At 70.7% G+C, this 115343-nt stretch carries 89 protein-coding genes (2 of these 89 running past the window's edge); 52 read left to right on the top strand and 37 right to left on the bottom strand.

Going from position 1 to position 115343, the window contains the following annotated elements; all coding sequences use genetic code 11:
- The 4 genes from GTY96_RS10610 to GTY96_RS10595 all read left to right on the top strand — a co-directional run.
- On the top strand, positions 1 to 913 hold the 3' portion of the coding sequence (locus tag GTY96_RS10610; protein WP_186001877.1) for a PhnD/SsuA/transferrin family substrate-binding protein. 5 nt of this gene lie to the left of the window's left edge; only the last 913 of its 918 coding nucleotides appear in the window; its start codon lies beyond the left edge, outside the window; its stop codon occupies positions 911 to 913.
- A gap of 235 nt (positions 914 to 1148) precedes the next feature.
- Positions 1149 to 3770: a TonB-dependent receptor plug domain-containing protein gene (locus GTY96_RS10605; protein WP_161664640.1), complete on the top strand. Its 2622-nt coding sequence runs from the start codon at positions 1149 to 1151 to the stop codon at positions 3768 to 3770.
- A 26-nt stretch (positions 3771 to 3796) separates the two neighbouring features.
- Positions 3797 to 4624, top strand: coding sequence for a hypothetical protein (locus GTY96_RS10600; RefSeq protein ID WP_255442089.1), 828 nt, complete (start codon positions 3797 to 3799; stop codon positions 4622 to 4624).
- A 4-nt stretch (positions 4625 to 4628) separates the two neighbouring features.
- Positions 4629 to 7868, top strand: coding sequence for a serine/threonine-protein kinase (locus GTY96_RS10595; protein WP_143900992.1), 3240 nt, complete (start codon positions 4629 to 4631; stop codon positions 7866 to 7868).
- 66 nt (positions 7869 to 7934) lie between these two features.
- Here the strand turns inward: GTY96_RS10595 and GTY96_RS10590 are convergent, their stop codons facing one another.
- Together GTY96_RS10590 and GTY96_RS10585 are read right to left on the bottom strand one after the other, a co-directional pair.
- Complete coding sequence (locus tag GTY96_RS10590) at positions 7935 to 8327, bottom strand: hypothetical protein (RefSeq protein ID WP_161664639.1); 393 nt, start codon at positions 8325 to 8327, stop codon at positions 7935 to 7937.
- A 128-nt stretch (positions 8328 to 8455) separates the two neighbouring features.
- Entirely contained in the window at positions 8456 to 8761 is a 306-nt protein-coding gene (locus GTY96_RS10585; RefSeq protein WP_143900990.1) for a hypothetical protein, read from the bottom strand.
- Positions 8762 to 9004: 243 nt separating this feature from the next.
- Between GTY96_RS10585 and GTY96_RS10580 the strand changes: the two genes are divergently transcribed.
- From GTY96_RS10580 to GTY96_RS10565, 4 genes are all read left to right on the top strand, one after another.
- Positions 9005 to 9535, top strand: coding sequence for an SLOG cluster 4 domain-containing protein (locus GTY96_RS10580; protein WP_143900989.1), 531 nt, complete (start codon positions 9005 to 9007; stop codon positions 9533 to 9535).
- Between the two features lie 139 nt (positions 9536 to 9674).
- Positions 9675 to 10076 (top strand): hypothetical protein, encoded by a 402-nt coding sequence (locus tag GTY96_RS10575; protein WP_143900987.1) that lies wholly within the window; start codon positions 9675 to 9677, stop codon positions 10074 to 10076.
- 16 nt (positions 10077 to 10092) lie between these two features.
- Positions 10093 to 14385 (top strand): AAA family ATPase, encoded by a 4293-nt coding sequence (locus GTY96_RS10570; RefSeq protein WP_161664638.1) that lies wholly within the window; start codon positions 10093 to 10095, stop codon positions 14383 to 14385.
- Between the two features lie 71 nt (positions 14386 to 14456).
- Positions 14457 to 15287, top strand: coding sequence for an acyl-CoA desaturase (locus GTY96_RS10565; protein ID WP_143900983.1), 831 nt, complete (start codon positions 14457 to 14459; stop codon positions 15285 to 15287).
- On the opposite strand, the gene GTY96_RS10560 is transcribed toward GTY96_RS10565, so the two are convergent.
- Positions 15265 to 16680 (bottom strand): B12-binding domain-containing radical SAM protein, encoded by a 1416-nt coding sequence (locus tag GTY96_RS10560; protein WP_161664637.1) that lies wholly within the window; start codon positions 16678 to 16680, stop codon positions 15265 to 15267. The two genes, GTY96_RS10565 and GTY96_RS10560, sit on opposite strands and share 23 nt — an antisense overlap.
- A gap of 219 nt (positions 16681 to 16899) precedes the next feature.
- On the opposite strand from GTY96_RS10560, the gene GTY96_RS10555 reads away from it, so the two are divergent.
- On the top strand, positions 16900 to 18687 hold the full coding sequence (locus GTY96_RS10555) for a hypothetical protein (protein ID WP_143900979.1): 1788 nt from the start codon (positions 16900 to 16902) through the stop codon (positions 18685 to 18687).
- A gap of 68 nt (positions 18688 to 18755) precedes the next feature.
- Here the strand turns inward: GTY96_RS10555 and GTY96_RS10550 are convergent, their stop codons facing one another.
- The 3 genes from GTY96_RS10550 to GTY96_RS10540 all read right to left on the bottom strand — a co-directional run bounded on the left by GTY96_RS10550 (position 18756) and on the right by GTY96_RS10540 (position 21245).
- Positions 18756 to 19781, bottom strand: a complete 1026-nt coding sequence (locus GTY96_RS10550) for an inorganic phosphate transporter (RefSeq protein WP_143900977.1) — start codon at positions 19779 to 19781, stop codon at positions 18756 to 18758.
- 1 nt (position 19782) lies between these two features.
- Positions 19783 to 20409: a DUF47 domain-containing protein gene (locus GTY96_RS10545; protein ID WP_143900975.1), complete on the bottom strand. Its 627-nt coding sequence runs from the start codon at positions 20407 to 20409 to the stop codon at positions 19783 to 19785.
- A gap of 173 nt (positions 20410 to 20582) precedes the next feature.
- On the bottom strand, positions 20583 to 21245 hold the full coding sequence (locus tag GTY96_RS10540) for a TenA family transcriptional regulator (protein ID WP_143900973.1): 663 nt from the start codon (positions 21243 to 21245) through the stop codon (positions 20583 to 20585).
- A gap of 290 nt (positions 21246 to 21535) precedes the next feature.
- Here GTY96_RS10540 and GTY96_RS10535 point away from each other — a divergent pair, with 290 nt between their 5' ends.
- Complete coding sequence (locus GTY96_RS10535; protein ID WP_143900971.1) at positions 21536 to 22417, top strand: fatty acid desaturase family protein; 882 nt, start codon at positions 21536 to 21538, stop codon at positions 22415 to 22417.
- A 71-nt stretch (positions 22418 to 22488) separates the two neighbouring features.
- Here GTY96_RS10535 and GTY96_RS10530 read toward each other — a convergent pair whose 3' ends face one another.
- Complete coding sequence (locus GTY96_RS10530) at positions 22489 to 23880, bottom strand: M28 family metallopeptidase (protein ID WP_143900969.1); 1392 nt, start codon at positions 23878 to 23880, stop codon at positions 22489 to 22491.
- Between the two features lie 322 nt (positions 23881 to 24202).
- Between GTY96_RS10530 and GTY96_RS10525 the strand changes: the two genes are divergently transcribed.
- On the top strand, positions 24203 to 25018 hold the full coding sequence (locus GTY96_RS10525; RefSeq protein WP_201755968.1) for a hypothetical protein: 816 nt from the start codon (positions 24203 to 24205) through the stop codon (positions 25016 to 25018).
- Positions 25019 to 25168: 150 nt separating this feature from the next.
- Here GTY96_RS10525 and GTY96_RS10520 read toward each other — a convergent pair whose 3' ends face one another.
- Positions 25169 to 27619, bottom strand: coding sequence for a lytic transglycosylase domain-containing protein (locus GTY96_RS10520; protein ID WP_161664636.1), 2451 nt, complete (start codon positions 27617 to 27619; stop codon positions 25169 to 25171).
- A 207-nt stretch (positions 27620 to 27826) separates the two neighbouring features.
- Positions 27827 to 28522, bottom strand: coding sequence for a DNA-binding protein (locus tag GTY96_RS10515; protein WP_143900965.1), 696 nt, complete (start codon positions 28520 to 28522; stop codon positions 27827 to 27829).
- Between the two features lie 282 nt (positions 28523 to 28804).
- Between GTY96_RS10515 and menA the strand changes: the two genes are divergently transcribed.
- From menA to GTY96_RS10490, 5 genes are all read left to right on the top strand, one after another.
- Complete coding sequence (gene menA / locus GTY96_RS10510) at positions 28805 to 29692, top strand: 1,4-dihydroxy-2-naphthoate octaprenyltransferase (RefSeq protein WP_161664635.1); 888 nt, start codon at positions 28805 to 28807, stop codon at positions 29690 to 29692.
- Between the two features lie 221 nt (positions 29693 to 29913).
- A complete protein-coding gene (locus GTY96_RS10505) occupies positions 29914 to 31824 on the top strand; it encodes a hypothetical protein (RefSeq protein WP_143900961.1) in 1911 nt (636 codons plus the stop codon).
- A 15-nt stretch (positions 31825 to 31839) separates the two neighbouring features.
- Positions 31840 to 32940 (top strand): hypothetical protein, encoded by a 1101-nt coding sequence (locus GTY96_RS10500; RefSeq protein WP_143900959.1) that lies wholly within the window; start codon positions 31840 to 31842, stop codon positions 32938 to 32940.
- A gap of 102 nt (positions 32941 to 33042) precedes the next feature.
- Positions 33043 to 34296, top strand: coding sequence for a c-type cytochrome (locus GTY96_RS10495; RefSeq protein ID WP_161664634.1), 1254 nt, complete (start codon positions 33043 to 33045; stop codon positions 34294 to 34296).
- Between the two features lie 156 nt (positions 34297 to 34452).
- The gene (locus GTY96_RS10490) at positions 34453 to 35406 is read left to right on the top strand and encodes a DUF5995 family protein (protein ID WP_143900955.1); all 954 of its coding nucleotides are present in this window, start codon (positions 34453 to 34455) and stop codon (positions 35404 to 35406) included.
- A 6-nt stretch (positions 35407 to 35412) separates the two neighbouring features.
- On the opposite strand, the gene GTY96_RS10485 is transcribed toward GTY96_RS10490, so the two are convergent.
- Positions 35413 to 36804 (bottom strand): BamA/TamA family outer membrane protein, encoded by a 1392-nt coding sequence (locus GTY96_RS10485; RefSeq protein ID WP_255442086.1) that lies wholly within the window; start codon positions 36802 to 36804, stop codon positions 35413 to 35415.
- A gap of 205 nt (positions 36805 to 37009) precedes the next feature.
- Here GTY96_RS10485 and GTY96_RS10480 point away from each other — a divergent pair, with 205 nt between their 5' ends.
- Together GTY96_RS10480 and GTY96_RS10475 are read left to right on the top strand one after the other, a co-directional pair.
- Positions 37010 to 37486, top strand: coding sequence for a MaoC family dehydratase (locus GTY96_RS10480; protein WP_143900953.1), 477 nt, complete (start codon positions 37010 to 37012; stop codon positions 37484 to 37486).
- Positions 37487 to 37583: 97 nt separating this feature from the next.
- Positions 37584 to 38732 carry a fatty acid desaturase family protein gene (locus GTY96_RS10475; RefSeq protein ID WP_143900952.1) on the top strand — a complete coding sequence of 383 codons (1149 nt, stop codon included), beginning with the start codon at positions 37584 to 37586 and terminating at the stop codon, positions 38730 to 38732.
- Position 38733: 1 nt separating this feature from the next.
- Here the strand turns inward: GTY96_RS10475 and GTY96_RS10470 are convergent, their stop codons facing one another.
- On the bottom strand, positions 38734 to 39231 hold the full coding sequence (locus GTY96_RS10470; RefSeq protein WP_143900950.1) for a hypothetical protein: 498 nt from the start codon (positions 39229 to 39231) through the stop codon (positions 38734 to 38736).
- Positions 39232 to 39370: 139 nt separating this feature from the next.
- Between GTY96_RS10470 and def the strand changes: the two genes are divergently transcribed.
- The 4 genes from def to GTY96_RS10450 are packed head-to-tail and all read left to right on the top strand — an operon-like array spanning position 39371 to position 43170.
- Complete coding sequence (gene def / locus GTY96_RS10465) at positions 39371 to 39997, top strand: peptide deformylase (protein WP_143900948.1); 627 nt, start codon at positions 39371 to 39373, stop codon at positions 39995 to 39997.
- Positions 39994 to 41061: an NADH:flavin oxidoreductase/NADH oxidase gene (locus tag GTY96_RS10460; RefSeq protein ID WP_161664633.1), complete on the top strand. Its 1068-nt coding sequence runs from the start codon at positions 39994 to 39996 to the stop codon at positions 41059 to 41061. The genes def and GTY96_RS10460 overlap by 4 nt, the downstream gene beginning before the upstream one ends.
- Before the next feature lie 52 nt (positions 41062 to 41113).
- Complete coding sequence (locus tag GTY96_RS10455; RefSeq protein WP_143900944.1) at positions 41114 to 41962, top strand: MBL fold metallo-hydrolase; 849 nt, start codon at positions 41114 to 41116, stop codon at positions 41960 to 41962.
- 32 nt (positions 41963 to 41994) lie between these two features.
- Entirely contained in the window at positions 41995 to 43170 is a 1176-nt protein-coding gene (locus tag GTY96_RS10450; RefSeq protein WP_161664632.1) for an FAD-dependent monooxygenase, read from the top strand.
- A gap of 52 nt (positions 43171 to 43222) precedes the next feature.
- On the opposite strand, the gene GTY96_RS10445 is transcribed toward GTY96_RS10450, so the two are convergent.
- The 3 genes from GTY96_RS10445 to GTY96_RS10435 are packed head-to-tail and all read right to left on the bottom strand — an operon-like array spanning position 43223 to position 47835.
- Entirely contained in the window at positions 43223 to 43987 is a 765-nt protein-coding gene (locus GTY96_RS10445; protein ID WP_143900940.1) for an alpha/beta fold hydrolase, read from the bottom strand.
- Positions 43988 to 44002: 15 nt separating this feature from the next.
- Positions 44003 to 45562 (bottom strand): DUF4139 domain-containing protein, encoded by a 1560-nt coding sequence (locus GTY96_RS10440; protein ID WP_161664631.1) that lies wholly within the window; start codon positions 45560 to 45562, stop codon positions 44003 to 44005.
- A complete protein-coding gene (locus GTY96_RS10435; RefSeq protein WP_161664630.1) occupies positions 45562 to 47835 on the bottom strand; it encodes a DUF4139 domain-containing protein in 2274 nt (757 codons plus the stop codon). Before GTY96_RS10435 ends, GTY96_RS10440 begins: the two co-directional genes overlap by 1 nt.
- A gap of 303 nt (positions 47836 to 48138) precedes the next feature.
- Here GTY96_RS10435 and GTY96_RS10430 point away from each other — a divergent pair, with 303 nt between their 5' ends.
- From GTY96_RS10430 to GTY96_RS10405, 6 genes are all read left to right on the top strand, one after another.
- Complete coding sequence (locus GTY96_RS10430; RefSeq protein ID WP_143900934.1) at positions 48139 to 48768, top strand: hypothetical protein; 630 nt, start codon at positions 48139 to 48141, stop codon at positions 48766 to 48768.
- Positions 48769 to 48774: 6 nt separating this feature from the next.
- A complete protein-coding gene (locus GTY96_RS10425) occupies positions 48775 to 50118 on the top strand; it encodes a hypothetical protein (RefSeq protein ID WP_161664629.1) in 1344 nt (447 codons plus the stop codon).
- Positions 50119 to 50135: 17 nt separating this feature from the next.
- Positions 50136 to 51992: a hypothetical protein gene (locus GTY96_RS10420; protein WP_161664628.1), complete on the top strand. Its 1857-nt coding sequence runs from the start codon at positions 50136 to 50138 to the stop codon at positions 51990 to 51992.
- A gap of 15 nt (positions 51993 to 52007) precedes the next feature.
- Positions 52008 to 53093, top strand: a complete 1086-nt coding sequence (locus tag GTY96_RS10415) for an aminotransferase class I/II-fold pyridoxal phosphate-dependent enzyme (protein ID WP_161664627.1) — start codon at positions 52008 to 52010, stop codon at positions 53091 to 53093.
- A gap of 283 nt (positions 53094 to 53376) precedes the next feature.
- Positions 53377 to 54072, top strand: a complete 696-nt coding sequence (locus GTY96_RS10410; protein ID WP_143900926.1) for a GIY-YIG nuclease family protein — start codon at positions 53377 to 53379, stop codon at positions 54070 to 54072.
- 7 nt (positions 54073 to 54079) lie between these two features.
- Positions 54080 to 54916, top strand: coding sequence for an amidohydrolase family protein (locus tag GTY96_RS10405; RefSeq protein ID WP_161664626.1), 837 nt, complete (start codon positions 54080 to 54082; stop codon positions 54914 to 54916).
- A gap of 14 nt (positions 54917 to 54930) precedes the next feature.
- On the opposite strand, the gene GTY96_RS10400 is transcribed toward GTY96_RS10405, so the two are convergent.
- Complete coding sequence (locus tag GTY96_RS10400) at positions 54931 to 56283, bottom strand: sigma-54-dependent transcriptional regulator (RefSeq protein ID WP_143900922.1); 1353 nt, start codon at positions 56281 to 56283, stop codon at positions 54931 to 54933.
- A gap of 631 nt (positions 56284 to 56914) precedes the next feature.
- Here GTY96_RS10400 and GTY96_RS10395 point away from each other — a divergent pair.
- Positions 56915 to 57607: a discoidin domain-containing protein gene (locus tag GTY96_RS10395; RefSeq protein ID WP_143900920.1), complete on the top strand. Its 693-nt coding sequence runs from the start codon at positions 56915 to 56917 to the stop codon at positions 57605 to 57607.
- Between the two features lie 19 nt (positions 57608 to 57626).
- Here GTY96_RS10395 and GTY96_RS10390 read toward each other — a convergent pair whose 3' ends face one another.
- From GTY96_RS10390 to GTY96_RS10370, 5 genes are all read right to left on the bottom strand, one after another.
- On the bottom strand, positions 57627 to 58172 hold the full coding sequence (locus GTY96_RS10390) for a M15 family metallopeptidase (protein WP_161664625.1): 546 nt from the start codon (positions 58170 to 58172) through the stop codon (positions 57627 to 57629).
- A 121-nt stretch (positions 58173 to 58293) separates the two neighbouring features.
- On the bottom strand, positions 58294 to 58695 hold the full coding sequence (locus tag GTY96_RS10385; RefSeq protein WP_143900917.1) for an MGMT family protein: 402 nt from the start codon (positions 58693 to 58695) through the stop codon (positions 58294 to 58296).
- A gap of 374 nt (positions 58696 to 59069) precedes the next feature.
- Complete coding sequence (locus GTY96_RS10380) at positions 59070 to 61034, bottom strand: bifunctional metallophosphatase/5'-nucleotidase (RefSeq protein ID WP_161664624.1); 1965 nt, start codon at positions 61032 to 61034, stop codon at positions 59070 to 59072.
- 130 nt (positions 61035 to 61164) lie between these two features.
- Positions 61165 to 61344 (bottom strand): DUF3293 domain-containing protein, encoded by a 180-nt coding sequence (locus tag GTY96_RS10375; protein WP_143902117.1) that lies wholly within the window; start codon positions 61342 to 61344, stop codon positions 61165 to 61167.
- Positions 61345 to 61363: 19 nt separating this feature from the next.
- The gene (locus tag GTY96_RS10370; protein ID WP_235685515.1) at positions 61364 to 62974 is read right to left on the bottom strand and encodes a patatin-like phospholipase family protein; all 1611 of its coding nucleotides are present in this window, start codon (positions 62972 to 62974) and stop codon (positions 61364 to 61366) included.
- Between the two features lie 221 nt (positions 62975 to 63195).
- Here GTY96_RS10370 and GTY96_RS10365 point away from each other — a divergent pair, with 221 nt between their 5' ends.
- Positions 63196 to 63711: a DUF302 domain-containing protein gene (locus GTY96_RS10365; protein WP_143900911.1), complete on the top strand. Its 516-nt coding sequence runs from the start codon at positions 63196 to 63198 to the stop codon at positions 63709 to 63711.
- Between the two features lie 135 nt (positions 63712 to 63846).
- On the opposite strand, the gene GTY96_RS10360 is transcribed toward GTY96_RS10365, so the two are convergent.
- The 4 genes from GTY96_RS10360 to dgcN all read right to left on the bottom strand — a co-directional run bounded on the left by GTY96_RS10360 (position 63847) and on the right by dgcN (position 69150).
- On the bottom strand, positions 63847 to 65475 hold the full coding sequence (locus GTY96_RS10360) for a cell division protein FtsK (protein WP_143900909.1): 1629 nt from the start codon (positions 65473 to 65475) through the stop codon (positions 63847 to 63849).
- A gap of 117 nt (positions 65476 to 65592) precedes the next feature.
- Complete coding sequence (locus GTY96_RS10355; RefSeq protein WP_143900907.1) at positions 65593 to 67224, bottom strand: DUF2339 domain-containing protein; 1632 nt, start codon at positions 67222 to 67224, stop codon at positions 65593 to 65595.
- A gap of 129 nt (positions 67225 to 67353) precedes the next feature.
- On the bottom strand, positions 67354 to 68082 hold the full coding sequence (locus GTY96_RS10350) for a YebC/PmpR family DNA-binding transcriptional regulator (protein WP_143900905.1): 729 nt from the start codon (positions 68080 to 68082) through the stop codon (positions 67354 to 67356).
- A 54-nt stretch (positions 68083 to 68136) separates the two neighbouring features.
- Positions 68137 to 69150: an N-acetyltransferase DgcN gene (gene dgcN, locus GTY96_RS10345; protein ID WP_161664623.1), complete on the bottom strand. Its 1014-nt coding sequence runs from the start codon at positions 69148 to 69150 to the stop codon at positions 68137 to 68139.
- A 118-nt stretch (positions 69151 to 69268) separates the two neighbouring features.
- Here dgcN and GTY96_RS10340 point away from each other — a divergent pair, with 118 nt between their 5' ends.
- From GTY96_RS10340 to GTY96_RS10320, 5 genes are all read left to right on the top strand, one after another.
- Positions 69269 to 69889, top strand: a complete 621-nt coding sequence (locus tag GTY96_RS10340; protein WP_143900902.1) for a hypothetical protein — start codon at positions 69269 to 69271, stop codon at positions 69887 to 69889.
- A 164-nt stretch (positions 69890 to 70053) separates the two neighbouring features.
- A complete protein-coding gene (locus GTY96_RS10335) occupies positions 70054 to 70608 on the top strand; it encodes an RNA polymerase sigma factor (RefSeq protein ID WP_255442079.1) in 555 nt (184 codons plus the stop codon).
- The gene (locus GTY96_RS10330) at positions 70605 to 73661 is read left to right on the top strand and encodes a CHAT domain-containing protein (protein WP_161664622.1); all 3057 of its coding nucleotides are present in this window, start codon (positions 70605 to 70607) and stop codon (positions 73659 to 73661) included. The genes GTY96_RS10335 and GTY96_RS10330 overlap by 4 nt, the downstream gene beginning before the upstream one ends.
- 52 nt (positions 73662 to 73713) lie before the next feature.
- Positions 73714 to 74220 carry a hypothetical protein gene (locus GTY96_RS10325; protein ID WP_143900896.1) on the top strand — a complete coding sequence of 169 codons (507 nt, stop codon included), beginning with the start codon at positions 73714 to 73716 and terminating at the stop codon, positions 74218 to 74220.
- A gap of 346 nt (positions 74221 to 74566) precedes the next feature.
- Positions 74567 to 75499 carry a hypothetical protein gene (locus tag GTY96_RS10320; protein ID WP_235685514.1) on the top strand — a complete coding sequence of 311 codons (933 nt, stop codon included), beginning with the start codon at positions 74567 to 74569 and terminating at the stop codon, positions 75497 to 75499.
- Between the two features lie 18 nt (positions 75500 to 75517).
- Here the strand turns inward: GTY96_RS10320 and GTY96_RS10315 are convergent, their stop codons facing one another.
- Positions 75518 to 76048, bottom strand: a complete 531-nt coding sequence (locus tag GTY96_RS10315) for an FHA domain-containing protein (protein WP_143900892.1) — start codon at positions 76046 to 76048, stop codon at positions 75518 to 75520.
- Positions 76049 to 76232: 184 nt separating this feature from the next.
- On the opposite strand from GTY96_RS10315, the gene greA reads away from it, so the two are divergent.
- The 5 genes from greA to thrC all read left to right on the top strand — a co-directional run bounded on the left by greA (position 76233) and on the right by thrC (position 82761).
- Complete coding sequence (greA, locus tag GTY96_RS10310) at positions 76233 to 76748, top strand: transcription elongation factor GreA (RefSeq protein WP_143900890.1); 516 nt, start codon at positions 76233 to 76235, stop codon at positions 76746 to 76748.
- Positions 76749 to 76858: 110 nt separating this feature from the next.
- The gene (gene recG / locus GTY96_RS10305; RefSeq protein WP_161664620.1) at positions 76859 to 80041 is read left to right on the top strand and encodes an ATP-dependent DNA helicase RecG; all 3183 of its coding nucleotides are present in this window, start codon (positions 76859 to 76861) and stop codon (positions 80039 to 80041) included.
- 90 nt (positions 80042 to 80131) lie between these two features.
- Entirely contained in the window at positions 80132 to 80767 is a 636-nt protein-coding gene (locus GTY96_RS10300; protein WP_161664619.1) for a protein-L-isoaspartate(D-aspartate) O-methyltransferase, read from the top strand.
- Positions 80768 to 80866: 99 nt separating this feature from the next.
- Positions 80867 to 81433 (top strand): hypothetical protein, encoded by a 567-nt coding sequence (locus GTY96_RS10295; protein WP_143900884.1) that lies wholly within the window; start codon positions 80867 to 80869, stop codon positions 81431 to 81433.
- Complete coding sequence (thrC, locus tag GTY96_RS10290; RefSeq protein WP_161664618.1) at positions 81430 to 82761, top strand: threonine synthase; 1332 nt, start codon at positions 81430 to 81432, stop codon at positions 82759 to 82761. Before GTY96_RS10295 ends, thrC begins: the two co-directional genes overlap by 4 nt.
- Before the next feature lie 26 nt (positions 82762 to 82787).
- Here the strand turns inward: thrC and ribB are convergent, their stop codons facing one another.
- Positions 82788 to 83915, bottom strand: a complete 1128-nt coding sequence (gene ribB / locus GTY96_RS10285; protein WP_143900880.1) for a 3,4-dihydroxy-2-butanone-4-phosphate synthase — start codon at positions 83913 to 83915, stop codon at positions 82788 to 82790.
- A gap of 203 nt (positions 83916 to 84118) precedes the next feature.
- On the opposite strand from ribB, the gene GTY96_RS10280 reads away from it, so the two are divergent.
- From GTY96_RS10280 to GTY96_RS10270, 3 genes are all read left to right on the top strand, one after another.
- Positions 84119 to 84457, top strand: coding sequence for a hypothetical protein (locus GTY96_RS10280; protein WP_143900878.1), 339 nt, complete (start codon positions 84119 to 84121; stop codon positions 84455 to 84457).
- The gene (gene tmk, locus GTY96_RS10275) at positions 84454 to 85110 is read left to right on the top strand and encodes a dTMP kinase (RefSeq protein WP_161664617.1); all 657 of its coding nucleotides are present in this window, start codon (positions 84454 to 84456) and stop codon (positions 85108 to 85110) included. The genes GTY96_RS10280 and tmk overlap by 4 nt, the downstream gene beginning before the upstream one ends.
- Positions 85111 to 85295: 185 nt before the next feature.
- Complete coding sequence (locus GTY96_RS10270; protein WP_161664616.1) at positions 85296 to 86996, top strand: NHL repeat-containing protein; 1701 nt, start codon at positions 85296 to 85298, stop codon at positions 86994 to 86996.
- A gap of 8 nt (positions 86997 to 87004) precedes the next feature.
- Here the strand turns inward: GTY96_RS10270 and GTY96_RS10265 are convergent, their stop codons facing one another.
- On the bottom strand, positions 87005 to 87970 hold the full coding sequence (locus GTY96_RS10265) for an AMP-binding protein (RefSeq protein ID WP_161664615.1): 966 nt from the start codon (positions 87968 to 87970) through the stop codon (positions 87005 to 87007).
- A 130-nt stretch (positions 87971 to 88100) separates the two neighbouring features.
- Between GTY96_RS10265 and GTY96_RS10260 the strand changes: the two genes are divergently transcribed.
- Positions 88101 to 88838, top strand: a complete 738-nt coding sequence (locus GTY96_RS10260) for a competence/damage-inducible protein A (RefSeq protein ID WP_143900870.1) — start codon at positions 88101 to 88103, stop codon at positions 88836 to 88838.
- Between the two features lie 19 nt (positions 88839 to 88857).
- Here GTY96_RS10260 and GTY96_RS10255 read toward each other — a convergent pair whose 3' ends face one another.
- Positions 88858 to 93930, bottom strand: coding sequence for a tetratricopeptide repeat protein (locus GTY96_RS10255; protein WP_143900868.1), 5073 nt, complete (start codon positions 93928 to 93930; stop codon positions 88858 to 88860).
- A 182-nt stretch (positions 93931 to 94112) separates the two neighbouring features.
- On the opposite strand from GTY96_RS10255, the gene GTY96_RS10250 reads away from it, so the two are divergent.
- A complete protein-coding gene (locus tag GTY96_RS10250) occupies positions 94113 to 95207 on the top strand; it encodes a hypothetical protein (protein ID WP_161664614.1) in 1095 nt (364 codons plus the stop codon).
- A 78-nt stretch (positions 95208 to 95285) separates the two neighbouring features.
- Positions 95286 to 95621, top strand: a complete 336-nt coding sequence (locus GTY96_RS10245; protein WP_143900865.1) for a putative quinol monooxygenase — start codon at positions 95286 to 95288, stop codon at positions 95619 to 95621.
- Positions 95622 to 95683: 62 nt separating this feature from the next.
- Here the strand turns inward: GTY96_RS10245 and GTY96_RS10240 are convergent, their stop codons facing one another.
- From GTY96_RS10240 to GTY96_RS10225, 4 genes are all read right to left on the bottom strand, one after another.
- Positions 95684 to 97042, bottom strand: coding sequence for a carboxypeptidase-like regulatory domain-containing protein (locus GTY96_RS10240; protein WP_161664613.1), 1359 nt, complete (start codon positions 97040 to 97042; stop codon positions 95684 to 95686).
- Between the two features lie 432 nt (positions 97043 to 97474).
- Complete coding sequence (locus GTY96_RS10235; RefSeq protein ID WP_161664612.1) at positions 97475 to 99343, bottom strand: Ig-like domain repeat protein; 1869 nt, start codon at positions 99341 to 99343, stop codon at positions 97475 to 97477.
- 7 nt (positions 99344 to 99350) lie between these two features.
- A complete protein-coding gene (locus GTY96_RS10230) occupies positions 99351 to 100262 on the bottom strand; it encodes a right-handed parallel beta-helix repeat-containing protein (RefSeq protein WP_161664611.1) in 912 nt (303 codons plus the stop codon).
- 312 nt (positions 100263 to 100574) lie between these two features.
- Positions 100575 to 101495 (bottom strand): pyridoxal-phosphate dependent enzyme, encoded by a 921-nt coding sequence (locus GTY96_RS10225; RefSeq protein ID WP_161664610.1) that lies wholly within the window; start codon positions 101493 to 101495, stop codon positions 100575 to 100577.
- 127 nt (positions 101496 to 101622) lie between these two features.
- On the opposite strand from GTY96_RS10225, the gene GTY96_RS10220 reads away from it, so the two are divergent.
- The 3 genes from GTY96_RS10220 (at position 101623) to GTY96_RS10210 (ending at position 107929) form a co-directional block, all read left to right on the top strand.
- Positions 101623 to 102537 carry a LysR family transcriptional regulator gene (locus GTY96_RS10220; RefSeq protein WP_235685513.1) on the top strand — a complete coding sequence of 305 codons (915 nt, stop codon included), beginning with the start codon at positions 101623 to 101625 and terminating at the stop codon, positions 102535 to 102537.
- Between the two features lie 135 nt (positions 102538 to 102672).
- Entirely contained in the window at positions 102673 to 106839 is a 4167-nt protein-coding gene (locus GTY96_RS10215; protein WP_161664609.1) for an MG2 domain-containing protein, read from the top strand.
- Positions 106840 to 106981: 142 nt separating this feature from the next.
- Positions 106982 to 107929 (top strand): DUF808 domain-containing protein, encoded by a 948-nt coding sequence (locus tag GTY96_RS10210; RefSeq protein ID WP_143900854.1) that lies wholly within the window; start codon positions 106982 to 106984, stop codon positions 107927 to 107929.
- 47 nt (positions 107930 to 107976) lie between these two features.
- Here the strand turns inward: GTY96_RS10210 and GTY96_RS10205 are convergent, their stop codons facing one another.
- Positions 107977 to 108612, bottom strand: a complete 636-nt coding sequence (locus GTY96_RS10205) for an NADPH-dependent F420 reductase (protein ID WP_201755965.1) — start codon at positions 108610 to 108612, stop codon at positions 107977 to 107979.
- A gap of 42 nt (positions 108613 to 108654) precedes the next feature.
- The gene (locus GTY96_RS10200; protein WP_328700823.1) at positions 108655 to 109458 is read right to left on the bottom strand and encodes an inositol monophosphatase family protein; all 804 of its coding nucleotides are present in this window, start codon (positions 109456 to 109458) and stop codon (positions 108655 to 108657) included.
- A gap of 168 nt (positions 109459 to 109626) precedes the next feature.
- Here GTY96_RS10200 and GTY96_RS10195 point away from each other — a divergent pair, with 168 nt between their 5' ends.
- Positions 109627 to 110538 carry a LysR family transcriptional regulator gene (locus GTY96_RS10195; RefSeq protein WP_161664607.1) on the top strand — a complete coding sequence of 304 codons (912 nt, stop codon included), beginning with the start codon at positions 109627 to 109629 and terminating at the stop codon, positions 110536 to 110538.
- An 81-nt stretch (positions 110539 to 110619) separates the two neighbouring features.
- On the opposite strand, the gene GTY96_RS10190 is transcribed toward GTY96_RS10195, so the two are convergent.
- Entirely contained in the window at positions 110620 to 111495 is an 876-nt protein-coding gene (locus tag GTY96_RS10190; protein ID WP_143900850.1) for an OmpA/MotB family protein, read from the bottom strand.
- 291 nt (positions 111496 to 111786) lie between these two features.
- Between GTY96_RS10190 and GTY96_RS10185 the strand changes: the two genes are divergently transcribed.
- On the top strand, positions 111787 to 112302 hold the full coding sequence (locus tag GTY96_RS10185) for an OmpA family protein (protein ID WP_143900849.1): 516 nt from the start codon (positions 111787 to 111789) through the stop codon (positions 112300 to 112302).
- A gap of 61 nt (positions 112303 to 112363) precedes the next feature.
- On the opposite strand, the gene GTY96_RS10180 is transcribed toward GTY96_RS10185, so the two are convergent.
- Positions 112364 to 113749: a serine hydrolase domain-containing protein gene (locus GTY96_RS10180; RefSeq protein WP_161664606.1), complete on the bottom strand. Its 1386-nt coding sequence runs from the start codon at positions 113747 to 113749 to the stop codon at positions 112364 to 112366.
- A gap of 2 nt (positions 113750 to 113751) precedes the next feature.
- Positions 113752 to 114837, bottom strand: coding sequence for a serine hydrolase domain-containing protein (locus GTY96_RS10175; RefSeq protein WP_161664605.1), 1086 nt, complete (start codon positions 114835 to 114837; stop codon positions 113752 to 113754).
- A gap of 455 nt (positions 114838 to 115292) precedes the next feature.
- On the opposite strand from GTY96_RS10175, the gene GTY96_RS10170 reads away from it, so the two are divergent.
- Positions 115293 to 115343: the 5' end (the start) of a beta-ketoacyl synthase N-terminal-like domain-containing protein gene (locus GTY96_RS10170; protein WP_328700822.1), read on the top strand. 5259 nt of this gene lie beyond the right edge of the window; 51 of the gene's 5310 nt are visible here — the first part of the coding sequence; it begins with the start codon at positions 115293 to 115295; the stop codon falls past the right edge of the window.

The following is a 115343-nucleotide window of genomic DNA, read 5'->3' as shown; positions in this document are numbered from 1 at the left end:
GACGCCATCCCTTGTCGCGCGGTGGAGCCTCCTGCTCGCCGCCGTGCTGTTCGTCGCACTCCCCGCGTCCGCGGCGCCCAAGAAGGCGACGCTGGGCGTGTTCCTCGCCACCACGCTGTCGGACGGCCAGGAGCGCTTCCAGTACGCGGAGGCGCTGGCCCAGAAGCTGGAGGCCGCCCTGGGGCGCCCCGTCGCCGCCCGCAGCTTCGGCCGCTACGAGGACTTCTCCAAGGCGGTGGGCGAGGGGCAGATCGACTTCGCCGTGGTGGACGCCTGGGCCGCCGTGCAGCTGGGCGCCAAGGCGGACCCCGTGGCGTACGCGCCGCACGCCGGTGAGACGCAGCAGCGCTGGGCCATCATCTCCACCCAGAAGGGCACCGTGAAGGACCTCGCCGGCAAGCGCATGGCGCTCGTCAAGGGCGCGGGCCCCGCGGATCCCAAGTTCGTCTCCCACGTCGTCCTGGGCGGAGACCTGGACGCGCAGCGTCATTTCAAGCTGGTGCCGGTGCCCAACGTGGAGTCGGCGGTGAAGATGCTGGAGGCGAAGGGCGCGGAGGCCGCGCTCGTTCCCGTGGCGCACGTCCCCAAGGACCAGCGCGTGCTCTTCCGCAGCGCCCGGGTGCCGAGCGCGGTGCTGGTGGACTTGAAGGGCGGGGGGAGCGCGCTGGCCCAGTCCCTGCCCGAAGTGGGGGCGGTGGCCCCGTTCGACGCCTTCGCCCGCATCCAGGGCCGTGAATTCGACGACTTCCGCAAGCTCGTCACCCAGGGTCCTCCGCGCCGGCTGCCCGTCTTCGCGGACGCCCCCGACCTGCGGGTGGAGACGCCCGCGCTGGTGCAGTCGGATTCGCTGGGTCCCGCGCTGCCGCCGTTCGCGGACGACCTGGCCGTCTCCGCCGAACAGCCCGACGACTGACGGCGTGGCGCGGCTGATCCGCGCGCGGCCTTGCGATGCCGCGCGCGCGATTTGCTGGGATCGACAGCCATGACTTGGCCTTAGACCAGTTATTGCGGTAATTTGAGAAGTCGAGCGGAACGCCACCGTTCAGGGGTGGAAACACGCCCCTGTGGACGATTGCCAGTCGCACCGGCTCTGGATCCTGGCGCAAGGACCGCGGACATCCCTGCTTCCCCTCGTGGAATAGAGAACGATGGACTCGACTGAGTACGGTGGGCCGCGAAGCTTCGCGGTGAAGGGGCTTGCAGGACGGCCGGGCGCGTTCGCGCGTCTGACGTTGGTGCTGTGCGCCCTGTCGCTGTTCACGGTGGAACGTGCCCAGGCCCAGGAGGCCCAGGAGCCGGCTCCCAAGACGCGGACGAAGGCCACGCGCAAGCGTGCCGCGCCCGCCACGCCAGCGGCGAAGAGCGCCACGCCAGCGGCGAAGAGCGCCGCGCCGGGGACGAAACCCGCGCGCACGGCGAAGACGCGCAGGGGGGCGAAGACGCCTCCGCCGCCCGTGGAGCCGGACGCCGCGCCATCTCCCACGGAGGAGCCGTTCGTCGCCACGCCGCCCGTGGAGCAGCCGGCCCCGGTGGCCGCGCCCGGCCCGGGCCCGTCGGTGGCGGATCCGATGCCCGTCGCCTCGCCGGGGACGCCCGTCGCGTCGCCGTCTCCCTACGACGGCCCGCTGACGTCGGATGTGCCGGCCAACCCGCCGCCCGCGCAGCACCTGGGCGCTGGCGCGGTGCTGTCGGGCTCGCAGCCGCGGATGAACGAGAACGTCCCGGACCGCGCGCCCTTCACGGAGCCCGCGTCGGACCGCGCGATGCCGCCGCCCTCCAGCCTCTCCGGCCTGGATGGCCCGGATGCGCTGGGCAACGGCGACGACTTCGAGAAGACCGTCAACCAGGCGCTGAGCGAGGCCATGGTCACCACGGCCTCCAAGCGCAGCCAGCGCATCTCCGACGTGCCCCTCACGGTGTCCTGGATTCCGGCGGAGGAGCTGGAGGGCACCGGCCAGTTCTCGCTCTGCGAGGCCATCCAGTACTTCCCCGGCATGGAGTGCCGCCGGGGCTCCATGCGCAAGGCGGCGGTGAGCGCGCGCGGCCTGGGCTCCAACTACCTGTCCAACCGCCTCCTGCTGCTCAAGGATGGCCGTCCGCTGACGGATCCCTGGACGGGCCAGTTCTACGCGGATGAGACGACGCCGCTGACCAACCTCAAGCAGGTGGAGGTCATCCGCGGCCCGGGTTCGTCGCTCTACGGCTCCAACGCCTTCAGCGGCGTCATCAACATCATCGAGCGCCAGCCGGGCGATCTCATCGCCAAGGGCCAGAACGTGGGCGCCGACGCGCGCATCCTCGCCGGCCAGGACAAGACGTGGCGCCTGCAGACCAACGTCGCCGGCCGCGGTGGCCCCGTGGAGGCGCTGCTCGGCTACTACGGCTACGGCTCGGACGGCCCGCAGCTCTTCAACAACCCGCAGCTCAACCAGACGGACACCAACGAGGACTCGCTGGTGCACCAGGTGAACGGCAAGGTCCGCGTGGGTCCCCTCGCGCTGGACGCGGACTTCACCGACGGCAACATCGGCCGGCCCGGTGGGCAGAACATCTCCACCGTGGGCAACTGCGGTCGCTGCCACTACACCGCGCAGGACAACGAGCACGTCCAGAACCTGAACGCCGCCGTGCAGCTGGATCAGCAGGTGACGGACAACGTGCGCGTGTTCGCCCAGGGCTATGCGTTCTTCAAGCGCCGCAACGTGACGCTGGAGAATGAAATCACGGGCGCGCTGGAGGACACGCTGGGCAAGCGCAGCCGGCTGGGCGGCGAGGCGCGCGCGCTCTTCTCCCTGGACCGGCTGTCCGTCACCGTGGGCGGCGACGTGAAGGCCGACCAGGTGAACAACCAGAACGTGCTCCCGGGCCTGACCCTGGATGACACGAAGCAGACCATCCTGGGCGGCTTCGTGGACGCGGAGTTCCGCGCCACGGACCGGCTGGTGGTGGGCGCGGGCGCCCGCTACGACAACTACCAGATCCCCGAAAAGGTCTGGGAGGCGCGCACGGATCAGATCTCCCCGCGCGCCAGCGTCGTGTTCCACGCCATCCCGGAGCTGCTCACGCTGCGCACCAACTACGGCCGCGCCTTCCGCGCGCCCACGCTGGCGGAGCTCGCCATCAACCAGCAGATGTACGCCGCGACGCTGCTGGGCAACCCGTCGCTGCGCGCGGAGACGCTGGACACGGTGGAGGCGGCGGTGGACTTCTGGCCGTTCGACCGCCGGGTGCGCCTGACGGGCACGGGCTTCTACAACCGCGCCCGCAACTTCATCAATCAGGAGCTCGTCTTCGGCTCCACGTCCCAGTTCCGCAACCTGGGCGACGCGCGCGTGGCGGGCTTCGAGGCGGAGGCGGCGGCGCAGGTGCCGTCCCTCAACTCGTCCTTCGACGTGGCCTACCAGTTCCTGGATGCCCAGGCGCTGCCCGTGGGCGGCGGGGCCAGCTACCCGCTGGACTACGCGCCCAGCCACCGCGTCTACCTGCGCGGCCGCACCAACATCGGGAAGTTCGCCTTCGTGGAGCTCTACGGCCTGTTCGTGGGCCCGCGCTTCGACCCCGGCTTCGTGGTGGACGAGAACGCGGGCACCACCACCCGCGTGAAGCTGCCCAGCTACATCACCGCGACGGCGCGCGTGGGCTTCAACGTCCACGAACGGGTGGCGGTGTCCCTGCTGGGCACGAACCTGTTCAACGCGAAGTACGAGGAGTCCCACGGCTTCCCCGCTCCGCCGCTGGGCGTCTTCACAGAAGTTCGACTCCATTATTAGGGCGCTGTTTGGATACCGTCGCCGCCGTGAAGGATGCTCCCCTGAAGTTGACGCCGGATACGACCCTCACGCCGGAGGCGCTGGAAAAGGCCTCCGGGGTGCTCGCCCGGGATGGCCTGTTGCTGGGGCGGGGTGACGACGCGGCGCCGCGACTGGTGCTCTTCGACGGGCGGCTGACGGCCGCGCACGCGGCGATGTTGGAGCAGCGGCCCCCGGCCCTGCTCCTGGCCACTCGCGGCGAGGCGGGGCAGCCGTCCGGCTGGGAGGCGCGGCTCTTGAGCTCGCTGTTGCGCGGCGAGCCCCTGATTCCGCGGGAGGCCGCCACGTCCGTGGCCTGGCTGGGCAGCGTGGCGGAGGTGACGGCCGCGGGCGAGCGCGCCGCGGAGGAGGTCCTGCGGACGGGGGCCTCCAAGGGCGCGGCCAGCCGGGTGGCGGATGTCGTCCATGAGATTGGCGTGAACGCGCTCCTCGACGCCCCGGTGGACGCCGAGGGGCAGCCGAAGTACGCCCACCGGCGGGGACAGGTGCAGGCGGTGGCCGAGGAAGATCGCTGCCTGGTGTCCTGGGCGGTGGCGGAGGGCCGCGCGTGGCTGGAGGCGACGGACCGCTTCGGCCGGCTGACGGTGTCACCGCTGGTGCGGGTGGTGAAGGCGTGGGGTGAGAAGGCGCAGGTGGATGCTTCTGGCGGTGGCGCGGGCCTGGGTCTGCGGCGCATCCTGGAGCACAGCGACGCAGTGGCGGTGCGGGTGACCCCGGGAAAGCGGACGCAATTCGCTTGTGGGGTGGACCTGGGGGATACACGCCGCCGGGCCGCGCAGCCCAAGTCGCTGCTGTTCTGTCTGGAACGAGGGTAGGCGGGTGGAAAGCCAAACTTCCAATGCCAGCATCACCCCCCTGCGCGTGGGCAGTCTGACCCACGTGCGCGTGGCCGGAGTGATCGACGAGACCTTCCCCCTCTCCCCCGCCTCCAAGGGGATGTCGGGGCTGGTGGTGGTGGACCTGGGCCTGGTGGAGCGGATCAGCTCCTTCGGCGTCCGCCGGTGGATTGAGTTCGTGGGCCACCCGCCGCAGGGCGTGTCGGCCCTGTACGTCGTCAACGCGCCGCCGGTGGTGGTGGATCAGCTCAACATGGTGGAGGGCTTCGCGGGCGTCGCGCGCGTGCTCTCCCTGCTGGCGCCCTACACCTGCCGCTTCTGCAAGGAGGACCGGCTGCGGCTGGTCCGGCTGGTGGAGGAGGCGAAGATCCTGGAGCAGGGCGGCGCCCCGCCGCACCAGTGCCCCGTGTGCGCGCAGCCCCTGGAGTTCGCGGACGAGCCCACGGAGTTCTTCGACTTCGCCCGCCGCCAGCAGTTCTCCGCGGTGGACCCGGCCGTGCTGCGCTACCTGCGCGCCAGCAGTCCGTCGGAGCCGTCCGAGCTCTCCTCGCACCTGAAGATCATCCAGGACGACATCACCTTCATCACCCTGGCCAGCACGCTGAAGGGCGACCTCAACGTGCGCCGGCTCGCGTCCGGCCTGGAGGGGCGCGTCGCGTTCGACTGCTGTCACGTGAGCACGGTGGAGCCGGAGGCCCTGCCGCGCATCGAACAAGTGCTGGAGGTGGCGGCGCAGGGCGCGCAGGTGGTGCTCTGCCGCGTGCCCCCGCCGATGCTGGGCGTGCTGGCGAAGTCCTCCAAGCCGCTGCCGGCGAAGCTGGCCACGCTGTGGCTGCCGTGCGACTGCCGCAACTGCGGCCAGGTCACCCACCAGCGCATCCAGACCTCCGAATACCTGGAGGTGCTGCGCGCCAAGGGCACCATGGACCGCGTGTGCCCCGTCTGCGGCGGCACCGCGCGGGCCCCGGCGCTGGCGCAGTTCCAGGGCCTGCTGGCGCGCACGCCGCTCACCGAGAAGCCGCTCGACGACATCGAGGCGCTGGAGCAGCGCGCGCTCAGCCAGTACCTCTTCGGCTCCACCAACGCGGACCCCGGGGCCCGCGGCACGTCGCCCACGGACGTGCACGGCGGCAGCGCCCGGCTGCAGATCATCCGCCGGCTGGGGCAGGGCGGCATGGCGGAGGTGTTCCTCGCCAAGCAGCAGGGCGTGAAGGGCTTCGAGAAGTTCGTGGTGATGAAGAAGATCCTCGCGCAGTTCGCGGAGAACCCCGAGTTCGTCGACATGCTCTTCGCGGAGGCCCGCGCGAACGCGCGCCTCACGCACCCCAACATCGTCCAGACCTTCGACGTGGGCGTGACGGACGGCGTGGCGTACATCCTGATGGAGTACGTGCGCGGCCCGGACCTCAAGCGCCTGATCACGGAGCTGCGCCGCAAGGGCATGGCGCTGCCGCTGGAGCACGCGCTGCGCATCGTGGCGGAGGTCGCGGCGGGCCTGCACTACGCGCACAGCTACGTGGACCCGTCCGGCACCGCGCACCCGGTGGTCCACCGCGACGTCAGCCCCCACAACGTGCTCGTGTCGCTCGACGGCGCCATCAAGCTGTCGGACTTCGGCATCGCCAAGGTGCAGGGCGAGGAGCAGACGCAGGCGGGCGTCATCAAGGGGAAGATTTCGTACCTCTCCCCGGAGGCCGCCAGCGGCCGCCCGCTGGACTGGCGCAACGACGTGTTCGCGCTGGGCGTGGTGCTCTTCGAACTGCTCACCGGGCAGCTGCCGTTCCGCCGGGACCATGACGCGGCCACGCTCGCGGCCATCGTGCGCGAGCCCGCGCCGGTGCCCTCGCAGCTCAAGCCGCACATCCCGCAGGACGTGTCCGACCTCATCCTGCGCGCGCTGGTGAAGGACCCGGCGCGCCGCACGCCCTCCGCGGCGGCGATGCGCGAGGAGATCGAAGCGGTCATCGCGCACCACCGGCTGTCCTCGTCGCCCGCGTCGGTGGCGCAGTTCTTCAAGGAGGCGCTGGGGGACCGGCTCTCCGAGTACGCGCCGTCCTCCATCGCCGGCTCGGGGACGGGCTCCAACCCCCGGGCGCTGATGCCGGGCACGGGTTCGCACTCGCGCAACCTGGGCACGGGCTCCGGTTCTGGCAGCGACATGCGGGCTCCGTCGGACCTGTCCCGGCCTCCCGTGCGCGGGGGCTCCGGCAGCATGCCGCGGATGGAGCCGCCGCCCGTCGCCGCCGCGCCCGAGCCCGCCGAGCGGGGCACCGAGGTCGTCTCCGTCGCCTCCGAACCGCCGCGCCCTCCCGCCGCGCCGCCCGTGATGGCCGCTCCCGCGCCCCGTCCTTCGCGCCCTGCCGCGCCGCCGCCCGTGTCGCCGTTGCCGTCACCGACGGCGGTGCGCCCGGCCGCTTCCGCCAACGTGCCCACGCGCGTGGGGCCTCCTCCGCAGCCGCCCGCGCGGCCCTCGGTCTCCGTGCCCAGCGTGGCGCCGATGACCGCGGTCCCGCCGCCTCCTCCCGTCGCCGCCGCGCCGCAGGTCTCCGCGCCGCCGCCTCCTCCGCACACGGCCTCCTTGCCGCCCATTGGCTCCACTCCCGTGCCCACGCATGCGCGTGCCTCGGGAGAGCGCGTGGCCCCACCTCCGGCCCCGGTGCATGCCGTGCCGCCGCCCGCGCCCGTTGCTCCCAGCGCGGGCGGGCACCCCGCGCCAGGCAAGGGCCTGACGTCCGGTCAGCGCAAGGGGCTGTGGGTGGGCGGAGGCGGACTGGTGCTCGCGGGGCTCGCGCTGGCCTTCCTGTTGCCCAAGGGAGGCATGGAGGTCCGCAACGCCCAGGAGGGTGAGCGCGTCTACGTGTCCGGCGTGCTGCTGGAGGGCAAGCACGCCCTGCCCGAGGATCCGGGCGGCTGGCTCGTCTCCACCGCCGTGGACGGCAAGCTGCACCGCTTTGGCAAGGTGGCGAAGGCCGAGCACATCGACCTGCGCACGCTCGCGGATGCCGCGCCCCAGGCGGATGCCCGGGGCACGCTCAGCGTCACCGGCGCCCAGGGGTGCCGCGTCGCGCTGGGCTCCCAGGTGCTCCAGGGGCAGACGCCGCTCGCCAGTCCCATGCCCGCGGGGCGTGAGTTCGAGGTGCGCGTCACCTGCGGCGGCAAGCCTGACCTCGTCCGCTGGGTGATGGCCGTCCCGGGCCAGGGCGTCGCGTTGGACGTGCCCTGAGCTGGAGCGGATGATCCCGGGCTGGCGGTGGCCAGCTCGGGCGTCCCACCGGCCTGTCGGCGCGGCCTACAGCTTCTTCAGCAGGAAGTCCTTGTAGGCGCCGTACCCGGGCAGGTCGTCGCCCAGCGAGCCGTCCACCTTCGCGCGGATGGTGAAGGTGCCGCCCCCCAGCTCCAGCGTGTAGCCGGCGTCGTCCTTGTGGAGGATGTGCACCGTCTTGATGCCGTCCCGGACGGCCTCCTTGCCGATGTCGTCGTCGCAGACGGACTTCATGTCGTCGATGAGCCGGTCGAAGATGCCGTTGGAGATCATCTGGATGGCGGCCACCGTGGTGAAGCTGGCCTCGTCGAGCGTGGCCTGGATGTCCGCGCCGCCCGCGGCCTGCCTCAGCTCCTGCACCTTCGGCTCGAAGGAATCCCTCTTGAACGCCGCCATTTCCTTCCGTTCGGCGAGTCCCATGGTGTCTTGCTCCGCGATGCGTCCGGGCAGGAGTGCCCGACGGGCTGAAACCGTCGTGGACAGGCCCCCCATGTGTCAACGCCCCGCCTGGGGTTGATGCTTCACGTCACCCGGGCACTGACCGGATGTCAGTCGTGCGTCCCCACGTGCACGTCGCCGTGGCGCACGCAGACCCAGTGGAAGGCGCAGGAGCACGCCACCGCGCGCGCGTGCGTGCAGCAGCGTCCGCCGAAGTGCTCCGGCAGGGGTTCGCACGCGTGCTCGGGGGGCTCGGGCAGCTCCCGGGGCGCGCCCCGTCCGGACTCCGCGGGGGTGCTTCCGCAGCAGCCCCGTCCGAGGCAGAGGGGGCACAGGGACAATTCGCAGTGCGCGCACCAGTCGAACACCTCACCGGCGGTACCACGGCGCTCACAACCTCCACAGGCGTCGAACATGGGCAGTCTCCGGGCTCATTCGTGAACGAAGGTAGAGGAGGGGTCCGACATCCCAGGTTGGGTGAGGGCGTCTGGCGCTCCAGGCGGGGGGAAGCGACGGGTGTCGGACGCTCGCCCCGCGCACCTTCCACGGGTGGACGGGAGGGAGGCCGCACGGCGGTCCGTGAGCCCTTGCGGCGTTGGCAACGGATTCGCATGGAACAGGGGCTCACGCAGCTCGGGGCTCCTGGGGAGGATGCAGTCATGCGCAGACACCGCCGCATCATCGGAGTCTTCGGCTCGGGGGCGGAGGCCCACGCGGAGTGGGTCGTCCCCCTGGCGCGGTGGATCGCCGAGGCGGGCTTCGACCTGCTCACCGGGGCGGGGGGCGGTGTGATGAGCGCGGCCGCGGAGGCCTTCGTCCAGGTGGAGGGGCGGCGGGGGGCGGCCATCGGCATCATCCCCGGCACCGTGGGGACGGACGGCCGCTACCAGCCCCGGCCCGGCTATCCGAACACGGACATCGAAATCCCCATCTACACCCACCTGCCGCTCAGCGGGGAGCAGGGCACGGACCCCATGAGCCGCAACCACATCAACGTGCTGACCCCGCACGCCCTGGTGGCGCTGCCCGGGGGCGCGGGCACCGCGGCGGAGGCCGTGCTGGCGCTGCGCTATGGCAAGCCGCTCATCCTCCATGGGCCACCGGAGCTGTTCCGGCGCTTCCCGGCGGAGGCCGAGCGCACCACCTCCCTGGAGCGGGTGACGGAGTTCCTCCTGGCCGCCACCCGGTAGCCGGCCGGGGCAGGCGACCCACCGGCCTTGGTGGGTGGGGGGAAGGTACCCCACGGGGTGGGAAAAGATTCTAGGATGGACACGTGGGGCAGGGTGCGCCCGGCATCGCGGACGCCAGGCCCCTGCCACGTTCGCCACCATGATCAACCCCGACTATCCGCTGGCCAGCTGGTTCCTCGCGCTCTCCACGTCGCTGTTCCTGATCGTCTACGCACTGCCGTTGCTGTTCGTCCCACTGCGGTGGGCGCGCTGGTTCGGGTGGGAGCTGCCCACGGGCAACAACGACCTGACGGTCTACTTCGCGCGCTGCCTGGGGGGCCTGGCGCTGTCCGTCATCATCGCGGTGGTGCGGTTCATTCCGGACCCCAAGAGCCACCTGGTCATCTTCGAGCTCATCGGCCTGATTGGCGGGCTGATGACGGCGGTGCACATCTGGGGCGCGGTGATGAAGCAGCAGCCCTGGACGGAGACGGCGGAGATTCCCCTCTACGGCCTGGTGTGCGTGGGGGCCCTGTACCTTCGCTACGCCACGCTGTCCTGAGCGGAAGGCCCTGGGGATGTCCTCCACGCAGCCCATTGATCCGGTGGTCGCGGCGCTGGCGCCCTACATGCCGGCGGCCATCCTCGCGCGGCTCGGGAGCCATGAGGCGGATTCGCTGCCGCACGCGGAAGCCGTGCGGGGCGCCATCCTGCTGCTGGACATCGCGGGCTTCACGCCCATCGTGGTGGGGCTGAGCGGCGCGGGTCCGCGAGGCATCGACGCGCTCCAGCGGCTGCTCACGAACTACTACACGGAGATGATCGACGTGGTCCGCGACCACGGCGGGGACATCTACCAGTTCGCCGGAGACTCCATCCTCGCGTGCTTCGAGGCCGCGCCCGGCGAGGCGGACGCAGACGTCGTGCAGCGCGCGGCGGTGTGCGCGCTGGGCGTGCAGCGGCGGCTCGCGCGCTTCGCGCGGCTGGAGCTGTTGGGTCAGCGCTTCGGCGTGTCGTCGCGCATCGGCATCGGCTTTGGTGAGTCCACCCGCATCGTGATGGGGAGCACCGGCCTGTGGATGCACCCGGCGCTCGTGGGCGAGCCGCTGGCGCAGGCGGTGGGCGCGGAGAAGCAGGCCACGGTGTCGGAGGTGGTGCTCAGCCCCCGTGCGTGGGACGTGTTGCCGGAAGCCGCGCGAAGGGGGGAGCCCCGCGAGGGCGGCAACCACCGGCTGGCGCTCGACGCGCCGGTGGACTCCGTCAAGCGCCCGCTGCCGCCGCCCACGGGAGGGGCGGAGCTGGTGGGCCGGTGCGCGCTCCTGCTGCACCCGGTGCTCTTCACGAAGATCACCACCGCGCACCAGGAGTTCACCGGAGACTTCCGCGACGTCACCTGCTTCTTCGTGCGCTTCACGCATGCGACGTCGGACCACGACCCCGGCGCGTTCACCCGCGACCTCAACGCCTACTACGAGTTCGTCCAGCGCGAGAGCGCCCACCACGGCGGCGTGCTGCTGATGACGGACTTCACGGACAAGGGCAACGTGCTCTACGTCCTGTTCGGCGCGCCCACCGCCCAGCAGAACAAGGAGGTGCTGGCGTGCCGGCTGGCCTGCAAGCTGCTCAAGGCCCGGGAGTCGTTCCCGTTCCTGGACGAGCTGCAGATCGGCATCGCCACCGGCCACGCCTACTGCGGGGACATGGGCTCCCCGACGCGCAAGGGGTACTCGGCGCTGGGCGAGGTCGTGAACATGGCCGCGCGCTTGATGACGCACGGCGGACGCCAGAGCGGCGTGCACCTGTGCGCCAACACCCAGGCCCGCTCGCTGCAGGGCGGCTTCGCCACCGAGTTCGTGGAGGACGCGAAGCTCAAGGGCGTCTCGCGCACGGTGCCGGTGTACCGGCTGCTGGGGGAGACGCGCCGCGGCCTCTTCATCAAGGGCCGGGGCGACATCATCGGCCGCAGCCGTGAGCTGAACGTGCTGCATGAGGCGCTGAACGCGTCGTTCACCGGCCAGGGCCGCGTGTGCGTGGTGTCCGGCGAGGCCGGCATCGGCAAGTCACGGCTGGGCGCGCGCGTCCTGGAGGACGCGGAGGAGGGCGGCGCGCGGGCGCTGTACGGCGTCTGCTACTCCTACGAGATGTTCACCCCCTTCTTCCCCTGGAAGGAAGTGCTGCTCCAGGCCTTCGGGCTGCACGACTCGGATGACACGGAGGCGCAGCTGACGCGCCTGCGGCAGGGGCTGGACGGCCTGGAGGACGTGGGGCCGGAGTGGATGCCCGTGGTCGCGGGCATCCTGGGCATGTCCCTGGAGGAGACGTCCGTCACGGCGGGGATGGACGCGAGGCGCAAGCAGCAGAAGGTGTTCCAGATCGTCTTCCAGCTCCTGGAGAAGCTCAGCCACGCGCAGCCGCTGCTGCTCTTCTTCGAGGACCTGCACTGGGCGGACTACATCTCGTTGGACCTGCTCCAGCACCTCGCGGCGCGCGTGGGGTCGCACCGCATCATGGTGCTGGCGACGATGCGCCCGGGCGACCAGCTCAAGGGGCTGCGCGACACGCCCGAGTACTGTCCGGTGGACCTGAGCAGCCTGGACGACGAGGACACGCGAGCGCTCCTGCGCGTGCACCTGCGCTTGTCGCCGCCGGACGTGGCGCTGGAGGAGCGGCTGCTCGCGAAGGTGCAGGGCAACCCGTTCTTCATCGAGTCCATCGTGGAGGGCCTGGCGGAGCAGGGCTACCTGGGACCGGTGGAGCCCGGCGCGTCGCGGATGGAGGTGAAGCGCGGCCTGCAGGACCTGCTGCTCCCGGACTCCATCCAGGACGTGGTGCTGTCGCGCATCGACCTGCTGAGCGAGACGGAGAAGCTGGTGGTGAAGGTGGCGTCCGTCATCGGGCGCATCTTCACGCTGGACGCGGTGGCGGCGCTGGTGCCCTCCCTGGCCGGCCCGAGGCTCCGCGAGGCCATGGACACGCTCCGGCGCCTGGGCCTCACCCTCCTGGAGGCGGAGGAGCCCTACACCTGCCTCTTCAAGCACATCGTCATCCGCGACGTGGCCTACAACACGCTGCTGGTGTCGGCGCGCGAGGACCTGCACCGCCGGCTCGCGCGCTACCTGGAGGCCCGCGCGAGCGACAACCTCGCGGGCTCCGCGGGTCTGCTCGCGTTCCACTTCCTCGCGGGCAACGTGGAGGACAAGGGCCTGGAGTACACGCTGATGGCGGCCCGCAGCGCGCGGGCGCAGTACGCCAACGACGACGCCCTCTACCACTACAACCGGGGGTTGGAGCTCCTGGGCACCGTCGTGCCGGTGGACCCGGAGGCGATGCTGCTGAAGACGCGCCGGGTGATGCAGGAGCTGGCGGAGACGCTGCTCCAGGCGGGCCACTACGCCAACGCCATCCTGATGTTCGAGCAGTGCCTGGTGGACGAGGAGGAGGTGCCGCAGCAGGCGGAGCTGCACCTGGGCCTGGGCCGCGCGCACCAGGAGAAGGGCGAGTCCGCGCTGGCCACGCAGCACCTGGAGCAGTCGCTGGTCCTCCGAGGCCGCAGCCTCCCCGGGAACCTGGCCGCGCTGGGCGCGCGGACGCTGGGCAACCTGCTCCTCCGGGGGCTGGCCACGCTGATGCCGTTCGTGCTGCGGCCGCTGCCCGCGTCGCGGCTGGGCAACTACCTCCAGCAGCTGTCCACGCTCAACTCGCTCATCCGCATCTACTACTTCGCGGACATCACCAAGCTCACCTGGGCGACGCTGGTGTCCACCAACATGGCGGAGCGCTCGCGCAGCGACTACGCCATGAGCCTCGCCAGCGGCTATTACGGCACGCTGCTGTTCGGCGCGGGGTTGCTCAAGCGCGCGCGGCTGCACTGCGAGCGGGCGCTCACCTACGCACTGCGCTCCCGCGACCCCGTGGCGGAGGGGCTCGCGCTCAGCCGCCTGGGCATCCAGGCCTTCTTCGCCAACGAGCTGGAGCGCGCGCGGGAGTTCCAGGAGGAGGCCGTCTCCACGCTGCGCCAGGTGGGCGAGCGCTGGGAGCGCCAGACGTCCCTGATGATGCAGGCGACAGGGGAGTTCCTCCACTCGCGCTTCCGGACGGCGGAGTCGCTCTACGAGCAGATGGGGACCATTGGCCTGGAGCTCAACGCGCTGATGCACCAGGGCTGGGCGCACTCGTGGGCGCCCATGTGCCGCTACCTGCTGGGCGAAGGCGACGTCGGCGAGCTGTGCGCGGAGATGGAGCAGGGCCTGCGCATCAGCATGGAGGTGGCGGACCTGGCCAACCAGTGCGCGAGCCTCAACCACCTGGCCAACGTCACCGTGCGCGAGCACCAGGTGGAGGAGGCGGCGCTCGTCGCGGTGCGCTGCTTCAAGAGCATCTGGAGCTACCAGGTGCTGGTGCCCTTCCTCCAGGTGGGGCTGGTGGACGCGGCGGAGGCGGCCCTCTTCGCGCTGGAGGAGGGCGCCACGGTGGTGTCGCGCAAGAAGCTGCTGCGCATCGTGCGGCTGGCCTGCCTCAAGGCGCGCGTGATCGCCCGGCTGTACCCGTACCTCAAGGGCCCGGCGCTGCGCGTGACGGCGCGCGCCCTGGCCCTGCGCAAGGGCCCGAGGGCCGCGGAGCCGGTGTTCCTGGAGGCCATCGCCGTCCTGGAGAAGAGCCCCAACCGCTGGGAGACGGGCGTGGCCTACTTCGACGCGGCGGTGGCGCTGCCGCACCGGCGGGACGCGTTCCTGGCCCGCGCCCGGGCCATCTTCACGCAGGTGGAGGCCCACGCGGAGCTGCGCCGCATGGACCGCTTCCAGGCCGCGATGCAGGCCCTGCTGCCCGGCACCGCGGCGCTCCCGCCGCTCCGCGCCGCGCGGGGGGGGTGACCGTGCATCCCCCCGCGCCGTCAGGCCCGGCCCCTACGCTGCGTGCCTCCCCTTCGACTCCGCACCAGGCCATGACCACCGCTCCGCTCCGCTTCCGGTTCAGTCCCGTCATCGTCGGCTACATGCTCGTGGTGCATGCGCTGGCCGCGCTGGCCTTCTTCCTCCCGTGGCCTCCGTACGCGCTGCCGGTGGCGCTGGGGGTGTACGTGTCCATCGGGCTGGGCACCACGGTGGGGCTGCACCGGCTCCTCTGCCACCGGGCCTTCGCCTGCCCCCGCTGGGTGGAGTACGCGCTGGTGACGGTGGCCATGCTGACGGCCCAGGGCAGCCCGCTGCTGTGGGCCGCCAACCACCGGCTGCATCACGCGAAGGCGGACATGGAGGGCGACGTGCATTCGCCCGTGCGCGGCTTCTGGTACGCGCACATGGGGTGGATCCTCAACGAGGCCTCCACGGAGGAGGACGGCTGGCGCACCTGGTGCCGCGACATGGCGCAGGACGGCTACTACCACTGGCTCCTGCGCTACCGGATCGCGCCGCAGGTGCTGGCGGTGCTCGCGGTGGGGCTGACGTTCGGCTGGCGCGCGGTGCCCGCGTACTTCTTCCTGCCGGTGGTGTGCTGGATGCAGAGCACCTACGCGGTGAACTCCGTGTGCCACGCCGCGTTCGGCTCGCGCGTCCACGACACGCGCGACCAGAGCCGGAACGTGTGGTGGGTGAGCGTCCTCGCGCTGGGCGAGGGCTGGCACAACAACCACCACGCCTTCCCCGCGTCCGCGCGGCATGGCTGGGTGTGGTGGCAGTGGGATCCAGGCTGGCTCTTCATCCGCGCGCTCCAGGCCGTGGGGCTGGCGTGGGACGTGCGCCTGCCGTCCCGGCTCAGGTCAGAAGCTGGGGCTTGAGGCCCAGCGCGGCCATCTGCTTCACGTCCCACTCCTCGATGGCGTCCAGGCCCGCGATGTAGCGGCGCGCCGGGTTCTTCACCGGGTTGCGGATGCTGATGATCTCCGGCCCGGAGAAGAGGATGGTCTGCTTGTAGCGGGGCAGGTCGCTCATCATCAGCTTGGACGCGTAGTGCCGCGCGATGTTGGGCAGGCTCCCCAGCGTGTGACACAGCCGGCGGAAGTGCTCCACCACCTCCGACCCGTGGAGCTGCTTGGGCCGGTGGCACAGCGTGTAGCCGTCATAGTCGCGGCTGGTGGTGCCCGGCAGCAGCCGGTTGTCCGCCTGGAGCTCGCGAAAGAAGGGCGTCTCCGGATACGGGCACACGATGCCCAGGAAGGTGACGGAGAAGTACTTCAGGTCCGCCAGGTACTCCGGCAGCCGGTGCAGGTATTCGTTGGTGTCGCCGTCCGAGCCGACGATGAGCCCGAAGGACAGCAGGATGCCGGCGGAGAAGACGCGGCGGATGACGGCGTCCACCTCCGACAGCTTGTTCTGCCCCTTGTTCATCGCCTTGATGGAGTCCGGGTTGAGGGACTCCAGGCCGGTGTAGACGTAGCGGCAGCCCGCCTTCGCCATCAGCTTCACCAGCGCTTCATCCTTGAGCACGTTGAAGGTGAGGGCGCAGCCCCAGGTCTTCTTCAAGGGGATGAGCGCTTCGCAAAGCGCGCGCAGGTACTTGGGGGAGCCGCCCAGGTTGTTGTCCAGGAAGACGAAGGCGTCATCCATCAGCCCCAGGAAGTTCGGGTTCCAGCGCATGCGCGTCTGGATCTCGTCGATGACCTCGGGGATGGGGCGGAAGCGGTAGCGCTCGTGGCCGGTGAGCACGCAGAAGTTGCAGGTGAAGGGGCAGCCTCGCGACGCCTCGATGCCCGGCAGGCGCACCTTGTTGTGCGTGAAGTCGATGAGCTCGTAGCGGTACGGGCGGATGGCCGCGGCGCCCTGCGACGGCAGGCTGTAGCGCGGCTTCAGCTCGCCCTTCTCGAAGTCGGCGATGAGCGCGGGCACGTTGGATTCGGGCTCGCCGGTGATGACCGCGTCGAAATAGAGGGCCGCGTCGTCGGGGAAGTGGCTGGCGTGCCGCCCGCCCGCCACCGTCGTCATGCCGCGCTGACGGAAGAGGGTGGAGAGCACCTTGGTGTGCTCGTAGTACGAGTGCAGGTACGAGAAGAAGACCAGGTCCCAGTGCCTGTCCAACGGCAGGTCGGCCTCCTTCTCGTTGAAGATCTCCACCTGCGCGTGCTCCGGGCACAGGCCGGCGATCAGCTCCGGCACGGAGGACTGCATGATGGAGGGTTCCTTGATCCGCAGGCGGGTCGGATGGGTGTACGTGGCGATGATGGCGATGCGCATGCGTGCGCTCCGGACGAGGGCACGGAAGGAACGCCCCGCGCCCGTTCGCGGTTGCCTCTGCCGGACCGCGGCCCCCTCCGTTCGCCGAGAATCACCCGGAGTCCGGGCAGTGGCAAAGGATCTCCGCGGGCCGCGACGCACTCCGCGTGTTTCCGGTGTCAGCGGACGACCCGGCAGGACCTATCTCGTCGGGGGGCGCTGCTGATAGATCTTTGAAACATGGATACCTCTCCTCCGCCATCCTCCGGTGGTTGGCCGTTTCGACGCTATTTCTGGATTTCAGTCGTCGCCGCGGCGGCGCTCAGCCTGCTGACGCTGAACACGGGCTGGATGTTCGACGACTATGTCTGGCTGGGCGTCTGGGACAACCTGCCGCAGCCAGCGCCGCTGGCGAACACGCACTTCGACGTGTACCGCACGGCCACGGGCGTCGCGGAGCACACCGCGCAGATGTCCCATGCGGGCATCTTCCCGTGGTGGGTGGAGCCCGGGGTGAAGCTGGCCTTCTTCCGGCCGCTGGGCAGCGCGCTGTTCGGCCTGGATCACCTGCTCTACAACCGCGTCGCCGTCGCGTATCACGTGCACTCGCTGCTCTGGTACGTGGGCCTGGTGATGCTGGTGGGCGTGCTGTTCCGGCGGCTGCTGCCCACGGGGCTGGCCGGGCTGGCGCTGTTCCTCTTCGCCGTCAACGGCTCCCACAGCGCGGTGGTGGGCTGGCTGTCCTACCGCGTGCTGCTGGTGTCCATGCTCTTCGGGGTGCTGGGCCTCTGGCTGCACATGGAGTGGCGCGAGCGCCAGCGCAAGGGCGCGCTGGTGGGGTCGCTCATCGCCTTCGCGCTGGGCCTGGCGGGCGCGGAGACGGTGCTCATCATGATCCCCTACGTCCTCGCCTATGAGGCCTTCGCGGGTCCGGGCAAGCCGTCCGACCGGCTCAAGGCGCTCATCCCGTTTGGCGCGCTGATGACCGCCTTCCTCGTCATGTACAAGGCGCTGGGCTACGGCGCGGCGAGGCAGGACACGCACCTGGATCCGTACGGGGCGCCGGTGCAGTGGTTCATGGGGATGTTCGCGCGCGTGCCCGCCGCCATCGCGGGGCTGACGCTCAGCGCGCCCAACGACTACATCCTGGACCCGTCCTATGTGCCCACCTTCCAGCTGCTGGGCGCGGCGGGCCTGGTGTTCTTCGGGCTGCTCCTGTGGGGCGTGTGGCCGCAGGTGGAGCCGGCGGAGCGCAAGACGCTGAAGTGGCTGCTGACGGGCTCGTTCCTGTCCACGTGGCTGGGCAGCTCGCCGCTGGCGGGCGCCCGCACGCTCATCGTGCCCAGCCTGGGCATGGCGGTGGCGCTGGCGGTGGTGCTGCGCTGCGCGTGGCGCGGCCGCGCGCTGAAGCCCCGGGCGGGCGCGGTGCTGGCGGGCGCGGCGGTGATGGCGCTCCTGCACGTCGTGGGCGCGCCGTACGTCTGGTGGCAGACCTCGGGCTTCTATTCGCAGGTGGACGCGTTGTTCAAGCGCGTGAACCTGCGCTACGCGGAGGCCCTGGACCTGGAGCAGTTCCCGAACCAGCGCCTGGTGGTGCTCAACGCCCCCAGCGGCACGGTGGGCATCTACGGCTCCGTGCAGTGGTGGTCCTCGGGCCGGCCCCTGCCGAAGAACTGGTGGGTGCTGTCCTACAAGTCGGAGGAGCAGAAGGTGACGCGCACCGGCCCCAACTCGCTGGAGCTGTCGCTGACGGACGGGAAGCACTACCTCAACATCCTGGAGGAGCGCATCTACCGCGGCGTGAACTACCCGGTGAAGCAGGGGGATGAGTTCGACATGAAGGGCATGAAGGCGCGCATCGAGGAGGCGGACGCGGAGGGCCCCACGCGCATCTCCTTCACCTTCGACGTGCCGCTGGAGGACCCGTCGCTCAAGTTCGTCGAGTGGCGCAACCGCAAGGTGATCCCCTGGACGCCGCCCGCGCTGGGCGGGCCGCCGTCGCTGACCAACGCCCGCGTCGTGGATTAGTCCAAAGACACGAAGGGCGGACCCCCGCGAAGGGGCCCGCCCTGGGTGGGGGGACGCTGCTCTTGCGCTCAGCCCACCATCTGGACGATGGCCAGCGTGATGCCGTAGACGATGACGGACACCAGCGCGGCGGCGGGGATGGTGAACACCCACGCCCAGATGATGCGTCCCGCGGTGCCCCACTTCACCGCGCGCCAGCCGCGCGTGGACCCCACGCCGACGATGGCGCCGGTGATGGTGTGGGTGGTGGACACGGGGATGCCCAGCTCCGCCAGCGCGATGATGGTGACGCCGCCGCCCGTCTCCGCGCAGAAGCCGCCAATGGGCGCCAGCTTCGTGAGGCTGTGGCCCATGGTGCGGATGATGCGCCAGCCGCCGAAGAAGGTGCCCATCGCGATGGCGGCGTGGCAGGAGATGATCATCCACCAGTCGATGTGGAAGGGCCGGTCGCGCCAGATGGTGCCGAAGAGCACCACGGCGATGATGCCCATCACCTTCTGCGCGTCGTTGGTGCCGTGGCTGAAGGAGAAGATGGCGGACGACACCAGCTGGAGCCTGCGGAACCAGGTGTCCACGCGCAGGGGCGTCTGACGGCGCACCGCCCACGTGCTGGCCACCATCATCCCGATGCCCAGCACCATGCCGATGAGCGGCGACAGCACGATGAACGCCGCGATGCGCGCGATGCCGGAGCCCACCAGGCCCTGGAAGCCCAGCACCGGCAGCGTGGCGCCAATCATCCCGCCCGCCAGCGCGTGCGACGACGACGAGGGCAGCCCCCACCACCAAGTGAGCAGGTTCCAGGAGATGGCCCCGATGAGCGAGGAGAAGATGACCATCAACACCGCGGTGGGGCCGGCCGCGCGGAGCATGTCGAAGTTGATGATGCCCTTGCCCATGGTGTTGGCGACGTGAACGCCGCCGGCGAACGCAGCCACGAAGTTGAAGAACGCCGCCCAGGCCACCGCGAGGTTGGGCGACAGCACGCGCGTGGAGACGACCGTGGCGATGGAGTTCGCGGCGTCGTGGAAGCCGTTGATGAAGTCGAAGACGAGCGCGACGATGACGATGAGGACGACCGCGGCGAGCAGCATCTCAGGAGTGCTCCAGCACGACGCCTTCGATGACGTTGGCGACACCCTGGCACTTGTCGGTCGCCGTCTCGATGAGGTCGTAGATCTCCTTCCACTTGATGATGGTCAGGGTGTCCACGCCGCTCTTGAACAGCCGGCCCATGCCCGCGCGCAGCACCTCGTCCGCCTGCGACTCCAGGTGCTTGATCTCCTTGCAGCCCGCCAGGATCTGCTCCGGCTTCTTGATGAGGCGCAGGGCGGCCACCACCTCCTGCACCTTGCGCGTGGACAGCACCAGGAGCCGCGCCAGCTCCGTGGCGTCCGCCCGGGTGCTGTCGATCTCGTAGTACAGCAGGCGCGCCGCCGCCGCGTTGGTCAGGTCCAGCACGTCGTCGATGCGCGACAGCAGCGAGTGGATCTGCCCGCGGTCGAAGGGGGTGATGAACTGCTGGTGGAGCCGGTTGAAGGCCGCGTGGGTGACGTCGTCACCCTTGTGCTCCACGTCCTTGAGCGCCTGGACGCGCGCGGGCACGTCCCGGTAGTCGCTCAACAGGTCGTGCAGGAGCTGGGCTCCCTCGACGGTCCTTGCGCATTGCGCGTCGAAGTCGTCGAAGAACTCGTCCGACTTCGGCATCAGCTTTTCGAGCATGGATTCTCCCTCGGCGCCTGGAGGGCCAGGCGAGGTCCGCCGCGGGAGGAGGAGAGGCGCGAGGTGTGGCACTCCCGTGGCGCGCGAGTGAGTACCCTACCTGGAGAGATTCGCCAGTGCCGCGTGCGAAATCGCACGAATTCCAGGAGGTTGGAGCGTGACGCGGCGGCGGCTCAGACGACGCGGTTGCGCAGCTCCTCGAAGAATCCCACCCACAGCTGCCACATCTCCTCCGCGCCCCGGGTGATGGTGGCCAGCTCCGCGTCGGTGTACTCGAGCCCCATGGTGTGGCCGGCCGTCTCCACGTGGTCCGGCTCCTGCTTCACGTGGATGTCCACCCAGGGCAGGGACTTGAGGCCCGTGGTGCGGCGCACCAGCTTGCCCAGCTTCGCCACCATGGTGAGGTCCGCCACCTCCGTGCCGTAGAGGAAGCCCAGGCCCGTGAGGTGGTTGTCCGTGGAGCGCTGGTAGCCGTCGAGCAGCCGGCGCGTGGCGGGCGCCATGTCCGCTTCGGACACGCCCGCCTTCGTGAAGCCCGCGTCCGTCATCGTCGTGATGAAGAAGCGCTCGTGCGCGCGCTCCGGATCCCCTTCGCCCACCTCCTGGTTGAGGATGTGCGACACCGCCGTCTTCATCTCGATCTGCGGGCAGACGGCGAGCAGCTTGCCCAGGAAGTTGGGGAAGTAGTGCAGCGGGTGCCACCACTGGCCCAGCACCATCTCCGCCTGCTCGCGGCTGAAGGCCTTCTCATCCACCACTTCGAAGAACCGGTGCTTGATGAGCTGCTCACGGTGGGGGTTCTTCGCGAGCGCCGCCTCGATGGTCTGGTTCCGCATGACGCCTCCAGGGCCTGTGCTGCCAGAAAGGGCTGGGTCGGCGTTTATCACAATTCAGGACTGTGATTCTTGAAATAGTAGAAATACAAGTTCAATGCGACTACGTTGTTTACCGCCATTGTGGAACCTGCCCGTTCCAGAGGGGGCCCCCACGGCGGGTGTGTGGGAGAAGGGGCGAGCGGGCGACGTGGGGCATGTCCGCCTGGGCGGGCCTGTTCCAGGCGGGGCTTCACGTCCTACAGTTGGAAAATCAGCATTTGTTCCCTGATCCCTCTTGTCGCGGAAGGCGCATGACCCTGTTCCGGCATCCCGAAGATCGCATCCCGGTCCTGTTGTTCACGTGCGTGTTCGCGCTCGACGTGACGGTGTTCCTCACGGCGAGCAGCTGGTGGGTGCCGGTGTTGTGGTTCGGCCTGGGCATCATCCCCAAGGGATGGATCTGCTCGTGGAACCACCACCACCAGCACCTGTCGATGTTCCGGCACGCGCTGCCCAACCGCCTCCTGGAGATCATCTTCGGTTTCCAGACGGGCGTGACGTCGCAGGCGTGGTTCCTCCACCACGTGCTGGGTCACCACCGCAACTACCTGGACCAGACGAAGGACGAGTCGCGCTGGAAGCGCGATGACGGCACGACCATGGGCGAGCTGGAGTACTCGCTCAGCACCATGCTGACCGCGTATCCGCGGGCGTTCGAAGTGGGGCGCCAGCAGCACCCCAAGGCGCTGCGGGTGTTCATCGCGATGGGCGTGCTGCAGGTCGTCCTGTTGGCGGGGCTGTTCTGGGTGAACCCCTACAACGCGCTCTTCGTGTTCCTGCTGCCCATGGTGGCGTCGCTGTTCGTCACGGTGTGGGCGACCTTCTTCCACCACGTGGACCTGAACACCGAGCTGCACTCGGAGGCCTCGTACAACATCCTCCACCGCGGCTACAACCTGATGACCGGCAACCTGGGCTACCACACCGCGCATCACACGCGGCACGGGCTGCACTGGTCCAAGCTGCCGGAGCTGCACGCCCAGCTCGCGCGGGAGATCCCCGCGCACCTCTACCGTCAGCCGGGCATCCCGTTCGTCTGGCGCGGCTCCGAAGCGAAGGTGGTGCTCAGCCAGCACGAACTGGACGCCATCGCCGCGGCGCCCGCGGCGACGGGGGAGAAGCTGGCGGCCTGAGGCCGAGGGCCCCCCGCGGAGCGCCGTCGTCCGGCGGAAAAAGAGGGGGGGCGCTCCGCCCCCCCGTCCCATCACTTCTCTGCGGGGACGCGGTTCGCCGCCAGGTTGATGACGTTCACCAGGAGGTCCTTCACGCGGCGGGGCTTGTTGCCGCCGTTGTCCTCGATGATCTTCTCGATGTCGTCATCCTGCCGGTGGTACTCGGGGATGAGATCGCCGCCGCCCTCGGGGTTGGACAGGCCCTCGAAGAGGAAGAGCACGTCCTCGCCCTTGCGCCCGAACGACGCGCCGTCCTGGCGGTCGCGGTACACGTTGATGTCCCGGTTGATGCGGTCGAACGGGTCCGCCATCTGCTGGTTCGCCTGGTCCACCACGTCCCGGAAGTAGTTGGGCTGGCCCTTGGTGTTGGTGTCCACGACGGACAGGCGCTGATCATCCCAGCGGCCCACCATGTCCGTGTTGATGACGCCGGCGATGTCCTTCATCTCCAGCCCGGGGATGGGGTGGTCCACGAAGTACTGCGAGCCCACCAGCCCCTTCTCCTCCGCGCCCGTCCAGATGAAGAGCACGGAGCGGTCCAGCTTGCCGTTCTTCGCGGCCTCCGCCAGCTCCGGCACCGCCGCCATCAGCACCGCGCTGCCTGACGCGTTGTCGTCCGCGCCGTTGAACGGGTTGCCCTTGCGGTCCACGCCCACGTGGTCCAGGTGGGCCATCACCACGATGACCTCGTCCTTGTGGGGGCCGGTGCCGGGCAGCATCGCCATCGTGTTCACGGCCTGTCCCGTCGCCGTGGCCACCTGCTTGAGCTCCTCCACGCTGCGCTGCTTCCCGGACCGCGCCGGGGCCAGCGGCTGGCCCGCCGCCTTCATCGTGCTCTCGTACTGCTTGTTGAGCAGCTTCAGCGTGTCCTTGGGCATCTTCTCGTCCAGGTAGAACCCCTCCTGGAACATCTTGTGGCCGAACTGCTTGTGCTCGCCGTGGGCCGCGCCGTTCGCCTCGCCGGCCGTGTTCGGCCCCAGCCAGGAGTAGACGTTGAACTTCTGCTGGAAGGGGTTCGCCGGGTTGTTCGAGTTGGGCCCCACGAGGCCGTACTTCTCCGCGTGCGCCTGCACGTAGGCGCTCGCCGCGTCCAGGCCCTCGGAGGGGCTGTCACGGCCCTTCAGCGCGTCGGAGGCCAGGTACTCGATGTGCGTCATCGGATCCGAGTCGACCGACACGGGCGGCTCGGCGGGCGTCTCCGGCACCGGCGTCGTGGGCGCCGGAGTGCAGGGCGCGGGCAGCGACAGCACCGGGGGCGGCGCGGGCAGCCGGGGCAGGGAGGGGCGCGTGCCGGAGGACTCGAAGCCGTCCTTGAACGCGAGGGGACGGTTCTTCGACTTCGCGTCCGTGCTCCGCGCGTCCTGCGAGTTCAACCGCGACACGGAGGTGAGGGGGCGCGAGCTGTCGTTGATCTTCGTGGCCATGGTGGGGAGTCCGGGGGAGGAAACGCGCTTCCTGAGATTATCCGACGGAGCCGGTCAGAAGTTGTGCGCCGCGGCGCGATTCCGTGCGTTATCAGTTCATTCAGTGAATCCAGGTTTCAAAGGGGGCGCGCCGGATCCCGCCGGGCCGTCTTGGCGGCCGCTGTGACTCGCCTTGCTACAAATACAGTGTTTCATGTGACTCATGTCGCTACTCCTGTTTTCTCATTCAATGAATGGCAAGAGTGAAGACAGACGCGTCCGGTGTGTTGGCTCAAGGGGTGCAATGGGGAGGCGTGCAGTTCACCCCATGACGAGGTAGCGCATGCACCTGAAGATGACGGGTCCCCTGCTGGCTTCCATGTTCCTGAGCCTCGCGGGTTGTGCGGGCGGCGACGACAGCCAGTCCGCCGGTTCCCTGAACGCGCAGGAGTCGGCGGCGCAGTCCCAGTGTGTCAAGAGGTTCGAAGGCATCAGCAGCTGTGCGATGGGCCGGGCGAAGCTCGATTCCGTGGCGGACGGTCTCGCTGTGTCCGGGCTCGCCACCCAGAAGGACGGCGTCGCGAGCACCTTCGCGCAGGCCGTGAAGTGGGAGCAGCGCGTCGGGATGAGCCTGGGCGCGAACGGTGGCTACCAGCTGTCCGCGCGTGACGGCGATCAGGTCGTCAGCACGCTGAGGGTCACGCCGGGCAAGGAGGCCAACTCGGTCACCATGGCGCCCACGTTCACCGGTTCGCCGGGGGGCTCGCGCTACACGATGAACGTCTACCTGGGCGGCGTGCTCCAGGGCTCCAGCCCGCAGCCGGCGGGCATGGTCATCGTGTTCACCAACTGGCGGGACTTCCTCCGCTGGGCGGAGATGCACCACCACTTCCTGAACGACTTCGACGTCGACGGTCTGTCGCTCGGCTCGGCCAAGGAGAACGTGGGCGCGTGCGTGTGGCGCGTGGGTTCGGAGAAGAACACGTTCACGGTGGACATCAACGGCAAGCGCATCACCGGTGATCAGGTGGAGTTCATCGAGACCATCGCGGAGGGTGCCTACCCGTACCGCCACTTCACGGGCATCGACACGAACGCCATCGCCAGCCAGTACACCATCAACTCCGAGTCCATCACCGCGCCCACGGGTGTGAAGTAGCGCCCATCGCCGCACTGTTTCCTCGCGCGCCGGACGGGAGCCAAGGTCCCGTCCGGCGACGTGAGGGGGGCAAGGCGTTCGCCCAACGTGCCATGGAGTCCTGCCGCCGTTGGGCGTTCGCGTCCTGGCCTCACCGTCGAGGTGGGAGCCCTACCGTCCGCCAGACAGGGTGGACGTCGGCGTCACCGCGTTCCTGCCGCTGCCGCCGGTGCCCGTCGCGGGGCTCACCGTGGGCGCGCGCGCGGCCTCCAGGGGGGCCTTGTGGGCCTTCTGGAACGACGCGGGCACTTCGTTCGCGTAGAGCAGCTTGTAGGCGCTGTAGCTGCCCAGGACGCGCTTCACGTAGTCGCGGGTCTCGTCGAAGGCGATGTGCTCCACCCACTCGTCCAGCTCCGCCTGGGGCAGGGCCCGGCGCCAGCGCTCCACGGCCGCGGGTCCCGCGTTGTACGCGGCCACGGCGTAGGCGGGGTTGCCGTCGAAGTGCTTGAGCAACTGCCCCAGGTACGCCGCGCCCAGGCGGATGTTCGGCGCGGGCTGAAGCAGCGAGGACACGTCGAACGAGGCCATCTTCAGCGAGTCCGCCACCTGGCGCGCCGTCGAGGGCATGAGCTGCGCCAGTCCCAGCGCTCCCGTGGCGGAGCGCGCGCGCGGGTTGAAGCGGCTCTCCTCGCGGATGAGGCCCTGGAGCAGATCGGGATCCACTCGCGCTGACCGCGAAGAGCTCTGGATGAGCGGCCGGAACGCGAGCGGCCACGTGGCCTCCCACACCGGGCGCGACGCGGCGCTCAGCGGCCCGGCGGCCTCCTGGCGAAGCGACACGCGCGCCACCTGCCGCGTGGCCCGGCCCCGCCCGGTGCGGCGCATCGTCTGGTAGAGCAGCCGCGCGGGCGCCTCCGCCAGGCCGCGCGTGTCCACCGCGAGCAGCTCCTCCACCACGCCTGGCTGGCCCAGGCGCAAGAGCTCCACGCCCGCGGCGAAGCGCGGGTCCTTCTGGAGCGGGCCCGGGGGCAGGGGCCAGACCTCGTCGGTGACGGGCCCGGCGGTGTTCGGGATGGACGTGGCCTTCGGTGCGGCGGACGCCGCCGTCAGGCGGGCCATCCGCTCCGGCGCGTGCTGCGCGAGCCGCGTCCGGGCGAGCAGGCCGTACCAGGCCGTGGGCCGCTCGGTGGCGATGAGCTCGTAGCGCGTGAGCGCCGCGTCCACCGCGCCGCCGGACTCCTGCACGCGCGCCTGCCAGTAGCGGGCGCGCCACAGGGCTTCGTCGGTGCGCGCCGCTTCCGGCAGCTGCTCCACCGCCATCAGCGACGCGAGCGCGGGCTGCGTCTCGCCCTTGCGCTGGTGCAGCCAGAAGGCGCGGAAGAGGGCCTCGGCGGCGAAGTTGCCGGCGGGGTATTGCTTCGCCAGCGCCTCGTAGTTCTGGAGCGCCTCGTCCACGAGCCCCAGGCGCTGCTGCGTCCACGCCTCGAAGAACAGCGCGTCGTCCGCGTAGCCGTGCGCCGGGTAGTCCCGGGCCAGCGTGGCGTACGTGTCCACGGCCGCCTCCGGCTGCACCACCGACTGCGAATACGCGAGGAGGTAGAGCGCCTGCGGGCGCTGCTCGGGGGACAGGCACTCGCGCGCCACCGGCTCCAGCACCTGGATGGCGCGCCGGTGCTGCCGCTCCTTGCGCAGCGCGCGGCCCAGGGTGAGCTGGGCGCCGCAGGCCAGCTCGTCCGGGAGCTCCGTCCGCGGCCCCGAACGGGCCAGCAGGTTCATGGCCGCGACGTTCTGGTGCAGCTCCACCAGCGCCTCGGCGCGGCGCACCCGCCACTTCATGGGCAGCGGCAGATCCCGCAGCAGCACGCGCGCGCGGGCCGCCTCGGGCGACAGGGGCGCCGTCGCCCAGACCTCCAGCAGCGCGCGGTGCTCGGCGTTGTACTGCCCCTGCGCGCGCGCCAGGTCGCAGTACGCCAGCAGCGCCTTCATCCGGAGCGCGTCCGGCCCCCGCGCCTGCCGGCTGTCGATGAGGGCCTGGAGCGCGGTCAGCGCCTCGGGGATGCGGTTCTGGCGCTTGAGCACGCGCGCCAGGGTGAAGCGCGCCTCCGGATAGAGCGGCGAGGCCGGACTCACCGCGCCGTACTGCTCCGCCGCGCGCAGCGGCTTGTGCAGGCGCTCATGGGACTCGGCGGCCCGCATCAGGCAGTGGTCGCGCAGGGGCACATAGTCCTCCGCCAGCGCGGTGAACTCCTCGGCGGCGGTGGCGAAGTCGCGCGCGAGGAAGGCGCTCTGGGCCTGGAGGTAGCGGCCCGGAAGGGAAGGGGGGGATTCGGTGGCGAGCAGCGCCCGCGCGGACCGGTAGCGGCCCCGGTCGAACTCCGCGCGCGCCTTCGCGAGCAGTCCCTGCGCGAAGTAGGACGTCAGCCGCTCCGGTCCAAACGCCTCCGCCGTCACCTCGTCCTGGGTAGGCTGCGCCGTCGGCGTGTCCAGCAGGGCCTCCAGCTTCTCCTCCGACATCACGTCGCTGGCTTCGTCCTCGCCGGGGGCCTGGGCCCACGCGGCGCCCGGAGCCCACAGCCCCGCGCACGCGAGCAAGACCGCTGTCGCTCCTCGAACTCCGTCCATGCCAGCCCTCGTTCGTCCGCCAGGGACCTCGATGGATTGGCACTGCCGGTGAGAACGGAACCTGCCCGTCCGGCCACCTCGTGGACGCGCGTTGGCTTTCGTGCATCCGCTCGGAGGCCCACATCCCAAGCGATGCACGAAAGCCAACGGCCCGGTTCACCCGGAACGGGTGCCCGGGGTTCCTCGCACCCAGGGGGGCGTCGGGTGCTAGGGGGTCGTCGTCTGGACGACGAGGTCGCCCGGCATGCGGGGCGCGACCTCGTAGGTCGTTTCGTACTGGGCGGCCAGGCCCACCACCTGGATGCGCTGGCCCACGGCGAGGGCCTTCAGCGCCGCCGCGTCGAAGCCGGCCGACACGTGCACGAACACCTGCACCTCGCCAGAGCCATCGTTGATGTAGAGCTTGTAGCCGTAGGGCGAGTCGTCCTGGAACGCCTGGGTGATGGCGCCGCTGACGCGGATGAGCTGGCCCTCCACGGACTCGTTCACGCCGCCGGTGGAGACGTCCTTCGGGGGCACGGTCCCGGTTCCGGACTTCAGCTCGACGTCCGCGGGCACGGCCTTGAGGATGCGCAGCTGGTTCTGCTCATCCAGCGTGCCGGTGACGCGCACGCGGGCGCCCAGCCCGAACGACAGCTTCTCGGCCACCTTGACGTAGAGGCCGGCGGTGTCGTCCTGGATCGCGAACCCTTCGTCCCCCAACGCGGAGGCGAAGGTGCCGGGGGCCACGGTGACGGTGCCCTCCACCGTCACCTCCGCGCCGGTGCCACGCGAACGCGCGTCGGCGATGGAGAGCGCCGTGTCGCAGCCGCCGAGCGCGAGCGCGACGACGCCGAGCAGCGCCAGGACACTCCGACGCGAAAGGGAAGGGGAACGGGAGAGCGGGAGATGGGAAGGGATCATGCCCCGGGTCTTATCACCCGGGAGAGCATTTTAAGCTCGTAAATCTGCTTATTCTGCTCTGGTGCCGTCGCGCCGGATGCGCGTGTTTCGAGTTATCGGTTTTTACGTTTCTGGGCGATAAAACACATGATTCCTGAGAGTGAGGATGTTTCATTTGAGACATGAGACGTATTGATACGGATGTTTTGTAGCACTAGCGTGCGCCTGCTGCCCTTCCCCCAGGGTCACATGGCCACTCCGAATCCCCCGTCGTCGAGTGTCGCGCTTGAAGCAAAACCCCCGTTGGCGCGCATCTGGTGGCTCGCGCTGCGCCCCAAGACGCTGACCGCGTCGGTGGCTCCGACCCTGCTGGGTTGGGCCTTCGCCAACGCGGAAGGCAGCTGGCGGCCCGCGCCAGCGCTCACGTTCCTGGTGGGCTTCGTGCTGATGCAGATCGTCAGCAACCTGGTGAACGACTACGCGGACTTCGAGCGCGGCGCGGACACGGCCGAGCGGCTGGGGCCCGCGCGCGTCACCCAGAAGGGCTGGCTGAGCGCGCGCGAGGTGGCGAGCGCCGCGGCCCTGGCGTTCGCTGGCTCCATGCTCGCGCTGTTGGTGCTGACCCCGGTGGGGGGCTGGCCCGTGTTCGCGGGCGGCGCCTTCTGTCTCGCGGGCGCGGTCTTCTATTCCGCGGGCCCGGTGCCCCTGGGCTACATGGGCCTGGGGGACGTGCTGGTGCTGCTCATCTTCGGCCTGTCCGGGGTGTCCGGCAGCTACGCCGTGCTCGCCCACCACGTCACGCCGGGCGTCGTGCTCGCGGGCCTGTCCATGGGGCTCATCGCGTCCGGAATCCTCGCGGTGAACAACCTGCGGGACCGCGACACGGACAGGGCCGCCGGCAAGCGCACGCTGGTGGTGCGCTTTGGCCGGGCCTTCGGTCAGTGGGAGTACACGGTGGCGGTGGTCGGCGCGTTCGTCATCCCCGTCATCTCCTGGATGACGCTGCCGGGACACCCGCTGGCGTGGCTCTGTCCGCTGCTGGCGCTCCCGCTGGCGGCCCGGGAGATCCGCGCCATCTGGCGCGAGGACGGCAGCGCCCTCAATCCCCACCTGGGCAGGACGGCGGGCCTGGGGCTCGTCTTCGCGCTCTTGTTGTCCGCGGGCTTCCTTCTCCTCCCGGGAGGCCGCTGATCCACCGTGTCCGGTATTCCCCGGGAGGTTCGCGAATTGCGCGGACTCTCATAATGTGGTCAGTTTGATGCGATGAGGTGTTCTCCTCCCAACCCTTGCCGGCCCTCACCGACTTCGCGTGGCGAAGTGGTGGCGGCGTCGGGAAGGGTAGGACGCGTGGGCCTGCGCGTGAGTGCACCTCCTTCCCTTCCTCCCTCTGCCTTCCCCCGGCCTCGTCTTCCATGATCCGCTCAATCCTACGCAAGAGCGCGTGGTGCGCCCTGCTGGTGCCCCTGCTGTCCTGCAACCTCCTCAAGGTCACCGACGACGAAGGCTCCACCACGGGGCGCGGCGCCAAGCGGTTCGACCCGTACCAGGGGCTTGATTCCGGCGCGATCCGGCTCAGCCTCCAGTACATCAACGGCTGCGCCTTTCTTCCCAACGGGCAGATGGTCGCGAAGAACGGAGTGCCCGTCCCGTACCCGGACGTGTGCATCACGCCGCTCGGCCAGGATCCGCTGACGCTGTCGCCCCCCACGGGCACGCTGCAGATCCTGTCGGACACCCAGTACTTCCTGAACCAGTTCTCCGTCTCGGAGACGGTGGTCAACCAGCACACCAACCCCACCGACCTGAGCGCCGCGCTGGGGTGGATCAAGAACCAGTCGGTCTTCGCGGGCCTGGACTGGAGCAACGTCAACCAGGGCGCGGACGAGTGGAGCTTCTACAGCCTCGGCGGGGCCGTGGAGGACTGCTGGACCCGCGAGGTGCAGTTCGGCAACGCGAACTGGCAGAAGGTGAAGGGCGACACCATCACCGTGGAGGTGCTGGACGAGACGGGCGCCCCGCGCGCCAGCCAGACGTACCTGCGCTCGGAGCTGCTGGCGTCCTCGCCCTACGCGGGCCACAGCCGCTTCTCCTGGCGTTCGGAGAACCTGCAGGCGCCGCGCTTCCCCGGTGACAAGGAGACCCGCAACGTGGCGGGCTTCCCGGGTGGCATGGCGCAGGGCCCCACGTTCCGCACCATCGCGCGCGTGGACATGGTGGGCAGCACCAACCCCTTCAAGGTGCTGCGCATCCCGCGCCTGTCGGGCCCCGGCGCGCTCAAGGCGACCTGGAGCCAGCTGCCGGACCGCCCGTTCTACTTCCCGGTGACGTACGTCATCCCGGATGACCGCCCGTCCACCTGCACCGACGACAGCGGCAATGCGGTGCAGTGCAGCCCGGGCCTGGACTCGCGGCTGGTGTTCTCGCCCCCGAAGGAGGGCAGCTTCTACAAGCCCGGCGAGGACGTGAGCATGTACGTCGACCTGCGCGACAGCGCGGGCGCCCACCTGCACTCGCCGGACCTGCTGCCGTCCGCGAAGGAGATCATCACCAACCAGGCCAACGGCATCATGACGTTCGTCCCCAACGTCATCGGGATCATCACGGAGAACGACTCCATCTCCAACGTGGCCATCGCCGGTCCCATCCAGGACCTGAAGGTGCTGGGCGACCCGGGCGACAAGCCCCAGTTCTTCGCCAAGCCGTTCCCGTTCGCCTTCCTGGATGACGCCACGCTCACGGGGCTGACGCCGGGCCTCGTCGACTTCAAGTGGCCCACGCGCCAGACGTTCACGCTGCCCGCGGACGCGAAGCCGGGCACCTACGTGGCGCTGGTGAAGTTCAACCGCGCCGCCATGGGCGAGCGCGTGGCGAAGATGTCGCCGTTCTTCTTCCAGGTGGGCCAGGACGAGCCGACGACCTACCCGGGCAACGTGGGCAACTGCCAGCTGTGCCACCGCGGCGTGCTGTCGCTGGACAACCTGCGCCACGGCCTGTCGGTGGACCACATCGAGAGCTGCAAGGTGTGCCACCACTACGACACCGACACGGTGGGCCGCACGCAGGAGATGGTGCACCGCATCCACATGAACTCGCCCAGCTACCCGGCGAACCGCGCGGACTGCACCGTCTGCCACCTGACGCGCAAGAGCACCGAGCGGCCCAGCCTGTCGCTGTGCGGCTCGTGCCACGTGTCTCAGCACGGTGACGAGTTCTTCCAGATCGCCTTCAGTCAGCGCGGCACGCCCAGCCGGTTCGGCAACTGCGCGCAGACGTGCCACGGCGGCGATCAGCTTCCCTCCCGACACATCCTCCCCGCGAAGTAGGGGATGCGACGAGCCATGCAAAGAGCCCTCTACGTTGGAACGCTCCTTGGCGCGGCCCTGCTGGGCGCCGGCTGCCAGGAATCCTCCTCCCCCGCGGTGTCGACGTTCATCCCGCGCCCGAACTACCAGAACCGCGAGCCGGAGGGTCTGACCTCCCGGCTCACCGGCTTCACGGTGGATCCGGAGGCCTACTTCATCAACCTGGCCAACTGCGCCCCGCCGGGCACGCAGTGCCAGCTGCCGCCGCTGTACGCGGAGTTCAGCCCGCTGCTGCAGCGCTCGGTGGTGCGCAACGCGCTGGTGACCCTGCAGGACACGGTGCCGGACCCGGCCACGGGGCAGCCGCCCCCGCCGCCCGCGCCCGTGGTGTCCGGGCCCACGGGCCTGTGGACCCTGGAGAAGGTGCCCACCCGCCGGGGCGCGCCGTTCTTCGTCCTGTCGCTGGGACAGCAGGGCACGCTGGCCAACGACGCCCCGTCGCCGCCGCTGCCGCCCGTCGTGGAAGGCAACTACCTGACCACGATGACCGTGCGTCCGGTGGTGCCGGCCCACAGCGCGTGCGTGGGCCTGGAGGCGCTCCAGGTGAGCGACAAGGGCATCCTGGACGCGGTGGCCCGGCGCCTGAGCTCCGAGGGCACCTCCGTCACGGTGCAGGACCTGCTCAACCCGGCCCGCTTCGGCGGCGTGACGGTCTTCTGGCTCTACCGCCCGGGGTTCCCCGTCTTCCGCGTGCCCGCGGCGAACACCACCGTGGAGGCCACGTCCGGCCGCGTGCTCAACATCGAGTGGGCACCGGTGGGCGCGCTGCCGCCGCCGCTGGCGCCGCTCCAGTCGCCGCGCGGCTTCTTCATCCCGCCCGGCCCGCCCGCCCCCAACAGCAGCCTGGGCCTGGTCGCCGTCGTCCACCCGCCGCTGATGGGCCCGCCGCCGGTCGTCACGTACACGGCGAAGGACTCCACGACGAGCGCGCCGGAGGGGCGGCCCTGGCTGCTCCAGGCGCTGGCCATTCCGCAGATCCCCGGCATCGTCACGTTCGCCGGCCTCCAGATGGCGAGCAGCACCCCGTCGACGACGCCGTCGATTCCCCCGCCCAGCACCTGCGTGCCCGGGCAGTAGCACCCCCGTCACACCCCGTCCCAACGCCTCCGCTCCGCCGGCTCCCCTTTCGAGGGGACCGGCGGAGAGCCGTGTCCCCGTCCTGCCGGAGCAACGTTCCCCATGGTGAAGAAGATACTGCTGGCCCTTGGAGCATTGGTCGTCCTGGTCTTGATTGGCGCGGGCACCGCGATGGGTGTCGCCACCCACAAGATCAACAAGTCCTACGCGGACGTGGCACTGCCGAACATCCAGCGAGACAGCTCACCGGAGGGCATCGCCCGCGGTGAGCAGGTGTTCCGCGCGGTGTGCGCCGAGTGTCACGCTGGCGGCGGCAACACGAAGCCCACCGGCGTGCAGATGCACGACTTCCCGCCGGAGCTGGGCACGTTCTACTCGGCGAACATCACCTCGGATCCGGAGAAGGGCGTGGGCGCCTGGAAGGACGAGGAGATCGCCCGCATGGTCATCAACGCCATCGACCGTGACAACCACGTGCGCCCCATGCCGGCCTTCCCCAACATGGGCGACAAGGACCTGGCGGCGGTGATTGGCTTCATGCGCTCCGGTCACCCGGACTTCGCGCCGGAGCAGTCCCAGCCGCCGCGCTCCGTGCTGACGCCCATGGGCCGGATGGTGTTCTCCTTCGCGATGGGCATCAACGACAAGGCCCGCACGGAGCCGGTGGTCATCCCCGCGAAGGCGGCGGACTCCGTGGAGTACGGCCGCTACGTGTCCGCCAGCGTCTACGACTGCGTCTTCTGCCACTCGCCCGGCTTCGAGGGCAGCGCGGCGAAGCTGAAGAACCCGGACACGGTGCTGAGCGGCGGCTTCGAGTTCGACCTCACGCCCATGGGCGGCGAGGGCAAGCTGCTGTCGCCCAACATCACCCCCAGCGAGACGGCCGGTATCGGAAAGTGGACGCTGGAGGAGTTCAAGCTCGCGATGAAGACCGGTGTGACGCCGGGCGGCTACATCCTGCGCGCGCCGATGCCCAAGTACCGCTACGCGGACGACGTGGAGCTCACCGCCATCTACACCTTCCTGCGCACGATGAAGGCCAACGACAAGGCCGTGCCGCCCCCCGCCGGTGGCCGTCCCAAGGCGGAGCCCACCAACGACCCGGAGAAGCTGTTCAGCTCCCTGGGCTGCGCCTCGTGCCACGGCGCCAACAAGCAGTTCGAGGCCAAGCTCCAGGGCGCGAAGGGCAAGCCCGCCGAAGAGGTGGCGAAGTGGATCCGCAACCCGGAGTCCTTCAAGCCCGGGACGCAGATGCCCACCTACGAATCCCTCCTCGACGAGGCCAACGCCCTCACGCTCGCGAAGTATGTGCTGGGCAAGACGGGCAGTGGCGTGAGCGAAGGCACCGCGCCCTGAGTGCCACAAGCGGGTGACAAATGCCCCGCGTGTCATGTCGACACGCGGGGATTCGCTGAAACAAAGCGTTTTTCCGGGGGGGCTGGCGTTACAGAAAGTACCGGGTGAGATAAGGTTTCATGCGAAGTCGTTCCCCCAGCCGTGGAGCGTCACTCCATGAATGTTTCACCGGTTTCCCCCGAGCCGCACCGGAAGAATCGTTCGAAGGCCGTCCACCTCCATGAGACGAAGGCCCCGGAAGACACGGGCCCCATCCAACTGGATGACGTCCTCTGGAATCCCATCAACGCGGAGGAAGCGCTGGAGGGTCTGGAGAAGATCCTCGCCCGGCTGAACGCACGGGATGATTCACGCGCCATCTTCCTGGACATCTACGCCATTGTCACACGGCGGGTGGTCCACCTGTTGAGCCAGCCGGACGCGGGCGGGTTCCTGGAGCCCGAGTGGCTGTCGCATCTGACGGGCCGCTTCGCGGAGGAGGCGCTCATCGCGGTGCGGGACTCGCTGAAGAACCTGCCGCTGCCCACGGCCGCCTGGCGCTTCGCGACGCACTATCCGGCCCAGCGACTCACGCGGCCGTTCCAGGACGCGCTCCTGGGCGTCAGCGCGCACATCAACCACGACCTGGGCATGGTCGTTTACGACAACATCGCGCACCAGTCTCCCCCGGCGGATGCGCGGCGCATGGCGCGCTACCGGCACGACTACTTCCACGTGAATGAGATCCTCCGCTCGTGCATCCCCGAGTGTCTGGATCTGCTCGTCGAGCGCTACCACTGCACGTCCACGAAGCTCGTCCTGCTCGTGCCCTTCAGCCGCCCCATGGTGGAGCGGGCCGTCATGCAGATGCTCATCGTCTGGCGGCAGCGCGTCTGGGAGAACGTCGTCGCGATGCTGGAGGCGCAGACGCCCGAGGAGCATCAGGCGGTCGTGGAGCGCGTTCGCACGACGTCCGGCCGCATCGCGCAGGCGCTGTGCGCGGACTACGCGCTGTGGCACACGCTGCGCGGCGAGGCGCCGCCCTTCAGCCTGGACCTGGCGCCGGAGGACTGGCCCGGCGTGAAGGTCCCGGACCCGGCGGACGCGGACGTCAGCGCCCGCGCCAGCTGAGGGCGCTCAGGAGGGCGTGACTCCGGCCACGAGGTAGACGCGCACCTGGCCGGAGTTGACGCCGTACGCGACGTCCACGCCCAGCAGGGGCAGGACGACGTTGCTCAAGTACAGCCGCAGGCCCGCGCCCACGCCCTGGGCCACGGTGGCGTGGTCCAGGCCGGACCTGGACTCCGGCAGGTAACGGCGGATGACGCGACCGGTGGTGTCGGTCAGCGTTCCATCCGCGGGCAGGTCCCTCCACGCGATGGCGCCCGTGTCGGAGAAGCCCACGCCGCGGAAGGCCAGCGACTTCACGGAGAAGAGCGGGAAGTGGTACTCGGCGCTGAGGGTGAGCCGGGTGTCGCCGCGGAACTGGCGGTACTGGAAGCCCCGCAGGGTGGTGCCGCCCATCACCAGCTCCTGGTGGAAGGGCAGGTCCTTTCCCACGTTCAGCTCGCCGCGCAGCACCAGGTTGTGCTCGCTGAAGAAGCGCAGGCCCTGGCGGTAGAGGACGCTGAACTTGCGGTAGCGGAACTCGCTCCACACGCCCGGGACGGACACCTCGTAGGAGCCCTCCAGGTTGAGGCCCTCCGTCACCGCGTGCAGCGTCTGGCGCGAGTCCAGGCCCACCATGAAGCGCAGCGACGTGTCGCGCAGGGCGGGGCCGGTGGAGAACGCCTGCGCTGTGACCGGCTTCTTCGGGTCCGGCGACTGCGCGTCGATGCTGGACACGCGGTACTTCGCCGCCGCGCGCACCCGCTCGAAGAGGATGAAGCCCAGCTCCGCGCCCAGGGCCGCGGAGTTGAGCCGCGTGCGCCGGAGGATCTCCGGATCCGCCTGGCTCGCCCCTGGAAGGTACTCGTCCACGCGGTCGCTGCGCAGCTGGCCCTCCAGGCTGAACTTCAGTTGGGGCAGGCCGAAGAGGAGCGGGTCCAGGAAGCCCACGTACAGGCCGCTCTCGGCGGTGCTGACCTGCCCGGCGACGGCGAACTTCTTCGCGCGGCCGGCCAGGTTGTTCTCCGCGTAGAGCAGGCCGCCGCCGGTGTTGGCGGAGGACAAGGCCACCGTCGGGGCCACCACCCACGACGCCTTGTCCGTCACCTTCAGCACCAGCCGCACGCGGCCGTCGGGCAGGGGCTCCGTGCTCGCGTGGGCCTCCTGGAACAGGCCCGTGGCCAGCAGGCGCCGCTCCACCTTGCGCAGCAGCTCTTCGTCGACGGTGTCACCCACGTCCAGCCGCGCGTACGAACGCACCGTCGAGGGCCTCGTCTTGTCCACGCCCTCCACCCGCACCTCCGCGACCTCCGGCGGGCCGGAGGCGGCCCCGGGCTCCTCCTCGGCCCAGGCCACGGACGCGCCCCCTCCCGTCATGGCCACGGTGAGGAGGGACAGCAGGGAGCGGACGCGCGAGGACACGAGCACCCCGTGCTCATACCCCAGGCTCCGGGGCCCCGGCTCCTCCCGCACCGGGAGGACGCGCGATGCTCGACGTTCGGCGGCACCCCGCGCCCTCGGCTCGGCGCGGAGGACGCGGTGGCACGCACGGGTGGTGCGGCGCGGTCCCCAAAGAATGCATTATCCTCATCATCTGGATATGCATCCATTTGGGAAGGACGTGGACATGGCTTCGTCGCAAGAGGGTGGGCGCAAGGAGTTCTGCCTGGACGACCTCCAGGTGGGCCAGAAGTTCATCAGCGGCACGCACGCGCTGGACGCGGCGCAGATCGTCGCCTTCGCGCGGGAGTTCGATCCGCAGGGGTTCCACCTGGACGATGACGCGGCCCGGGACACGCTGTTCGAGGGACTTGCGGCGAGCGGCTGGCACACGGCGGCGCTCACCATGAAGCTCAACGTCCAGAGCGGGCTGCCGTTCAAGGGGGGCATCGTGGGGGCGGGCGGGGAGCTGCGCTGGCCGAAGCCCACGCGTCCGGGGGACGTGCTGCACGTGGAGAGCGAGGTGCTGGAGCTCATTCCCTCGCGCACGCGGCCGGACCGGGGCATCGCCGTCGTGCGCAGCGAGACCCGCAACCAGAAGGGAGAGGTGCTGCAGGTGCTCACCGCGAAGCTGGTGCTGCCCCGTCGCCCGGCGGGCGGGTGAGCGGGCCGGGAGGCTTTTCGCGAGCGCGGGCGGAGGCTACCGTGCGGCCCGCCTTGGCCGTGCCTTGGTTTCCGTCCCGCTCCCGAGGAGTTCCTCCATGTCTCGCGGTACCCCCGACTTCGACCTCGCCTCCGTGGACGTGGAGGGGTTCCACCAGGAGCTGAAGGCGCTGCGCGCCCGGCTGGACGCGAACCTGGGCGAGGCGGACGCGGCGCACCTGCGCAAGCTGGAGCGCTGGGGGCGGGTGGCCACGGCGCTGGGCGTGGCCACGGCGTGGATCGCCCCCAACCCGCTGAGCGCGGTGGCGCTGGGGCTGGGGCGCTCCACGCGCTGGCTGCTCATGCACCACGTGGGGCACCGGGGCTACGACCGGGTGCCGGGCATGCCCGCGTCGCGCACCAGCAAGGGCTTCGCGAAGGGGGCCCGCAGGTTCGTGGACTGGCTGGACTGGATGCTGCCGGAGGCGTGGGTCTTCGAGCACAACGTGCTGCACCACTCGCACACGGGCGAGGACGCGGATCCGGATCTGCTGGAGCGCAACGCGGAGGGCACGCTGCGCGACACCGGCCGGCCGCTGCCGCTGCGCTACGTGCAGCTGGCGCTGCTGGCCATCACCTGGCGCGCGAGCTACTACGCGCCGGAGACGCTGGGGTCGCTGCGGCGCAAGGGGCGCCGCGAGGGTGGGGCGCTGACGCGCGCGGAGGTGTGGGAGCTCCTCTCGCGCTGCTACCTGCCGTACGCGGCGGTCTACTTTGGACTGTACCCGGCGGTCTTCGGGCTGCTGGGCCCGTGGGCGGCGTTCAGCGTGCTGTGCAACTCCGTGCTGGCGGACGTCGTCACCAACCTGCACACGTTCTTCGTCGTGGGGCCCAACCACACCGGCGAGGACCTGTACCGCTTCGACTCCGCGCCCGCGAACAAGTCGGAGCGCATGGTGCAGCAGGTGCTGGGCAGCGCGAACTACCGCACGGGCGGCGACCTCAACGACTTCGCGCACCTGTGGCTGAACTACCAGATTGAACACCACCTCTGGCCGGACCTGCCGATGCTGAAGTACCGCGAGGCGCAGCCACACGTGCGCGCCCTGTGCGAGAAGTACGGCATCCCGTACGTGCAGGAGAGCGTCTGGACGCGCGCGCGGAAGATGGTGGACGTCGTCGTGGGCAAGGCGTCCATGAAGCGGCTGGTGAAGGCTCCGGCCCCCGAGATGTCGGCGGCGGACGCGGCGGAGGCCTCCGCGGCCTGAGTCAGGCGGGCGGCGCGCGCCGGCGGCGGGGCAGCGGGGCGAGCGCCACCGGCGTGGGCTCCGCGGCGACCTCCTCGTGGCGGACGGCCTCCGCGTTCACCACGCGCACGCCGTCGGGTTGCACGGGCAGCCCCAGCGTCTCCACGAACAGGCGGTAGCTCTCCTCCAGCCTGCGGTGCAGCGCGATGAAGGTCTGGTGCGCGGTGCCGGGCATGTCCTCGGTGTAGGTGAAGTACCAGCGCAGCTCGTCCAGGCGCGCGTAGAAGTGGTCCACCACCGCCTGCTCCTGTTCGGGGAGGTGGATGAGCTGGGCGAAGGCGCCCTCCGCGTAGCGCGACGCCACCGTCTCCACCAGCGGCCCTCGGCTGCGCAGGCGGGAGAAGAGCAGGAACATCTCCTCCCTGCGCGCGGCGAGCCTCCGCATGATGCCGGCGGCGTCGAGGGCGAGCAGGTTGCGCACCCGGGCGGTGGTCTCTTCGGCCTTCTTGCGGCGAGCCATGGTGCGACGCAGCCTACCGTCAGTGGCACCCCTCCACGCCAGGGGTTGCCCTCCCCGTGGGGAACCCGGCGGCCGGGCCCGTGCCCGCTTCACGGGGATGCGGCGCGGCGGGAGAGCGATTGTTACGGTGGGGGCCACCATGGTGCTGAAAATCGTCCAGGCAGGAGAACCGGTGCTGCGCCAGCGCGCGCGAGAGCTGACCCCCGAGGAGATTGGCGGCGAGGCCACGCGCCAGCTCATCGCGCTGATGCGCGACACGATGCGGGATGCCCCCGGCGTGGGGTTGGCGGCGCCCCAGGTGGGGGTGGGCGTGCGGCTGGTCGTCATCGAGGACCGCGCCGAGTACCAGGCCGGAGCCTCGGCCGCGGACCTCGCCTCGCGGGAGCGGGCGCCGGTGGGCTTCCACGTGTTGATCAACCCGCGGCTGGTGGTGGAGGACCCCACGCCGATGGAGTTCCACGAAGGGTGTCTGAGCGTGAACGGGCTCGCGGCGCTGGTGTCCCGGGCACGCGGCGTGCGGGTGGAGGCGCTGGACGAGCACGGGAAGCCGGTGACGGTGTCGGCGCGGGGCTGGTACGCGCGCATCCTCCAGCATGAGGTGGATCACCTGGACGGCACGCTCTACGTGGACCGCATGGAGACGCGCAGCCTCACGACGCAGGAGAACCACCGGCGGCACTGGCTGGGCAGGAGCACGGCCCAGGTGCGCGCGGCGCTGGGGCTGGCGGAGCAGCAGGTTTCGATTTCCCCGGAGGACAAGTCATGAGCAGCAAGCTCTTCAGCCCGTTGAAGCTGCGGGACATCACGTTGCGAAACCGTGTCGTGGTCTCGCCCATGTGCCAGTACTCGAGCGAGGACGGCTTCGCCAACGAGTGGCACGTGGTGCACCTGGGCAGCCGCGCGGTGGGCGGCGCGGGGCTCATCCTGACGGAGGCCACGGCCGTGGAGCCGGAGGGGCGCATCTCGCCGCAGGACCTGGGGTTGTGGAAGGACGCGCACGTGGAGCAGCTGGCGCGCATCAACCGCTTCCTGCACCAGAATGGGGCCGCGTCGGGCGTGCAGCTGGCGCACGCGGGGCGCAAGGCGTCCACGCCCCGGCCCTGGGACGCGGGGGCGCGGGTGGCTCCGGAGGACGGGGGCTGGACGCCGTTCGGGCCCACGACGGAGTCGTTCACGGAGGGCTATCCGGTGCCCGCGGCGCTGGATGAGGCGGGCATCGCGCGCGTCGTGAAGGCGTTCGCGGACGCGGCGGTGCGCGCGAAGGCGGCGGGGTTCCAGGTCATCGAGCTGCACGCGGCGCACGGCTACCTGCTGCATGAGTTCCTGTCGCCGCTGTCGAACACGCGGACGGACCGGTACGGCGGGTCGTTCGAGAACCGCACGCGCTTCGCGCTGGAGGTGACGCGCGCGGTGCGCTCGAAGTGGCCGGAGTCGTTGCCGCTCTTCATGCGCATCTCCGCGACGGACTGGGTGGAGGGGGGCTGGACGCCGGAGGAGTCGGTGGCGCTGGCGCGGCTGGTGGCGAAGGAGGGCGTGGACCTCATCGACTGCTCGTCGGGGGGCGTGGTGGCCACCGCGAAGATCCCGGTGGGGCCGGGCTACCAGACGCACCTGGCGGAGAAGGTGCGCCAGGAGACGGGCGTGATGACGGGCGCGGTGGGGATGATCCGCTCCGCGTTCCAGGCGGAGCACGTGCTCGTCACCGGGCAGGCGGACGTCGTCATCCTGGCCCGGGAGCTCCTGAGGGATCCGTACTGGCCGCTGCGCGCCGCGAAGGAGCTGCGCGCGGACGTGATGTGGCCGCACCAGTACGAGCGCGCGAAGAACTGACGCGCGTCCTGGGGCCGCCGGTCCCGTTCAAAGTCCGCGTAAGCTGGTCCCCATGCTGACCGAAGTGCAGGCGGGCCCCTATACCGTGCGCGGTGTGTCCGTGGGCGGCGTGTACACGTCGCTCCTGGTCCCGGAGCTGGGGGTGTTGCTGGATGCCGGCATCCCCATCCGGTCCTTCGCTGGCACCGACCGCATCTTCCTGAGCCATGGCCACGCGGACCACGCCAGCGCCCTGGGCTCGCTCCTGGGCATCCGCGCGCTCGTGGGGAAGGGGCCTCCGTTCGTCTACCTTCCGGCGGAGATCGAAGCGCCCGTGCAGGAGGCGCTCGCGGCCCTGGGGCGGCTGCACCGCATGAAGTCGGACATCCGCACCGTTCCCCTGCGGCCCGGCGACACCGTGAAGGTGCAGCAGGACCTGTGGGTGCGCGCCTTTCGCACGCACCACCCCGTGCCCTCGCTGGGCTACCAGTTCCTCCGCCGCGTCGCCAAGCTCAAGGCCGAGTACCGCGAGCTGCCTCCAGCGGAGATCGGCCGCCGGAGGCAGGCCGGTGAGCCCCTGTTCGATGAAGTCGAGCGCCTGGAGCTGGCCTACTGCACCGACACGCTCTCCAATGTATTGGAGCGCCAGCCGTCCCTGTTCGACAGCCGCGTGCTCATCCTGGAGTGCACGTTCATTGACTCGGAGCGCACCGTGCGCGACGCGCAGGAGCGGGCGCACATCCACCTGGAGGAGATCGCCGCCATGGCCGACCGCTTCCAGAACGAGGCCCTGGTCCTGATGCACTTCAGTCAGGCTTACAGCCCCGCGCAGGTCCATGCGACCCTCCAGGCCCGCCTCCCCGCCTCACTCCTGGAGCGCGTGCGAGTCTTCGCGCCTGACTCCGGCCGCTGGTTCGGTTGAGCGCCAGCCCCGGCCTTCCCGCGAGGCCCACCATGACTCCTCCCCTCGTCGCGCCTCCGTCCTCCCGCCATGTCCTCATCGCGGGCGCGGGCATTGGCGGCCTCACGCTGGCGTGCGCGCTCCAGCGGGCCGGCGTTCGCGCCACGGTGTTCGAGCGCGCGGAGGCGCTGCGGCAGGTCGGCGCGGGCATCATCGTGCAGATGAACGCGGCGCTCGCCCTGCGCAGGATCGGCCTGTGTGACGCCGTCGTGGCGGAAGGCGAGCGGCCCGAGCAGACCCTCATCCTCGACTTGGCGGGGCGACGCATCAGCCGCGTCGACGTGCGCTCGCTCCAGCAGGAGCTGGATGCCCCGATGGTCGCCATCCACCGCGCCCGCCTCCAGGCCGTCCTGCGCGCCCATGCGGGCCCCGAGGACGCCGTGCGGCTGGGCGTGTCGGTGACGGGCTTCCAGGACGCGGAGGGGCACGTCACGGTGTCGCTGTCCGACGGCACCACCGTCTCCGGCGACGTGCTGGTGGGCGCGGATGGCCTGCGCTCCGTCGTGCGCTCCGGCCTTCGGGGCGACGAGCCCACGCGGTACTCCGGCTACACCAGCTGGCGTGGCGTCTGCCCGGGCGCGGAGTGGGTCACGGCGGGCCAGATGATCGAGACGTGGGGGCCCGGGGCGCGCTTCGGCATCGTGCCCATCGGTCACGGCGAGGTGTACTGGTACGCCACGCTCAACGCCCCCGCGGGGGCGGAGGATGCTCCGGGCCAGACGCTCGCGGTCCTCCAGGAGCGTTTCGCGGGGTGGCATGCGCCCATCGCGCGACTGCTCGCGGCGACGCCTCCCGAGCGCGTCCTGCGCACGGACATCCACGACCGGCCGCCGCTGGCGCACTGGAGCCGCGGACGGGTGACGCTCCTGGGAGACGCCGCGCACCCGATGACCCCGAACCTGGGGCAGGGGGGATGTCAGGCCATCGAGGACGGCGTGGTGCTGGCGGAGTGTCTGACGGCTCCCGGGAGCGTGGAGGACGCGCTGCGCGCCTACGAGGCCATCCGGGTGAAGCGCGCCAACGCGATGGTCGTGCGCTCACACCAGGTGGGACGGATGGCCCAGTGGGAGAGCACGGCCGCTCGCTTTGTCCGCGATGCGCTCTTCCGGCGTGTCCCGGAGTCCGCCGCGAAGAACCAGCTCCGCCAGCTGGTGGCGCCCTTGCGCTGAGCCGCGCCGGAGCGGGCGCGCGGTCTCACCCGCGCCCCGGTCAGGCCGGGGGTCACTTCGACGCGGTCGACGCGAGGAACGGCAGGACGTGCGGCAGCACCTTGGGGGCCTTCGCCCAGGCTCCACCATGGTCCGCGTGTTCGATGGTGGCGAAGGCCGCGCCCGCCCGCTCCGCCACCCCCTTCATGGCGTCGTGGTACGGGTCCTTCTCCCCGCAGTACAAGAGCCCCGGTCGCCCGGAGCGGACCAGCGCTTCATCCTGGCCCGCTGAGTCCTCGCAGGCCCTCAGGCACAGGCGCAGGGCCTCCAGGTCGCCCGCGTCGATGGCCTCCGCCAGCTCCGGGGCTCGCCGCGCGCCCATCAGGAGCACGTGGAACCAATCCACTTCCTCGGACGACTTGAGCTGCTTCGCCAGGGCCGCGTAGGCGATGGGCAGCCCGACGACGGGATCCCAACCGCCCACCACGTAGGACGTCAGCCGCTCCGGCGCGGCGGCGGCCAGCCCGCACAGCGTCCAACCGCCCATCGAATAGCCCCACGCCTGGGCCCTGCCGATGGACAGCGTGTCGAGCACCGACAGCACGTCCTCCACCCGGTGCCGCAGCCTGTAGGCCTCCAGGTCGTGGGGCGCTTCGCTCCGCCCGTGCCCCAGCGAGTCGAAGGTCACCACGGTGTACGCCTCCGTCAGCGCGGGCAGGTACCCCTTGAGGGCCCAGTGCGAGCCCAGCTGGAGCAGGCCGTGCAGGAGGAGCAGGGGAGGCCCACGTCCCTGGACCTCGTAGTGGATGCGGCGGCCGGACTTCGTCGCGAAGGGCATGGCGTGGACTCTCTCCTACAGGCCCGAGACCTTCCCGGAGCGGGCCACCGTGAAGCCGAAGGACACCGTCTGCCGGGAGCGCGGCGGGACGTTCAACTCGAAGCGCACGATGCCGTCGTCGCTCACCTTCGTGGGCGCGGGCTTCGTGGCGTCCTTGAGCAGCGCCACCTCCACGGCCTCCACCTCGGACACCGGCATGCGCTCCTCCACCACCAGGTTCGCCGGCATCGCCCCCATGTTGGAGACGAACAGCTTCACCCGCTCCGTGTTCGTGCGCCGGCTGGTGATGCGCGCGACCTCCTCGCTCGACTCCGCCTGCCGTGACACGCGCAGCGAGTCCTCGCTGCCGAAGCCCAGCTTCACGCGCTCGCCCCGGCCCGCGAACTTGAGCTGCGCGCGGCCCACGTAGCCCTTCGAGCGCACCAGGTCCACCGGCCCGGCCATCAGCACCGTCGGCCCCGTGTTGGCGAACCGCGCCACCCGGTGCACCAGCGGCGACTGCTCCGGGCAGGCCACCAGCTCCGACGTCGCGGGCGCCGTGAACGCGAACAGCGCCACGCGGTGCGCCTCGCCGTCCGACGGCACCGTGACCTTGTGGGGCGTGGACAGCGTCACCGGCGCTCCGCCGTCGTCCATGCCGGGCAGCGCATCCGCGGCCTTCGAGGTCCCGGCCTCGCCGGTCGTCTGGATGGACTCCTCGCGGACGGAGACCTCCACCACCTGCTTCTCTCGCGCTGTCTTGTCCCGCAGGGACAGCCAGTCCTCCTCGAGCCTGGGGGGCGTGGCACCCAGCGTGGGGCGCGCCGTGGAGAAGGCCAGCGTCACGTCCTTCCAGGCCTCGCCCGTGTTCTGCCAGACGACGGCCTCGCACTCCAACGCCACCGTCGAGCCCTCGTCCGCGAGGCTCAGGGCCGCGCGATACGCGGGCCGCCATGCGGCGCAGGGCACCAGGTACGTCAGCGTCAACGTCACCGGCCCGCCCGTCGCGTGGCTCACGTCCAGCTCCGCGCGCACGTCCACCGTGGGCTCGGCGGGAGCCGTGCGCGCCAGCACCTCGCGGGTCTCCTGCTCATGCTGGCGTTGGAGGCGCGCCGCGGAGCGCCGGGCCTGCCAGAGCGTGTCGTCCGTCGCGGCCTGCTCCTTGCGCAGCGTTTCGAGCTGTTCCTTCCAGCGCGTCGGATCCGCCTCGCCCGCGCCGGTGCGCTCGCTGATGGCGCGGAAGACCTCGGTCCGCGCGGCCTCCAGCAGGTCGCGCCGCGTCTCCAGGCGACCGACCTCCGCCTGCGCGCGCTCCAGCTCCTGCTCGCGCTCGAAGGCGCGGCGGGCCAGCTCCGTGGCGTGTTCGCGCAGGGCCTCCGGGAGCACCGCGCGCATCGAGCGGCGCAGGCTGGCCTGGGTCACCACGCCACCTGAGAGCTTCGCTTGAAGCGAGCGGTCCACGGCCACCGCCGGCAGGCCGTCCACCGCGAGGCGGCACGGGCCCGGAGGCAGCGTCACCTCGCCGGTGCGCTCGATGAGGGCCCGGTCCTCCAGGACCGTCACCTTGACCAGGGGCAACAGAATGGAAGTGCGCATCATGTCCTCCGGTTCCCGCCGTACAGCATCTTGTTGCCGGGCAGCTTCACGACCCATGTCGCCTTCATCGAACGCTTCTCTCCGGCGGGCATGCTCATGCGCCAGACCCGCTCGCCCTCCACCGCGACCTCTCCGGGCAGGGGCGTGGGCTTCTGCCAGGGCGGGATGACCTCCGCCTCCTCGACCTTGAGGTCCTTCTGGGACTCGGGCACCGCGCCGATGCGCTCGGAGATGGCGAGCGTCGCGGGACGCGCGAGGTGGTTGGTCACCTCCACGGAGACGTGGTGCGTGAGGACGGTGTTGTTGCCGAACATGCCGCCCGTCGCTTCCTCGAAGCGCGTGTTGCGCGCCACCTGGATCGCTTCCTCCACGCCCAATCCCAGCCGCTGCGTCTCGCCGGGCCCGAGCGTGGGCAGCGGAGAGGTCATCAGGAACTCATCCCCGAGCGTCACGTCCACGGGCCCCGCGAGCAGCGGGTGCGGTGTCCGATTGTCCAGGCGCACCGTGCGGAAGACCCGCGGCTCCACCGAAGGCACGCAGACGTATTCGGCGCGGAACTCCAGGGGCACCGTCAGCATGGGCACCGTGTGCCACGCGCCGTCGGCGGGCACGTCCGCGACCGCCTCCGCGTCGAAGCGCGCGTCGAAGTGCCGGGCGGAGTCGCGCGGCGCCACCGCCCACGTGGGCGGCGGCACGGTGTTCACGGACTCGGCGGTGACGAAGGCCTGGGCCTCCAGGCGCACCACTTCGACCTGGAGACTCACGGAAGTGACGGACAGCCTCGCCTGCGTGATGAGCGCCGGCCGGGGCGTCAGCCGGCCGCGCTCGGCTGGAGCGCCCGGAGGGGCCAGCGTCAGCGAGTCGTAGTCGAACAGGCTGTCCGCGGGCTCCAGGGCCCTCGTGCGCCGCGACTCCCCGCCGCCGCCCTCGCCGTCCGAGAGGTCCGATGACAGGTCCATCATCGGGGCATCATCGAGGCTCTCCTCCTCGGCCGCGCGCTTCTTGCTCATCCCGCCGCCGCCCCGGCCCGGGGCATCCCGCCGGAAACTCCGGCTGAGGTCTCCGCCGTCGCTGAGGTTCCGGCTCGGGGCCGCCGACGGGCGGACTCCGCCCAGCGCGGGGGCCGCGGCCTTGGGAGCCGGCATGGGCGGCGGCGCGGGCCGGGAGACGGAAGGGGGCGCCATGGGCGGAGCGCCCGGCGCGCCCCCATACGAGGACGACATCGCCTTCGGCGACTTCTCCTTCAAGGACTCCTCGAAGGCCACCACGCTCCCGAACGAGTCCTCATCCGCGTCCAGCTCGTCCATCGGAGGGGGCGGAAGAGGCTCGGGCATCGCGAGAGGGGGCGGCACCGTCATGGCGTCGTAGCCCGCGAACAGCTCGTCCAGGCCCGGCGCGGGCTCACGCCATCCCGAGCGCACGGGCGCCGGCTGGCTGCGGCCGATGCGCAGCGACTTCAGCTCCGGCACCACCGCGCGCCGCTCCAGGCTCGCGGTGGAGACCGACAGCCGGACCCCCTTCCAGTCCTCGCCGGTCCGCTGGATGACGGCGGCACGCATGCGCAGCGTGCCTTCCTCCAGCGTGCGCGGCAGGCGCAGGTCGTAGGTGGGCACCCATCGCGCGCCCGCCACGGCGTACTCCAACACCAGGCGCGCCTCCGCGTTCGCGGCGATGGGGCCGGACAGCGTGAGGAGGGCCGCGCGGAAGAGCCGGGCCCGGTCCACGCTTCGCGCGGAGGACAGCTCCTGGACGCGGCGGCGGCGCAGCTCCAGCTCTTGGGTGGCGTCGCGGTACTGCCGCTCCAGCTCCAGCCGCTGGGCATGCAGCGCCGTCAGCTCCGCGTCCACGAAGCCCGTCAGCGCCAGCATCGCGGCGAGGGGCGCCTCGCGCGGGAGCTGGCCCTTGCGCTGGGGCGGGAAGGAGGGCGCCAGTCCCTGAAGGGTCTCCAGCTCCGCGCGCACCCGCTCCAGCCGGCCCAGCACGTCCGACAGCGCGGCCTCCGCCGCTTCGGCCGCGTGCAGCTCCGCGGGCAGGTCCGATTCGGCGGGCAGCCGCACGTCGAACGTGGGCCGCAGGTCGCGGACGAGGAGCCCGGTGGGGCCCTCCACCACGCGGGCGCGCAGGGTCGCTGTTCGCAGGGCCAGGGGCAGGCCGTCGACGCGGACCTGTTCGGGCAGGTGCCCGTCCTCGGGGGAGAGCACGAGCGCGCGGGTGCACAGCGCGCCTTCGGCGTGAACGGTGACGGATTCCAGGATGGACGGTACGACGCGCATGGGCCCCCCTCTTGTTCCGCGGAGAGGGCCGAACGCTAGCCGACGGCCCCGCGAATGGCGACGGCGAGGGGACGAATGCCCTCGCCAGGGGGGGGACTCGCCCGGAGCCCACGGGGCCATGACGGGGCGCCGAAGCCTGCTTCGCCGAATCTCCCGTTCGGCCGGCGCCGCCGAAGCGCGCTTCGCTCCCGCGCCCTGACTCCCAGAGCAGGAGCGACCCTCGGCGGGGTTGGCACAGCCGCTGCTTATGCCCGGTCCGAACCCGCGGCCACGAAGCCGGCCCCATCACACGAGGAACTGACCATGCATGACGTGGATCGCACCTACCAGGAACTGGAGGGGGAGTCGTTCGAGTTCGAGTTCAACGCCGAGTCGGAGTGGGGCGAGGTCTTCAACGAGAACGAGCTGAACGAGCTCGCCTCGGAGCTGCTGGAGGTCAGCAACGAGCAGGAGCTGGATCAGTTCCTCGGCAACATCATCAAGAAGGTGGGCAGCGCCGTCGGCAAGGTCGTGAAGTCTCCGCTGGGCAAGCAGCTCGGGGGCATGCTCAAGGGACTGGCCAGGCAGGCCCTGCCGATGGTGGGCAGCGCGCTCGGCAACCTCGTGGTCCCCGGCGTGGGCGGCGCCGTCGGTGGCAAGCTGGCCTCCATGGCGGGCCAGGCGTTCGGGCTCGAACTGGAGGGCCTGAGCCAGGAGGACCGCGAGTTCGAGGTGGCCCGGCAGATTGTCCGACTCGCCTCGGACGCCTCCAAGACGGCCCTCAACTCGCCCGACAATGCTTCGCCCCAGCAGGTGGCTGGCGCCGCCGTCCACCAGGCCATCCAGAAGTTCGCCCCTGGCTTCGCCGCCCAGATGCCGCACGCCGCGGGCACCGGTGGCCGCAGTGGCCGCTGGGTGCGCAAGGGCAACAAGATCATCCTCTACGGGGTCTGAGCCACCATGTCCTCCGGCTCCTTCGCCTCCTGGATGCTGTCACAGGAGGCCCGCGCGCTGCTCACCCGGCTCGAGCGCATCAAGTCCTTCGCCATGTCGGAGACGATGGTCCCAGCGGCCACGCTCTCCGTCGAAGCGCAGGCGGCGTTGGAGAGCTACCTGGTCAAGGGGCGCCGTGAGCTACGGACGCAGATCCACCAGTACCTCGCGTGGTTGGAGGGCCCCTGGGGCCGACACGCGGCCCCCGCCGAGGCGCAGCGGCGCTTCACCTTCCTGCGGCTGCGCTTCAACGTGGTGCTGTCGCAGTTCGACATCTTCAGCGAGGCCATGAGCCAGCGCAGCGAGGCGGACAACGGCGTCTGGCTGGCGGGGCTGGACGTGCTCTCCAAGAACGCGCTGGAGCTGCCGGGGTACTACGAGGCGCCGCCCGTCATCTGCTACCTGGCTCGCGGCCCCGGAGCGGCCATCCGCCGGGCGCGCACGCGTCTGCCCGGCGGCGGGGCGAACCCGGTGGCCATCATCCGCGTCCCCCGCGAGCGGATGATCGGCAGCAGCCTCGCGTCCTCCCTCTTCCACGAGGTGGGGCACCAGGGGGCGGCGCTGCTGGACCTGGTGGCCTCGCTCCGCGTGGCCCTGCGCGACGTGCCGCGTGAAGGGCCCGAGGACGCGCTGGTCTGGGGCCTGTGGGAGCGGTGGATCTCGGAGGTCGTCGCGGATTTCTGGTCGGTGGCTCGCGTGGGGGTGACCGCCACGGTGGGGCTGATGGGGGTGGTGAGCCTGCCGCGGCCGTTCGTGTTCCGGCTGAACATGGACGACCCCCATCCCATCCCGTGGATCCGCGTCAAGCTGAGCAGCGCGCTGGGCGGACTGCTGTATCCGCATCCGCAGTGGGCGCGGCTGGCGCGACTGTGGAAGGCGTTCTACCCCATCGACGGACTGTCCGAGCAGCACCGCCGGGTGCTCGGCGCGCTCGAGGCGAGCCTGCCGCGCATCGCGCGGCTCCTGGTGGAGCACCGGCCGGAGTCCCTTCGTGGACGCACGCTGGTGGAGGTCATGAAGACGCGGGAGCGTCAGCCAGACCGGCTCTCCGAGCTGTACCGGGAGTGGCGCGCCCGGCGCTCCCGCATTCGTGAGTCGCCGCCCTCGCTGGTGTTCGCCGTCATCGGGCAGGCCAGGGCCGACGGGGCCATCACTCCCGAGGAGGAGAGCAAGGCCCTGGCCGAGCTCCTCAAGTACTGGGCCCTGCGCAGCACGCTCGATGCGTCCGAGACCTGCGCGTCACTCTCGAAGTCGCGGACCCTGGCGTCGGTGCTCCGGGCTCCCGCGTTGCCGCGGAACGTCGTCACCTAGCGTTGGAGGATGGAATCATGGCTGGCGTCACACTCACTCTCTCACCCACCACCGTCACCTCGAGCGCTTCGGGTGCCACCGTCGAACTGTCGGCGTCCCCCGTCCACGTGAACCCGAAGCTCACGCATCGGGTCTACAGATGGTCCGTGGAGGCCGGCAGCGTCGAACCCCCGGTCTCCAAGTCCAGCGCGGACAGGCAGGAGCTCAATGGCCACGCGACCTGGACGATTCCCAGCTCGAGGCGCGCGGGCGTCCTCAAGGCCAAGGTCATCCTCGAGGAGTTCGAAGGGGCGGGCTCCACCAGGCCCGCGTTCACCTGGGAAGCCGAACAGTCGCTGACCCTCCTCCCGGGAGAGGGCGACAGGAACGTCCGGGAGGTGGTGCGCGAAGCGCTCAACGAGCTCAACTCCTTCGGCGCGGCTGGACGCATGCCTGTCCTCCCCGTGGCGCTGCAGCGCACCCTTCATCCGCTGACGACCGACGTCATCCTCTGGATGGTCATCCGCAAGACCACCGATTGGCTCTCCTTCGATCAATACAGCCGGTTCATCGACGCACACCTCTGCCCGCCCGACCACATGACGGACCCGGGCACGGGCCTGCCGGGCCCGGGCAGGCCGACCCCGATCCGCAAGCCCAAGCTCCGGCTGCCATTCCCTGGCGTGGATGCCTACCGGAAGCTGAAGGCCCTGACCGAGGCCTTCATGCTGGAGCGCACGGGCGTGCTGGTGGACTTCACGGAGCTGCTGGACAAGCTGGACGCGCGCGTGGAGGGCGGTCGCCTCGGCCAGACGCTTCCTCGCGATTTCGACTTCGAGGTCGTGTGGAAGCACTACCTGGAGGATGTGAACGGAAGCGCCGATGTCGCGCTCCCCTACCTGGCGATCATCCGCAACAAGCTCCCCGACGTGCCGGTCATCGCGCCTCGGAACATTCCGGAGGACGACTACGCCGCTTGCTACGGCATCCTCCAGCAGAAGCTGGGCTACCCCACCTTCCTGGAGCTCATCTGGAACTACTGGCACGAGGAGGGAATGCTGGTCCAGGCGATGAACTACATCAGCAATCGCTTCCAGAACGTGCGCGGGCCCGGGGACCGGGATCCGCTGGCGAACATGGAGATCGATCCGCTGCGGCCCCTCAACAACGTGTTGTGGGGCTACCTCCAGGACGAGCAGCACCGGCTGAGCGTCGTGCGCCGCGCCCACGAGTACGACCACGAATATGGCTTCACGCTGCACGGCAAGGCCGTGTCCGGGATGCGCACCGCGGATCGGCGCTCGAAGTTCCTCGAGTCCTTCCACAACCTGCTCCACCAATGCGTGCAGTTCTTCCGGCAGGACGATGACACCACCGTGGTGTCGGACGGCTTCCCGGTGCTCAACTCGCTCAAGGAGACGCACTACCTGCTGGCGCAGGGGGCCCATAACCAGTTCGGAGACATGCCCTCCACCGCGCGCCAGGAGATGCTGATGCAGCAGTGGCTGCTGTCGCGCCCGGAGATGCGCGAGTTCCTCGGCGGGCGGGTGATGGTGCCCTACCCGGAGCCGTGGATGGACCGGGTGGATGCGATGAAGTCGCTCCTGGGGTGGACGGACGTCAGCGTGGTGCACTTCCACGACCTCGCCGTCTACGGCGAGCAGGTGCTCCTGGCCGTGCGCTACGGCGCGTGGAGCATCACGAACGACCCGAACCAGGCCGCCAACTGGGCGCGCTACTGGCGGCCGGAGATCCAGGGCTACATCCACGCGTACCGGGCCGTCACCGGCGTGGACCTCGCGGTCGACATCACCGACCAGCAGCGCCTGGCGGAGCGCTACGTGTCCCCCTCGGTGCACCTGCGCAACCGGCTGGCCCTGCAGCGGAGGCGGTGACGGGGGACGGCGCCGGTGCTCGACTTCACCTCCGCGCTCTACCTGGGCCTGGAGCACTCCAGCGGATCGCTCGCGCCGTGGGAGCGGCTCACCCTGGGCACTCCGGCCATCCTCGAGGAGCCCCCCGGAACGCAAGAGACGTCACGCGCCCTGGCGGAGCTGGTGGGCTGCGAGCGGGGGCTGTTCGCCCGCTCCACGCTGCACCTGTTCTGGGACGTGTTCGGAGCGCTCGCGGGGCGCCCCGTGGCCCTCTACTGGGATGAAGGCAGCTACCCGGTGGTGCGGTGGGGGTTCGAGCGGGTGGTGGCGCGCGGCGGACCCGTGAGGAGCTTTCCCCATCATTCGCCCGAGGCCCTGGCGAGGCTCCTGGCACGGGCGCCGCGCCAGGGGCTCCGGCCGGTGGTGGTCTGCGACGGTTGGTGTCCGGGCTGCGGCGCGCTGGCGCCGCTCGACGCGTACCTGGAGGTGGTCCGGGCCCATGGGGGCCTGCTCATCCTGGACGACACCCAAGCCTTGGGAGTGTTCGGCATGCCGGGGCCCGGCCTGCCATACGGAGCCGGCGGAGGGGGTTCGCTGCGCTGGTACGGCATCCACGGGCCAGATGTCCTGTGGTGCGGCTCGATGGCGAAGGCCTTGGGTGTGCCGATGGCGCTGATGGCCGGCGGCGCGCGGGTGGTGGCCAGGTACGAGGAGCGCAGCGAGACGCGGATGCATTGCAGTCCACCTTCGGTGGCGGATCTCCATGCCGCCGAGCACGCGGTGGCCATCAATCGCCGGAAAGGCGACGCGCTCCGGGAGGCGCTGGCGCTGCGGGTGGCGCACTTCCGGGGGCGGCTGCGGCGGTCGGGGTTGGCCTCGGTGGGCGGGCGGTTCCCGGTGCAGCGGATCCAGCTTCCTCGCGGGGTGAACCCGCGAGCGGTCCACGAGCGGCTGCACCGGCGTGGCATCCGGACCGTGCTCCAGCGCTCGCGCTGCGGTCCGGAGGTGTCGGTGAGCTTCATCCTCACCGCGCGGCACGGCGCGGAGGAGCTGACTCACGCAGTGGAGGCGCTGGTGGAAGCCGTCGACGGAAGGCAGCAGCGGAGGACACGTCATGAATGAGTGGTACGAGAACGAGAGCGAAGACGCGTTGGAGTCCGAGTGGGAAGGCGAAGAGGAGGGCCACTTCGCGCGGTCCTTCCGTGCGCCACCTGCGCGCCGCGCTCGTGCACTCCAGCCCGGCGCGAGGCGGTTCGGGGTCGGACGCGGGATGATGGGCGTCCCCCGGGCGCAGGTCTGGCGTTCGGGTTCGAGACCGGCCCGTGCGTGGCGGAGCCCCGGGCAGGGGCAGGGGCAGGGGCAGGGGCCGAGGCCGGGGCGGCGGTGGCCGAGGGGCCGCCCCTGGGTGGTCTACGGCGGAGGGCCGTACGGCTACCCGCTCTACCAGCCGGCCCTGAACGAGCCCCCTCCCGACAGCGTCGAGCCGGTGGCCGCGGCGCAGCCGCCGCCGGATGTGGCGCCTCCCGAGGAACCCTCGGACGCTCCGCCCGGGCAGGACGGGCCCCCTCCCGCGGAGTCGCAGGAGCTCGAGGCACAGCGGGGCCCCGTCACCGCGAAGGTCCTCTCCTGGTCGGTGCGGAAGATTGATCGCCACCCGTTCTCCGCGCTTCCCGCCGGAGGTGGCTTGTACGTCGTGGAGGAGGAGGGGCTTCCCCTCTACGTGGGCGAGACGGACAGCTTCCAGGGGCGCTGGCGAGGACGCCTGCTGAGCCTCTACCAGATGGGGCTCACCCAGAAGGGGGGGCTGCTGCCCAAGCCCATCACGGTCTGGTTCGGGACGATTCAGCCCAACACCCGACAGGCTCGCAGGGCGGTGGAGCATGCGCTGATCCGCGCGCTCCTGCTCTCTGGAGCCGTCCCCGCGGGCCGCCTTCGCAACCTGAGCTCCATCCGGCAGTTCCGCGTGAGAGGAGGTGTCTCCATCCAGGGCTTGCTCCCGCCGAATCCATGGGGCGTCCGGGCCGCCAAGGCGCCTGGCATCGCCAACCGCGCGCTCTCGCTCCCCGACAAGGCGCTCTACGAGCTGTTCGAGCGCCGATGACGCGACGATGATCATCGACTGCCATTGCCATGCCGGGAAGGGCGACGGGCTCACCGGCCCCTGGGACACCTCCGCGCCGCTGGAGGACTACCTGCGGCGCGCGTCCGCCGCGGGCATCTCCCGCACGGTGCTGCTGGCCGCGTTCCACTCCGACTACGCCACGGCGAATCGCCAGGTGGCCCGCCTCGTGAAACGCCACCCGGAGCGCTTCTACGGCTTCGCCTTCGTGCATGCCGTGAGAGACCGCGGGCGCGTCTTCGAGCGGGTCCAGGAGGCCGTGCGGCGCTACGGCTTCCGGGGCATCAAGGTCCACCGCTACGACGCGCGCATCTCCCGTGAGATCTGCGAGGTGGCCCGGGCCTTCGCGCTGCCCATCCTCTACGACGTGATGGGAGAAGTCTCCGGTGTGGAGTTGATCGCCACCGAGTACCCGGAGGTGAGCTTCATCATCCCGCACCTGGGCAGCTTCGCGGACGACTGGCGAGCGCAGCGCGCGCTGTTGGACCTCCTGGCGCGCCTGCCCAACGTCCACGCCGACACCGCTGGGGTGCGCCGCTTCGACCTGCTGGAGGAGGCGGTGGAGCGGGCCGGGGCACACAAGCTGCTCTTCGGCTCGGATGGCCCGTGGCTGCACCCGGGGGTGGAGCTGGCCAAGGTGCTCGCGCTGGAGCTGTCTCCGAAGGACCGGCAGCTCGTGTTGGGGGGCAACCTGCTGCGATTGATGGGCCGGTGCCGCCCAAGGCCCTTGGGGCGGAGGTCTGCCTGGAAGGGCCCGGCCCCCTCGGTGGAGGAAGAGCCGCGAGACCCCTGGACCCCCGATGCGCTCCGAGGCGGCGGATGCTGAGGCGATGACTCCGGCTATTCGTCGCGCTGGGCCCGGCGGAGCTGGAGCGCGCGGTCCGTGACGCCCAGCCGCCGGGCGGCGCGTTGGAGGTTGCCCTGCTCCTCGGCGAGGGCCAGCCGGATGGCCGTGTCCGAGGCGCTCCGGCCAATCTCCTTGAGCCCCACCCCGAGCGACAGGGCGCGCTGGATGGCCTGCGCGAACGAGACGTCCTGCCAGTCCCCGAGCCCTTCGGAGGAAGGGAGCTCGTCGGGGGGAATGTCGCCCACGGTGATGGGCCCGGTGCCCACGTGCCGCTTGCAGAGGCGCCCGATGAGCTGACGCAGCTCCCGGATGTTTCCCGGGTAGCTGCGCTTGAGGAGGTACTCCCGCACGTGGGGATCCAGCTCGAGCGCCATGTCGGGTCGCATCGACCGGAGGAAGTGCTGGGCCAGCGGGAGGATGTCCTCGGGTCGCTCGCGCAGGGGCGGGAGCCGGCACACCCAGCTCAGGATGCGGTGGAAGAAGTCGCGGCGGAAGCCGCCCTGGGCGACCTGCTGGGACAGCTCGCGGTTGGTGGCGCAGACGAGCCGGAAGTCCGTCCGCTGCCAGGTGTTGGAGCCCACGCGCTTGTACAGACGCTCCTGCACCACCCGCAGCAACTGAGCCTGGAGGGCCAGGGGCAGCTCGCCCACCTCGTCCAGGAACAGCGTCCCGCCATGGGCCAGGGCGAAGGCCCCGTCTCGGGTGTTCGTCGCTCCCGTGAAGGCGCCCCGCTCATGCCCGAAGAACTCGCTGCCCGACAGCTCCGGCACCACCGTCGTACAGTCCAGCGTCACCAGCTCCCGCTTGTCCGGGCGCATGTCCAGCTCGTGGATGAGACAGGCCATCTCCTCCTTGCCGGTGCCGCTCTCCCCGAGCAGCAGCACCGAGGCGTCAGTGAACGCGGCCACCTCCACGAGCTGGCGCAGCACCGGGAGCCAGGTGGCGGCCCGGCCCACCAGGCGCCGTTGCACGGCGGGCGACTCGATGAGCCGCTCCACCTGGTGCCAGCGCTCCAGCCGTGCGGCGATCTCCGCCGCCGCGTCACGCGCGCCCTCCCAGACGAGCACGTCCGAGGCTCCCGCCTGAAGCAGCCGCCAGCAAGCCCCTTCACCGAGTCCCTGGCCCGTCGTGGCCACCGCGAGGACCCGTGTCGAAGGGCTCAGCCGGCAGTCCCGCACGGCTTCCAGCGTGTTCGCTTCCACTTCATCGAAGACAATCACTCCGAGGCCAGGGGGAGCTTCCTCCGGGCGCGACACCATCTCGAGGCCCGAGCCTTGGAGGGCTCCCAGCACCGTCTGCCGGAGTTGAGTGGCGCGACTCCCCAGGAAGCGAATCCAGGTTTTCATGTAGCACCCGATCTCGGATGGCGCGCAACGGCTCCCCCTCAAATCCAGGCGCTCGACTTCCAATCCAAACACCAACCTGGACGGGCAATACCGACCCGCCAGCAGCATGCCTCATACACGGGCTGCTCATGGACGCGCTCCCGCCGAGTATCGACTAGAATACAGTCTGGCTCGCCGGCTTTTATCGCGGATGGGGGCACCCGACGCTTCTCGCATTGGCGATGAAAAAGGAGCGCGTCTTGGGTGACATCTTCGTGCCCAAGTGCATCCCCTGCCCAGCCGGCGATCCACCCGCACCGGAACGCTACCGCACGCACGTGCGCGCCGCGGCGTCCGCCACGGAAGAACGGGAGGGCGGGGGCGCGGTGATGGACATCGAGGGTGAAGCAACTGAGACTCTGGGTGTGAGTTATCAAAGGCTCACCATTCCGAATCCTGGAGGCTCATCTCGATGAGAAATCCTGGCCGTATCGTCGTCCTGGGAAGTGCCTTGCTTTCACTGTTCGCCCTTGGCTGTGGAAATACCGATTCGCCTGGAGCGCCGCTAGAGGAGAGCGCCGCGGCGATACCCGAACTGGCCACGAGCGAGGCCGCGCTGAGCTGTTCGACGACCGTCAGCCTGGTGCCAGCGATGACCAGCGCGACGGCCCCCAGCGGCAGTGTCACCCGGTCAGGCGCCTATGACTCCTCGTATGAGGCCTGGCAGGCCTTCGACAGCTCCAACACGAGCATGTGGATCTCCGCCGTCTATCAAACGCCGGCGTGGATCGCCTACGAGTGGACGGACTTCACGCCCCGGCTCGTCACCAGCTACGCCATCACGTTCGCCAACGGCTCGCTGACCAGTCGCGCGCCCAGCGCCTGGACGCTGGAGGGGTGGAATGGCAGCGGTTGGGTGGTGGTGGACACGCGCTCGGGAGAGACCGGCTGGCCCGGGCTGCAGACCCGCACCTATACGGTGGGGTCCCCGGGAAGCTACCTGAAGTACCGGCTGAACATCACGGATGACAATGATCCGGCGGCGGGCATCGTCGTCGTCTCCATGGGGAAGCTGGAGCTGTTCGGCTGCGGTCAGGCCCATTGTGGTTACAACGGCGAGACGTGCTGCCCGGGGCAGGTCTGCTCAGGGGTCCTCACGTGCAGCGGTGGGACCTGTCAGCTGTTCTGCGGCCACATCGGTGAAACCTGCTGCTCGGGGGCCTACTGCGTGCAGGGTGGGTGTGGTGTGTCGAACCGCTGCGAGTCCTGCGGCTACCGGAACGGGCCCTGCTGCGGCAATACGTGTGGCTTCCCGCTCACGTGCAGCTTCGGCAGGTGCCAGTGAGGTGACGGAGGCGCACGCGCTAGCTGGCGTCCTGACGGACCACGGCTGACGCGGGCTCACTCTCCACCGGACGCCCCAGGCAGTCCTCACCGTCCTGGGGCGTCGCGGTGCTTCGCGGCCGGTACTCCCAGTGCCACGGCTCCGACGCGACCGTTCGCCGGAAGCCGAAGCGGCACGCGTTCGCCGCGAGCCATTCATACGTGGGGGAGTCCATGTCCCTCCCCACGACCAGATCCACCGCCAGCCCGCGGTTGTGGTTGGAGCGGCCCGGCCACGCGGCCTTGGGCCCCAGGCCGTTGCGGTAGCGGCGCCAAAGGAAGCGCTGCTGCTGGTACGAACGCCACCCGCTCGTCACGAGCAGGGTCCGCCCCGCCGCGCGAGCCTCCGCCGCCATGCGCTCGAAGGCCGCCGCCGCGTCGCGGTGGAGCCGGTGGGCGCCCTGGATGCGCACCAGCCGCGGGCCCTTCCCCTGGGCCTTGCCGACCTTCGCGTCCTTCGCGAACCCAGGGGTTGCCAGCAGCCAGGCCAGGAGCACGAGGCCCCGTGGGAGCAGGGGAGGGGACATTCTTCGGAGGTCCAAGGAGTGGGCGAGGACCTGAAGGTGCCGTCTTTATTCCGCGCTGAAAAGCAGCCGACCCACCGAGCGCTTCGGGCTGATGCCCGGACGCCCCGACGCGGGGTGTGTTTCAGAAGAGCTTGAGCTGCGAGGCCGGGGCTGGCGCGTCCCGGGGCGGCAGCACGCTGAAGCCGTGGGCGCGCGCCCACGCGTCGCTCGGTCCCGCCCAGTGGTGCGCGTCCATGCGCACGTGGCCCTTGTCGTCGAACGCGACGCCTTCCTCCTCCAGCAGCTCGCGCTGGCGAGGGCCGGAGGTGCTGATGCCGCCCGTGCGGTTGATGATGCGCTGCCACGGCACCTTCGCCGCGCGCGAACCCAGGGCCGCCATCGCGTGGCCCACCATGCGCGCATCACAGCCGCCGCCCACGATGGCGGCGATGTCGCCGTACGTGGCCACCTTTCCGGCCGGCACCTGTTCGCAGACGCGGTAGATGCGCTCGAAGGGATCCTGCGTATCGGTGGGAGATGCCATGGGACCTCCGGAGGGGGACGGGTGAGGGCCTGAATCCTACGCAGGGCATCGCCTGATGCACGCGAAACTCCAGGCATTCGCTCCCCTTCAGGAAGCTAGAGCGCCGATCAGGAATCAGCCCGAGGGAAAATCGATCGCTTACGAGCACCGCCGACGCGAGCCGTCGCCGAGTGCTCCGGTCACCTCCGCATGGAGGTGCCGGTTGGACCGATGGAAGCCCACGATGAAGTGCAGTGCCCGCGAGCAGAAGCTCCTGAGGCTTCCCGATGTCTGCGAGCGACCGCTGCTGGCGGTCGGTTCTCGGAGCGCTCGACCCAGACCTCGAAGTCGCCGCGCGTCACCTTCGCGCGTCGTGACCTGACCTGTCCGGCGCTCTAGGGCCGCACGGTGACGCGATTGAGCGCGGGGGCGGGCAAGGGGCTCGCCTGGCTGCTGTGTGCCTTCAGGTATGCCTCCAGCGCGTCGCTGTCCACGGCGCCACCCAGCCGGTTCTTCCCCTCGGCGAGCACCGAGAAGCCATCACCCCCACTCGCGAGGTAGTTGTTCGCGGTGACGCGGTACTCCGCCGTCAGGCTCACTGGCACGCCGTTGATCCGGATGGACGCCGGGTCGACGCGGCTTCCGATGGGCGCCGACGCGCTGAACGCATAGGTGAAGCCCGCAGACGGAAGCAGCATGAGGGTGGCTCCCGACGACCGCCACTGCCGCTCCAGCAGTTGCCCGATTTGCGCGCCCGTCAGCGTCAGGGTGACCAGGCTGTTGCCGAACGGCTGCGTGGTGAAGACCTCGCCGTAGGTGACCTCGCCCTGGGCGATGTCCGCGCGCACGCCGCCCGGGTTCATGAAGGCCACCTGCGCCCCACCCAGGTTCGCGGGCTTCGTCGCCTCCAGCTGCGAGTCCGCGACGACGTAGCCCAGGGTGGACTGGCCCGCGGAGTCTGACTGTGTCCTGAGCGTCTGCGCCACCCAGCCGACGACCCGGTTGGCCAGCGGCGTGACGAGCTCCTGGTACTTCGTCACCAGCTCCTTCACCTCGCCGACCTCCTGCACGTCGCGGGTGACGATGACGTTGTTCGCTCGCGCCTCCACGACGTCGCCCGTCGCCTTGCTCAGCGTCAGGTCGATGTCCGTGACGAGCTGCCCCATCGACGAGGCGCTCGTGACGACCTTGCCGTCGATGACGCAGTTGTAGGCCTGATGCGTGTGGCCGCTGACGATGACATCCACCGCGTCGTCGAGGCCCTTGGCGATGCCCACGATGGCACCTGAGATGAGGCCGTTCGCACCCGCGCCCTTGCAGTCGTTCACCAGCGAGCCCGAGGTCGCGATTCCGCCCTGGTGCACCACCACGATGATGGCTTCGATGCCCTGCCGCCGCAGCTCCGGCACCAGCGCGTTCACCGTCTGCACTTCGTCCTTGAAGGTGAGCCCCGCCACGCCCGTGGGCGTGACGATTTCCGGCGTTTCCTCCAACGTCATGCCGATGAAGGCCACCTTCACGCCCTCGAACTCGCGCACGTCGTAGCGGGGGAACAGCGTGCGGTCCACGCCCGTGGCCACGTTGGCCGCCAGGAACTTGAACTTCGCGCCCGGGAAGCCATCCCCGTCCAGGCAGCCATCCACCGGGTGGCAGCCGCCCGACTGCATGCGCAACAGCTCCGTGCTGCCCTCGTCGAACTCGTGATTGCCCACCGCGACCAGGTCCAGGCCAATCAGGTTCATCGCCTCGATGGTGGGCTCGTCGTGGAAGAGCGCCGACAGCAGCGGCGAGGCGCCGATGAGGTCTCCCGCCGCCACCACCACCGTGTTCGGATTGGTGGCCCGCAGGGCCGCGATATGCCGGGCGAAGTACGTCACGCCGCCCGCGTTCACCCGCACCGGTCCACCGTCGGGGGCCACGCCCGTCAGGATCTGGCCCGCGGGCTCCTCGAGCTGTCCGTGGAAGTCATTGAACGCCAGCACCTGCACGCTCACCGTGGTGGGACCCGAGTCGGGCATCCCCGAGTCGGGTCTCCCCGCGTCGGGCATCCCCGCGTCGGGCATCCCCGCGTCGGGCGTCCCCGAGTCGGGCGTCCCCGCGTCGGGCATCCCCGCGTCCGAGCCCGCATCCGGAGGCGGCTGCTGGACGGGATGCTGCTCGCAGCGCTTGTCCTCGCAGACCCACTCCTTGCCCTCGGCCGGTGTGCTGTGATCGAAGCGGCAGTCGGCGGCGTCCTGGCACTCGTCACCTCCGCAGCCGCCATGGGCGAAGAGGAACATGCCGGTGACGAACGCTCCGGCGAGCAGGAAGACGCTGGGACGCGCTCCCAGAGGTGACGAGCGCGGTGTGGCTTGTGGCATCGACGGAGCTCCAGCGAACAGGGAGGGGGAACCTACTCTGGTTCGTGGACGATGGCGCGACTTCATGGTGGCGCGGTGAAGCTCGCGCCCCGACTTCGTCTCGACACGGGTCCGCGGCTGTTGCCCGTGCTCATGGCGCGGATGGCGGCGCTTCGTTGCCACACAGCAGCAACTCCGCGGGACCTCCGGTGCGATCCGCCAGGACGGCCACCTGACCGTGCGCGCGACCGAAGCGCTCCGCCTCCGCGCGGGGCAGTCCCGGGATGATGAGGCTCTGCTCGGACCAACCGCGGTCCTCGGCCTCGCCAATACCCGACCTGTTCGGCGCTCTAGGCCGCCATGGACCGCTGGGGCTCCCCTGGCAGGGGGTTGGACGGGTTGAACGCCGCCCACTCCTGCCTCAGCCGAACGTACAGCTCGTGCAGCGGACGACCCGGTGACTCGAACTGTCCCGCGTGGTGGTCGAGCAGGTGGCGCAGGAGCACGAAGCAGGCGGTGGCCGCGCCCGTGGACTCCACCGTGGTGAACTGCGCGTCGGCCGTGAACCAGAGCGTGGTGGGCATCTGGCAGGCCTGCGTGGCCTGGGCCACCAGCCGCGCCTCGGGCTTGATCCAGGGGTGCCGGGAGAAGAGGTTGGGGCGGTCCACCGTGAGCGCGGAGATGAGGTTGGAGACGCGCTGGTTCTTGAAGCGGGGGTCTTGATACAGCCTTCCGAAGACCAGCCCGCGCACGCGCTTCATGAACACCTTGGACGTCAGGGCCATCAGCGACGAGGCCCGCAGCACCAGCATCTGCGAGAACTCCGGGACCGTGAGCTTCTTGAACGAGGGCCAGACGTCCAGGTTCATCTGTTTCTTGAGCAGGGCGGTGGCGTCGTCCAGCCGGGCGCGGACCCAGAACAGCGCCGTCGCCACCGCCGCGGTCAGGACGCCGGGGACCAGGTACAGGAGGTAGTCCCGGGGCGCCCAGGTGCCCGAGCTCACGGCGTCGAACCCGCGCCACGCCAGGATGGCGGCGGAGGCCAGGGCCAGGAGGAGCAGCCCCCATGCGAGCCAGGAGACCCCGTTCAGCGTCACCCAGCCCCGCTTCGTCGGGTTCTCGGGGACGTTGTACATCTGCGGATCCTGCGTGCTGACGTCGGAGATGAGCAACGTGGGCGGGGACTCGGCGCGGTCGTATGCCAGGAGCAGGCTGTCGATGCCCTGGTTGTCGTAGATGCCGCCATCCATCAGCGGCAGGCCGTCCTGGAACTTCGGTCCCAGCGCCTCGCGCGCGGCTTCGAGCGGGAAGCCTTCAGGCCAGTGGAACTGCTGCGGGAAGACCAGCGGCTCGAAGCCACCCGGGAAGCAGGACGACGCGGCCGCGATGTCCGCCAGCCGGATGTGCGGGGCCACGGTGCGGGGCAGCCGGTAGCCGTTGTTGCCGAGGATCGTGTTGGGGTTGCCGCTGCGCCGGAAGCGGAAGTCCAGGCCCGTGTGGAACTCGGTGGAGTTGAAGATGGCCTCCTGGAGTGGGAGTCCGCTGGCGCCAAGCACCTCTCCGAAGCGGCGGTCCCCCAGGAAGTCAGGCCGCGCGTAGACGTCCGCGGCGGAGCGGATCAGGCTGGCCCAGGCATGGCTGCCGTGCTCGCGGTCCGAGGTCAGCCCGGTCAGCGCCTCGGCGATCACGTTCGTGCGCTTCAGGTAGGCCGAATAGGCCTCGTGGAACGTCTTGAACGGGGTGCCGTCAATCTGGCTCACCACCCAGGCCAGCCCGAGGAGCGTCCCGCCAGAGACGGTGGACAGCCCCACGACGTCGGGCAGCAGTCCCACGGTGTCCAGCAGGCGCAGCGTTCCCAGGTGGAACGCCGCCGCGCGATAGCCGCCGCCGGACAGGGCCAGCGCGAGGGGGCCGAGCGGACCGTGCTGCTCGGGGGCGGGGAGCGGGGTGGCTTGGCTCATGGAGAGGTCCAGGGGAACGGCGGGGAGGGCGTTGGGAGCTTAGGCCAGATTCAGCGCCCCCCACCCACGGAGGTGCGTGTCGAACCCCACCGTGGCGGGGAGGCGGACGCGGCGCAGGCCGCTCAGGCGAACGGGGGCCGCACGGCTCGCGTGCGCTGCGAGGGGTACCGGTCATGAGGGCCGGTCGTATCTTTCAGGCGTGGACCGAAAGGACGCTCCCCATGACGAAGCACGTGCCTGGCCCCGAGGCCACGCCCTTCACGGGCGTGCGAGTGACCCATCGGAGCACGCTCGCGTTCGACGAGGTGCGAAGTCGGCTTCGCTCCCGCCTTGGAGAGGTCACGGTGCCGGAGATCGCGCGGCTGAGCATGGAGACCGGGTCCGCCCAGGAGTTCGAGGAGCGGATGCGTCCCTTGCTCGGCGGCAGCGGTTTCGTGCTCATGGCGGAGATCGACCACGGTGCGTGGATGCACCGGGTGGGGATCCACCGACGGCTGGTGCGCTGGATCTTCGGCAATCCCATCATCGCGGCCACGATGCTGCGGCATGACGCGACGGCGGGCTTGTTCGTGCCTGTCGAGCTCCTCATCGAAGAGGCCGTGCCCGCGGCTGGATGCACCGTGACCTATGTCCGGCCATCGTCGTTGATTGCCGTGGGTGACAACCGGGAGCTCCTCGTGGCGGCGCAAGCGCTCGACGCGAAGGTCGAGGCGTTCCTCACGTCATCCGGCATCTGACGACAGCCGAGTCACGGTCTCGGTTCGCTTTGGGCAACGACCGAATGACCGGAGGTGTGAATCAGCCGGCCAGCGCCTTCTCCAGAAAAAGATGACCGCGCGGCGGAGCGCATGCCTGCGATGCCTCCCGCCGGATCAGGGGACGGTGTAGAGCCCGACGACGTTCGGATCCAGCGTCGCGCTGGTCAGCCGGAGGCCGGTGGCGCCGCTGACGCTCGCGACGTCGGTCACCCCCAGGTCCGACAAGGAGAAGGACACGGCCCCCAGCTTCGACGGCACCGTGCCCACGGGGTTGCCGGTGATGCTCGGCACACCGCTCGTGTAGGAGACGGTCGCCAGCGAGGTGGAGGTGTTTCCCGCGGCCGACGCGGTGAAGTCGCTCGCGAGCAGGGACAGCGAATACGTCCCCACGGGCTGGTTGGACGCGTTGATCAACGTGACGGTGGTGTCGTCGCCAATCGTCGCGGAGGCCAGCGTGCTGTCGACGATGAAGAAGCGCGTCTTGGCGGTGAAGGCCATGCCGAACTGGAAGTTGCCCGCGCCCACGTTGTTCGCGCCGTCGTGGATGCCCAGGCCGGAGGCGGCCGCGTTGGCATTGGCGGGCGCCGAGCCCCGTGCGCTGGGCGTGTTGGTGCCAGTGATGGCGTTGGCCGTGGCGCCCACGAGTTGGGTGAAGGTGCCCTCCGCCGTGGTAACGGACGCCAGCTGCGCGGCGCCGGTCAGCTGGGCCGGAGTGCCCGCCGTCACCGCGCCCGTGAAGGTCGCGCCCGTGACCGGCATCCGGGTGTGAGGAGTCCCGACCGGGTCGGCGAGCGAGGAGATCTCATACGCGACGCGGTGCAGCTCGCTGGCCTCCGTCGCGCTGATCCCCAGGTCCGCCGCCGCGCTGCCCGCCCCCGTCGCCAGGTTGCGGGGATCGGCCTGCGTGATCTTCGCGAACAGCACCGCCGCCGACAGGTAGCTGCCGTACTTGCTCGAGTGGCGGCTGTCCGCCGCGCTCCACAGGTTGAACATCCCCGGGGTGATTCCATCGGCGGGGTTCGGGTCGGCCAGTCCCTGCTCCACCGCGCGCATGTAGCCATCGCCCACCCGGGCGACCCCCGTGAAGCCCAGGTCCCGGTACGCCTTGAAGTAGGCGTCGCGCAGGTCGGCCTGCATCGCCTGCAAGCCCGGGGTCCCGCTCGGGTAGCCCTGCGTGCCGACGGACGTGGGCGATGACCACGTCTCATAGAGGAACACGCTCGCGGCGGGGTTGCTGGACAGCACCAACGCGCGCAGCGCGCGGGCGGCATCCATGAAGTTCGCCGGCGCGCCACCCCGGGCCGCGGGCAGCGGTGTCACGCTCTGCTCCTGCAAGACGACGGCGTCCCAGTTCGCCTGGCCGATGATCGACGCCCGGTTGACCTGGTGCCAGCGGAGCGTCTGTCCACTGGCGGTCTCCAGGCTGACGTTGAAGGAGAGCCCCGCCTGGACCGTCATCTTCTTGAAGATGCCTGGAATCCCTCCCACGCCGGAGCCATTCAGGTCCGTGACCGCGGCCTTGTTGTACGAATAGACCGGCGCCTCGTTGCCGTGGGTGAAGCTGTTGCCGACGAAGAGGATGTCGCCGCCAGAGATCGCGGAGAACTCGCTCGCCAGCTCCTCCTGCGCGGGCTCGGGACGAGGGGCACCGCCCGCCTGCGTCACGACGCCCCCCCAGACCATCAAGCCCAGCACGCCAGGGTGGAGGGCGGGCAACAGCGCATGGAAGCGGGACCGGCGCATGACATCTCCGTGACGGTGGACCCGGGCGACAGCGCGCTGTCGCTGAAATCCAGCTTCACAATCGTAACGGGATGCCGCGTCAGGCGCGAGGCCCTCGCTCCCGCGAGCCGGATGGCCTCAACCGTGCCGGTCGCGCAGTCGGGTGTATGTGTATGAGACGACCAGGAGCATCACGCCCAGGAGGATGAAGGTGAGCACGCGCTGGTCCGGCGGGAGCCGCGCGACGTCCACCAGCACCAGCCGCGCCAGCGACAGCCCCAGCACCGCCAGCGCGGCCAGCCGGTACCAACGCTCGCGCAGCGCGAACCCCACGCCGAAGAGGAGGAACGCGGCGATGACCCAGCCCAGCGTGACGAGCCCCGACGGCATCCTCGCGCCCACCAGCGCCACCAGCGACAGCCCCGCGCCCACGGCGCACACCGCCGTGAACAACGGGTGGACCTGGGGCTCCACCCGCCCGGAGACGCGCACCGTCCCGCCGCGCTCCACCAGCACGAACGCCACCCCCAGCCCCAGGAGCGGTGTCATCCGCCCCGGTGTCTCCCACTCACACGCGGCCAGCGCCACGAAGAGGATGAGCACGCCCACGCCGCGCAGCACCGGCGAACCCACGCCGCGCGCGGCGAGCCCCGCGATGAGCCCCGTCGCGGTCCACGCCGCCACCAGCGCGACGTCGTCGTAGCGCGCGGGCATGGCCAGCGCGAGCGTCACCGCTCCCAGCGCCAGGTACGTATGCATCAGCGCCACGGGCGCGCGTTGGAGCCGGGCCACCCCCGCCCCCGCGCCGTGCGCCAGCGCGACGACGAGGAGGAAGGCGAAGAGGCGCGAGTCCTGCTCCCGGGAGACCTCGTAGGCCCCCAGGGACGTCAGGCCCACCCAGTTGAGCAGCGTGAAGGCCAGGCTCGCGCGCAGGGGCAGGTCGCGGGGCCGGACGAGCAGCGCCGCGGAGAAGAGCAGGAAGTAGAGCGAGAGAAAGCCCATGCTCAAGAGCAGCCGGTCGTGCTCGGGAGCCCCGGGGGCCATGTGGCCCGTGCGGACCGCCCAGACGACGTGGGTGCTGTAGACCGCCACGAGGCTGGACAAGGGAACGATGACCCAGCGGTTGCGCACGAGGAAGAACAGCGCGCCCGCCGCGAGCAGCGTGGTGGACAGCAGCGTGAACGCGGTGATGTCACTGAGCATCCCCGTGTGCAGCCCCAGGAACAGCGCGATGCCCGCCACCGTCTCCGACTGCATCCGGTGCGCGATGGTGACGATGGCCACCACGAACGCCGCCAACAGCACCAGCGCCAGCGCCTCGCTGTCGATGACCCGCACCGCGGGGATGAAGTGCAGCGCGTAGGTGACGAAGTACGCGAGCGCCAGACCGCCACCGAAGACGATGCGTCCGAAGAGCTGGTGCTTGCGCGCCAGCCACAGCCCAAACCCGCCCAGCCCCGCGCTCAACAGATAGCCCGCGCCCACCCGCGCCAGCACCCCCAGCTCCCCGAAGTGGTACGTGATGAGGTACGCGATGCCGATGATGAGCGCCACGATGCCCAGGCGGCTCAACCAATAGGTGCCGACGTGCGCTTCCAGGTCCCGCGGCTCGGGGGCGGGGGGAGGGGGCGTGACGACAGCGGCCGGGGACAGTGGACGCGGTGCTCCCTGTCCCTCCAGCGTGGCGAGCCGCGTCTCCAGCGCGGAGACGGTCGCCTCCAGCCGCTTCACCGTGTCCCGCAGGTCCTGCTCACCGCCCTCGTCCGACATGGACTTCCTCGCGCATCCGCGTGCTCCCGGCCCTCGCTGCCTTCAAGCACAAGCCCAGCACATCTTCAATTCCAGGCGTGGCGCGCCAGCCCCCGGGAAAGACTCACGCGGGGGCCGGGCGCCGGTGCTTCAGGCGAGGTTGTGGAACACGTGCTGCACGTCGTCGTCCTGCTCCAGCATGTCCACCAGCTTGAGGACCTCGGTGGCCTGCTCCTCGGGGAGCTCCTTGAGGGTGCCGGGCAGGGGGATGTACTCGGACTCCGCGGACACGGGGGAGATGCCCTTGGCCTCGATGGCGGCCTGGAGCTTGCCGAAGTCGGAGAACTTGCAGCGCAGCAGCAGCTGCTTCTCGCCCTTCTCACCGGTGGTCTCGCCCATCTCCTCCAGGCCGTGGTCGATGAGCTCCAGCTCCAGCTCCTCCGCGTTCAGCCCCTCGGCGGCCAGGCGGATGGCGCCCATGCGCTCGAAGAGGCGCGACACGCTGCCCGCCGTGCCCATGCTCCCGCCCAGCTTGGTGAAGGGGAAGCGGACGTTGGCCACGGTGCGCGTGACGTTGTCCGTCGCCGCCTCCACCAGGATGCCCACGCCGTGGGGCGCGAAGCCCTCGTAGAGGAGGATCTGGTAGTCGGCCTGGTCCTGGCCGCTGGCGCGCTTGATGGCGCTGTCCACGTTGTTCTTCGGCATGTTCGCGGCGCGGGCGTTCTGGACGGCCCGGCGCAGCGCGGGGTTGGATTCCGGATTCGGCCCGCCGGCCTTCACCGCGATCACGATGTCCTTCGTGATGCGCGTGAAGACCTTCGCCATCTTGTTCCAGCGGGCGAACATCGTCGCCTTGCGTGTCTCGAAAATGCGTCCCATGGTTTCCTCAATATACCGTGGCCCGTCCCGGGAGGATGGGTTTCCGCAAGGGTGTCATCCGCGCGGGAAGCGGCTCGCCAGCGCGTCGGCCAGGGGGCCCGTGCCCGTTCGCAGCGGGTCCACGCAGGGCAGGCCATGCGCCCGGCCGGTGGCCTCCAGGAGCTCGAGCGCGGCGTCCTCGCCCAGTTGTTCGGTGTTGAGGGCGATGCCGGTGCACTGGATGGCGGGGTTCGTCAGCCGGCCCTCCAGCACCGTGCGGTCGATGACGTCCTGGATGGACGGCGGCGGGTGCCTGACGCCGCGCATGCGCGTGCGCGTGGGCTCGTGACACACGATGAAGGCGTCCGGCTGCGCCCCATGCAGCAGGCCCAGCGTGACGCCCGCGAAGGAGGGGTGGAACAGCGAGCCCTGGCCCTCCACCACGTCCCAGTGATCCACGTCGTTCGCGGGGGTGAGCCACTCCGCCGCGCCCGCGACGAAGTCGGACACCACGGCATCCAGCGCCACGCCCCTGCCGGAGATGAGGATGCCCGTCTGTCCGGTGGCCCGGAAGTCCGCCTTCCACCCCCGGCTCCGCAGCTCCTTCTCCAACGCCAGCGCCGTGTACTTCTTGCCCACCGCGCAGTCGGTGCCCACCGTCAGCACGCGCAGCCCGGGCCGCTTCGTGCCCTGGCCGGTGGCGAAGTCCCGGTCCGGGAAGCGCACGTCGTGCAGCTTGCGCCCGTGTCGCGCCGCCGCCGCGGCCACGGCGGGGAAGCTGGAGAGCCGCTTGTGCAGCCCGGTGGCCACGTCCAGCCCGGCCTCCAGCGCCCGCACGAGCGTGTCCACCCACGCATCCGCCAACACCCCCCCGGGGTTCACCACGCCCACCACCAACGTGCGCGCGCCCCTCGCCTTCGCCTGGGCGAGGTCCATGTCCACCAGGCCACAGTCCGCCGCGCAGCCCGGGAGGCGCAGCTGACCCACGCACCACTCCGGCCGCCAGTCCACGATGCCGTGAGCTGTCTTGGCCGCGAGCTGATCCTTCACGTCTCCCAGGAACAGCAGGTAGGGCTTGTCGATGTCCACGGGCGGTGCCTTAGCACGGCCCAAAAACGGCGTGGAAATGGCCCGGGGGAATAAGCGCGGCATTGGACGTAACAGGCATGAGCCCGCTTCAGGGCCCGCCCTCGCGGAGTTGCATGCCATGCGCCTCACCCCGTCCGCCGCCCTCCTGTTCGCCGCCTCGCTCTGTGCCGCCTGTGGAGGTCCGTTGGCCGAGGAGCACGCAGCCGCGGGCGTCACGGACGAGTCCGTCGCCAGCCAGGAGCAGGATTTGGACGAGTCGTGCGTGGGTTCGGACGTGGTGCTGGCGCAGCCGGACGGCGCGGTGGTGACAGCGGTCATTCCCAATTGCTCGTATTCGGACTCGGCGGCGGCTTCCAATGACAGCAATTACGATCAGCCGTCGTGTCCCCATCGCTTCGTGACCGAGGTCACCGGCCTGGGGGGCAACTTCGCCCAGCCGTTCGTGGAGGTCATCCCGGCGACCTCGAACGTCACCGAGAGCGCGTGCAAGGGGTTGGCGATCTCCGGCGCGGCGTTCGGGTACAAGGGCGGCGTCTGGTGGGGACTGGGGGAGCTGACCACCAATGGCGTCTGGTACCCCGCGACCCTCTTCTGGCCGGCCCACTGCGGGCTGCGCTTCAACATCGGCTCGGGAGGTTCGGGCTACAGCAAGATCCGCGTCACGGGCCTGGGGGCGGCGCTCGGCGTGTTCAAGACCCGGGTCCGCACCGGCGTGCGCCTGGGCACGGGCCCCTGCTAGCCCTCCAGGCCGCCGTCCCGGATCGCCCACCCACCGGGTGGGAACCGAAGATCCGGGTGTCGACGGACTTCGCGGCCGGGTCCGCTCCTGCTAGGAACGGCCCCGTGGTGTTCCGCCCGCGATCGCCCAGCGCCGTCCCCCGGCCCGGGGAGTCCTCCCCCTCCGTGAAGGAGCTTTCCCCGGCCTCCCGAGAGGACGTCGCGGAGTTCCAGGCGCTCGTCGCGCGGTGCGCGCCAGCGTTGGAGGAGCGGGCCCGCATCCTGTGCCGGGGCCGGAACCCGTCGGACGCGAAGGACCTGTTGCAGGAGACCTACGAGCGGGCCTTCCGCGCGTTTCATACGTATGACCGGTCCGCGCCCCCCATGGCGTGGCTGGCGTCCATCCTCGTTCGACGATTCCTCGACTGGTGCCGGCACGACCGGCGCCACCCCCAGGAGGAGTTCACCGACGCGATGGGGGACACCCTGGCGGAAGCCGAAGCCCCGCCGGAGACATGGGCGCGCTACACGTTGGATGACGTGTGGCGCGCGGTGGAACAGCTTCCCCCGGAGCTGCGCGAGGTGGTCCGCATGAAGGACATGGAGCGACAGAGCTACGCGGAGATCGGCCGACGGCTCGGCATCCCGTCCATGACGGTGGGCACCCGCCTGTTCCGCGCCCGCAAGAAGCTCAAGGAGCTGCTCCTCGCAGGGCAGGGAAGCGCTGGGGGCCCGGCGTGAGCTCCCCGTGTGAACAGCTCGCCGCCTTCGTGGACGGAGAGCTCCCCCTCGATGACACCGAGGCCTTCCGCGTCCACCTGGTGGACTGCGAGAGCTGCCAGGCCGACCTGGAGGACCAGGTGCAGGCGAGCCTCGCGGTGCAGGCCGCCGCGGAGGCCCGGGCCGCGTCCGGCCCGGAGGCGCGGCCCGGGGACTCGTTCGGGTGGAGCCCTGGCGCGGAGGCGCGGTCCGGGGAGGTGCTCGGCGCGGTCCGCCCCGTGGCGCCTCCGCCCGGCCGGTCCGAACGCCCGCGTTCCCGTCCGACGCCGGCCTGGGACCGTCGGCGCGTGGCCGGGTTCGCCGCGGCGGCGGCCGCCGTGGTGCTCGCGGTGCTCGCGGTGGTGCGTCCGTGGCGCGAGTCCGGGACGGAGCGCGAGCTGCCCTTCGCGGTCGCGTCCGCGCGTCCGCTGGAGGGCCGGCTGAGCCACCCGGGCCTCGCGGACTACCGCGCGCAAGGCACGATGCGCGGCGGCGCGGACGGGCGTCCGGAGCTGAACCTGCCCGCGTTGGCGGCGCTGGAAGCGAAGGGGGACCTGCACGGCGTCGCGACCGCGTGGCTCGCCGCCAGGGACTTCGCGCGCGCGGCCCCCATCCTGGAGCGCCTGCCGTCGTCCCCCGCCGTCCTGGGAGACCGGGCGCTGGCGGCGCTGGGCCAGGGCCAGCCAGAGCGCGCGCTGGGGCTGCTGGAGGCCGGCCTGGAGGCGGCGCCGGACGACGCGCGCCTGCACTGGAACCGGGGGCTCGCGCTCCAGGCGCTGTCGCTGGAGCTGGCCGCCGCGGCGGAGTTCCAGCGCGTGGCCCAGGCGAAGGAGCCGGGCTGGAGCGCCGAGGCGACCGAGCGCGCGGACGGCCTGCGCCAGGGCGCGCTGGCGCGGCGGGATTCATGGCAGGCGATGAACACGGCCGGCATGGCGCTGGCGCTGGAGGGCACGCCGTACCCGGCTCCGATGGCGCGGCGCAACCCCGACCTGGCGAGGCTGTACCTCTACCATGCGCTGCGCGCGGCGCCGTCCGTGGCGCGCGTGCGCGCCCTGGCGCCGCTGGCCGACGTGCTGGATGACGCCTCGCGGACGAAGACCGCCAGCGCCTACGTGGCGCGCGTGGCGGCGGCGGACTTCGGCAAGCGGGGCCCGCTGGCGGACACCTACCGCGAGGTGCTGGCCGGCACGCGGACGCTGGTGGGCGCGGAGGCGGACGCGTTCCTCGCGAAGCTGCGGCGCTCCGGCGAGCGCGATCTGCTGCTGGGCGCGGTGCTGCTGTTGCGCCAGGAGGACCGGTTCGTGGAGGAGCTGGCGACGCTGGTGCGCCAGTCCGGCGAACCCGCCTGGTACGAAGCCCCGCTCGCCCGCGGCCGTGCGCAGGCCGCGCTGGCCCGGGGCGACACCCAGACGGCGGAGAAGTCCCTCCAGGAGGGGCTGGCGTCGTGCCGGAGCGCGGGCTTCCAGTACCGCTGCGTGGATCTCCAGCAGCACCTGTCGGCGCTCTACAACCGGCTGGACCGCCGCAAGGAGGCGCAGAAGCTGGCCCGCTCGGCGCTGGAGGAGGCGTTCCGCACCGACAGCTGGTTCCAGGAGGAGGTGCTCCTCTCGGACCTGGTGACGAGCGCGCGGCTGAGCCATGCGCCGGCGCTGGCCCGCGCGTATCTGGACGAGTACGTCCAGCACGCGCCCGAGGACTGCGCGCGGCGCTCGGAGTACCACCACGCCCGGGCGCTCCTGGCCGTGGAGGACCTGGACGCGAAGGCGGCCCGGCGCGAGGTGCAGGACGCCCTGGGCTGTCCGACGGCGCCCACGCTGCTGGAGATCGCCGTCGCGGGGGACCTGCTCCGGCTGGAGGGCACCGCGGTGCCGGGCCGGGAGCTGGACCGGGTGCGCGAGCGCATCCGCGTGCTGCGCGAGGACCCGTCCCTGACGGCCGGGGACCAGCTGCTCGTGAACCACCTGGAGGGGCGCATCCTCATCGAGCGCGACCCCGAGGCGGGCCAGAAGCTCCTGCGCGGCGTCATCGCCGGGTCGGCGCTCCGGCGCTCCACCGACATCGAGGCGCGCAAGGCCTGGGCGCACAGCCACCACGTGCTGGTGATGGACGCGGGCCGCTCGAAGGAGTGGGGCCCGGCCGTGGAGCTGCTCGCGGAGGAGGTGGACCGCACCGCGCCCACGTCATGCCTGCTGGCGCTGGCCGGCCAGGATGAACGGCTGCTCTTCGTCGCCCGGGGCCCCACGGGCGCCAGCGACGGGGTGTACCTCCACGCGCTGAAGCGGCCCCTGCGCGAACGGGTGCCGGCGGTGCCCGAGCGGATCCTCCAACTGCTCTCCGGCTGTGACGCGGTCCGCGTGCTCGCGGAGCCCATCCTCCAGGGACGCCCCGGGCTGCTGCCCGCGGACCGGGCCTGGAGCTACCTCGCCCCTGGGGGACACCGCGTGGAGGCTCCGGCCGTGGCCCCCACGTCCAAGCGGCTGGTGGTGTCGGACGTGGAGCCGCCGGCGGCCCTGAGCCTTCCGCGCCTGATGCCCTGGAAGGGCGTCGCGGCGCCGGGCGATGTCCACCTGCGGGGCCGCGCGGCGACGCCGGACGCGGTGCTCGCGGAGATGGAGGACGCCACGGAGGTGGAGTTGCATACGCACGGCCTCTCCGGCGCGGGCCTGTCCGACGCGGCCTTCCTGGTGCTGTCTCCGGACACGGCGGGCCGCTACGCGCTGACCGCGGAGGACCTGGAGGGGCACACGCTCCGCGGGGCCCCGGTGGTGCTGCTGGCCGCGTGCGACGCGAACGTGGGCGCATGGCGCTACCACGCGGTGTGGAGCCTGCCCTCCGCGCTCATCCAGGCCGGCGCGCGCGCGGTGGTCGCGCCTTCCACGGAGGTGCCGGACGTGGAGGCCGGCGCCTTCTTCCAACGGCTGCTGGAGTCCCTGCGCCGCGGCGAGCCCCCCGCGCAGGCGCTCCGGGACACCCGCGAGCGGTGGCTCCAGCAGGGCCGCGCGACGTGGGTCCAGGACCTGGTCGCGTTCGAATAGGCCTCCACGAATATCGCCGCCGCTCCGCGTATGGAGAGCGGGAGGAATCACCATGCACCAGCGTTGGATGTCCGCAGTGGGATGGATGGCAGTGGGCTTCGTCACCCTGTCGTCGGCGAGTGCCGGGGCGGAGGACGTGAAGGCCGCGAACAAGCCGGTGCAGCTCGCGCCCCGCACGACGGCCGTCGCCAGCACGGCCACGAAGAGCAGCGGCACGGTCGACGTGGCGGTGGACGACGGCGCGAAGGGCACCCGGCTGTACCGGTACGACCGGTCCAGCGGGAAGCTCACGCTGGTGAAGCAGGTCACTCAGAAGGACTCGGCCAGCGCCACCTCGAGTTTGAAGGACCTGGCCGCCGTGGAGCGCGGCACGTCCCTCATGGACCCGGGCAAGGGCGGCGCCGTGTCCCCTGAAGGCAAGCCCCCCAAGGGCGGCCCCCCGGGTGGAGATGATCCGGGCCTCATCACCCAGGCGGACCTGGCGAACATCAAGCGCGAGCTGTCGGTGATGAAGGTGCAGCAGACCCAGGTGAAGGTCGGAACCCAGGCGCGCCGGTAGGGTCCGCTTTCCACCCGAACGAAACGAGGGCCGTGGCTCCGGGGGGACAGGTGTCCTCGCCCCGAAGGGCCGCGGCCTTCGTGTTTGTGAATGGGTTCCCGCCAGCCCGTTCAGCCCCCGACGCGCGGACTGTCCGCCCTGAGCTCGCCGTGGCGGTCCCTGCCTCTGTCGCGGCTTGCCCCACATCCGCCGTGCTCACACTTTTCGCGCAAGAGGGGGCGCGGCACGCCTGTTTGTCTTTGGCGGCCTCCTTGTCCGAACGACCGTGGGTGTGACCGGAAGACCCGCGTCAGCAGGGGGGATGCACATGGGGAGCATGCAGAACGGGCGCCGTCATGGAATGGGGATGCGCACGCGGTCCTGGGCGTGGGGCGTGTCCCTGGCGGTGCTGGGGGCGGGGTGCGGCCCTGGCGGCAGCGGGCCCTCGCCCGCGGACCCGGTGGGGACGCAGCAACAGGCGGCCCTCAGCTACAACGGCCTGTCCTTCAATGGACTGTCTTTCAACGGCCTGTCCTTCAACGGGCTGTCGTTCAATGGCCTGTCCTTCAACGGGCTGTCGTTCAATGGCTTGTCATCGCCCGCCTTCGCGTCGTGGTTCGGTTTGGATCCGGCGCTGGCCGCCGAGGTCATGCACTATGTCGTCCTCTGCGCCGTCCCCGCGGGCCAGACGCGCACGTACACCGATGCGGGGACGAGCACGGCGTACACCTGGAGCGGGTTGTTGGGGCTTGCGCCGGGCTGGTCCGGGGGCGCGGCGGCGACGGTGGCCGAGCAGCAGCTCGTCTCCGCGTGCCTCGCGGCGCACACCAACCCGTTTGGCGTGAGCGTGCCCATCTCCGTGCAGGGCCGTGACGCGCTGGGACAGACGATCCCCTCCACCCCGGAGGAGCTGGCGTCGTTCACCCGGCCAGAGTCGTGCTTCTTCGGGAACCTCTTCCAGGGCGAGGGCGTCTACGCGGGCAGCCAGAACCCGCCGCTGGACGCCACGCAGAGCACCTCGCGCGCGTGCGCGGTGGTGGATGGCTCCGGGATGCCGCGCATCGAATGCGCGCCCCTGGTCTACGTGGGGAGCTGTTCGGCGGTGTGCGAGCCGGACGGCACGGCCGGGCTCTCATTCCTCCACTGTTCGACGGGGGGCGTCACGTACTCGCCGATCACCACGCGCATCCGCGACGCGGACGTGGCCGTCTGTGGCGACGGCACCTGTCAGGTGACAGAGTCCTGCGGTGCATCCACCACGTACGACGCGTGCGCGGCGGACTGCGGGGCGTGCCCCTGAAGGAGGGTGGGGCGGCCTTCAGCCGGAGTGGGAACCCAGGCCGGAGGCCGCGCCCGCGCGCAGCCGTTCATGGAGCGCGTCGGTGAGCAGGTACCAGAACTGCACGTTGCCGAAGCTGAGGATGTCGCCGCCCCGGAGCGGCACCTCGCGCTGCCCGATGGTGCTGGCGTTGACGAAGGTGCCGTTGGTGGAGCCCAGGTCGCGCACGGTGCAGCGGCTCTGCGCGCGGCTCCACCGGAGCTCCGCGTGCTGCTTGGAGACGGAGGCGTCGTCCAGCACCAGCTCGCAGTCCAGCCTGCGGCCGATCCGCAGCACGTCGGCGTCCTTGAGCGTGGGCAGGGTGGCGACGAGCAGGTCGTCGAATTCGAAGAGCAGCGCGAGCATGCCCTGCTCGACGTCGCCGGGATCCGCCATGCGGGTGGGCGCGAGCGCGGCGGCGGACAGCTCCGACGGCGGACGCTGCACCAGTGCGAAGGGACCCAGCTGGTGCTGGAAGGTACCCACGGGGAGTCCCGAGGCGAGCGCGCGCAGTTCCTGGACGGACAACACGTGGGCAGCCTAACGGGTCGGCAGTCGGGCGCCCAGCCGGTACCGGACGATGGCGGTACGGCTTTCGTTGACCCACCAGCGACTCGTTCCCTACATTGCCCGTTTCCAGTCGAGGGCCGGGTTCCAGGAGGGAGCGCCGGGTCCCCGATGTTTGCAGCCAGGTGATGGAAGGAGCGGTGGTTCGATGAGCGGGAGCGACAACATCCCGATGACCCCCCACGGTCTGCAGAAGCTCAAGGACGAGCTGAAGCACCTCCAGTCCGTGGAGCGGGGAAAGATTTCGCGTGAAATCGAGGTCGCGCGCGCGCACGGCGACCTGCGGGAGAACGCCGAGTACCACGCGGCCAAGGAGAAGCAGTCGCACATCGAGGGGCGCATCCTGACCCTCAACGACTGGATTGCGCGCGCGGAGGTCATCGACCCGTCGAAGCTGGGGGGGGACAAGGTCATCTTCGGCGCCACGGTGGAGCTGGTGGATACGGAGAACGACAAGACCATCTCCTACCGGTTGGTGGGGGAGACGGAGGCCGACCTGAAGAAGCGGTGGATCGCCGTCACCTCGCCGGTGGCGCGCGCGCTCATCGGCAAGAAGGTGGGCGACATCGCGACCGTGCAGAGCCCTGGGGGCGTGCGCGAGCTGGAGATCGTGGAGATCCGCTTCGAGGAGCCGCGGGAAGACGCGCAGCCCGGCCAGGGCTGAAGCCCGGTGGTCAGCGGGTCCTTCGGGGGGGCGGGCATGGGCTCGCTCCCCCGGTTTCGTTTTCCGCGCGGCGTCAGAACCGCTTCGTAGGATGGAGGCTGGAAACCCGCGTGAACCACCCGCTCGCCAGCCTCATCGGACCCTTGAAGTACGCGTGCCAGCGTGACTTCGCCCAGCTGGGCACTGTTCGGGATCTGCGCACCCTGATGGAGCGCACCCTGGCGGCGGCTGGGGGCGTGGACGCGGGGGCGTTGGAGGACCTGCGGGCGGCGCTCCCGCATGTGGATCCCCCCGCGCCACCGGAGCACCGCAAGGCGGCCCTGCGCCAGGTGTTGGGGGCGCTGAAGCGGAGCGGCGTGGCCCTTCCAGAGGAGCTGGAGCGGGTCGTTGTCACGGGGGAGCTCAACGCCGTGGCGGCCCGGTTCCCCCGGGCGCCGGAGCGTGGGCACCTGCTCGAAGCGGAGTCGAACCCCGCGCCGCCTCGTCGCCGGATGACGCCGCCCCCGGGAACGGTGGAGGCCCGGGGAAGCGCGGTGCCGCCCTGGCGCTCCCAGGACCCCGTGCCCCTGGTGAGGGGAGAGTACCGGAGCGCGCCCGGAGGCGCGACATCGTCCGCTTCACGCACGGCGGGAGTGGGTGCGCGCGGCCCGGGGAATGCGGTCGCACGCGGCGTGCATCCGGAGGGGATTGGGGCAGGCAAGGTGGCCCAGTCCCCGGGCTTCGACGGCCCTCGCTCGACGCACCCGGGCGGCGGTCCCACGCAGGTCGATTCATTTCCGTCGCTGAAGGCGGAGGGCTCGCCGCGCGGCCCGCGTGCCACCGCGCCGCGAGGGGGCGCCGCTGGCCCGTCGCCCATGAGCGAAGCCCCGCCTCGGGGCGCGCGGCTCACGGCGATGGACTCCGGCCCTGGTGGCGCGGCGCCCCGTGCTCCGGCTGCGCGCTCCGCGGCGATGGACTCCGACCCTGGTGTCGCGGCGGCCCGTGCTCCGGCGGGACGGAGCAACATGGGGGGCGGCCCTGGTGTCGCGGCGGCCCGTGCTCCGGCGGGACGGACCGGCGTGGGCGCCGACCCCCGCAAGGTGGCCCCTCCGGCGGACCGTCCTCCCGCGGAGAAGGCGCGGAAGAAGAAGGCCAAGGCCGTGGGCGCGGAGGCGTCGCGCTCCGAGGCGAAGCTCCTGTCCATCGCGCCGCGCTCCGGCCCGCTGTCCGCGCCGCTCAAGACGCTGGGCAAGCGACTGGGGCCCCGCCTCATCGCGGTCCTGGACAAGAAGGGCCTGCGCCGCACCGGCGACATCCTGTTCCTCCTGCCACGCTGTTACGAGGACCGCCGCAAGCTGCGCACCATCGCGGAGCTCATCCCCGGCGAGCGCGGCGTGACGGTGGGCACCGTGAAGACCGCGGACTTCGTCCCGGGCCGCGGTGGCCGGCGCATGTTCCGCGCCGTCGTGGGCGACCGCTCCGGCAGCATCGCCGCGACGTACTTCCACGCGGGCCCCTGGCTCAAGAGCCGCTTCTCCGTGGGCAAGCAGCTGGTGCTCTCCGGGGAGGTGCGCGCCTCCATGAATGGCCGCGAGATGGCCCACCCGGAGCTGGAGCCCGCCGAGGACCTGGAGTCCACGACGTCCGTCCACTTCCACCGCATCGTCCCCATCTACCCGGGCTTCGAGCGCGGCGAACAACGCTCGTTCCGCGAGCTGGCCTCGCGCATCAGCGAGCAGCACGCGCATCACCTGGAGGAGCCGCTGCCCGCGGACCTCCGTCGCCGCTACCACTTGATGGGCTTGCCGGACGCGCTGCGCTTCATCCACTTTCCGCCCGAGGACGCGGACCTGGAGGCGTTGGACGCGCACCAGAGCCCCGCGCACCGCCGGCTCGCCTTCGACGAGCTGTTCTTCCTCCAGTTGGGCATGGCCCTCAAGCGCCAGGGCATCAAGGCGGAAGAGGGCATCGCCTTCGCTGTCACCCCGGAGCGGCTGGAGAAGGCCCGCGCCGCGCTGCCCTTCCAGCTCACGGGCGCGCAAGCCCGCGTGGTGGGCGACCTCGCCCGGGACATGGCGCGGCCGGAGCCGATGAACCGGCTGGTGCAAGGCGACGTGGGCAGCGGGAAGACGGCGGTGGCGCTCGTCGCCGCCATGGTGGCGCTCCAGGACGGCTACCAGGTGGCGGTGATGGCCCCGACCGAAATCCTGGCCGAACAGCACGAGCGCACCTTCCGCCGCATCCTGGAGCCCCTTGGCTTCCGCGTGGGGCTGGTGAGCGCGGCGGGCACCGCGAAGCACAAGCGCGGGGTGCGCGAGGCCGTGGCGAAGGGCGAGCTGCACCTCGCGGTGGGCACGCACGCGCTGCTGGAGGGCGGCGTGTCCTTCCAGAAGCTGGGGCTGGTGGTCATCGACGAGCAGCACCGCTTCGGCGTGCTTCAGCGCCACACCCTGATGAGCAAGGGCCTCACGCCGGACGTGCTGGTGATGACCGCCACGCCCATCCCCCGCACGCTCGCGATGACGCTGTACGGCGACCTGGACGTGTCCGTCATCGACCAGCTCCCGCCCGGCCGCACCCCCATCACCACGCGCGTCTTCAACACCCAGTTCCGAGCCCGGGTCTACGAGGCGGTGGGCGCGGAGCTGGCCAAGGGCCATCAGGCCTACGTCGTCTATCCGCTGGTGGAGGAGTCGGAGAAGCTGGACCTGGAGGACGCCACCCAGGGCGCGGCGAAGCTGCAGCAGGTCTTCCCCTCCGCGAGCGTGGGCCTGCTGCACGGGCGCATGAAGCCAGAGGAGAAGGACGCCGTGATGGAGGCCTTCCGCGACAAGCGCATCCAGCTGCTCGTGTGCACCACGGTGGTGGAGGTAGGCGTGGACGTGCCCAACGCGTCCGTCATGGTGGTGGAGTCCGCGGAGCGCTTCGGCCTGTCACAGCTGCACCAGCTGCGCGGGCGCGTGGGCCGAGGCGCCGCGGCCAGCTTCTGCTTCCTGGTCGCGGGGGCCGCCCGCTCCTGGGAGTCCACCGAGCGGCTGGGCGTGATGGAGCGCAGCAGCGACGGCTTCGTCATCGCGGAGAAGGACCTGGAGATCCGCGGCCCCGGTGAGTTCCTGGGCACGCGGCAGAGCGGCCTGCCGGAGCTGGCCGTGGCCAACCTGGTGCGAGACGGCGACCTGTTGTCGCTGGCGCAGGTGGAGGCGCGGCGGATCATGGACGCCGATCCGAAGCTCCAGGAGCCGGACCACCAGGGGCTCGTGAAGGCGCTGGAGGAGCGGTGGGAGGGGCGGCTGGCGCTGGCCCGGGTCGGGTAGGGCAGGCACGAGCGGCGCTCGTCCGTCAGGGTGTCTCCGACTTTCGGCATGCCTACCTTGGGTGTTGGGGGACCACGGGGGACGCACGCGATGGGAGACTGGGGGCGAGCGGAATATCTGGCGAGAGAGGGCATCCGGGACCGCCGGGTGCTCGCGGCGATCGCCAGCCTGAGCCGTGAGGACTTCGTGCCCGCCCACGAGCGGGACGCGGCCCAGGAGGACGTCCCCCTGCCCATCGGCCATGGGCAGACCATCAGCCAGCCCTATGTCGTCGCCCTGATGAGCGAGGCCCTGCGCCTGCGCGGCTGTGAGCGCGTGCTGGAGATCGGCACCGGCTCCGGCTACCAGACGGCGGTGCTGGCGCTGCTGGCCCGAGAGGTCTTCACGGTGGAGATCGTCCGCGAGCTGGCGCGGGGCGCGCGGCGCCGCCTGCACCGGCTGGGCTTCGGCAACGTGTTCTTCCGGGAGGGGGACGGAGCGCTGGGCTGGCCCGAAGCCGCGCCCTTCGACGCCATCATCGCCACCGCCGCGCCCGAGGAGATCCCCCGCGCGCTCCTGAATCAGCTCAAGCGGGGGGGCCGGATGGTCATCCCCGTGGGCGCCATGAACGAGACGCAGGAGCTGCTGCGCATCCGTCGGGGCATGCCCGGGTTGTTGCCCCGGGTGGAGCGGCTGCTGCCGGTGCGCTTCGTCCCCATGACGGGGCAGGGCTCGTCGATGAGCTGATGGGGGGAGCGGATGGGGCGCCAGGGCGTCCTCCTGCACGCCACCCCTCCGTCCGGGGTCGCGTTGCCGAGCGGGGAGGGGACCGGTAACGTCCCGCCCATGATCATCTGCCCGGTCTGTGACCACGTGCAGTCGGAAGGCGAAGAGTGCGAAGGCTGTGGCAGGCGCTTCCCCGACCTCGTGAACGCCCCGCCCGCCGTGGTGGCGCCGATGCCGGAGCTGGAGCTGACGCACCACGCGGGGGGCCGCGCGGAGGTGGACGCGCCCCCGCTGCCGGAGCTGGACCTGACGCGGCTGCGCTCGGGCCCGGACCTGCCGGCCATGTCGGTGCCGGACCTGGAGCTGACCCGTTCGGGGGACACCGGCGCGGTGCCTGTCGCCCCGATGATGGACCTGGACACGGGCCGCGCGCAGGACGACGGCGTGCGCACCGCCGCGCCCGTGGGCGCGGTGACGTGCCGCTATTGCCGCCATGTGCAGGCCGAGGGCCTGATGTGTGACGGCTGCGGCATGCGCCTGCCCCGCGCGCGCGTGGCGGCGCCGGTGGCCGCGAAGGGCCGCGGGGCGGACGCGGGCGAGCGCATCCCCTGTCCCTCCTGCCACGTGCTGACGTACCCCGGCCGCGCGTGCCTGGCGTGCGGCACGAGGGTGGAGGTGGAGGCGTGACGGCCCCGGCGCTCAAGGCGGGCTACGCGTGCAGCGAGGGCTGTGGCTTCACCGCCTCGCTGTGGGACGTCGTCTACCGCTGCCCCCGCTGCGAGGGCCTGCTGGAGGTGGCGCACGACGAGGCCGCCCTGCGCGCGGTGCCCGCGGCGGAGTGGAAGCGCCGCTTCGAGTCGCGCTTCGCGACGTCGCGGCTGCCGGACGGCTCCGGGGTGTGGGGCAAGCGGGAGTGGGCGCTGCCCGAGCTGCCGCTGGAGGACATCGTCTCGCTGGGCGAGGGGCGCGTGCCGCTCAAGCCGCTGCCCCGCATGGCGGCGGAGCTGGGCCTGGGCTCGCTGATGTTGAAGGAGTGCGGCGTGTCCCCGACGGGCAGCTTCAAGGACTGGGGCATGACGGTCCTCGTGTCCGCGGTGAAGCACCTGCGCTCGAGCGGCACGCCCATCCGCGCGGTGGCGTGCGCGTCCACCGGCGACACGTCCGCGGCGCTGTCCGCGTACGCCGCGGCGGCGGGCATCCCGGCGGTGGTGTTCCTTCCGAAGAACAAGGTGTCGCTCGCGCAGCTCGTGCAGCCCATCGCCAACGGGGCGCGCGTGCTGTCGCTGGACACGGACTTCGACGGCTGCATGAAGCTGGTGCAGGCGGTGACGGCGGACACCGGGCTGTACCTGGCGAACTCGATGAACTCGCTGCGCATCGAGGGCCAGAAGATGATCGCCATCGAGCTGTGCCAGGACCTGGGCTGGGAGCCACCGGACTGGATCGTCATCCCGGGTGGCAACCTGGGCAACGCGAGCGCGCTGGGGCGCGGCCTGGACCTGCTGTTCACCCTGGGGTTGATCGCGCGCCGGCCCCGCATCGCGGTGGCGCAGGCGCAGCGGGCCAACCCCCTGGCGCGCGCCTTCCGGGGCGGCTTCCAGGATCTGGTGCCGATGCAGGCGGGGGCCACGCTCGCGTCCGCCATCCAGATTGGCAACCCCGTGTCGTTCCGCCGCGCGGTGCGGATGCTGCGCGCGTTCGACGGCGTGGTGGAGGAGGCGTCGGAGTCGGAGCTGGCGAACGCCGCGGCCCGCGCGGACCGCGAAGGCACCTTCGCCTGCCCGCAGACGGGCGTGGCGCTGGCGGCGGTGGAGAAGCTGGTGGCGTCGGGGGTGATGGCGAAGGGGGCCAGCGTCGCGGTGGTGGCCACCGCGCACGGCCTGAAGTTCGCCGACTTCAAGGTGGGCTACCACCGGGAGGCGCTGGCGGACGTGAAGGCCGCGCACGCGAACCCGCCGGTGGAACTGCCCGCGGACCTGTCCGCCGTGCGCGCGGCCCTGAAGGACCTGGGCTGAGCCGGGCCCCGCGCACGACGGCGGCGCTACTCCACCAGGAGCGGGATGCGCGACTCGATGGTGAGACCGAAGCCCGAAAGGCCGCGGTAGGTCATGTCCGTGTTGGTCATCAGGCGCATGGCGCCGATGCCCAGGTCGGTGAGGATCTGGCAGCCCATGCCCACGTCGCGTGATTCGTGGGGCGTGCGGCCGGAGGCCGTGTTGCTGCCATCGCCCGCGCGCTTGTGGTGGATGCCGAAGTCGTCGCCGTGCATGCCGGGCAGGTAGACGATGACGCCGGAGCCCTCGCGCGCGACGTGCTCCAGGGCGCGATCCAACAGCAGGTGGCACTTGCAGTCCGGCGAACCGAACACGTCCCCCAGGGCGCAGGCGCCGTGCAGGCGCACCAGCGGGGCGGGCTGGGCGTGCTCGGGGTCGCCCTTCACCAGGACCAGGGACTTCGCGCCGTCGGGCGTCCACGAATAGGTGAGGGCGGTGAACTCGCCGTGGCGGGTGCGCACGACGCTCTGGCCGGGCTCGCGCCGCACCAGCCGGTCCTTGCGGCTGCGGTACTGGATGAGGTCCGCGATGGTGATGAGCGACAGCTTGTGCTCGCGCGCGAAGGCCTTGAGGTCCGGCATGCGCTGCATGGTGCCGTCGTCCTTCACGAGCTCGCAGAGGATGCCGGAGGGCTGCAGGCCCGCGAGCCGCGCCAGGTCCACGGCGGCCTCGGTGTGGCCCGCGCGGCGCAGCACGCCGCCCTCGCGGTAGCGCAGCGGGAAGATGTGACCGGGGCGCAGGAAGTCATCCGCGGTGCTGTTCGGATCCGCCAGCGCGCGGATGGTCTTGGTGCGGTCCGCGGCGGAGACGCCGGTGGTGGTGCCGTGGCGGAAGTCCACGGAGACGGTGAAGGCGGTGCGGTGGGACTCAGTGTTCTCCGCCACCATCTGCGGCAGGCGCAGCGCGTCCAGCCGCTCGGCCAGCATGGGCTGGCAGATGATGCCGCTGGTGTGGCGGACCATGAAAGCCAGCTGCTCCGGCGTGGCCAGCTCGGCGGCCATGATGAGGTCGCCTTCGTTCTCGCGGTCCTCGTCATCGGCGACGACGACGCACTTGCCAGCCTGGATGTCGCGGATGGCCTCCTCGATGGTGTTCAACTCGGAGTCTGGGCTCATTGCGGGGCTGCTCATCCTGCTGACGACGTGGAGGGGCATGGTGGGCGGCATGTAACGCGAGGGGGGTGGGGTGGCAAGCCGTGCCCGGGGAGCAGGCGTGCGTCCGTTCAATAGGTGGGATGAGGGGAACCTGTGACAGGGCGTCCGGGTCCAGGCCCGCGACTCGACGGCCTGGGGGCGGGTGATGTAGGGTCTTTGGCTCCGTGAGCGCAGACATCCAGGACAAGCGGGCTCGGTTCGACCAGTTGCAGGAGAGCCTGGCGACCCGGCAGAGCACGACCCACTTCACCCATGCGGGGGTTTCCACCATCGCCTTCCTGTTGATTTCAGGGGCGGCGGGGAAGCTGTTCCACGACTCGCTGCGAACACCGCTGCTGGCCTGGGGTGCGGCGTTGCTGGCGCTGGGGCTGCTGGGGTACGGCTTCCGCAGCTATCGCAAGGGCCGCGCGGTGTTGGCGGATGAGCTCCAGCGCTACGAGACGCTGCTCGCGCTGCGCAGCGAGCTGCACCTGGACAACCCCGCCGCGCTCCTGCCCCGGTGAGCGCCGCGAGGAAGACCGCCCGCCCGGGGCGGTTCATCGTCCTGGAGGGACTGGACGGCGCGGGCACCACCACGCAGACGGAGCGGCTGGCGTCCGCGCTGCGCGCGGATGGGCACGCCGTGGTGACGACGCGCGAGCCCTCCGACGGGCCCGTGGGCACGATGGTGCGTCAGGCGCTCACGGGCCGCCTGGGGCTGCCGCAGGGCCGCGGGCCGCTGGCGCCGGAGACGCTGGCGCTGCTGTTCGCCGCGGACCGCACGGACCACCTGCACGCGCGGGTGCTGCCGGCGCTGGAGGAGGGCAAGGTCGTGCTGTGCGACCGCTACGTGCTGTCCTCGCTGGCGTACCAGGGGGCGAGCCTGCCCATGGCGTGGGTGGACACGATGAACGCGCACGCGGTGTCGCCGGACCTGACGTTGTTCGTGGGCGTGGACCCCAGGGTCGCGGCGAAGCGCCGGGCCGTGCGCGGCGCGCCCGCGGAGCTGTTCGAGGCGGACGAGGCCCAGCGGCGGATCGCCAGGCAATACCTCAAGGCCATCACGCTCCGGCAGAAACGAGAGCGCATCGTTCGCATCGACGGCGAGCTGTCCGTGGAGGCCGTGACGGACGCGTGCCTGATGCAGGTGCGGCGGGTGCTCGCGCGCGGGCGCTGAGCTCCGGCTGTTCCTGCCTCGGTCGTTTTTCACCTTTCGCGGGTGACAAGGGTGACTTATCCGGCGCGCGGACCCTGGGCCTGGCCCGGTCCGCGCCACCCTTCACCCGGACAGGTATGAACTCCATCCTGCGTCCCGCTGCTCCTCCCCGTGTTCGTTCGCGGTTCCACCCCAGGAGCCTCGTCGTGCTCGCCCTCTGCGCGGCGGCCCTGTTGTCCGCGGCGTGCGGCTCCGACGAGACCGTCGACCCACCCGTGCCCCCGCCCCGGGATGCGGGCGTCGACGCGGGCGTCGACGCGGGGCCGGGGACGACGGATGGCGGAGGCGATGCGGGCCCCTCGGAGCCGGATGCGGGGGTGGAGCCTTCCTTCTCCCTGGCGACGTCCCCAGAACAGACGGTCCAGTTCATGGCCGGCGCGTCCAGTTCGAGCGGGGTCTACGTCACCCGCCAGCCCTCGTTCACCGGGGACGTCTCCGTGACGGTGGACGGGCTGCCTCCCCACGTGCGCACCGTCCAGGCGCTGCCGCTGCTCATCCCTGGCTCGGAGACGTCGGCATTGCTGGGCTATGTCCCGGATGAGTTCGCGGCATATGGCCGCTACTCCCTCAAGCTGGTCGGAGTGGGGGGCGGCGAGCGCGTCGAGTTCCCGCTGACCCTGGAGGTCCAGCCCGGTCCGGCCGCGCTGGACAGTGCGTTCGGAGCAAGCGGGGTGATGGTGCCCGGGCTCGGTCCTTCGCCGGTGACCATCACTTCCATGGCCGTGCAGCCGGACGGCAAGTGGATCCTCGCGGGCTTCACCGGTTCCGTCATTGGCCTGCGGGACGTGTGGGTCGCCCGTCTGCTTCCGGGTGGGACGCCGGACCCCACGTTCGGCACGAACGGCGTGGTGGTCAGCGACATCTGCGGCGGCGATGACTACGCGGATGCCGTCGCGGTGCTTCCGGATGGCCGCATTGTCGTGGCGGGGGGCGCCGTCGCCGGGACGAACACCTGCGGGGGCACGAAACAGCAGGGCCTGCTGATGGCCCGCTACACGGCGGCGGGAGTGCTGGACACGACGTTCGGGGGGACGGGCGTGCGCACGTTCAAGATCACCACGGGCATCGCCACCCTGCACGGGCTCACGGTCGACGCGAGTGGCCGGTACATCGGCGTGGGCACCGGCGACAACAGCGGCACGGACATGGTCGTGGTCCGCCTGCTTCCGACCGGGGCCCTGGACACGACCTTCAGTGGGGATGGCGTGGCCTCCGTGGATCTGGGCCGGTCGGATGACGGCCGCTGCGTCGTCGTCGAACCCGACGGGAAGATCATGCTGGCGGGCACGTCCACGGGCAGCTTCAATCTGCTGGCCCTCAAGCGCCTGAACGCGGATGGCTCCCCGGACAGCACCTTCCGCTATCTCCCGTTGGCCGCCTACCCGGAAGTCACCCCGCGCTCACTGCACCGGCTCTCCGACGGGAACTGGCTGGTGGCTGGGAAGGGGGTGTCCTACAGCGGGAGCACCTCCGCCGTCGTCGCGCGGCTGACGTCGACCGGGGCCGAGGACTCGTCCTTTGGCGACAATGGTTACAAGTCCTTCAATACCTTCGCATACCCGGCGAGCGTGACCGACACGGTCGTGGGCTCGGGCCTGCTGGCGGATGGGACGATCGTCGTCGCCACTTCAAGCCAGGATGCCCAGGGCGCCTCCGCGGTGGGGGTCACCCACCTGCGCGCGAATGGATCGGCCACGCTCCGCTCGAACCGGACCGACCTGCCTGGGGACGAGAAGCCGACCGCCGCGGTGCTGGGCGCGGATGGGTTCCTGCGCGTCGCCGGCTCGCGCACCCCGGAGGGCGGCACGCAAGCCGAGCCCTTCGTCATCCGCTTCCATCCGTACTGACGCGAACGTCACGCGTCCGGCAGTACGACCCGGAAGCCGCGCACCAGCGCCCAGAGCAGCTCCAGGAGGGAGCCGTCGCGGGCCGGTGGGGTGATGGTCAGCCACGTGCCCTCGGGGACGGAGCCCACGCGGGAGTCCATGGCGAGGAAGGCGTCCGCCATGTCCGCGTGTGACACCGTCACGCCCCGGGGGCGTCCGTGGGGGACCATCGAGTAGAGGACCGAGGCGGCGTCCCCGGGCGACGTGCCCGCATGCGGCGGCCCGAGCACCCCCAGCTCGTATGCCTCCTCCGAGTCCACGAAGACGGTGCACACGCCGTCCGGAGGCTCGGAGACGTCCCGGCCCGACCGGGTGACGAGCACCCGCGCCCGCGCGGCCTCCAGCACGGAGGCCCGCGCGTCGCGCGTCGCGTCCATGGCCAACGGCACACAGGCGCCCCCGGCCTTGAGGATGCCGAGCATCGCCACCACCATGCCCGCGGAGCGCTCCATGGCCAGGCCCACCCGCACGTCCGGCCCCACGCCGTGCTCCCGCAGGTGCCACGCCAGCGCGTCGCTGCGCGCATCCAGCTCCGCGTAGGTCAGCCGCTCGTGGCCCCCCACCACCGCCACCGCGTCCGGCCTCCGGCCCGCCTGCGCCCGGAACCCGGAGGACAGGTCGAGCGCGAGCGCGGGCCGCGCATGCACCGCCGAGGACTCCCCGCCAGCGAGCGCCGCCTCCGCCAGGCCATGGCATGGCAGCAGGACCCGCTCGTCCGCCGCGCCCCGGGCCTGCAACCGGGCCTTCAGGGCATGGGTCCGCGCTCCCGGGTCCGCGAAGCTCCACTCCTCCGTGGGGCCGTCCTCGGTGTCCGTCTCCTGGAACCAATAGAGCCGTGCCTGCGTCTGCCGCTCCGGGCGCGGGACGAGCTGGTCAACGAGGCTGGAAGTCAAGCCCAGTTTGCTCTCGCTGCCATCCGCTGAATTCATGAACATGTACCTTATCATGAAAAAACTGCTCATCCCGAACCATGGCCCAGGGGTCTGACATCCGCGTTCCGGTGGAAACGGATGGGACGTCCGCGCGTCCACCGGGTGGAGGCGATGGGCTAGAGTCCGGCGCTCCATGGAGCGCACCGGCGCGGCGGCGATCATCATCGGCAACGAGGTCCTCACCGCGAAGGTGAAGGACGAGAACGGCCCCCACCTCATCCAGCGGCTGCGGGAGCTGGGCATTCCGCTCGTCTCGGTGGAGACCATCCTGGACGACGTGGACGCCATCGTGGACGCGGTGGCGCGCGCCCGGCGCAAGGCCCGCTACGTCTTCACCAGCGGGGGCATTGGCCCCACGCACGACGACGTCACGGTGCGCGCGGTGGCGCTCGCGCTGGGCCGCTCCGTGGTGCGCCTGCCGGAGATGGTCTCCGCCATCCACGCGCGCGCGGGCGGGGGGCCGGTGACGCCGGAGTCCCTGCGGCTGGCGGACGCCCCGGAGGGCGCGGTGCTCCTGGCCCAGCCGGGGATGTGGTTCCCGGTGCTGACGGTGGACGACCTCTTCCTGCTGCCTGGGGTGCCGCAGCTGTTCCGGATGCAACTGGAGACGGTGCTGGCCCGGCTGAGCGGCACGCCGGTGCACCTGGTCAACCTGTTCTTCAACCTGGGGGAGAGCGCCCTGGCCGGGGTGTTGGACCGGGTGGCGCTGGACATGCCCCACGTGGCCATCGGCTCGTACCCGGTCTTCGACGAGGCGCTGGACTACCGGGTGAAGGTGACGGTGGAGGCGCCCGAGCGGGCCCACGTGGACGTCGCCGTGGGCCTGCTGCTCTCGGGGATCCCGGCGGACGCGCTGGTCCGCCGGGGCTGAGGCTTCCCGAGGGCGGCGACTACAGCGACAGCCCCATCCGCTGGCGCAGGCGGAAGAAGTCGTCGGTGAGCAGCCACCCCAGCAGGGCGCGCAGGTCGGCGCGCTCGCGCACCGCCTGGAGGATGGCGTCGGTGCCCTCCTGGCGGTTGGCGGTGATGTTCGGGTCCTCGCGCAGCACCATGTTGAGGGCCACGGACGGGTCGCCGCATACGAGCAGGCCCGCGCGGTCGGCGGAGAAGCCCAGCGCGTCCACCACCGCGGGCACGTCCAGCTTCGGCTGCTCCGACAGCGCCTGCGCGGGGCCCTCGGAGGCCTTCATCGCCTTGCGGCTGAAGGCCTTCTTGAGCTGCTTCGTCACGTCGTCATTGCGCCGGCCCAGGCCGTTGTACTGCTGCACGTGGACGCGGATGGCGTTGCCGAACAGGTCCGCCGTCTCGCCCTGGGACAGCTTGGAGAGGACGGCCGTCTTGTTGAGCAGGCCCAGCACCGCCTTGCCGATGAGGAACTTCTGCTCGCGGGCGTTGAAGCGGCGCACCACGTCCTGGCCCACGCAGAGGGACGGGGGCTCCGTCGTCTCCGGCTGCATCAGCCCACGCCGCGCCAGGTAGACCTCGAACTCCTCCACGCCGAAGGTCTGCGCCACCGCGCGCACGGCCTTGTACACGGCCGAGTCCTGCTTGAGCTTGTCCGTCTTCGGGTTGACGCCGAGCATCTCGAACTGGGGCGGGTGCACCTTGCCCAGGTGGTCGCCCATGGCGCGCAGCAGCTCCGTCAGGGGCCCGCGCGCGGCCGGGTGCATCAGGACGGTGTCCACGTCCGCCGCGGGCAGGGCATCCCGCGGCTCCTGGGGCTGACGGAGGCGGGCCTCCGAGTAGAAGGCCTGCTCCACCTCGTTGGTGGCGCGCATGAAGGTCAGCACCGCGGCGACGGCGTAGGCCTTGTCCTGCTGCTTCTGGGCCTCCCACAGCTTGAACAGCGCATGCAGGCTGTCCACGCGCGCGGGGTCCTGGCGGAGCAGCTGCCGGTGCTCTTCGATGGCGAGCGGGTAGCTGGTCGTGTCCCGGCCGTACAGGTCCGCCAGCGCGGCGCGGGCCTGGAGGTTCTGCGCGTCCTGCTCCACGAGCTGCCGGTAGATGACGGTGGCGCGCGCGGGCTCCGACAGCGGCCCGGCGTAGAAGCTGGCCACGCGCATGCGCAGCGACACGGCCCGCTTGACGTCCGTGGACGCGGTGGCGGCCGCCTGGGCCTCCAGCATCTGGGCCAGCTCCGGCAGGTTGCGCACGCGCTCGTAGAGGACGACCAGGCGGTCCACCAGCGCGGGCTCGCCCGGGGTCAGCTCCAGCGCCTTCTTGTAGAGCGCGGTGGCGGCGGCGACGTCGCCCAGGCCCTCGTCGTGGATGCGCGCCAGCTCCACCGTGAAGCGCGCGCGGGCGTCGTTGGGCAGGTCCTGATCCAACAGCCGGCGCAGGCAGTCCACCGCGCCGCCGAAGTTGCGGCCCTGCGCGTACACCGTGGCCAGCCGCTCCAGCGCCTCCGGGTGGCGGGGCAGGGTGGCCAGCGCCGTCTGGAGGTGCGCGGCCGCGCGGCCCGGGTCGTTGAGGTGCTGCTGGAAGAGCGCGCCCAGCGTCAGGTGGTGCTGCGCGAGCACGCGGGGGTCGCCGCCCTGCTGCACGCGCTGGCCCAGCATCTGCGCGGCCTCCAGGTACTGCTGCGCCTCCAGCAGCAGCAGGCCGCGCGTCTCCAGCGCGTCGGGGTAGCCGGGCCGGGCCGCCAGGGCCTTCTCCAGCACCGCGAGCGCGCGGGCACGGTCGCCCAGGGCCACGTTGTGCAGCCGGGCCGCGGTGACGTAGGCCGCCGCCGCCGCCTCGGCGTCGCGCTGGGCGAGCCGGGCCTCCGCGCGCCGCTCGTGCAGGGCCGCGAGGTCCGAGGAGCCGCCGCGCTGCGCGAGCAGCTCCTCCAGGCCGGTGGCCGCGCCCGGGTGCAGCGGGTCGCGCTCCAGGGCGAGCCGGTAGAGGGCCGCGGCGCCGTCCGCGTCCTGGAGCTTCTGGAACGCGAGCTTCGCGGCGGCGACGAAGCCCTCGATGGCGCTCTTGGGATCGCGGCTCGCCCTGGCCTCCGTCTCCATCATGGCGCGCGCGGTGGCGAAGTCGCCGCGGCGCAGGGCCACGCGGCGGGCGCCGTGCAGCGCGGGCAGGCACTGCGGCTGGAGCTCCAGGGCCTGCCGGTAGAGGGCGGCGGCCGGCTCCAGGTCGGGGTTCTTCTCCGCCAGCTCCGCCGCGCGCAGCAGCAGCTCCAGCGCCTCGGTGGCCTCGGTCGTCACGGCCAGCCGCATGCCGTACATGCGCGACAGGCCGGCGGTGTCACCGCTCAGGCGCAGCACGCGCTCCAGGCTGGTGGCGAGCCGGGCGTCCGAGGGGTCCGCGTCGAAGGCGCGCTGGTAGACCTCCAGGGTGCGTTCGGTGGGCGGGCCCTTCTCCTGGTCCGCCGCGGCCAGCAGCCGCAGGGCGCTGGACAGGCGCGGATCCGTCACGCGGTCCGCGATGCGGGAGCGCAGCTCGGCGCGGCGCGGGCGGTCCGACGCGCGGATGCGCTCCAGCAGCGTGAGGGCGGTGAGGTTGCCGGGCTCCAGGCCCAGCACGGACTCGCAGCACTGCGCGGCGCGGGACGGCTCCTGGAAGCGGTCCAGGTACAGCCGCGCGAGCTTGAGGTACGCGGTCACCTTGGCCGAGGGCGTCTGGCCCACCTGCGTCTCGCGGTCGAGGATGGAGACCAGCTCCTTCACGTTGTCCTGCGCGACGTACAGGCGCTCCAGCGCGCGCAGCGTGGCGGCGTGGCCCGGCGTCAGGCGCAGCACCTCCTGATACCCGTCGATGGCCAGCTCCGGACGGCCCAGCTGGTCCTCCCAGATGGCGGCGGCCTGGTAGAGGGCGTTGGCGCGCTCCAGCGGGTCGGTGCGGTTGGCGGCGTCCGCGCGCAGCACCTCCACCAGGCTCTCCCAGGCCCCGTGGGCCCGGTGGATGCGGGCCAGCGCGCGCAGCGCCGGGAAGTAGCTGGGCGCCAGCATCAGCGCCTCCTGGTACGACGCCAGGGCCTCGTTCTCCTGCTTGAGGCGGTGCTCGTACAGCTCGCCAATCTTGTAGATGAGCGCGGCGGCCGCGTCGGTGGAGGGGGAGATCTCCGACTCCGCCCGGTACATGTCGATCAGCTTCTCCCACCGGGCGTCCTGCGCGTACAGCCGGCCCAGGGCCTTGAGCGCGGGGAGGTACGAGGGCGACAGCGCGAGCACGCGCTCATACGCGGTGATGGCGCCCACGCGGTCCTTCAGGTGCTCGTCGAGGATCTCCGCGTTGCGGTGGAGCAGCGACAGGACCTGCTTGGTGTCGCCGGCGAACGACGCCTCCAGGTCGTTGGTCTCCAGCAGCTCGCGGAAGCGCCCGGCGCGCTCGTAGAGGCGGGCCAGGTTGCGCAGCGTGGGCAGGTGGTCCGACGCCAGGTCGAGGATGCGCTTCATGCACTCGATGGCGTGATCCAGGTCGCCCAGGCGGTCCTCGTAGATGACCGCCATCTTGTTGAGCGTGGTGATGACCTGATCGCGGTCGGACGTCTGGAGCAGGTCCTGCTCGAACATCGACACGAGCTCGGCGAAGCGGCCCTGGCGCTCGTAGAGGCGGGTGAGGGCCTTCTGCGCGGGGAGGTAGCCGGGCTGCAGCTGGAGGCACGCGTTGTAGCGCGCGATGGCGTCCTCCTGGCGGCCCAGGCGCTCCTCCAGGATCTCCGCCGCCTTGTACATGCGCGCGGCCTTGCCCTTGGCGTCCTCGGCGGCGGTGACCTCCGCGTCGAAGACGGCGACGAGGCCCTCCCAGTTCTTCATCCGGTAGGACAGCTTGCCCAGGCCCGCGAGCGCGGCGGCGTGGCTGGGGATGCGGGCGATGATGGCCTGGTAGCGGGCGGCGGCCTCCTGGTCGCGCTTGAGGTCGTCCTCGTACAGCGCGGCGAGGCGCAGGTTGATGGCGACGAGCTCGCTCTCGTCGTTGATGGAGCCCACCCACGCGAGCAGCACGTCGGCCAGCTCCTCGAAGCGGCCCTGGGTCTCGTAGATGCCGGCGAGCGCGCTCAGGACCAGCGGCTCATTCGGGCTCACGCGGCGCGCGGCGAGCAGCGCGGAGAGGGCGTCGTCCTTGCGGCCCAGGCGGTCGTGGACCTTGGCGATGTGAAGGTAGGCGGGGGCGCCCTGGGAGCCCTGGCCCTCGGCCTCGGCGAAGAGGGCGGCGAGCAGCTCGTCGGTGCGGCCCTCGCGCTCGGCGACGCGCTTGATGGCGGCCTGGAGGAGCGGGTCGGTGCGGTCGAGCGCGAACGCCTCGCGGAACACGGCGGCGGCGGCCTCCTTCTGCTTGAGGCGCTCCTCCAGGACCATGCCCGCGGAGGTGAGGTAGTGGGCGCGCAGCGAGGGCGGGACGACGGCGCTGGCCAGCAGCCGGTAGATCTCCACCAGCGCGCCGGCGTCGTTGCGGGAGGCGTAGACGGACTCGAGCTGGGTGAGGAGCGTGACGTCGGTGGGCTTGCGGTCCAGGGACTGGCGCAGGGCATCCGCGGCGTCGTTGTCGCGCGACAGGCGCTCCTCGAGGATCTGTCCCTTCTCGAAGAGGAGGGAGGCCTGCTGGCGCGGGTCGTCCGCGGCGATGAGCTCCGCGTCGATGAGCTGGACGACCATCTGCCAGTTGCCGACGTCGGCGAAGAGGCGGCGGGCGGCGCGGATGTTGGCGAGGAAGCGGGGCGCCAGCTTATACGCGTTCTGGAACGCGACGGCGGCGTTGCGGGGGTTCTTGAGCGGCTCTTCCCAGAGCAGGCCGACCTCATGGAAGAGGAGGGCGGCCGTCTGCGGTTCGGTGGTGGCGAGCGCCTTGGCCTCGCGCTCCATGGCCGCGATGCGCTCGCGGGCGTCATCCTCGGCGCTGGCCTGGGGCGCGGCGGCGGGGAGGGTGGTCACGTTCTGGGCGAGTGTCTGTGCCGCCGCGCCCGCTGGATCAGCCGCCCCGGGGGGAGGCACCGCAGCGGAGGACGAAGGCCGCGTGACGTCATTGCGCTCGCTCATGGAAGCCGGCTCCAGACACAGGATTTTGAGGGGAGACTGAACGGGAGTTCGTACCACGCGCTCGGCTGGCCCCTCAACTTCCCGTCTTTCCTGACGATTTGAGCGCTGGGAAGGCAGGCGGACGGGCGGGCGGAGGGGGGCGGGACGCAGGGGGAGGCCGGTTTGCCCTCGTGCGGAGCGACGTGCTTGGCTCCGCACTCTCCGTGAGCCCACCGCCCCCTGATCCCCGAATTCCTATCGCCGCCAGGGATCAGGCGGCGCTGGAGAAGTACATCGGCCACTGTGAGTCCCTGGGGCGCTACCAGGCCCAGGACGTGCTGGTGGTGCGCGGCTATGCGGGGGACCTGCAATTGTGGGTGAACCCGTCATATCCGGGCTACCGCAAGGCCTGGGTGAGCGCGTTCGGTTCGGTGCCCGCGGGGCACGACGTGGACCACGTGTATTCGAAGGAGCGCGGGAAGCAGTACGGGTACGGCTACGTGCGGCTGGCGCTGGTGGACGGGAGCATCAACAAGGGCAGCGGCACGTTCGAGAAGCTGATGGGGCAGGTGCACCGCGAGAACGTGAAGGCCGGGCACGTGATGCAGCCGCCGGAGATCCGCTACGCGGACGACGTGCAGGAGCTGAAGCTGCGGCACGTGTCGTTCAAGCCGGCGCAGAAGTACGCGGAGAACAAGAAGCCAGGGCAGGCCATCCTGGGGGGCACGAGGCTGGTGGGGGCGACGAAGCCCGCGGGCTCCCAGGTCCCGAGGCCCACCCTGCCGCTGACCCCGCCGCGCAACGTGGTCGCGGTGAAGCCGCTGGTGACGCCGACGGCGCCGAGGATGCTGGCGCCGAAGCAGCCGCTCCAGGTGTCGGCGGTGACGCTGCATCGGACGGCGACCGAGGTGCGGGTGGTGACGGCGCCGCGGTCCCACGCGTGGTCCGGCGCCGTCGTGGGATGGCTGATGGGGGCGCTGGTCGACGCCGTGAACGCGAAGCGCATGCGGGAGGCCATGGACAGGCTCATGGCCGGAGTGGAGAAGCACCTCCCGAAGGACGGCGGCGCGCTGATCGCGGTCGTCTATGAGCAGCCGGACAACGCGGCCAGTTACAACTTCTCACCGGAGTTGTTCTTGACCGTGTATGTCATGGGCTACGGCGCGACGGCTCAAGAGGCGTATCAACAGTATCAGCGGGAAATCTCAGCGCCGGGCCACGCGACGCTCTCCGCCGCGGCCCAGAAGAACTGGTCCAAGCTGGAGCGCCACGTCTGGGTTCAGGCGGGAGAACGTTGACCCGGCTTGGAGACAGCGCTGACCACAGCATTGGGAGTTCCCCGTGTATTCGGGGGCCTCGTGGATTAAGAGAAGCGGATGAGCCTTCTGGTGCTTTGTGAATTCAGGGTGCGGACCGACGGGGAGACGGAGTTCCTGCGGGTTGCGCGGGCATTGGCAGCCGCCGCCGCGACCGAGCCGGGAACGCTGCGCTACCAGTGGTTCGTCACGCAGCGGCCCGGTCATTACTCAATCGTCGAGGAGTACGTCGACGCAGCTGCGGCCGAAACACATAACAATCATGTGGATTCGCTGCTCCGCGAACTCTTCGCGGTGTCTGAACTGGTGACGGTGTCATTCTTCGGGGAGCTCAACCGGTACTTGCGCGAGTGGGCTTCCGGCCGCGAGGGAGTCGCGGTCCATGTGCCGTTGTGACGTCGCCTGAGCGGCTCCGGCCTTGAGCTGGCGTCGCTCACCCCGTCCACCGGGAAGCCCGCTCAAGGGCCCGATTCGGCGCGGTCTGGCTGCGACACGTTGCCCAGGTTCGTGAGCCTGCCCTCCGTGATGAGGACGCGGAGGGGGGCGCCCTGCCGCGACTCGACACGCATGGAGTGCTCCCCTGGCTCGAGCCCCGCGACGAAGAAGCGGCCGTCGGGGTGGACGACCTGCGTGGGCGGAGGCCCGCGGTCGTCCAGGCTGATCAGTCCCCCGGCCACATCCTCTGGCTTCAAGGTCGTGGCGTCGACGGTCCCTGTGATGCCCCCGGTGTTCTTCAGGACGATGTTCGCTTCGACGCGGCCATTCTGGGTGCCCGTGACGGTGACGCTGCCGGCCTGCCCATCCTCGGTCCACGCGTACAGCGTTGCCTCTCCTTCCTGGAAGGGCACCACGAACGCCGAGCCATCGAACCGGAAGCGCTCGTAGGAGGGAGGCGTGTTTCCGCAGCGGGCGGTTCCATCCCACGGCTTCGCCCTCACCAGGTGCACGTGCTCCGCGGGTCTGCCATTCGCCAGCACGACATGCCCCGCCAGCTCGAAGTGCCCAGGTGACCGCTGCCGCGGTGTGTCCGTCCAAATGAGAGCGGGGAGCTTCCAAGGGCCGAAAGGGACACGGAAGACGGCGGGAATCCCTGGGGACAGCGTCACCTCCTTGTGGCCCCTGACCTGGACTCCGCCACTCTCGCCCGACACATAGAGATTGATGTTCCGCTCACTCGCCTCGACCCGGCCCGCCCAGCTCCCATCCTTCTGGCGACTCAGCTCGGCGCCCGCATACACGGAGTCCACCACGGCCCCCTTCCGCGGACCGGTGCGAATGGGAACGACCTTGACGTCCGTGAAGCCCGCCAGTCGTACATCCAGCCGCGCGTCCTCCCCTGACTCCATCATCACCTGCCGGGGGAACGCAGGGCCCTCCTGGGTCGTGAGGGTCACGACATGCGGCCCACTCGAGAGGCCCGAGAGCCGGTAGCGTCCTTCCGTGTCTGTCCATGCGGACAGGTCCGCGTCTTCTCCGATGCGCAGCATGACGCCCTGAGCGGGACTCCCGTCCGGTAGGAAGACCTGCCCCTCCAGGTGGCCTCCCTTCGGCAGCCGCAACTCGACCCGGAGCTCCCCACCCGCCACGAGTCCCACGTTCGTCTCGCATGCCATGCCGTGGTTCGCCCCACGGGCACAGACATCGAACAGGCCCGCATGGGCCTGCGCGAAGACGGCCGCACCCGAGTCATCCGAGGTGGTCGCCTCCGTCCACGATTCGATGCGGGACTCGCGGATGATGGCGACCCTGGCGCCAGACAGCGTCCGGGAGCCCGTCGCGTCGAGGACCCGGACGGTGACCTGTCCCTGGCCCTTCATGGTGGGAGCCTGGAGCTCGACAGGCGAGGGATCCGGCGCGCCCCCTCGCGATGGCGCAACCTCGGGCAGGCTGGGACTGGGCGTGGACCGCACCGCCGTGAGCGGGTGCTCGCCCCCATCTCCTCCTCGCGGCGACGCGCGCTCGGGAGTCAGGGCGCCATGCAGCAACGCGGCGACGCCCAGAGACGTCACGAGTCCAACGGCGGCCATCCATCGTGCCCTGGCTCTCATCGCGTGGCTGCTCCCCTGTCGCGCCGCGTGGATTGCTTCTCGGCGAGGACGGAAAGACTAGTCCTGATCGACACGACTGTATTGCTCGTGTCTCCACGACTCCGTGGTCGACGCAGGGGCTCGGGTCGCGGGGAGGGGCCTGCTCGGGCGTGGTGCCCTCGGTGCTTCGGGGACGACCTCATCCCCGAAGCAGCAACGCCATCACGCGGCGGAGGGCCTGCGGCGGCGCCCGATGGCCCATGCGAGCAGCAGCAGCGCGCTTCCCCCAGAGGCCCCCGACTCGCTGCAGCCACAACCCTTGTCTTCGGGAGTCACGACCGCGGGGTCCTCGGGAGTCACGACCGGTGGCGTCTTCGGGAGCACCTCCAGGGCCAGCGGCGTCGCCCTGCTGCCACCGAAGCGCGTGTCGCCGCTGTAGACCGCGCTCAGGACGTAGTGTCCTGACTCGAGGCTCGTGAGGGTATGGCGTGCTTCGCGCCCCTGGATCGCGACTTTCGCGAGGACGGTGTCGCCATCCAGGAGGGTCGCCGTGCCCGACGGCTCGCCTTGTCCCCCCGTGACCCGGACCGTGAGGGTGATGGGTTCACCGGCGTGGGCGGGATTGGCCGAGGCCGTGAGCTGGGTCTGGGTCTCCTGGAAGTCGGCCGCGCGTGCGACCTCCAGGGTGAAGGCACCGCTCACGGAGCAGCGGCCCGGGTCCGTGGCGGTCACGGTGAGGGGGAAGGAACCATACTCCGTGGGCATTCCCACGAGCGCGCCGTCCTTGAACTCCAGCCCGATGGGCAGCGCACCGTCGAGGTTGAAGGTGCTGACGCCGACCCCACCGGAGTGGGTGAAGGCGGGCGCGGTGTAGGGCTGGCCCGTGGTCCCCGAGGGAATGCTGACGGGCTCGAGCACGGCGGGCTGGCAGGTGACGGTCAGGGAGGTGCTCCGCGACACGGTGCACCCGTTGCCGTCCGTGACGCTCAGCGTGAGGGGATAGTCGCCGCCCTCCTCGGGGATGCCGGCGAGGATGCCGCCTTCCATTGAGAGGCCGCGCGGAAGCGCCCCCGAGACCGCGAAGCTGGCGCTGCCCAGGGCGCCCAGCACCGAGAACTCCACGGGCGCGAAGGTGCTGCCGCGCTCGGTGGTCGTCAGCGCGAAGGGCTCCAGCGACAGCGTCCCCGCGGGGCAGGCCAGGGTGGAGCCGCCCGCCATCCGGTTGTTGCCGAAAGACAGGATGGTGCCCGTGCCGACCAGCCGCGTGGTGGCCAGGACATTGGAGGACACGGCCGCCTTCGACAGGCGGATGAGCGCGCGGCTGCCGCTGCCCACCGAGGCCGCCTGCAGCCCCACGCCGTTGTTCGCGAGCCGGGCCTGCTCCACGTTGAGCTCCGCGTGCTCGCCTGACTCCGTCCGCATCCAGATGCCCGCCTCGGTGTTGCCGGAGGCCGTAAGGTCATGGACGGTGGCCAGGGCGCCCGCGCCGAGCTCGAGCCCGCGCTGGTTCCCAGACAGGGTGGAGTGGGTGACGAAGGCCGTGGCGAGGGCCCCCGTCGAGCCGACCCGGACCCCGGCCCCTCCGTTGGCGAAGACCTTCACGCCATCGAGGAAGAGCTGGCCCTCCGCCGCGGGCGAGAACCGGATGCCGTCCGACTGGAAGCCGTGGATCTGGGAGCGCTCCACGTGCAGCGCGCGTCCGCTGTTGAACTGGATGCCCACGGAGTTGGGGGTGGGCGTGACGCCGACGATGTTGAGCCGGCGCAGGATGACCACGTCCTGCGGGCCCGCGTTGATGGTGAAGCCCGGGGTCCCGGCGGCGGCCACCCCACCGGCATTCGGACCTCCGTCGATGGTGATGGCCCGGGTGATGGTCAGGGCGCCAAAGCCGCCCATGTCCAGGGCGTCAATCTCTCCGCCCGTGGCGGTCTTGGCGAAGGCGCCCGCGAAGGTCTTGCAGGGGGCGGTGCGGCTGCAGGGGTTCGCGTCGTCCCCCACGCCGGAGACCCAGGTGCGCGTCGCCTGGGCGAACGCGGGAAGTGAAGCGCAGAGGAGGAGCGCGAGGAAGGCGCGGCGCAGGGCAGCGGACATCGCGCGCTCAGTTCTGGGGGAGGGTGGTGGAGGGGGTACCGTCGATGCCGTTGCCAGCGGCGATGCGGTTGTTGCCGAAGGTGGCCACGTTGCCCTCCAGCCCCTTGCTCGTGTTGTGGCCCACCATCACGTCGGAGATGCGCACCAGCGCGGGCGCGTCCGCCTTGATGCCGGTGCTGTTCTGCGCCACCACGCCGCGCTCCAGCGTGACGGTCGCCCCACCGAAGGCATGGACGCCTTCCGCGGAGTTGCCCGCGAAGGTCGTGTCGTTGACCGTGACCTGCGCGCCGTTCAGCGCGCCGAGGCCGGTGATCGCCGCGATGATCTGGCCGTGGTCGATCATCGCCGTTCCGCTCTCGACCTGGATGCCCGCCGTGGTGTCGGTGGGCACCGCGGGCGGCTTGGAGGACGCGCCGTTGATGCTCGTGTTCCGCACGAAGAGCTTCGGTGCGCCTGCATCGGCCAGGACGTGGATGCCAGAGCCGGTGAAGCCCATCAGCGTGCATCCCTCGATGTGGACCTGGCTCGCGGCCATGATCCGGATGCCATCCAGCCCGGTCCCTGTCCCCTGGATCGTGAGGTTGCGCAGGATCACGACCGCGCCAGGCGCGTTCACGACGATGCCGTGGGTCCCCGCGTTCAGGATGCCGCCGGCATTCGGGCCGCCATCGACGGTGATGGACTTGGTGATGGTCAGCGCGCCGAAGCCGCCGGGATCCATCGCGTCGAGCTCCCCGCCCGTCGCCGTCTTGCTGATGGCGCCCGCGAAGGTCTTGCAAGGAGCGGTGCGGCTGCACGGGTTCGCGTCATCTCCCACACCGGAGATCCAGGTGCGCGTCGCCTGGCCCCAAGCCACCGAGCTCACGAGCAGGCACAGCAGGGCGGGCACCACGGTGATTCCAAGACGGCGACGCGGCATCAAGCTTCCAGAGGACATGGGTCGTCAAACTAGACCTCTTTGTCGCAAGGGACCAAGAGCACCGCACTCCGTGTATCACTGTCTCATCGTCTTCAGCGGGCCCGGCTCTCCGCGAGGCCGCGGGGGCCCATGACCATGAGACGGCTTTCGCTGGGTTCACGGGGCGCCACGCGTCACCAATGCTCGGTATCATTGGTCGGCTTGTAATTGGGTTTGTTCTGGAGTTTTTGCATTCCCGCCTCGGGTGGATTCTGCGGGCTCCGGCGGCGAAGCGCGCGATGACCTGGCGGGTCGAAGCTGGCACGGGCGAGGTCAGCGCTCCTGGCTGTGCAAAGCCTGCAGCCGCTCCACCGTGGCCGTGACGCCACCGCAGACGATCACCGCGATGCGTGACGCGGCGGCAAGGACCGACGAGTCCGCGTCGAGCGCGGCCAGCGCGGCCCCGCAGGCGGGCTCCACCAGGATCCGGTGCTCGTCGAGAAACCGCAGCGAGGCGGCCACTGCCGCCGCATCGGAGACAACGATGTTCTCGACAGCATGACGCGTCGCCCACTCAAGCGCCGCGTCGCAAGGACGCTTCGCCCCGAGCGACGTGGCGATGCTCGTAATCGCAGGCAGTTCGACGGACCGCCCCTGCGCGATTGAACGCGCATAGCAGTCCGCGCCCTGGGTCTCGGCCGCGACCACCGGCACATCGCGCCAGCCGTTGCGAGCCAGCCCTTCGAGAACGCCGCACAGCAAGCCGCCGCCGCCAACCGCCAGCACGACCGCGTCTGGCTTCGGCCCGGCTGCCGCCATTTCGTCGACCATCGTTGAATGGCCCTGCCACAGCTCAGGATCGTCGAAGGGATGCACGAACGCGTCATCCGGGCCGCTCACGGAGCGCGCGAACGTGTTCGCCTCTGCCCAGGACGCGCCGTGGACGATCAACTCCGCGCCCTCGAGACGGATCAGGTCGCGGGCGCGCGCGGACGTGCTCTCCGGAACAACGACGAGCACTGGCACGCCGAGTTCGCGCCCCGAATAGGCGACCGCGATCCCAGCGTTCCCGCCCGACGACGACACGAAACGTCGGGCGCCGGCCGCGCGCCGCGCCTCACATACCGCGCCGACGCCGCGCAGCTTGAACGAGCCGGACGGCTGCATCGCCTCGAACTTGAAGAGGACGTCCTTGCCGAGTCGGCGGGATGCCGCTTGCGAACGGATGTAGGGAGTCTGGATATGGAGTGGCATCGGAAGTGCGACGGACGTCCGCGACACGCGGGCGGTGGCCGTGATGCTGGGAAACCTAGGCTTGGCGCCTCATGCTTTCCAATACTCTCCAGTACGGCCTGTCATGCCTTTCAGGTATATCGACGGAATGGACACGAACCGGATGCGACAGGTCGAACTGCGCCATCTGCGCTACTTCGTGGCGGTCGCGGAGGCCGGGAGCATGATGGCCGGCGCCCGCGCGGTCGGGATTGTTCAACCCGCGCTCTCCCGGCAGATCCGCGAGCTCGAGGACGCGGTCGGCACGCCGCTCCTCATCCGCCGCTCGACGGGCGTCGTCCTCACGGCGGCTGGCGCGAGCTTCCTGCGGGACGCGACGCGCCTGCTGACCGAACTTCAGGGCAGCCGAGAACGAGCGCTGCGCAGCGCGGCCGGCCAACTCGGTGAGCTGCGTCTCGGCGTGCTGCCGAACTACTTCCCGTTGCCGATGGTGTCGAACATCCTCAAGGCCTTCCGGAGCACCTGTCCGGACGTCATGCTGTCGATCACGCCAATGCTGTCAGCCGAGCAGGCGGCCGCGATCTCACGCGGCGAGCTCGATGGCGGAATCATGGCGTGGCGACAGGACGAGGCGCCGCATCTGTCAGGCATGCGGCTGCTGCGCGACCGATTCGTGCTCGCGATGTTGTCCACGCCGGGCCGCCGCTTCCGCGCGCCTCGCCAGCTGGCCGAACTCGCGGGCGCGCCGTTCATCTGGTTCGACCCGCTCCGGTCCGCCGCGCATCACCGGTTCTTGTTCGAGCAGTGCCGGCGGGCAGGCTTCACGCCGCGCATCGCGCAGGTCGGCCGCGACATCCCGACGCTTATCGGACTCGTCGCGGCAGGAATGGGCTACGCGTTCGTGCCGGAGAGCATCGCACCCACGTGCCCGCGTACGGTGCGGCTGGTCGCGCTTGACGAGCTCGACGGCCGCTTCGACGTCGAATTCGTGTACGACGGCCGGGCGGGCTCGCCGGTCGTGCAGCAGTTCCTCGCGGCGCTGCGCGCGACCCCTCATGGATGAGCAGGCCGACGCTGGAGGTCGCGGCGTCGCCCATTCTCTCGCGGGTGGGAGGCCCGGGACGGCGCGTCCGCGGGCGCCAGGAGGTTCCGGCCGGGAGCCCAGAACTTCTGGCGCGCTCGCCCGTTGAGTGACGCCATGGCCCTCCACGTCCCGCGTGCCTCGCGCGCGCTCCTATCCCTGGGGTTCACCGCCCTCCTCGTGTTGCTGTCGCCCCGCGTCCTCGCGGCCCGGGCCACCACGCGCTCTCTTGGCGGGGCGGACCGGTATCTGACCCATGTCACCACCGACAAGCCGCTCTACCGGCCGGGAGAGCAGGTCCTGGTGCGAGGCCTCGTCCTGGAGGCCCTGAGCCGCAAGCCGTACGCGGGCTCGCTCCAGGCGCAGTTGGAGGTTCGGGGGCCCAAGGGGGACGTCGTCACCACCAGCGCGGTCTCCACTTCGGACGCCGTCTGGGGATACGCCTGGCCCATCCCCGCCGGTCAGCCCGGCGGCGAGTACACCCTGCGCGTCACCTACCCATGGACGGGCTCGGCCCCCGCGGAACGGAAGTTCGACGTGCGCGCCTACCGGGCCCCACGGCTCAAGTCCCAGATTGAGTTCCTCCGGGATGGCTATGGGCCGGGTGACACCGTCACCGCCACGCTGGACGTGAAGCGCGCGGAGGGCGGCGTGCCCGAGGGCGCGAAGGTGACGGCCACCGCCCTCGTGGATGGTGCGACCGTGGCGCAGGTGCCGTGCACGGTGGACGGGAAGGGACGCTGCACGGTGCGCTTCCCGCTCCCGGCGGCGATGGCGCGCGGCGAGGGCACGCTGGCCTTCACCATCGAGGATGGGGGCGTGGTGGAGTCGGCCGCGAAGACGATCCCCATCCTCCTCCAGACGTTGGACCTGGCCCTGTACCCGGAGGGTGGCGACCTGGTGGCGGGGCTCGCGTCGCGCGTCTACTTCGAGGCGCGCACGCCCGCGCGCAAGCCCGCGGACCTCGTGGGCCGCGTGGTGGAGGTGGACACCGGTCGGGTGGTTGCCCGGGCGCGCTCGGAGCACGAAGGTCGTGGCCGCTTCGAGCTGACCCCCCAGGCCGGCGTGCGGTACGCGCTGATCATCGACGCGCCGTCGGGCATCCGGAAGCGCTTCCCGCTGCCGGAGGTGAAGGCGAGGGGCGCTGTCATCCGCTCGCGCGAGGACGTGGTGCCCGCCGGCCGGCTGGTGCAGCTCGCCGTGGGCCTGTCCGGCGTGGGCCGCGCGACGGTGACGCTGAGCCAGCGCGAGGTGCGCGTCGCCTCGGCGGTGATCGGGGACGCGCAGGGCGGGGCGGTGACCCTGGATCCGGGCGAGGCGGACGGTGTGCTCGTCGCCACGGTGTGGGACCACGACGGACGGCCACTCGCGGAGCGGCTGGTGTTCCGCCAGCCCGCGAAGGAAGTGACGGTCGAGCTGAAGGCGGACCGCGAACGCTACGTGCCCGGCGGCCCGGTGCAGCTCACGGCCCGGACGACGCGCGACGGCCGGCCGGTCTCCGCGCTGCTGATGCTCACCGTCACGGATGACGCGGTGCTGGAGCTCCAGGAGAAGCGCGACCAGGCGCCGCAGCTCCCGGTCATGGTGCTGCTGGAGCCCGAGGTGAAGGAGCTGGCCGATGCACAGCTCTACCTCGACGCGAAGAATCCGAAGTCGAAGCTGGCGGTGGACCTGCTCCTGGGGACGCAGGGCTGGCGTCGCTTCGCGCTGACGGATACGCAGGGCTTTCTCGCCCGACAGGGTGACGCGGCGCTGCGCGTGCTCGCGGTGCGCTGGCCGCAGGAGCCCGTCCCCACGTCCCGACCGTCCACCCGTGGGGGCGGACGCGTCGCCGCCTTCAATGGTCCAAGACTCGCGCCCGCGCTGGGGCAGGTCATGGAGGCGCGGAGCGCCAAGGCCGCGGACGAGGATGCCATGGAGGCCGCCATGGGAGAGGGCGCCGCCAGGCCCGTGGCCGATGCGTTCCTCGGCGTGGCCCCGGTCGCCGCGCCCACTCCGGACGCGGCTCCCGAAGCAGCTGCCGCGGCGCCCCCGGCCCGCATGCTCCAGGAGAAGGAGGAGGCGCCGAGGGAGGAGCTGGCCCGGCGCGCGAAGCGGGACATGCGCTTCGCCGACAAGAGTCACCCCCTCAGGCAGTGGGTCTACCTCCGCGAGTTCGCGCACGCCGTACGACCGAACCGCAAGGCCGGGGACCGGGTGGACTTCGCGGAGACGCTCTACTGGAACGCCGGGGTGCGCACGGATGCCCGCACCGGCGAGGCGCGGGTGTCCTTCGCGATGAGCGATTCGGTCACGACGTTCAAGGCGTTCGCTGGCGCGGTGGGCGGTGACGGCGCGCTCGGCTCGGCGGTGGCACAGCTGGAGTCGGTGCAGCCGTTCTACGCGGAGCCCAAGCTGCCCCTCGAGGTGACGTCGGGCGACGTGGTGCGCCTGCCGGTGGCGCTGGTGAATGGGACGGAGGCGAGGCTGGGCGGGGCCGGGGTGGCGCTTGAGCTGAAGGGGGATGTGAAGGTCGCGGGCGGCCACACGGTGGACCTGGCCGCGCTGGAGCGGGGCCGGCAGCTCTTCTCGCTGGAGATTGGCCATGAGGCGCGGCCGGTCGACGTGAAGCTCACGGCGCGCGCTGGCGAGTACACGGACGTCGTCACCCGCACGTTGTCCATCAAGCCCCGAGGCTTCCCGGGCCGCGTGTCCTTCGGCGGGCTGCTGTCGTCGAAGGGGCCGGCGTCGCACCCGGTGGTGCTCCCGGAGAGCGTGGTGCCCGGCAGCGTGCGGACCTCCATCGCCGTCTACCCCGGTCCGCTGGCCAACATGACCGAGTCGCTGGCCCGTCTCATCCAAGAGCCCTCCGGCTGCTTCGAGCAGACGAGCTCCACGACGTACCCGATGACGATGGCGCAGCAGTACTTCCAGACGCACACCGGCGTGAACCCCGAGCTGGTGGCGAGCGCGCGAGAGAAGCTGGAGCGGGGCTACCAGCGGCTGATGGGCTACGAGACGTCCGAGAAGGGCTTTGAGTGGTTCGGGCAGAACCCGGGCCATGAGGCGCTGACCGCGTTCGGCCTGCTGCACTTCACGGACATGCGACAGGTGCGCGAAGTGGACACCGCGATGCTGGAGCGCACGCGCGAGTGGCTCCTTCAGCAGCGGGACGGGCAGGGCGGCTTCAACCGCAAGCGCCGCGCGCTGCACGTGTGGGTGGAGGACGCGGACACGTCGAACGCGTACATCCTCTGGACGCTGCTGGAGAGCGCGAGCCAGCCGGCCGCGCAGGCGAAGGAGCTGTCGCGCGAGGTCGCCTCGCTGAAGGCCGCCGCGGCGAAGAGCACCAACAACTACGTGGTGGCGCTGGCGGCCAACGCGCTGGCGCTCGCCGGTGACACGGCCGAGGCCCGGGCGCTGATGGGCCGGCTCGCTTCCTCGCAGGGGACCGACGGCGCGGTGGGCGGCGCGACGCAATCCATCGTGGGCAGCGAGGGGGCGACGCTGAAGATCGAGACCACCGCGCTGGCGACCCTGGCGTGGATGCGCGAGCCCTCCTACGTGGGGAACGTGGAGCGCGCGATGAAGTTCCTCGCGGAGTCCAGCGAGGGGGGCCGCTACGGGGCGACGCAGAGCACGGTGCTCGCGCTGCGCGCCATCATCGCCTACGACAAGGCGCGCGCGCTGAAGCTCACCCCCGGGACGGTGAGCGTCTATGTGGATGGCCGCCGGGTGGGCGAGCCGGTGCGCTTCGACGGCTCCGCTCAGGAAGCCATCAAGCTGCCTGACGTGAGCGCGCTGCTCGGACCGGGCTCGCGCCGCGTGGAGCTGCGGATGGAGGACGGCGCGGAGCTGCCGTACTCGGTGGAAGTCACGTACAGCGCGCTCGTGCCGGACAGCTCGAAGGAGACGCGCGTGGCGCTGGAGGTGTCGCTGGCGAAGACGGACCTCACCGAGGGCGAGCCCACCGAGGCGCGGGTGGTGGTCGCCAACCGCACAGGCCAACGGCTGCCCACGGCGGTGGCCATCTTCGGCGTGCCGGGCGGGCTGGAGGTGCGGCATGACCAGCTCAAGGAGCTGGTGAAGCGGCAGGTGGTGGATGCGTACGAGGTGCTGGGGCGCGACGTCGTCCTGTACTGGCGCGGCATGGAGCCCCGTCAGCGCATCGACGTGCCGCTGTCCCTGGTGGCCGCGGTGCCCGGCACCTACACGGGCCCGGCCAGCCGGGCGTACTTGTATTACGCGGATGAACATAAAACGTGGAGCGAGGGCGTGAAGGTGTCCATCGCTCCGAAGCCGTAGCAGGGGGCGTCTCCGGACGCCTCAGGCGAAAGGGCGGCCCGCCGAGCGGGGAGCTGGCGAGGCCGTGCCTCGGACTCCCTGCTTGTGCTAGGCCGAGCGGGCCGCAAGGCGACTTCCCAACCCTCCAGCCCGGAAGACCACCATGGCAGGCAGTAGCCTGATTGCGCTCATCGATGACATCGCGACCCTCCTGGATGACGTCGCTGTCCTGACGAAGGTGGCGGCGAAGAAGACGGCGGGCGTGCTCGGAGACGACCTGGCGCTCAACGCGCAGCAGGTGACGGGCGTGAACGCGGACCGCGAGCTGCCGGTGGTGTGGGCCGTGGCGAAGGGCTCGCTGGTCAACAAGGCCATCCTGGTGCCGGCGGCGCTGGCCATCAGCGCGCTGGCGCCCTGGCTGGTGACGCCGCTGCTGATGGTGGGCGGCGCCTTCCTCTGCTTCGAGGGCTTCGAGAAGCTCGCGCACTCGTTCCTGCACGGCAAGGAGAAGAGCGGCGAGCAGCGCGCCGAGTTGCGCGAGGCGAGGGTGGATCCGAACGTGGACCTGGTGGCCCTGGAGAAGGAGAAGATCCAGGGGGCGGTGCGCACCGACTTCATCCTCTCCGCGGAGATCATCGCCATCTCGCTGGGCACCGTGGCGACCGCGGCCTTCGCCACCCGCGTCTCGGTCCTGGTGGGGGTCGCCATCATCATGACCCTGGGCGTGTATGGGCTGGTGGCGGGCATCGTGAAGCTGGATGACGCGGGGCTGTATCTCACCCGCCAGCCTGGGGGCCTCCAGCGCAGCCTGGGCGCGGGCATCCTCCGCGCGGCGCCGTGGCTGATGAAGTTCCTCTCCGTGGCGGGTACGGCCGCCATGTTCCTGGTGGGCGGCGGCATCCTCGTGCACGGCGTCTCCGGCCTGCACCACGCGGAGACGTCCTTGACCGCGTGGGCTGCGGCCGTGCCGGGGGTGGGCAGCATCCTGGGCGGGCTCGCTCCCATGCTGCTCAATGCCTCGGTGGGACTGGGAGCCGGGGCCGTGCTGGTGCTGCTCCTCACCCTGGGCAAGAAGGTGGTGAAGGGACGCGGCGCGAAGGCGCACGAATAGGACGCCACCGTCGGAACCGCCGGTGCCACGCGCCGCCGCACCGGCGGTCAGCGGACGATGCTGACCGCGAATGGCGCGAACCCCTGTCGGCGAATCACGTGAGGCACCACCAGGATCATCGCCTCGGTGGCTCGTGCCGTCTCGATGCCGCCCAGGTCCAGGATCCACTCCGGGCGCCAGCCCAGCTCGCCCAGAAGCGCGGCGACCTGCCCCTTCGCGCCATCGTCATCGCCGCTCATGAACGCCGTGGGGGGCGTCGAGAGCGCGCCCGGGGCGGTCATCACGCTGAACAGCATGGTGTTCAGTGACTTGACCACCCGTGTCTCCGGGAGCGCTTCCTGAAGCTTCTCCCCGAGGCTCGTGCCCGGATGCGCAAGTCCCCCCGGAAGCCCATTGGGCAGTCGCACCGTCGCGTTGGATACGTCCAGGAGCACCTTGCCCTGAAGCTGCTCGCGCAGCCCCGTCAGGGTCCCGAGCGCCGTGTCGCCGGGCGTGGCGTGGATGATGAGCGGCGACGCGCTGGCCGCCACTTCGAGCGGGGCGTGGCGCACCGCCGGTCCCTCCCACGCGGCGGCTGTCTTCGCGGGGTCGAGCGTGCCAACGGTGAGCTCGTGCTTCTTGCCAGCCAGCGCACGCGCCAGCGCGCCGCCGACGCGACCTGCTCCAAGAATGCTGATCATCATGATGGGGCTCCTTGTTCCTTTCGAGTCGAGATGGGCCAACACTCAGGCGAGCGCGCGCAGGACCTCGACGGCTTCGCGATGAATCCCCGGCGCACACGCGAGGAAGTCCTCGCTCGCGAGCGTCCAAGGCTTGCCGCGCGTGTCCGTCACGACGCCGCCGGCTTCGGCGACGAGCAGGGCTCCCGCCACGAGGCCCGAGCGCACGTCGCTGTGCTGCCAGAAGCCGTCGATGTGCCCCGCCGCCACCAGCCCTAGCTGGAAGGTGGCCGGCACGGTCATCCGCACCACGAGCGCCGCGTTCAGCATGGCCGTCACCGACTGGCCGATACGGCGGTGGGTCTCGCCCGTCTCCCCGGGCTTCGCCTGTCCGGTCGTGACAATGGCGGCCTTGAGTTCGGTCTTGGCGGACGGCCGCATCGGCACGCCGTTCACGTAGGCGACTCCGGCACCTCGCACCGCGGTGTAGAGGTGGCCCGCGACCGGCTCGTGGACCGCGGTGAGGACCGGGACGTTGTCGCGCACGAGCGTCGCGCTGATGCCCCACTCGGTCAGGCCATGGACGTGGTTGACGTTGCCCTCCACGGGGTCCACGACCCAGAACTCCCCACTGGGGAGCGCGCCCCCTTCCAGCTCGTCCTCCACCCAGCCCGCGTCCGGGCGAGCCGCCTCCAGGAGCTCGCGGCCCACCGCGAGTGACGCCCTGTCGTTCTCGAGGATGGCCTTCACCACGCCATCCCGGTCGGTGGGCGTCCGAGTGAGCGGCTCGAACCGTTCGAGCATCCGCGCGCCCGCCGCGCGCACGGCGGAGACAGCCGCCGCGAGCAGCGCGCCGTCACTCCGGCTCACTCGAGCTTCCGCGGCGAGGCGGCTGGCAGGGTCGGACCTGGTTCCAAGGGTGGTCATCGTCATGCTCCGTTCGGAGAGCCCCGGAGGGCGTTGCGAGTGGATGCATTGACGATGCGTTCGCGCGGAATTAACCACCAGTTACATGTGCTCACTCGACGAGTTACCTCCATGCAACTGGACCTGAACCTGCTCCTGGCCTTGGACGCGCTGCTCGAAGAGGGCAGCGTCGGCGGCGCGGCCCGGCGGATGCACGTCACGTCGCCTGCCATGAGCCGCACGCTGGGCCGCATCCGAGACCTCACGGGCGACGCGATCTTCGTGCGGACGGGGCGCGACATGACGCCGACGCCTTACGCGCTGGCGGTACGCGACGAGGTGCATGCCATCGTGCTGCGCACCCAGGCGGTGCTCGCCCAGCGCGACGCGCTGGACCTGTCGCGGCTCGAGCGTGTGTTCACCCTCCAGTGTCACGACGCCATCGCCACGGCCATCGGCGCGCGGCTTCTCGCGCGCATGCGCCAGGCGGCGCCGCGAGTCACCTTGCGGCTGCTGGCGGAGGCACCCACCGACACGAGCGACCTGCGGCAGGGGAACGTGGACCTCGAGCTCGGCGCGACCACGCCGTCACACCGGGACATCGCCCATCAGGTCCTGGGCCAGGATCGACTCGTCGTGGCCCTGCACGCGCGACATGCCCTGGCGGGGCGGAAGCTCACCGCGCGCGCCTATGCCGACGCGGAGCACGTCATCGTGTCCCGGCGCGGGCGCCTCCGCGACCCCGTGGACGACGTCCTCGCCGCACAGGGGCTCTCGCGGCGGGTCGCCGCCTCTGCTCCTACGAGCGCCGCGGCGCTTCGCTTCGCCAGCGAGACCGACCTGCTCGTGGCGGTGCCTGAGCGGATGTGCTCCGCCACGCTCAAGGCGCTTCGTCTCAAGTCCCTGCCGATGCCCGTGAGCGTCCCCGCGCTGCCCATCGTGGCCGCATGGCACCGGCGACATGAGCCCGACCGTGCGCACGGCTGGCTTCGCCAGCAGGTGCAAGCCGTGCTGGCGGAGTTCACGACCGCCGGGCCCCTCTGACCCGCCGGTCCTGACGAAGCCGCTCCCCGGGCAGGGCGCAGCACTGCCCGGAGGGCGACCGCTTCCGAGATCTCCTCGCGCCTACTTGCCGCGCTGGGGCTTCTTCACGATGACGGCCTTCGCGGGGACGGCCTTCACGGGGGCGGCCTTGGCCGGGGTGGCCTTCGCAGGGGCGGCCTTCGCGATGGCGGGGTTGCGCCGGGCAGCCAGCTCCGGAATCAACAACAGCTCGATGCGACGGTTGCGAGCGCGACCCTGCGGCGAGGCATTGGCCGTCAGGGGCCGCGTGTCGCCGTAGCCCGCCGCGAGCATGCGCTTCGCCGGCACGCCTCCCTTGTCCTGGAGGAAGCGCACCACGTTGACCGCGCGCGCGACGGACAGCTCCCAGTTGGTGGGGAAGGTGGCCTGGAGCTTCTGCGAGGGCGGTGAGTCGTCGGTGTGTCCCGACACCTGGATGAGCTTGTCATCCACCTTGGACAGCACGCCGCCCAGCCGGGTGAGGACCTCCTGGCCGCGCGCGCTGATGCTGGCGTCGCCTGAATCGAAGAGGACCTTGTCGACGAGGTCCACCTGGATGCGGCCCCCGTTCTGCGTCAGGCGGATGGCACCCTCGGCGATCTCCTTCTTCATCTTGTCCTGCAGGTCCTCGTAGGTGGCCTTGAGCCGGGTCAGCTCCGCTTCCTGCTCCTGCACCGTCTGGTTGAGCTGATCCTTCTCGGTGTTGAGCTGCTCCTTCTCGGCGGTCAGCTTCGTGCGCTCCAGCTCCAGCGCGGACAGCTTCGACTCGAGCGACCGCTTCGCGGCCTCGGCCTCGTTGGCCCGGGTGGTCGCCGCCGCGGCGGCGGCGTCCGCGATGTTCGAGCTGCGATGCGACAGATACAGCACCATGCCCGCCAGCACCGTGACCAGCGCCGTCACCAACCAGGGCACCCAGGCTCTTCCGCGTTCCGTCTCCATGTCGCGACCTCCGGGGTGGAATGGACCGAGGCCACGCTACGGACATCCCCCGGGTGCGCCTCAAGGCGACCCGGGTGCGTGCAGGTGTCTGGGGGTGCAATGTTCCAGCGAGGGCAGCCGGTGTTCGCGCACGCCACGGTCGCGTGCGACGCCCGAGGTTCGCCGGGAGTGCGCGAGAAGAGGAGGCAGGCGTCCAACACCGCCGGGACTTGGCGCTGGACGGGACGCGCCGCCCTCGGCAGCCTTGGGGCTCGGCTCCCTTCCTCCACTGGAGCCCGAGGAGTCCCACGTATGAAGCTCAAGGCGTTCTGCATCGCCGTGTCGCTGCTGGCCGTTCCGGGTGTGGCCGCCGCGCAAAGCCCCTTCGATTCCATCAAGAAGGCCGCGGGCGACGCCAGCAAGTCCACCGTCGAGAAGCGCGTCAACACGAAGCTGACGGATGAGGGCCGCAAGAACCAGTGCAGCTTCAAGACGGGCACCGCGGAGCTGGCCCCCGGCTGCGACGCGAAGCTCAAGAAGCTCACCAACGTCCTCATCGACGCCAAGAAGCAGCTCGTCGCCGCCGGGGTGAGTGGCTACAAGTTCGAGGTCTCCGGTCACACCGACTCGACGGGCGACGCCGCGAAGAACAAGTCGCTCAGCGAGCAGCGCGCGGAGGCCATCGTCAAGGAGCTGGTCGCTCGGGGCATCCCCCGTGGAGAGATCACCGCCGTGGGCTTCGGCTCCGAGCGCCCCCTGGTGAAGCCGGACAACACCGAGGCGAAGAAGGCGAAGAACCGCCGCTACGAGCTCCAGGTCCGGCTGTAGGCCCACTCAGGATGGGCGGCGTGGGTCGCGCCGCCCATCCGTGGCTGAAGCGTGTCGGCCCTTATTCGACCGTCACGTCCACTTCCGAGATCAGCCCGGAAGGATCGAAGGTGACAGACCAGCGCCGGGTCTGATCCTTGCCATACACGGCACGGTAGGTCCGCGCCCGGTGGTCCGCGGAGTCACTCAGCAGGACGAGGCGGCTCAGCGCGGGCATTCCACTGACCTCCAGCGGCATCCACTGATTCAGGCCGGCGAGGTCCTCCTTCGCGGGGGAGGAGAAGTCGCTGGCGGCGGCGCTCCCCTGGGCCAGGGACACCAACACCCTCTTCACCCTCTCGGTCCGCGCCGGCTCGGAGTCGGTGACGCCAGGGTCGTTCAAGAAGGAGGGGGGCGGCAGGTAGAGGCGGGCCACGCCATGCGCCAGCGTCGTGGACAGGTTCCGCTGGTTCGTCAGCACGACCACGGCCAGCTTGTCGTCTGGGTAGTAGACCGTGTCCGACAGCGCCGGACCCCCACTGTGCGCGACCTCGGTTCGGCCCTGAAAGCGTCCCACGGCCCAGGCGATGCCGAATTTCCCGTGAGTGCCGTCGTTGAGCGTGGCGGGCGTGAACATGGCGGTGCGCAGCTCCGCGTTCAGCAGCTTGCCGGTCATCAGCGCGCTCATGAACCTGGACATGTCCGTGATGCTGGAGAACAGGCCTCCCGCCGCGATCGTGAAAGAGGGATACACGAACCAGTATTGCTGCTGGTGGTCGTCCTTCCACTGGTAGGTCGCGACCCGGCCGGGCATGACGTCACTGGTCAAGACGATGTGCTCCACGTCATTGGCGGCGGAGTCGAAGCCGGTGTTGGACATGCCGAGGGGCGCGGTGATGCGCTCGCGGAGGAGCTGCCGGTACGGAACGCCGCTGGCCTTCTCCAGGATGTGGATCAGGAGGGTGAAGTCCTCGGAGCCGTAGGCGGCCTTTTCACCCGGCGCGGAGACGAGCGGGCGTTGCTTCTCCGCTTCGACCGCCGCGGCGACATCCGAGATGTCCGCGTTCGGGGGCCCCGGCTTCATGCCAGACGTGTGACTGGCCAGCTGGCGGACGGTGATCCGGCTCCAGGCCGGTGGGATGTCCGTGATGTATTGGGAGATCGGATCGTCGAGGCGGATCCTTCCCTGGCCCACGAGGTCCATCAGGAGCACCGCGGTGAACATCTTGGTGCCTGAGGCAAGCTGGAACGACGAACGGGGCGTCGCGGGGGCGTTCCATTCCAGGTTCGCCGTCCCGTAGGCCTGCTGCTTGATCACCTTGCCGTCGCGAACGACCGCGACCGCCGCGGCGGGGATGTGATTGCGCGCCATCTCCGCCCGCACGTACGCGTCCACCGGGTCCGGTGCGGCAAGCGCCAGGGACCCACATACCAGCGCCAGGAGGAAGAGGCATCGTCGGAAGGGCATGGTCATCTCTTGCTGTTTGGGGGGCTCAGGAGGGATTCCGCGAACGCGAAGAGCTTTTCGTCATCAGGACGCAGGCTGCTCAGGATCACGACCGTGCGACCGTCCCCGAGGCCTCGCCAGGAGAGGGTGCGATAGGCGCCGCACGTCCCATCATTCGATGCGAGGTCCTGTGCATCCTTTCCCTCCGTGCCGATGCGCCGGACCCGTCCACCCAGGGCGTAGGACGACTCGGGCCGCTCGATGGTGAACAGGGCCTTCTTGGACGCGGGGGACAGCAGCTGCCCTGCGAGAACCCCATGGTTCAGGCGCAGCATGTCGTCGGCGGTGCTGTAGAAGCCTCCGCCCGCGACGAGGTAGTTCGGCAGCGTGTAGACGCGCCGCTCCACCTTCGACTCCAGTGACCGGTAGCCCAGGGCCAGGTTTGGAATCGTTCCGGCTTCACCCGCGGCGATGCCGCTGTCAGCCATGCGCAGTGGCTTGAAGACGAGCCGCTGGGCGAGCCGCGCATAGGACTGTCCGGAGACGCGCTCCAGGACCGCCTGCACGAGAATCCAGTTCGAGAGGTTGTAATCAAAGCGCTCTCCAGGGGCGGACACGAGGTCTCCGCTCGCGTAGAGCGCCACGGCTTCAGCCTGGGGACGCGTTTCCTTCTCGATGCCCGGATCCTTCTTGTACGCGTCCATGAGGCCATTGGGCAGGCCGCTGCCGTGGCTCATCAGATGGCGCAGGGTGAGCTGCTTCCCCGTGTCCGCGCGGTACTCCGGAAGGTAGGTGAGGAGCGGCGTGTCGAGCGCCAGCTTTCCTTCATCCACCAGCCGCAGCGCGATGATGGAGGTGAGCCACTTGCTCACCGAGCCCATGAAGAATCGGCTGTTCCGGGTGATGGGTTGCTTCGCGGCGGCGTCTCCGACGCCAAACGCCTCCACGTACTCCGCGCGCGAGCCCTGCCCCACCAGGACGACGCCGTTGAAGTGGGTGTCCGCGACGAACCGCCGGACCCGTTTCCCGATCCCCTCGTCAGCCCGCGCTGGAAGCGCGACGCCGAGGCTGACCCACAGCCCCAGGCAGGCGAGTTTGAAGTGGCTCACGGACATGAGGCTCCTCTGCGCGGTGGGTCCAGTCCCAGGGCGCTCAGCGCCCAAGGTACGCGGGAGGCGCTCCCGGATTGCATGGACGCCAATGCCTCACGAAGCGTAGGGGGGCGCCATCCCCACCCTCAGGGTTGCGCGGCGCAGGGAGATCAGGCGCGACCGGCCGTGTTGCCTCACCAGGGCGGCGCCGTTGACGTGTGGGTCCGTGGCGAACAGCTGACCCCGGGTTCTGAGCCCCACCGCGTCCACCCGGGGTGGAAACGCGACGCGGCGCACGAGCCGCGGCGCGAGGCAAGCCAACCCCCCGTGATTTCTGGCCATTCGGCTCATCGACGCGGCGGCGCACGGCCGTCGTGAGCCAGCGCTGATGACTTTCAGACACTTCCCATGTGGCATTGCGTCAGAGTCGTTGAGTACACTCAGCCTTGAAATTTCCGGGAAAAGAGGACTCTGTGGGGAAGGCTGACAACACGCTGCGTGGAGTGAACGGGGGCCCCCGCAGT

Origin of the sequence: Corallococcus silvisoli (assembly GCF_009909145.1) — a bacterium.
Lineage (GTDB): Bacteria > Myxococcota > Myxococcia > Myxococcales > Myxococcaceae > Corallococcus > Corallococcus silvisoli.
This window is presented reverse-complemented; position numbering and strand designations above follow the sequence as displayed.

Coding starts and splice junctions, on each gene's coding strand:
- GTY96_RS10490 (WP_143900955.1), top strand. CDS start 34,453: ATGAATGTTTCACCGGTTTCCCCCGAGCCGCACCGGAAGAATCGTTCG.
- GTY96_RS10300 (WP_161664619.1), top strand. CDS start 80,132: ATGGGAGACTGGGGGCGAGCGGAATATCTGGCGAGAGAGGGCATCCGG.
- GTY96_RS10320 (WP_235685514.1), top strand. CDS start 74,567: ATGCGCACGCGGTCCTGGGCGTGGGGCGTGTCCCTGGCGGTGCTGGGG.
- GTY96_RS10525 (WP_201755968.1), top strand. CDS start 24,203: ATGCACCTGAAGATGACGGGTCCCCTGCTGGCTTCCATGTTCCTGAGC.
- GTY96_RS10535 (WP_143900971.1), top strand. CDS start 21,536: ATGACCCTGTTCCGGCATCCCGAAGATCGCATCCCGGTCCTGTTGTTC.
- GTY96_RS10590 (WP_161664639.1), bottom strand. CDS start 8,327: ATGGGACTCGCCGAACGGAAGGAAATGGCGGCGTTCAAGAGGGATTCC.
- GTY96_RS10400 (WP_143900922.1), bottom strand. CDS start 56,283: ATGAAAACCTGGATTCGCTTCCTGGGGAGTCGCGCCACTCAACTCCGG.
- GTY96_RS10225 (WP_161664610.1), bottom strand. CDS start 101,495: ATGCCACTCCATATCCAGACTCCCTACATCCGTTCGCAAGCGGCATCC.
- GTY96_RS10405 (WP_161664626.1), top strand. CDS start 54,080: ATGATCATCGACTGCCATTGCCATGCCGGGAAGGGCGACGGGCTCACC.
- GTY96_RS10435 (WP_161664630.1), bottom strand. CDS start 47,835: ATGCGCGTCGTACCGTCCATCCTGGAATCCGTCACCGTTCACGCCGAA.
- GTY96_RS10210 (WP_143900854.1), top strand. CDS start 106,982: ATGGCAGGCAGTAGCCTGATTGCGCTCATCGATGACATCGCGACCCTC.
- GTY96_RS10230 (WP_161664611.1), bottom strand. CDS start 100,262: ATGCCGCGTCGCCGTCTTGGAATCACCGTGGTGCCCGCCCTGCTGTGC.
- GTY96_RS10430 (WP_143900934.1), top strand. CDS start 48,139: ATGCATGACGTGGATCGCACCTACCAGGAACTGGAGGGGGAGTCGTTC.
- GTY96_RS10585 (WP_143900990.1), bottom strand. CDS start 8,761: ATGTTCGACGCCTGTGGAGGTTGTGAGCGCCGTGGTACCGCCGGTGAG.
- GTY96_RS10240 (WP_161664613.1), bottom strand. CDS start 97,042: ATGAAGGGCCAGGGACAGGTCACCGTCCGGGTCCTCGACGCGACGGGC.
- GTY96_RS10560 (WP_161664637.1), bottom strand. CDS start 16,680: ATGCGCATCGCCATCATCGCCACGTACACCCATCCGACCCGCCTGCGG.
- GTY96_RS10185 (WP_143900849.1), top strand. CDS start 111,787: ATGAAGCTCAAGGCGTTCTGCATCGCCGTGTCGCTGCTGGCCGTTCCG.
- GTY96_RS10540 (WP_143900973.1), bottom strand. CDS start 21,245: ATGCGGAACCAGACCATCGAGGCGGCGCTCGCGAAGAACCCCCACCGT.
- GTY96_RS10260 (WP_143900870.1), top strand. CDS start 88,101: ATGGAGCGCACCGGCGCGGCGGCGATCATCATCGGCAACGAGGTCCTC.
- GTY96_RS10355 (WP_143900907.1), bottom strand. CDS start 67,224: ATGTCGGACGAGGGCGGTGAGCAGGACCTGCGGGACACGGTGAAGCGG.
- GTY96_RS10450 (WP_161664632.1), top strand. CDS start 41,995: ATGACTCCTCCCCTCGTCGCGCCTCCGTCCTCCCGCCATGTCCTCATC.
- GTY96_RS10265 (WP_161664615.1), bottom strand. CDS start 87,970: ATGTTCATGAATTCAGCGGATGGCAGCGAGAGCAAACTGGGCTTGACT.
- GTY96_RS10575 (WP_143900987.1), top strand. CDS start 9,675: ATGATCAACCCCGACTATCCGCTGGCCAGCTGGTTCCTCGCGCTCTCC.
- GTY96_RS10390 (WP_161664625.1), bottom strand. CDS start 58,172: ATGTCCCCTCCCCTGCTCCCACGGGGCCTCGTGCTCCTGGCCTGGCTG.
- GTY96_RS10205 (WP_201755965.1), bottom strand. CDS start 108,612: ATGATGATCAGCATTCTTGGAGCAGGTCGCGTCGGCGGCGCGCTGGCG.
- GTY96_RS10515 (WP_143900965.1), bottom strand. CDS start 28,522: ATGATCCCTTCCCATCTCCCGCTCTCCCGTTCCCCTTCCCTTTCGCGT.
- GTY96_RS10385 (WP_143900917.1), bottom strand. CDS start 58,695: ATGGCATCTCCCACCGATACGCAGGATCCCTTCGAGCGCATCTACCGC.
- GTY96_RS10505 (WP_143900961.1), top strand. CDS start 29,914: ATGATCCGCTCAATCCTACGCAAGAGCGCGTGGTGCGCCCTGCTGGTG.
- def (WP_143900948.1), top strand. CDS start 39,371: ATGGTGCTGAAAATCGTCCAGGCAGGAGAACCGGTGCTGCGCCAGCGC.
- GTY96_RS10605 (WP_161664640.1), top strand. CDS start 1,149: ATGGACTCGACTGAGTACGGTGGGCCGCGAAGCTTCGCGGTGAAGGGG.
- GTY96_RS10370 (WP_235685515.1), bottom strand. CDS start 62,974: ATGAGCCAAGCCACCCCGCTCCCCGCCCCCGAGCAGCACGGTCCGCTC.
- GTY96_RS10295 (WP_143900884.1), top strand. CDS start 80,867: ATGATCATCTGCCCGGTCTGTGACCACGTGCAGTCGGAAGGCGAAGAG.
- GTY96_RS10440 (WP_161664631.1), bottom strand. CDS start 45,562: ATGCGCACTTCCATTCTGTTGCCCCTGGTCAAGGTGACGGTCCTGGAG.
- GTY96_RS10190 (WP_143900850.1), bottom strand. CDS start 111,495: ATGGAGACGGAACGCGGAAGAGCCTGGGTGCCCTGGTTGGTGACGGCG.
- GTY96_RS10425 (WP_161664629.1), top strand. CDS start 48,775: ATGTCCTCCGGCTCCTTCGCCTCCTGGATGCTGTCACAGGAGGCCCGC.
- GTY96_RS10380 (WP_161664624.1), bottom strand. CDS start 61,034: ATGCCACAAGCCACACCGCGCTCGTCACCTCTGGGAGCGCGTCCCAGC.
- GTY96_RS10495 (WP_161664634.1), top strand. CDS start 33,043: ATGGTGAAGAAGATACTGCTGGCCCTTGGAGCATTGGTCGTCCTGGTC.
- GTY96_RS10420 (WP_161664628.1), top strand. CDS start 50,136: ATGGCTGGCGTCACACTCACTCTCTCACCCACCACCGTCACCTCGAGC.
- GTY96_RS10235 (WP_161664612.1), bottom strand. CDS start 99,343: ATGTCCGCTGCCCTGCGCCGCGCCTTCCTCGCGCTCCTCCTCTGCGCT.
- GTY96_RS10350 (WP_143900905.1), bottom strand. CDS start 68,082: ATGGGACGCATTTTCGAGACACGCAAGGCGACGATGTTCGCCCGCTGG.
- GTY96_RS10550 (WP_143900977.1), bottom strand. CDS start 19,781: ATGCTGCTCGCCGCGGTCGTCCTCATCGTCATCGTCGCGCTCGTCTTC.
- GTY96_RS10220 (WP_235685513.1), top strand. CDS start 101,623: ATGGACACGAACCGGATGCGACAGGTCGAACTGCGCCATCTGCGCTAC.
- GTY96_RS10520 (WP_161664636.1), bottom strand. CDS start 27,619: ATGGACGGAGTTCGAGGAGCGACAGCGGTCTTGCTCGCGTGCGCGGGG.
- GTY96_RS10460 (WP_161664633.1), top strand. CDS start 39,994: ATGAGCAGCAAGCTCTTCAGCCCGTTGAAGCTGCGGGACATCACGTTG.
- GTY96_RS10195 (WP_161664607.1), top strand. CDS start 109,627: ATGCAACTGGACCTGAACCTGCTCCTGGCCTTGGACGCGCTGCTCGAA.
- GTY96_RS10480 (WP_143900953.1), top strand. CDS start 37,010: ATGGCTTCGTCGCAAGAGGGTGGGCGCAAGGAGTTCTGCCTGGACGAC.
- GTY96_RS10475 (WP_143900952.1), top strand. CDS start 37,584: ATGTCTCGCGGTACCCCCGACTTCGACCTCGCCTCCGTGGACGTGGAG.
- GTY96_RS10340 (WP_143900902.1), top strand. CDS start 69,269: ATGCGCCTCACCCCGTCCGCCGCCCTCCTGTTCGCCGCCTCGCTCTGT.
- GTY96_RS10580 (WP_143900989.1), top strand. CDS start 9,005: ATGCGCAGACACCGCCGCATCATCGGAGTCTTCGGCTCGGGGGCGGAG.
- GTY96_RS10245 (WP_143900865.1), top strand. CDS start 95,286: ATGAGCCTTCTGGTGCTTTGTGAATTCAGGGTGCGGACCGACGGGGAG.
- GTY96_RS10325 (WP_143900896.1), top strand. CDS start 73,714: ATGCACCAGCGTTGGATGTCCGCAGTGGGATGGATGGCAGTGGGCTTC.
- GTY96_RS10470 (WP_143900950.1), bottom strand. CDS start 39,231: ATGGCTCGCCGCAAGAAGGCCGAAGAGACCACCGCCCGGGTGCGCAAC.
- ribB (WP_143900880.1), bottom strand. CDS start 83,915: ATGAGCCCAGACTCCGAGTTGAACACCATCGAGGAGGCCATCCGCGAC.
- GTY96_RS10500 (WP_143900959.1), top strand. CDS start 31,840: ATGCAAAGAGCCCTCTACGTTGGAACGCTCCTTGGCGCGGCCCTGCTG.
- GTY96_RS10445 (WP_143900940.1), bottom strand. CDS start 43,987: ATGCCCTTCGCGACGAAGTCCGGCCGCCGCATCCACTACGAGGTCCAG.
- GTY96_RS10395 (WP_143900920.1), top strand. CDS start 56,915: ATGACCAGCGCGACGGCCCCCAGCGGCAGTGTCACCCGGTCAGGCGCC.
- GTY96_RS10255 (WP_143900868.1), bottom strand. CDS start 93,930: ATGAGCGAGCGCAATGACGTCACGCGGCCTTCGTCCTCCGCTGCGGTG.
- GTY96_RS10215 (WP_161664609.1), top strand. CDS start 102,673: ATGGCCCTCCACGTCCCGCGTGCCTCGCGCGCGCTCCTATCCCTGGGG.
- GTY96_RS10360 (WP_143900909.1), bottom strand. CDS start 65,475: ATGCGCCGGTCCCGCTTCCATGCGCTGTTGCCCGCCCTCCACCCTGGC.
- GTY96_RS10365 (WP_143900911.1), top strand. CDS start 63,196: ATGACGAAGCACGTGCCTGGCCCCGAGGCCACGCCCTTCACGGGCGTG.
- GTY96_RS10530 (WP_143900969.1), bottom strand. CDS start 23,880: ATGGCCACGAAGATCAACGACAGCTCGCGCCCCCTCACCTCCGTGTCG.
- GTY96_RS10545 (WP_143900975.1), bottom strand. CDS start 20,409: ATGCTCGAAAAGCTGATGCCGAAGTCGGACGAGTTCTTCGACGACTTC.
- GTY96_RS10555 (WP_143900979.1), top strand. CDS start 16,900: ATGGATACCTCTCCTCCGCCATCCTCCGGTGGTTGGCCGTTTCGACGC.
- greA (WP_143900890.1), top strand. CDS start 76,233: ATGAGCGGGAGCGACAACATCCCGATGACCCCCCACGGTCTGCAGAAG.
- GTY96_RS10455 (WP_143900944.1), top strand. CDS start 41,114: ATGCTGACCGAAGTGCAGGCGGGCCCCTATACCGTGCGCGGTGTGTCC.
- GTY96_RS10565 (WP_143900983.1), top strand. CDS start 14,457: ATGACCACCGCTCCGCTCCGCTTCCGGTTCAGTCCCGTCATCGTCGGC.
- GTY96_RS10180 (WP_161664606.1), bottom strand. CDS start 113,749: ATGCCCTTCCGACGATGCCTCTTCCTCCTGGCGCTGGTATGTGGGTCC.
- GTY96_RS10570 (WP_161664638.1), top strand. CDS start 10,093: ATGTCCTCCACGCAGCCCATTGATCCGGTGGTCGCGGCGCTGGCGCCC.